Origin of the sequence: Pseudomonas sp. RL_5y_Pfl2_73 (genome assembly GCF_963970515.1) — a bacterium.
Lineage (GTDB): Bacteria > Pseudomonadota > Gammaproteobacteria > Pseudomonadales > Pseudomonadaceae > Aquipseudomonas.
Genome location: NZ_CAXAPD010000001.1, coordinates 57,672 through 170,062, shown reverse-complemented (window position 1 = coordinate 170,062; position 112,391 = coordinate 57,672). Strand labels below are relative to the sequence as shown.

Annotated in this window: 104 protein-coding genes, 4 tRNA genes, 1 pseudogene and 2 riboswitches (2 of these 111 cut by a window edge); of the genes and pseudogenes, 68 read left to right on the top strand and 41 right to left on the bottom strand. The window is 60.4% G+C overall.

The annotated features are described in order from the left end of the window. The 3 genes in view from AACY42_RS00755 to AACY42_RS00745 are tightly spaced (at most 40 nt apart) and all read right to left on the bottom strand, a layout consistent with a single transcriptional unit that may run on beyond the window. Positions 1-141 carry the 5' end (the start) of a methylaspartate mutase gene (locus AACY42_RS00755; RefSeq protein WP_339475310.1) on the bottom strand. It extends 1,065 nt beyond the left edge of the window, so only the first 141 of its 1,206 coding nucleotides appear in the window; it begins with the start codon at positions 139-141; its stop codon lies beyond the left edge, outside the window. A gap of 40 nt (positions 142-181) precedes the next feature. Next, positions 182-637, bottom strand: coding sequence for a cobalamin B12-binding domain-containing protein (locus AACY42_RS00750; RefSeq protein WP_339475308.1), 456 nt, complete (start codon positions 635-637; stop codon positions 182-184). Between the two features lie 13 nt (positions 638-650). Further along, the gene (locus tag AACY42_RS00745; protein WP_339475307.1) at positions 651-1,775 is read right to left on the bottom strand and encodes a fatty acid desaturase; all 1,125 of its coding nucleotides are present in this window, start codon (positions 1,773-1,775) and stop codon (positions 651-653) included. A 110-nt stretch (positions 1,776-1,885) separates the two neighbouring features. Between AACY42_RS00745 and AACY42_RS00740 the strand changes: the two genes are divergently transcribed. Next, complete coding sequence (locus tag AACY42_RS00740; RefSeq protein ID WP_057448656.1) at positions 1,886-2,806, top strand: LysR family transcriptional regulator; 921 nt, start codon at positions 1,886-1,888, stop codon at positions 2,804-2,806. Here the strand turns inward: AACY42_RS00740 and AACY42_RS00735 are convergent. From AACY42_RS00735 to AACY42_RS00715, 5 genes are all read right to left on the bottom strand, one after another. Beyond that, positions 2,786-3,772 carry a quinone oxidoreductase family protein gene (locus AACY42_RS00735; RefSeq protein WP_339475306.1) on the bottom strand — a complete coding sequence of 329 codons (987 nt, stop codon included), beginning with the start codon at positions 3,770-3,772 and terminating at the stop codon, positions 2,786-2,788. The two genes, AACY42_RS00740 and AACY42_RS00735, sit on opposite strands and share 21 nt — an antisense overlap. Positions 3,773-3,782: 10 nt before the next feature. Further along, a complete protein-coding gene (locus AACY42_RS00730) occupies positions 3,783-4,403 on the bottom strand; it encodes a LysE family translocator (RefSeq protein WP_339475304.1) in 621 nt (206 codons plus the stop codon). A 704-nt stretch (positions 4,404-5,107) separates the two neighbouring features. Beyond that, a complete protein-coding gene (locus AACY42_RS00725) occupies positions 5,108-6,355 on the bottom strand; it encodes a ribonucleotide-diphosphate reductase subunit beta (RefSeq protein ID WP_339475302.1) in 1,248 nt (415 codons plus the stop codon). Positions 6,356-6,845: 490 nt separating this feature from the next. Continuing rightward, entirely contained in the window at positions 6,846-7,061 is a 216-nt protein-coding gene (locus tag AACY42_RS00720) for a hypothetical protein (RefSeq protein WP_339475300.1), read from the bottom strand. 32 nt (positions 7,062-7,093) lie between these two features. Next, positions 7,094-7,357 (bottom strand): DUF2790 domain-containing protein, encoded by a 264-nt coding sequence (locus tag AACY42_RS00715; RefSeq protein ID WP_339475297.1) that lies wholly within the window; start codon positions 7,355-7,357, stop codon positions 7,094-7,096. Between the two features lie 452 nt (positions 7,358-7,809). Between AACY42_RS00715 and acs the strand changes: the two genes are divergently transcribed. The 13 genes from acs to astE all read left to right on the top strand — a co-directional run bounded on the left by acs (position 7,810) and on the right by astE (position 22,930). Continuing rightward, positions 7,810-9,765 (top strand): acetate--CoA ligase, encoded by a 1,956-nt coding sequence (gene acs, locus AACY42_RS00710; RefSeq protein ID WP_339475294.1) that lies wholly within the window; start codon positions 7,810-7,812, stop codon positions 9,763-9,765. A gap of 772 nt (positions 9,766-10,537) precedes the next feature. Further along, entirely contained in the window at positions 10,538-11,311 is a 774-nt protein-coding gene (locus tag AACY42_RS00705; protein WP_014339812.1) for an ABC transporter substrate-binding protein, read from the top strand. Positions 11,312-11,401: 90 nt separating this feature from the next. After that, entirely contained in the window at positions 11,402-12,091 is a 690-nt protein-coding gene (locus AACY42_RS00700; protein ID WP_339475289.1) for an ABC transporter permease, read from the top strand. Further along, entirely contained in the window at positions 12,088-12,786 is a 699-nt protein-coding gene (locus AACY42_RS00695; protein ID WP_339475286.1) for an ABC transporter permease, read from the top strand. Before AACY42_RS00700 ends, AACY42_RS00695 begins: the two co-directional genes overlap by 4 nt. A 56-nt stretch (positions 12,787-12,842) precedes the next feature. Next, the gene (locus AACY42_RS00690) at positions 12,843-13,607 is read left to right on the top strand and encodes an ABC transporter ATP-binding protein (RefSeq protein ID WP_018612663.1); all 765 of its coding nucleotides are present in this window, start codon (positions 12,843-12,845) and stop codon (positions 13,605-13,607) included. Between the two features lie 113 nt (positions 13,608-13,720). Beyond that, positions 13,721-14,701 (top strand): GlxA family transcriptional regulator, encoded by a 981-nt coding sequence (locus tag AACY42_RS00685; protein WP_339475282.1) that lies wholly within the window; start codon positions 13,721-13,723, stop codon positions 14,699-14,701. A 363-nt stretch (positions 14,702-15,064) separates the two neighbouring features. Beyond that, complete coding sequence (locus tag AACY42_RS00680) at positions 15,065-16,285, top strand: aspartate aminotransferase family protein (protein ID WP_339475280.1); 1,221 nt, start codon at positions 15,065-15,067, stop codon at positions 16,283-16,285. A 171-nt stretch (positions 16,286-16,456) separates the two neighbouring features. Continuing rightward, positions 16,457-17,476 (top strand): arginine/ornithine succinyltransferase subunit alpha, encoded by a 1,020-nt coding sequence (aruF, locus tag AACY42_RS00675; RefSeq protein ID WP_339475279.1) that lies wholly within the window; start codon positions 16,457-16,459, stop codon positions 17,474-17,476. 54 nt (positions 17,477-17,530) lie between these two features. Continuing rightward, positions 17,531-18,556 carry an arginine N-succinyltransferase gene (astA, locus tag AACY42_RS00670; protein WP_339475278.1) on the top strand — a complete coding sequence of 342 codons (1,026 nt, stop codon included), beginning with the start codon at positions 17,531-17,533 and terminating at the stop codon, positions 18,554-18,556. Beyond that, positions 18,553-20,022 (top strand): succinylglutamate-semialdehyde dehydrogenase, encoded by a 1,470-nt coding sequence (gene astD / locus AACY42_RS00665; protein WP_339475276.1) that lies wholly within the window; start codon positions 18,553-18,555, stop codon positions 20,020-20,022. Before astA ends, astD begins: the two co-directional genes overlap by 4 nt. Positions 20,023-20,207: 185 nt before the next feature. Then, on the top strand, positions 20,208-21,554 hold the full coding sequence (astB, locus tag AACY42_RS00660) for an N-succinylarginine dihydrolase (RefSeq protein WP_339475275.1): 1,347 nt from the start codon (positions 20,208-20,210) through the stop codon (positions 21,552-21,554). 69 nt (positions 21,555-21,623) lie between these two features. Beyond that, entirely contained in the window at positions 21,624-21,911 is a 288-nt protein-coding gene (locus AACY42_RS00655) for a hypothetical protein (protein ID WP_003178862.1), read from the top strand. Positions 21,912-21,922: 11 nt separating this feature from the next. Further along, the gene (astE, locus tag AACY42_RS00650) at positions 21,923-22,930 is read left to right on the top strand and encodes a succinylglutamate desuccinylase (RefSeq protein WP_339475273.1); all 1,008 of its coding nucleotides are present in this window, start codon (positions 21,923-21,925) and stop codon (positions 22,928-22,930) included. A gap of 75 nt (positions 22,931-23,005) precedes the next feature. Here the strand turns inward: astE and AACY42_RS00645 are convergent, their stop codons facing one another. Then, positions 23,006-23,515, bottom strand: a complete 510-nt coding sequence (locus AACY42_RS00645; protein WP_339475272.1) for a 6,7-dimethyl-8-ribityllumazine synthase — start codon at positions 23,513-23,515, stop codon at positions 23,006-23,008. A 102-nt stretch (positions 23,516-23,617) separates the two neighbouring features. Then, a riboswitch (FMN riboswitch) is annotated at positions 23,618-23,786 on the bottom strand. A 262-nt stretch (positions 23,787-24,048) separates the two neighbouring features. On the opposite strand from AACY42_RS00645, the gene ltaE reads away from it, so the two are divergent. From ltaE to AACY42_RS00610, 7 genes are all read left to right on the top strand, one after another. After that, positions 24,049-25,053, top strand: a complete 1,005-nt coding sequence (ltaE, locus tag AACY42_RS00640; protein ID WP_339475270.1) for a low-specificity L-threonine aldolase — start codon at positions 24,049-24,051, stop codon at positions 25,051-25,053. A gap of 146 nt (positions 25,054-25,199) precedes the next feature. Further along, positions 25,200-27,821: an alanine--tRNA ligase gene (gene alaS / locus AACY42_RS00635; protein ID WP_339475268.1), complete on the top strand. Its 2,622-nt coding sequence runs from the start codon at positions 25,200-25,202 to the stop codon at positions 27,819-27,821. Between the two features lie 89 nt (positions 27,822-27,910). Further along, positions 27,911-29,152 carry an aspartate kinase gene (locus AACY42_RS00630; protein WP_339475265.1) on the top strand — a complete coding sequence of 414 codons (1,242 nt, stop codon included), beginning with the start codon at positions 27,911-27,913 and terminating at the stop codon, positions 29,150-29,152. A 184-nt stretch (positions 29,153-29,336) separates the two neighbouring features. Further along, on the top strand, positions 29,337-29,525 hold the full coding sequence (csrA, locus tag AACY42_RS00625) for a carbon storage regulator CsrA (protein WP_003178872.1): 189 nt from the start codon (positions 29,337-29,339) through the stop codon (positions 29,523-29,525). Between the two features lie 62 nt (positions 29,526-29,587). Then, positions 29,588-29,678: transfer RNA gene (locus AACY42_RS00620), tRNA-Ser, on the top strand. 107 nt (positions 29,679-29,785) lie between these two features. Beyond that, positions 29,786-29,862: transfer RNA gene (locus tag AACY42_RS00615), tRNA-Arg, on the top strand. Positions 29,863-29,934: 72 nt separating this feature from the next. Next, positions 29,935-30,011, top strand: a tRNA-Arg gene (locus tag AACY42_RS00610). A 40-nt stretch (positions 30,012-30,051) separates the two neighbouring features. Here AACY42_RS00610 and AACY42_RS00605 read toward each other — a convergent pair. Then, complete coding sequence (locus AACY42_RS00605) at positions 30,052-30,555, bottom strand: cell envelope protein SmpA (RefSeq protein WP_339475261.1); 504 nt, start codon at positions 30,553-30,555, stop codon at positions 30,052-30,054. Between the two features lie 322 nt (positions 30,556-30,877). Between AACY42_RS00605 and mgtE the strand changes: the two genes are divergently transcribed. Continuing rightward, complete coding sequence (mgtE, locus tag AACY42_RS00600; protein ID WP_339475259.1) at positions 30,878-32,320, top strand: magnesium transporter; 1,443 nt, start codon at positions 30,878-30,880, stop codon at positions 32,318-32,320. Positions 32,321-32,758: 438 nt separating this feature from the next. Here mgtE and AACY42_RS00595 read toward each other — a convergent pair whose 3' ends face one another. The 3 genes from AACY42_RS00595 to AACY42_RS00585 all read right to left on the bottom strand — a co-directional run bounded on the left by AACY42_RS00595 (position 32,759) and on the right by AACY42_RS00585 (position 34,750). After that, the gene (locus AACY42_RS00595) at positions 32,759-33,367 is read right to left on the bottom strand and encodes a LysE family translocator (RefSeq protein WP_339475257.1); all 609 of its coding nucleotides are present in this window, start codon (positions 33,365-33,367) and stop codon (positions 32,759-32,761) included. A 79-nt stretch (positions 33,368-33,446) separates the two neighbouring features. After that, positions 33,447-34,271 carry an AraC family transcriptional regulator gene (locus AACY42_RS00590; protein ID WP_339475255.1) on the bottom strand — a complete coding sequence of 275 codons (825 nt, stop codon included), beginning with the start codon at positions 34,269-34,271 and terminating at the stop codon, positions 33,447-33,449. A gap of 152 nt (positions 34,272-34,423) precedes the next feature. Continuing rightward, a complete protein-coding gene (locus tag AACY42_RS00585) occupies positions 34,424-34,750 on the bottom strand; it encodes an Arc family DNA-binding protein (protein WP_003204761.1) in 327 nt (108 codons plus the stop codon). A 525-nt stretch (positions 34,751-35,275) separates the two neighbouring features. Between AACY42_RS00585 and AACY42_RS00580 the strand changes: the two genes are divergently transcribed. The 3 genes from AACY42_RS00580 to AACY42_RS00570 all read left to right on the top strand — a co-directional run bounded on the left by AACY42_RS00580 (position 35,276) and on the right by AACY42_RS00570 (position 36,158). After that, positions 35,276-35,352 (top strand) — tRNA-Arg (locus AACY42_RS00580). A 226-nt stretch (positions 35,353-35,578) separates the two neighbouring features. Next, complete coding sequence (locus AACY42_RS00575; protein WP_095137130.1) at positions 35,579-35,857, top strand: type II toxin-antitoxin system RelE/ParE family toxin; 279 nt, start codon at positions 35,579-35,581, stop codon at positions 35,855-35,857. A 16-nt stretch (positions 35,858-35,873) separates the two neighbouring features. Further along, positions 35,874-36,158, top strand: coding sequence for a HigA family addiction module antitoxin (locus AACY42_RS00570; protein ID WP_281460140.1), 285 nt, complete (start codon positions 35,874-35,876; stop codon positions 36,156-36,158). A 51-nt stretch (positions 36,159-36,209) separates the two neighbouring features. Here the strand turns inward: AACY42_RS00570 and AACY42_RS00565 are convergent. The 4 genes and pseudogenes from AACY42_RS00565 to AACY42_RS00550 all read right to left on the bottom strand — a co-directional run. Continuing rightward, positions 36,210-36,399: pseudogene (locus tag AACY42_RS00565) on the bottom strand (recombinase family protein); the annotation flags it as partial. Between the two features lie 41 nt (positions 36,400-36,440). Next, entirely contained in the window at positions 36,441-36,992 is a 552-nt protein-coding gene (locus AACY42_RS00560) for a hypothetical protein (RefSeq protein WP_339475251.1), read from the bottom strand. Further along, the gene (locus AACY42_RS00555) at positions 36,989-37,630 is read right to left on the bottom strand and encodes a recombinase family protein (protein WP_339475249.1); all 642 of its coding nucleotides are present in this window, start codon (positions 37,628-37,630) and stop codon (positions 36,989-36,991) included. Before AACY42_RS00555 ends, AACY42_RS00560 begins: the two co-directional genes overlap by 4 nt. A gap of 61 nt (positions 37,631-37,691) precedes the next feature. Beyond that, on the bottom strand, positions 37,692-37,982 hold the full coding sequence (locus AACY42_RS00550; protein ID WP_339475247.1) for a hypothetical protein: 291 nt from the start codon (positions 37,980-37,982) through the stop codon (positions 37,692-37,694). Positions 37,983-38,389: 407 nt separating this feature from the next. On the opposite strand from AACY42_RS00550, the gene AACY42_RS00545 reads away from it, so the two are divergent. The 4 genes from AACY42_RS00545 to AACY42_RS00530 all read left to right on the top strand — a co-directional run bounded on the left by AACY42_RS00545 (position 38,390) and on the right by AACY42_RS00530 (position 43,727). After that, positions 38,390-39,997: a response regulator gene (locus AACY42_RS00545; protein ID WP_339475244.1), complete on the top strand. Its 1,608-nt coding sequence runs from the start codon at positions 38,390-38,392 to the stop codon at positions 39,995-39,997. Continuing rightward, the gene (locus AACY42_RS00540; protein WP_339475242.1) at positions 39,990-40,682 is read left to right on the top strand and encodes a sensor histidine kinase; all 693 of its coding nucleotides are present in this window, start codon (positions 39,990-39,992) and stop codon (positions 40,680-40,682) included. The genes AACY42_RS00545 and AACY42_RS00540 overlap by 8 nt, the downstream gene beginning before the upstream one ends. 341 nt (positions 40,683-41,023) lie before the next feature. Continuing rightward, complete coding sequence (locus tag AACY42_RS00535; RefSeq protein ID WP_339475707.1) at positions 41,024-42,265, top strand: glutamine synthetase family protein; 1,242 nt, start codon at positions 41,024-41,026, stop codon at positions 42,263-42,265. A gap of 70 nt (positions 42,266-42,335) precedes the next feature. Continuing rightward, entirely contained in the window at positions 42,336-43,727 is a 1,392-nt protein-coding gene (locus AACY42_RS00530; protein WP_339475240.1) for an MFS transporter, read from the top strand. A gap of 61 nt (positions 43,728-43,788) precedes the next feature. Here the strand turns inward: AACY42_RS00530 and AACY42_RS00525 are convergent, their stop codons facing one another. The 4 genes from AACY42_RS00525 to flgA form a co-directional block, all read right to left on the bottom strand. Further along, on the bottom strand, positions 43,789-44,535 hold the full coding sequence (locus AACY42_RS00525; RefSeq protein ID WP_339475238.1) for a flagellar brake protein: 747 nt from the start codon (positions 44,533-44,535) through the stop codon (positions 43,789-43,791). A gap of 92 nt (positions 44,536-44,627) precedes the next feature. Continuing rightward, a complete protein-coding gene (locus AACY42_RS00520; protein WP_339475235.1) occupies positions 44,628-45,095 on the bottom strand; it encodes a flagella synthesis protein FlgN in 468 nt (155 codons plus the stop codon). Positions 45,096-45,143: 48 nt separating this feature from the next. Continuing rightward, positions 45,144-45,461, bottom strand: a complete 318-nt coding sequence (gene flgM, locus AACY42_RS00515) for a flagellar biosynthesis anti-sigma factor FlgM (protein WP_339475233.1) — start codon at positions 45,459-45,461, stop codon at positions 45,144-45,146. A gap of 172 nt (positions 45,462-45,633) precedes the next feature. After that, positions 45,634-46,398 carry a flagellar basal body P-ring formation chaperone FlgA gene (flgA, locus tag AACY42_RS00510; protein WP_339475230.1) on the bottom strand — a complete coding sequence of 255 codons (765 nt, stop codon included), beginning with the start codon at positions 46,396-46,398 and terminating at the stop codon, positions 45,634-45,636. Positions 46,399-46,476: 78 nt separating this feature from the next. Between flgA and AACY42_RS00505 the strand changes: the two genes are divergently transcribed. The 6 genes from AACY42_RS00505 (at position 46,477) to flgE (ending at position 51,576) form a co-directional block, all read left to right on the top strand. Then, positions 46,477-47,403, top strand: coding sequence for a chemotaxis protein CheV (locus AACY42_RS00505; RefSeq protein WP_339475228.1), 927 nt, complete (start codon positions 46,477-46,479; stop codon positions 47,401-47,403). Between the two features lie 62 nt (positions 47,404-47,465). Continuing rightward, entirely contained in the window at positions 47,466-48,293 is an 828-nt protein-coding gene (gene cheR / locus AACY42_RS00500; protein ID WP_339475226.1) for a protein-glutamate O-methyltransferase CheR, read from the top strand. 357 nt (positions 48,294-48,650) lie between these two features. Continuing rightward, positions 48,651-49,058: a flagellar basal body rod protein FlgB gene (gene flgB, locus AACY42_RS00495; protein WP_003204732.1), complete on the top strand. Its 408-nt coding sequence runs from the start codon at positions 48,651-48,653 to the stop codon at positions 49,056-49,058. A gap of 3 nt (positions 49,059-49,061) precedes the next feature. Further along, on the top strand, positions 49,062-49,505 hold the full coding sequence (flgC, locus tag AACY42_RS00490) for a flagellar basal body rod protein FlgC (RefSeq protein ID WP_053147275.1): 444 nt from the start codon (positions 49,062-49,064) through the stop codon (positions 49,503-49,505). A 15-nt stretch (positions 49,506-49,520) separates the two neighbouring features. Beyond that, a complete protein-coding gene (flgD, locus tag AACY42_RS00485; RefSeq protein WP_339475221.1) occupies positions 49,521-50,243 on the top strand; it encodes a flagellar hook assembly protein FlgD in 723 nt (240 codons plus the stop codon). A gap of 28 nt (positions 50,244-50,271) precedes the next feature. Beyond that, positions 50,272-51,576, top strand: coding sequence for a flagellar hook protein FlgE (gene flgE / locus AACY42_RS00480; protein WP_339475220.1), 1,305 nt, complete (start codon positions 50,272-50,274; stop codon positions 51,574-51,576). Positions 51,577-51,823: 247 nt separating this feature from the next. On the opposite strand, the gene AACY42_RS00475 is transcribed toward flgE, so the two are convergent. Next, positions 51,824-54,715: a ribonucleoside-diphosphate reductase subunit alpha gene (locus AACY42_RS00475; protein WP_339475218.1), complete on the bottom strand. Its 2,892-nt coding sequence runs from the start codon at positions 54,713-54,715 to the stop codon at positions 51,824-51,826. A gap of 951 nt (positions 54,716-55,666) precedes the next feature. Here AACY42_RS00475 and AACY42_RS00470 point away from each other — a divergent pair. Further along, positions 55,667-56,389: a response regulator gene (locus tag AACY42_RS00470; protein ID WP_339475217.1), complete on the top strand. Its 723-nt coding sequence runs from the start codon at positions 55,667-55,669 to the stop codon at positions 56,387-56,389. After that, the gene (locus AACY42_RS00465) at positions 56,386-57,996 is read left to right on the top strand and encodes an ATP-binding protein (protein WP_339475216.1); all 1,611 of its coding nucleotides are present in this window, start codon (positions 56,386-56,388) and stop codon (positions 57,994-57,996) included. Before AACY42_RS00470 ends, AACY42_RS00465 begins: the two co-directional genes overlap by 4 nt. A 133-nt stretch (positions 57,997-58,129) precedes the next feature. Here AACY42_RS00465 and AACY42_RS00460 read toward each other — a convergent pair whose 3' ends face one another. Both AACY42_RS00460 and AACY42_RS00455 read right to left on the bottom strand, forming a co-directional pair. Beyond that, on the bottom strand, positions 58,130-58,855 hold the full coding sequence (locus AACY42_RS00460; RefSeq protein WP_339475214.1) for a 4'-phosphopantetheinyl transferase family protein: 726 nt from the start codon (positions 58,853-58,855) through the stop codon (positions 58,130-58,132). 251 nt (positions 58,856-59,106) lie between these two features. After that, positions 59,107-59,898: a dienelactone hydrolase family protein gene (locus AACY42_RS00455; RefSeq protein ID WP_339475212.1), complete on the bottom strand. Its 792-nt coding sequence runs from the start codon at positions 59,896-59,898 to the stop codon at positions 59,107-59,109. 144 nt (positions 59,899-60,042) lie between these two features. Between AACY42_RS00455 and AACY42_RS00450 the strand changes: the two genes are divergently transcribed. From AACY42_RS00450 to AACY42_RS00440, 3 genes are all read left to right on the top strand, one after another. After that, complete coding sequence (locus tag AACY42_RS00450) at positions 60,043-60,642, top strand: hypothetical protein (RefSeq protein ID WP_339475209.1); 600 nt, start codon at positions 60,043-60,045, stop codon at positions 60,640-60,642. 105 nt (positions 60,643-60,747) lie between these two features. Beyond that, the gene (locus tag AACY42_RS00445) at positions 60,748-61,425 is read left to right on the top strand and encodes a response regulator (protein ID WP_339475206.1); all 678 of its coding nucleotides are present in this window, start codon (positions 60,748-60,750) and stop codon (positions 61,423-61,425) included. Next, complete coding sequence (locus AACY42_RS00440) at positions 61,422-62,768, top strand: ATP-binding protein (RefSeq protein WP_339475204.1); 1,347 nt, start codon at positions 61,422-61,424, stop codon at positions 62,766-62,768. The genes AACY42_RS00445 and AACY42_RS00440 overlap by 4 nt, the downstream gene beginning before the upstream one ends. 241 nt (positions 62,769-63,009) lie before the next feature. Here AACY42_RS00440 and AACY42_RS00435 read toward each other — a convergent pair whose 3' ends face one another. Beyond that, positions 63,010-64,008, bottom strand: a complete 999-nt coding sequence (locus AACY42_RS00435; protein ID WP_339475202.1) for an AraC family transcriptional regulator — start codon at positions 64,006-64,008, stop codon at positions 63,010-63,012. Positions 64,009-64,343: 335 nt separating this feature from the next. Here AACY42_RS00435 and AACY42_RS00430 point away from each other — a divergent pair, with 335 nt between their 5' ends. Continuing rightward, on the top strand, positions 64,344-65,681 hold the full coding sequence (locus AACY42_RS00430) for a dicarboxylate/amino acid:cation symporter (protein ID WP_339475199.1): 1,338 nt from the start codon (positions 64,344-64,346) through the stop codon (positions 65,679-65,681). A 318-nt stretch (positions 65,682-65,999) separates the two neighbouring features. Further along, entirely contained in the window at positions 66,000-67,178 is a 1,179-nt protein-coding gene (locus AACY42_RS00425) for a CaiB/BaiF CoA transferase family protein (protein ID WP_339475197.1), read from the top strand. 87 nt (positions 67,179-67,265) lie between these two features. Here AACY42_RS00425 and AACY42_RS00420 read toward each other — a convergent pair whose 3' ends face one another. Then, positions 67,266-67,760, bottom strand: coding sequence for a SprT family zinc-dependent metalloprotease (locus AACY42_RS00420; RefSeq protein ID WP_003204703.1), 495 nt, complete (start codon positions 67,758-67,760; stop codon positions 67,266-67,268). 174 nt (positions 67,761-67,934) lie between these two features. Further along, on the bottom strand, positions 67,935-68,537 hold the full coding sequence (locus tag AACY42_RS00415) for a Yip1 family protein (RefSeq protein WP_214509565.1): 603 nt from the start codon (positions 68,535-68,537) through the stop codon (positions 67,935-67,937). 412 nt (positions 68,538-68,949) lie between these two features. Between AACY42_RS00415 and ttcA the strand changes: the two genes are divergently transcribed. Then, positions 68,950-69,774: a tRNA 2-thiocytidine(32) synthetase TtcA gene (gene ttcA / locus AACY42_RS00410; protein ID WP_339475190.1), complete on the top strand. Its 825-nt coding sequence runs from the start codon at positions 68,950-68,952 to the stop codon at positions 69,772-69,774. Positions 69,775-69,813: 39 nt separating this feature from the next. Continuing rightward, a complete protein-coding gene (locus AACY42_RS00405) occupies positions 69,814-70,488 on the top strand; it encodes a DNA-3-methyladenine glycosylase I (protein WP_339475187.1) in 675 nt (224 codons plus the stop codon). A 99-nt stretch (positions 70,489-70,587) separates the two neighbouring features. On the opposite strand, the gene AACY42_RS00400 is transcribed toward AACY42_RS00405, so the two are convergent. The 3 genes from AACY42_RS00400 to arsC are packed head-to-tail and all read right to left on the bottom strand — an operon-like array spanning position 70,588 to position 71,961. Then, positions 70,588-71,013 carry a DUF2069 domain-containing protein gene (locus tag AACY42_RS00400; protein ID WP_339475184.1) on the bottom strand — a complete coding sequence of 142 codons (426 nt, stop codon included), beginning with the start codon at positions 71,011-71,013 and terminating at the stop codon, positions 70,588-70,590. Then, entirely contained in the window at positions 71,006-71,611 is a 606-nt protein-coding gene (gene wrbA / locus AACY42_RS00395; protein WP_339475181.1) for an NAD(P)H:quinone oxidoreductase, read from the bottom strand. Before wrbA ends, AACY42_RS00400 begins: the two co-directional genes overlap by 8 nt. After that, entirely contained in the window at positions 71,608-71,961 is a 354-nt protein-coding gene (gene arsC / locus AACY42_RS00390; protein WP_339475178.1) for an arsenate reductase (glutaredoxin), read from the bottom strand. Before arsC ends, wrbA begins: the two co-directional genes overlap by 4 nt. A 114-nt stretch (positions 71,962-72,075) precedes the next feature. Between arsC and AACY42_RS00385 the strand changes: the two genes are divergently transcribed. After that, a complete protein-coding gene (locus AACY42_RS00385) occupies positions 72,076-72,540 on the top strand; it encodes a TlpA family protein disulfide reductase (RefSeq protein ID WP_339475175.1) in 465 nt (154 codons plus the stop codon). Between the two features lie 128 nt (positions 72,541-72,668). Here the strand turns inward: AACY42_RS00385 and AACY42_RS00380 are convergent, their stop codons facing one another. The 4 genes from AACY42_RS00380 to AACY42_RS00365 form a co-directional block, all read right to left on the bottom strand. After that, on the bottom strand, positions 72,669-73,073 hold the full coding sequence (locus AACY42_RS00380; protein WP_339475173.1) for an META domain-containing protein: 405 nt from the start codon (positions 73,071-73,073) through the stop codon (positions 72,669-72,671). After that, the gene (locus tag AACY42_RS00375) at positions 73,073-73,507 is read right to left on the bottom strand and encodes a hypothetical protein (RefSeq protein WP_339475171.1); all 435 of its coding nucleotides are present in this window, start codon (positions 73,505-73,507) and stop codon (positions 73,073-73,075) included. The genes AACY42_RS00380 and AACY42_RS00375 overlap by 1 nt, the downstream gene beginning before the upstream one ends. A 105-nt stretch (positions 73,508-73,612) precedes the next feature. Beyond that, complete coding sequence (locus tag AACY42_RS00370) at positions 73,613-74,602, bottom strand: 2-hydroxyacid dehydrogenase (protein ID WP_339475169.1); 990 nt, start codon at positions 74,600-74,602, stop codon at positions 73,613-73,615. A gap of 189 nt (positions 74,603-74,791) precedes the next feature. Continuing rightward, positions 74,792-77,542 carry a response regulator gene (locus AACY42_RS00365; RefSeq protein ID WP_339475167.1) on the bottom strand — a complete coding sequence of 917 codons (2,751 nt, stop codon included), beginning with the start codon at positions 77,540-77,542 and terminating at the stop codon, positions 74,792-74,794. Between the two features lie 1,461 nt (positions 77,543-79,003). On the opposite strand from AACY42_RS00365, the gene cysM reads away from it, so the two are divergent. The 5 genes from cysM to AACY42_RS00340 all read left to right on the top strand — a co-directional run bounded on the left by cysM (position 79,004) and on the right by AACY42_RS00340 (position 85,153). After that, complete coding sequence (gene cysM, locus AACY42_RS00360) at positions 79,004-79,906, top strand: cysteine synthase CysM (RefSeq protein ID WP_339475165.1); 903 nt, start codon at positions 79,004-79,006, stop codon at positions 79,904-79,906. Next, positions 79,906-81,276, top strand: coding sequence for a 23S rRNA (uracil(1939)-C(5))-methyltransferase RlmD (rlmD, locus tag AACY42_RS00355; RefSeq protein ID WP_339475164.1), 1,371 nt, complete (start codon positions 79,906-79,908; stop codon positions 81,274-81,276). Before cysM ends, rlmD begins: the two co-directional genes overlap by 1 nt. A gap of 100 nt (positions 81,277-81,376) precedes the next feature. Further along, positions 81,377-83,623 (top strand): GTP diphosphokinase, encoded by a 2,247-nt coding sequence (relA, locus tag AACY42_RS00350; RefSeq protein WP_339475163.1) that lies wholly within the window; start codon positions 81,377-81,379, stop codon positions 83,621-83,623. Positions 83,624-83,753: 130 nt separating this feature from the next. Next, positions 83,754-84,587, top strand: coding sequence for a nucleoside triphosphate pyrophosphohydrolase (gene mazG / locus AACY42_RS00345; protein WP_339475161.1), 834 nt, complete (start codon positions 83,754-83,756; stop codon positions 84,585-84,587). 26 nt (positions 84,588-84,613) lie between these two features. Next, on the top strand, positions 84,614-85,153 hold the full coding sequence (locus AACY42_RS00340; RefSeq protein ID WP_053124301.1) for a DUF2058 domain-containing protein: 540 nt from the start codon (positions 84,614-84,616) through the stop codon (positions 85,151-85,153). A 137-nt stretch (positions 85,154-85,290) separates the two neighbouring features. On the opposite strand, the gene AACY42_RS00335 is transcribed toward AACY42_RS00340, so the two are convergent. The 4 genes from AACY42_RS00335 to purM form a co-directional block, all read right to left on the bottom strand. Further along, positions 85,291-85,485, bottom strand: coding sequence for a hypothetical protein (locus AACY42_RS00335; RefSeq protein ID WP_053186517.1), 195 nt, complete (start codon positions 85,483-85,485; stop codon positions 85,291-85,293). Positions 85,486-86,222: 737 nt separating this feature from the next. Continuing rightward, on the bottom strand, positions 86,223-86,936 hold the full coding sequence (locus tag AACY42_RS00330; RefSeq protein WP_134925419.1) for a DUF3108 domain-containing protein: 714 nt from the start codon (positions 86,934-86,936) through the stop codon (positions 86,223-86,225). An 8-nt stretch (positions 86,937-86,944) separates the two neighbouring features. Continuing rightward, entirely contained in the window at positions 86,945-87,595 is a 651-nt protein-coding gene (gene purN / locus AACY42_RS00325) for a phosphoribosylglycinamide formyltransferase (protein ID WP_339475154.1), read from the bottom strand. Beyond that, complete coding sequence (gene purM, locus AACY42_RS00320; RefSeq protein WP_339475153.1) at positions 87,595-88,653, bottom strand: phosphoribosylformylglycinamidine cyclo-ligase; 1,059 nt, start codon at positions 88,651-88,653, stop codon at positions 87,595-87,597. The genes purN and purM overlap by 1 nt, the downstream gene beginning before the upstream one ends. A 366-nt stretch (positions 88,654-89,019) precedes the next feature. On the opposite strand from purM, the gene AACY42_RS00315 reads away from it, so the two are divergent. From AACY42_RS00315 to AACY42_RS00295, 5 genes are all read left to right on the top strand, one after another. Beyond that, entirely contained in the window at positions 89,020-90,078 is a 1,059-nt protein-coding gene (locus tag AACY42_RS00315) for a DUF2066 domain-containing protein (RefSeq protein WP_339475151.1), read from the top strand. A gap of 33 nt (positions 90,079-90,111) precedes the next feature. Beyond that, positions 90,112-91,185, top strand: a complete 1,074-nt coding sequence (locus AACY42_RS00310) for an AI-2E family transporter (protein ID WP_339475149.1) — start codon at positions 90,112-90,114, stop codon at positions 91,183-91,185. 169 nt (positions 91,186-91,354) lie between these two features. Continuing rightward, positions 91,355-92,059, top strand: coding sequence for a DnaA regulatory inactivator Hda (gene hda, locus AACY42_RS00305; RefSeq protein WP_003178999.1), 705 nt, complete (start codon positions 91,355-91,357; stop codon positions 92,057-92,059). A 212-nt stretch (positions 92,060-92,271) separates the two neighbouring features. Next, a complete protein-coding gene (locus tag AACY42_RS00300) occupies positions 92,272-92,907 on the top strand; it encodes a C40 family peptidase (RefSeq protein ID WP_339475146.1) in 636 nt (211 codons plus the stop codon). Between the two features lie 165 nt (positions 92,908-93,072). Next, positions 93,073-93,606: a C40 family peptidase gene (locus AACY42_RS00295; protein ID WP_339475143.1), complete on the top strand. Its 534-nt coding sequence runs from the start codon at positions 93,073-93,075 to the stop codon at positions 93,604-93,606. Between the two features lie 139 nt (positions 93,607-93,745). Here AACY42_RS00295 and AACY42_RS00290 read toward each other — a convergent pair whose 3' ends face one another. Together AACY42_RS00290 and AACY42_RS00285 are read right to left on the bottom strand one after the other, a co-directional pair. After that, positions 93,746-95,056: a PQQ-dependent sugar dehydrogenase gene (locus tag AACY42_RS00290; RefSeq protein ID WP_339475140.1), complete on the bottom strand. Its 1,311-nt coding sequence runs from the start codon at positions 95,054-95,056 to the stop codon at positions 93,746-93,748. A 282-nt stretch (positions 95,057-95,338) separates the two neighbouring features. After that, positions 95,339-95,923, bottom strand: coding sequence for a hypothetical protein (locus AACY42_RS00285; RefSeq protein ID WP_339475138.1), 585 nt, complete (start codon positions 95,921-95,923; stop codon positions 95,339-95,341). Between the two features lie 154 nt (positions 95,924-96,077). Further along, positions 96,078-96,287, top strand: a riboswitch (cobalamin riboswitch). An 80-nt stretch (positions 96,288-96,367) separates the two neighbouring features. Here AACY42_RS00285 and cobO point away from each other — a divergent pair. The 13 genes from cobO (at position 96,368) to AACY42_RS00220 (ending at position 111,706) form a co-directional block, all read left to right on the top strand. Next, positions 96,368-96,994: a cob(I)yrinic acid a,c-diamide adenosyltransferase gene (gene cobO / locus AACY42_RS00280; RefSeq protein ID WP_445261531.1), complete on the top strand. Its 627-nt coding sequence runs from the start codon at positions 96,368-96,370 to the stop codon at positions 96,992-96,994. 11 nt (positions 96,995-97,005) lie between these two features. After that, positions 97,006-98,403, top strand: coding sequence for a cobyrinate a,c-diamide synthase (locus AACY42_RS00275; RefSeq protein WP_339475703.1), 1,398 nt, complete (start codon positions 97,006-97,008; stop codon positions 98,401-98,403). Then, the gene (gene bluB / locus AACY42_RS00270; protein ID WP_339475136.1) at positions 98,400-99,050 is read left to right on the top strand and encodes a 5,6-dimethylbenzimidazole synthase; all 651 of its coding nucleotides are present in this window, start codon (positions 98,400-98,402) and stop codon (positions 99,048-99,050) included. Before AACY42_RS00275 ends, bluB begins: the two co-directional genes overlap by 4 nt. Continuing rightward, on the top strand, positions 99,047-99,955 hold the full coding sequence (gene cbiB / locus AACY42_RS00265) for an adenosylcobinamide-phosphate synthase CbiB (RefSeq protein WP_339475134.1): 909 nt from the start codon (positions 99,047-99,049) through the stop codon (positions 99,953-99,955). The genes bluB and cbiB overlap by 4 nt, the downstream gene beginning before the upstream one ends. Further along, positions 99,948-100,940, top strand: coding sequence for a threonine-phosphate decarboxylase CobD (gene cobD / locus AACY42_RS00260; RefSeq protein WP_339475132.1), 993 nt, complete (start codon positions 99,948-99,950; stop codon positions 100,938-100,940). Before cbiB ends, cobD begins: the two co-directional genes overlap by 8 nt. Further along, positions 100,937-102,388, top strand: a complete 1,452-nt coding sequence (locus AACY42_RS00255) for a cobyric acid synthase (protein ID WP_339475131.1) — start codon at positions 100,937-100,939, stop codon at positions 102,386-102,388. The genes cobD and AACY42_RS00255 overlap by 4 nt, the downstream gene beginning before the upstream one ends. 320 nt (positions 102,389-102,708) lie before the next feature. After that, complete coding sequence (cobU, locus tag AACY42_RS00250) at positions 102,709-103,230, top strand: bifunctional adenosylcobinamide kinase/adenosylcobinamide-phosphate guanylyltransferase (RefSeq protein WP_339475129.1); 522 nt, start codon at positions 102,709-102,711, stop codon at positions 103,228-103,230. Continuing rightward, complete coding sequence (gene cobT / locus AACY42_RS00245; RefSeq protein WP_339475127.1) at positions 103,227-104,282, top strand: nicotinate-nucleotide--dimethylbenzimidazole phosphoribosyltransferase; 1,056 nt, start codon at positions 103,227-103,229, stop codon at positions 104,280-104,282. Before cobU ends, cobT begins: the two co-directional genes overlap by 4 nt. After that, positions 104,279-104,854 (top strand): alpha-ribazole phosphatase family protein, encoded by a 576-nt coding sequence (cobC, locus tag AACY42_RS00240; protein ID WP_339475124.1) that lies wholly within the window; start codon positions 104,279-104,281, stop codon positions 104,852-104,854. The genes cobT and cobC overlap by 4 nt, the downstream gene beginning before the upstream one ends. Before the next feature lie 2 nt (positions 104,855-104,856). Further along, positions 104,857-105,591, top strand: a complete 735-nt coding sequence (locus AACY42_RS00235) for an adenosylcobinamide-GDP ribazoletransferase (RefSeq protein WP_339475701.1) — start codon at positions 104,857-104,859, stop codon at positions 105,589-105,591. Positions 105,592-105,780: 189 nt separating this feature from the next. Continuing rightward, positions 105,781-107,757 (top strand): hypothetical protein, encoded by a 1,977-nt coding sequence (locus AACY42_RS00230; RefSeq protein WP_339475122.1) that lies wholly within the window; start codon positions 105,781-105,783, stop codon positions 107,755-107,757. 154 nt (positions 107,758-107,911) lie between these two features. Continuing rightward, positions 107,912-110,113 (top strand): autotransporter outer membrane beta-barrel domain-containing protein, encoded by a 2,202-nt coding sequence (locus AACY42_RS00225; RefSeq protein WP_339475120.1) that lies wholly within the window; start codon positions 107,912-107,914, stop codon positions 110,111-110,113. A 120-nt stretch (positions 110,114-110,233) separates the two neighbouring features. Next, the gene (locus AACY42_RS00220; RefSeq protein WP_339475118.1) at positions 110,234-111,706 is read left to right on the top strand and encodes a hypothetical protein; all 1,473 of its coding nucleotides are present in this window, start codon (positions 110,234-110,236) and stop codon (positions 111,704-111,706) included. 299 nt (positions 111,707-112,005) lie between these two features. Here AACY42_RS00220 and AACY42_RS00215 read toward each other — a convergent pair whose 3' ends face one another. Further along, positions 112,006-112,391: the final stretch of a fimbrial protein gene (locus AACY42_RS00215; protein ID WP_339475115.1), read on the bottom strand. It continues 703 nt past the right edge of the window; the window shows 386 of its 1,089 coding nt (coding positions 704-1,089); its start codon lies beyond the right edge, outside the window — the gene reads right to left on this strand; its stop codon occupies positions 112,006-112,008.

The following is a 112,391-nucleotide window of genomic DNA, read 5'->3' as shown; positions in this document are numbered from 1 at the left end:
GCACACTGTATTCGCCCGGCTCGCTGCGGTGGCTTCCAGACCGGCTTGCATCCTGGCTGGGTCACTGAAGCCCATTCGCGGCTGGAGCACCGGGCCATGCGCGTTGAAGCGTTCAAGAACATGGGTGTTGAAATCGATCATCCTGATCTGCCTTTGTCTGCGAATCGGTAGGGGCTACGGGTCAGCGAGCGACCCGTTTCTCCACGTAATGCTCTGGATACAACTGGGCAGACACCAGTTCCTGAAAGGCATCGAAGCTGTTGGCCACGCTGTCGTCGAACACCTCATCGAAACCTGCGGCGCGCAGTGTGTCGCTATGTCGGGCAATGGTCTGGGGATCGTTTTCGGTGCAGATCTTGCCGCCGATATACACCCCGTCGGTGTGTTTGGTTTCGCTACGAATACGCCGCGCGAGTTCAGCGCCTTCGATGTAGCCATGGCCATTGACCGTGCTGACGACAACCATGGCGCTGGCGTGGCGGTTGAGCCGCGCGATCACCTCATCCATGGGGGTGTTCGGTCCCTGGTTCTCGACGTTGTAGCCAATGTCAGTGAGCAGGAACTCCATGAACACCAGATTCCAGCTATGGGAGTCCGAAGGTACGGTGGTGAGCAGAGCGGTTTTGCTGAAAGTCATCGTTAAATCCCTTTTAAGTGGCTGTCCTGGTTGCGTAGTACGGGAGCGCCCGCTGAAAGTTGCGAAAGTTGGTGGTCACCGAGTTGATGTAGCCCCAGTTGTCGGCGTAGTTCGTGGGAAAGGGTTTGGAACCTTCGATCCTGTCGCGTTCGCGGGCAGTAATGTAGTTCGGCCAGTCTTTGGATCGTGGGCGCCGATGATGAAAGTCGTGGCACGGTGTATCGCCGACCATCACAAACATCCGGACAAACAAGTGGAACGCCAGCATCTTGATCAGCCACACGCTGATATGGGCGAAACGTCGAACAGTTCCCGCACCTTCGGGTATGCGCAGTTCTTCGCCGATAAATACGCCGGTGGTGCTCTCGCAAATGAACTCGATGCCGCGTCGTTCCAGCACGTCCACGCTGGGCCAGGTGTGCTCGGCCGCCAGGCGAAATGTGGTGCTGATGTGGTAGCCGGCGTAGATCGGAATCACCCACGCCACGATGAACAGATCGAAATGCCCCAAGGCTGCCGACAGCAGCGCAAGGCCCGCCCAGAAGACCAGCGTCAATCCTGCAACTCGGCGGTTTGCAGCCGTGGCGGTGCCTTTCAATCGGCCCCAGCACGAGCGCAGCACGGCCAGTGGCGACAGCGCGGTCGAGACCAGTTTGGTCCACAGGGTGGCGATGCTGTCGGACGGTTTTAACCCCACCACACTTTGCAGGTAGGAGAGGGTGTCATCGTCATCGGTCAGCAGCGTTTTCGAACTGTGATGCAGAGCGTGTTCGCTCTTGTAGATATCGAAGGGTTTGAGCATCAGGACGCCGGAAATGATCCGGCCGACGGTCATATTGGTCTCGCGCGATTCGAAGACCATGTCATGGGCGCAGTTGTGGCAGATCATCACTTGCATCTGCTTGATGCCACCGGTGGCCAGGACAAAGCCCAGCAGCCACAGCGCAATGCTGGCCTGCGAATAACCGATACCGGCCAAGAGCGCGCCGCCGGCTATTAATCCCGCCGACACAACGATATGGTGGAACGGCTTCAGAGGACGGACTTTATCGAGATCTTCGGGCAGAGGCTTGGCTGTCAGCCAACTCAGAAACGGCTGCATGAACCCTGGAAGGGCGCGCATTGAGTTACGTATCATCCATGTTTCCTCTAGGGTTTTGCTCCATGCAAAAACTGTAACGTGGCCTCTGGATATTTCGAATAGAAATAGGTGGGGATCGACTTTCCATTTTTGGGTATGTCATCGACATGGATTGGGATGATCTGAAGGTTTTTATCTTCGTCGCTAAATCGAACAACGTGACCGAGGCCGGAATCTCGCTCAAGGTTTCGGCCTCGACGGTGTCGCGCAAGATCGCGGCGCTTGAGGAATCGCTCGGTACGGTATTGTTTTCGAAGAAGACTAACGGCTACTTCCTGACTGAAGCGGGAAGGGCATTGTTGCCATTGGCACTGGAAACGGAGGAGCGTTTCAAACTGATCGAGCGGCAGATGTCGCAACCGGGTGATCGGATGGCGGGACAGGTGCGCATTGATTGTCCGGAACTCATGGGCACGCACTTGATCATTCCGCAACTCGCGGCATTTCATGATCAGCACCCCGAGATCAGCTTCGACTTCATTAATTCGGCGGTGTCGTCGAAACTCACACAGAGCCACAGCGATATCATTATCCGCTTGCGCAGACCGGAGAACGGTAACTTCACCATGCGTCGGGTCGGGACACTGATGCAGGGGCTTTTCTGCTCCCAGGCTTATGCCGATGCCAACGGTCTGCCGGCCGAACCCGCCGACCTCAAGCACCACAGCCTGATCGGCTGGACCGAAGAAATGTCGTATATGCCGCTCGCCCAATGGTTGAACGAAATGGCCGGAGACCAGAGGCTGTGGATGCGCGTTTCAAACCTGAATGCGCAGCTCAAGGCCGTCGAGGCCAATCTGGGGATTGCCGCGTTACCCGTCTATGTCGGACATCAGTCCGGTCTGTGCCAGGTATTGGCCAATCGCCCTGCGCGTAGCTCGGAAATCTGGTTGCTGCGCAATCAGGCGACCCAGGGTGTGAGCCGCGTTGATCGAGTGGTGGAGTATCTGACGGAGCTGTTTCACGGCAAAGCGGTCGCCTGCACTGACGGCCGTCTTACCGCCAGGTCATGGCACCAGAATCAATGAACCCTGGGTTTGGCGGTATTGCATGACGCAGTGGGTCTGGGCAGCCAGCACGAGGGGAAAGTGCGTTATTCGCGGCAAACGAATCGCGCCGCTGGACACCGCTTGCAGCACCCGCGCGGCCGCGCGGGTCAATTCAGCGTTGTCGCCGATGTAATGCTTCAACGACGGCCGCGTCACATGCAGCGAGCCCATTTGCCCGAGGCGGGACAGGTTGAAATCCGTCACGTCGCCCGAAGCATTGCCAAACAACACGAGGTGGCCGCGCGGGCGCAAACTCGCCAATGACAGCTCTACGGTATCTTTGCCGATGGAGTCGAACACGACATGGGCGCCTTTGCCACCAGTCAATTCACGGATCAATCCAAGTGTATCTGGCGCTTCGGCGTCGAGGGCCGCGATGCACCCCGCATCCAGAACCTGGCGGCGTTTGGCTTCGGTCGAAGCGAGACCTATCACGCGCACCCCGCGAGCGACCAGCCAGCTTGTGGCAATGCTGCCCACGCCGCCCGCCGCCGCGTGCCATACCACAAAGTCACCAGGCGCCAGCGGCACGCAGCGATGCGTCAGATATTCGGCCGTCAGCCCTTTGAATACGACGCCTGCCGCGACTTCGCTCGGCACGTCATCGGGCAGGCGTATCGCCCGCGAAGCGCGAACGACCGCGTGACCGGCGTAGCTGCCGGTCGAGCTGTCGACGAAGGCCACTCGATCACCAATGGCCAAGCTTTCCACCTGCGATCCACATTCGACGACACGCCCCGCACCTTCCATGCCCAAGCCCCTGGGGAAGGCTGAGCCATCGTCCAGCGCGCCGGAGCGCCGGTGCAGGTCGATGAAATTCACGCCGGCGGCCTCGATGGCCACAGTGATTTCTTCAGGGCCGGCAGTACGCAGCGGGTATTTGCGCAATTCCATGACGTCGGGTGTGCCGGGGGCGGCGAAGACAATTCCGTGGGTCTGGGTCATGGGAGCCTCCTTAAAGCGGGCCGATGCGCAGGAAAATCCATACAGCAACCGCTATCAGCATCAGGCCGAACGCAGCGTTCTGAAACATCAGCCATTTGGGGCGCGATTGGATCAGTTTCTGTACGGTCGACCCCATCGACACCCAGATGACGTGCGAGAAGAAGTTCAGCGAAATCAGCGCCGCACTGAGGATCAACACGACAGTGCTGCTGGTCTCGCCGGAAGGCATGAACGTGGAAAACATCACCAGCAACATCACGATTCCTTGCACGTTGCCCAGTTGTACAACAATGCCGTCCCGAAATTGCAGGTGCATGGCCTTGTCGGTGGGCGCCTTCAGTGGACGACGCAGCATGCGCACACCCAGCCACAAGATGTAGAAACTGCCCACCACTTGTAGCGCCCATACCAGCATCGGATTGTTCGTCAGCGTGTGATAGAGGCCCAAGCCGACCAGCACGGCGATCAGGAAGTAGGTCATGTCGAGCCCGACGATAAACCGCACCGAACGACGCACACCGCTTTGCGCACCCGACGTCGCCACCATCAAGTTGCCAGGGCCTGCACTCAGGGTCAGCGGCACCATGGTCGATAGCCAAAGCAACCAGTTGATGCTGAAAATTTCTTGCATGTTGTCTTCCTTGAATCAAAACGCGGATTTAACTCCAGCAAGTCTAATTCGCAGTTGCTCCTAAGGTTATAGCGAAGAGCGCAAGGCGGTTTCTCATAAATGGGGGAAGGGTGGTAGGGAGGGGGGTGAGCTGCTCGCGATTCCCAAAAACAACCCAGTCATCAAGCCTGCCACTCACCCGTGACGAGGGGATTTATCCCCGCTGGCTGTGGCCCCTTTTACGGTTCCAGCCTGAAGTAATCGGTATCATAATGCCGGTTATAGCCTGGCCTTCCAGCTAACCGGCAATATATTGCCGAAACAACCAATAGAGTTTCGATGAAAGAGAACACGGGTGAACGACGCAGGGTGATCATCGACGACATCGTCATGCAACATGTGACATAGCGGCGCGAGCCCGACGTAGAGGATGTAAGAAAAATCCCAACTAGCTATTTCTCCACACAGAGTTGCAAATGTCCTTAGACAGTACGCGGTTCTATGTTCGGCGGTTAGCTACTACGTTGGGCGTTTCTTAGGCACCTGCGACTAAGATAAGTAACGAGGCGATACGGCGTCAATGCGGAAAGATTCTGAGTTTTTCGTAGGGCAGAGGTGGCGTGCCTGTCCTGAAGTTAAACGCGGCTTTGGTTCCGTTGAATACAAAAAACCCCGTTTTCACGGGGTTTTTAGTTACGCGTGGAGCCTAGGATTTTTCTTTCGAATCAATCCCAGCTCAAAGCCCCACCCGTCTGATACTCAATCACGCGCGTCTCAAAGAAGTTCTTCTCTTTCTTCAAGTCCATGATCTCGCTCATCCAAGGGAACGGGTTAGTCGTCCCTGGGTACTCTTCCTTCAACCCAATCTGCGACAAGCGACGGTTAGCGATGAACTTGAGGTAGTCCTCCATCATCGCCGCGTTCATGCCCAACACGCCGCGAGGCATGGTGTCGCGGGCGTATTCGATTTCCAGTTGGGTCCCTTGCAGGATCATCTGGGTCGCTTCTTCCTTCATCTCGGCATCCCACAGGTGTGGGTTTTCGATTTTGATCTGGTTGATCACGTCGATGCCGAAGTTCAGGTGCATGGATTCGTCGCGCAGGATGTACTGGAACTGCTCGGCGACGCCGGTCATTTTGTTGCGGCGGCCCATGGAAAGGATCTGGGTGAAGCCGCAGTAGAAGAAGATGCCTTCCAGGACGCAGTAGTAAGCGATCAGGTTGCGCAGCAGCTCTTTGTCGGTCTCCGGGGTGCCGGTTTCGAACTTCGGATCGGAGATCGAACGGGTGTATTTCAGGCCCCAAGCGGCTTTTTTCGCGACCGATGGGATCTCGTGGTACATGTTGAAGATCTCGCCTTCATCCATGGCCAGCGATTCGATGCAGTACTGGTAGGCGTGGGTGTGGATCGCCTCTTCGAACGCCTGGCGCAGGATGTACTGGCGGCATTCCGGGTTGGTGATCAGGCGGTACACGGCCAGGACCAGGTTGTTGGCAACCAGGGAGTCGGCGGTGGAGAAGAAACCCAGGTTGCGCATCACGATGCGGCGCTCGTCGTCGGTCAGGCCTTCCGGGGTTTTCCAGAGGGCGATGTCGGCGGTCATGTTGACTTCTTGCGGCATCCAGTGGTTTGCGCAGCCGTCCAGGTACTTCTGCCAGGCCCAGTCGTATTTGAACGGCACGAGCTGGTTGAGGTCGGCGCGGCAGTTGATCATGCGCTTTTCATCGACGGCGACACGGGCAGAGGCGCCTTCGAGTTCGGCGAGGCCTTCGGCGACGTCGAGTTTGTCGAGGGCGGCCTTGGCGCGAATGATCGCGGCCGAGTCGCTGGCCGTCACGGCCCGGGCTTCGAGGGCGGCGGCACCGCCGGCGCTGTCGAGGCGGTCCATGTTGGCTTCAGAAGCGTGGCCGGCGTTGGCGCCTTTTACAGCAACTTCGCCGTCTTCTTTGTCGAATTCGTCCCAGCTCAGCATGACGTGTCGTCTCCTGCGTGAGGGCCAGATGCCCGATAAAGGCCTACTGGCCGCGGTGGATCTTGGAAAAATCGTTTGTTGCAGCAGCTGACGCAGGCAATAAACAGAAAAATGTACGGGTCATTCCAGAGCGGCTGTGAACGCGAGGAGGCGATTGGCCTCTGCGTGGGCTCCAGGTTGGCGTGACCCCCTGTAAGGGGATATTGCAGGCCCGTTTAAGGCGGCATTATAAGGACTTTTTTGCCTACGTGCTGCGGCGAAATGGCTCACAGAAGGGCGAGTGGGCGGCATATCCGCGTGGGAGCGAGGGTTTACAAGGCTTTGGCCGCTGAAGATTTTTTTTGTATGGGTCGGATCTCGATTTTTTTTGATCAAAAAACGAGCATTTTCTGCATGTTTACACTACATGTTGTGTTTGCGGAGGGTTTTCGGCAGTTATAGACACAACCAGGCCCGGTCGAAACCGGGTGCTGGAAAATGTCAGTAATGATCAAACGATGCGGGCTGAGCGGGTGCGATCGTAGCCATCGGCGGCAAAGGTAGCAGAACCGGTGCGGTCGTAGCCGTCTTGCGTGACGGTGGCGGAGTCGGTGTGGTCGTAACCGTCTTCAGCGACTGCGCTAGCGGTGCGATCAAATCCGTCGGCGGCGAAGGTGTTGGTGGCCAGCACGGACAGGGTCAGGGCCAGGATCAGTTGGGTTTTCATGGTGGTTGCTCCAAATTCCGTTATCAAGTCAATCAGCCGTTGGAGCAGCCGTTGCCCATGACGCTGTAGCGCAGGATGTGGCGCTGGCCCTTGGAATCGTCGTATTCCATCTTCGCCGGGACCACTTCGCAGACGTTCGGGATCTCGCTCATGGAGATGACTTTGGCGATGTCCAAGTGGGTGGAGTAGGTGTACTCCTCAATGGTCGGTTTTTGCTGTGCGACATCGGCCGGGGCCTCGTCTGCCATCGCGGTGGCGCAAAGGCTGCCGAGGACCAGGACCCATAAAACTTTCATCTAATTCACCTTTCTTGAAGTCGAGAGGGGGCACGCAACCTTTTTGGGGTTGCGTGTAGAGCTGATTTTGGAAGTTTGATTAACGGCCTTCGTGGGGGCTGTGTTGCGCTAATCGTGTTTGCCGGTTGGCGAGGTGGATTTTAGGAGGTGAGGGTGAGGGTAAACAGGCTCGGTTTTGATAAACACTGTTGGTTGATCTGGTAATAATCGTCGTAGGAAGCGGTGGCTGGCTGTTACATCAAGCATTGATACTGACTGACATACCGCCATCGCGAGCAAGCTCGGCTCCCACAGGTTTGGCTCTGACGCAGGAACATGCTGGCAGGCAGGGACTGCACGTTAGTACCGACATTTTGTAGGGCCTTGTTACTACCATCGTCGAATGGTTCTATAGGCCCGCCCCGGGCTACAACGGGACCATACAAAAACAACTATTCACCGAGGTAAGAAAGATGAGTGCGGCTTCTGTGTATCCCGTTCGTCCCGAGGTTGCGGTCAATACGCTGACTGACGAGGCGACCTACAAGGCCATGTACCAGCAGTCGGTCGTCAACCCGGACGGCTTCTGGCGCGAGCAGGCCAAGCGCCTCGATTGGATCAAGCCTTTCACCACGGTGAAGCAGACTTCCTTCGACGATCACCATGTCGATATCAAGTGGTTCGCCGACGGCACCTTGAACGTTTCCTACAACTGCCTCGACCGTCATCTGGCCGAGCGCGGCGATCAAATTGCGATTATCTGGGAGGGCGATGACCCTGCCGAGAGCCGCAACATCACCTATCGCGAGCTGCATGAAGAAGTCTGCAAGTTCGCCAACGCCCTGCGCGGCCAGGACGTGCACCGCGGCGACGTGGTGACCATTTACATGCCGATGATCCCTGAGGCCGTGGTCGCGATGCTGGCCTGTGCCCGGATCGGTGCGGTTCACTCGGTGGTGTTCGGCGGTTTCTCGCCTGAGGCACTGGCCGGGCGGATCATCGACTGCAAGTCCAAAGTGGTGATCACTGCCGACGAAGGCGTTCGCGCCGGTAAAAAGATCCCGCTCAAGGCCAACGTCGATGACGCGCTGACCAACCCGGAAACCAGCAGCATCCAGAAGGTTATCGTGTGCAAGCGCACCGGTGGCGGCATCAAGTGGAACCAGCACCGCGACATCTGGTACGAAGACCTGATGAAGGTGGCTGGCACCGTTTGCGCGCCGAAGGAAATGGGCGCCGAGGAAGCGCTGTTCATCCTCTATACCTCCGGTTCCACTGGCAAGCCCAAGGGCGTGCAGCACACCACGGCTGGCTACTTGCTGTACGCGGCGCTGACCCATGAGCGGGTGTTCGACTACAAGCCGGGCGAGGTCTACTGGTGCACCGCTGACGTGGGTTGGGTCACCGGCCACAGCTATATCGTCTACGGCCCGCTGGCCAATGGTGCGACCACGCTGCTGTTCGAAGGCGTGCCGAACTACCCGGATATCACCCGGGTGGCCAAGGTCATCGACAAGCACAAGGTCAGCATTCTCTACACCGCGCCGACCGCCATCCGCGCGATGATGGCCTCGGGCACCGCCGCTGTCGAAGGCGCTGATGGCAGCAGCCTGCGCCTGTTGGGTTCGGTGGGCGAGCCGATCAACCCGGAAGCCTGGGACTGGTACTACAAGAACGTCGGCAAGGAGCGTTGCCCGATCGTCGACACCTGGTGGCAGACCGAAACCGGTGGCGTGCTGATCAGCCCATTGCCAGGCGCTACGGCATTGAAGCCAGGTTCGGCCACGCGTCCGTTCTTCGGTGTGGTGCCGGCGTTGGTGGACAACCTCGGCAACCTGATCGAAGGCGCTGCCGAGGGCAACCTGGTGATCCTCGATTCATGGCCAGGCCAGGCGCGTACGCTGTACGGCGACCATGACCGTTTTGTCGACACCTACTTCAAGACGTTCAGTGGTATGTACTTCACCGGTGACGGTGCGCGTCGCGACGAGGATGGCTATTACTGGATCACCGGTCGGGTGGATGACGTGCTCAACGTGTCCGGCCACCGCATGGGCACGGCCGAGATCGAGAGCGCCATGGTCGCCCACCCGAAAGTCGCCGAAGCGGCGGTGGTCGGTGTGCCGCATGACATCAAGGGGCAGGGCATCTATGTCTATGTCACCCTCAATGCCGGCGAAGAAACCAGCGAGGCCCTGCGCCTGGAACTGAAGAACTGGGTGCGCAAGGAAATCGGTCCGATTGCTTCGCCGGATGTGATCCAGTGGGCGCCGGGGCTGCCGAAAACCCGCTCCGGCAAGATCATGCGCCGCATCCTGCGCAAGATCGCCACGGCGGAGTACGATGGGTTGGGTGATATCTCCACCCTGGCCGACCCGGGCGTGGTGGCGCATCTGATCGAGACGCACAAGACCATGAACGTTGCCTGACAGTAGCGTGTAGCACTGAAAAGCCCCGCCCGGCATTTGCCGAGTGGGGTTTTTTTATGTGCTGAGTGGCATGCACCTTTGTGACTAGGAAGCTTGCTCCCGCTCGACTGTACCTTGTAGGCGCAATGTAGGCGCTATGTAGGAGCTATGTAGGAGCTGTCGAGTGCAACGAGGCTGCGATCTTCCCCCAGGCACTTGAGTCGCAAGCGAAAGATCAAGATCAAGGTCAAAAGATCGCAGCCTTCGGCTGCTCCTACCCCCCCAGCGGGAGCAAGCGTTCTCACCACAGATTCGGCGGATGAATAAATATCGGCGTTTAAAGTAGGAGGTGTCTGAACGTTACCGGTGTTTCGAAATGTGTAACCAAAGGCGCCGCAACGGGGCGATGTGAAACGCCAAGCCCCGTTACAGGGCCGCTCCAGGTCTCTCTCAAAATAAGCCGACACGCTGTGCTTGCCGGATTAGAAGGGTTTGCGAATAATGGGCCCGCTATTTGCAGCATGGATCGGTTTCCCTTCTTTTGCTCTTGCATGATTTTGCGGGGCTGTCAATGCGTTCGGGCAGCTTTCTCGGTGCTTCTGTAATTTGTTGTCGCATTGAAGAAATATCGGCTTCGGGCCTGTCGTTAGAATGCCGATCACTCGCTCGTCGTGGCTTGCGTTGAATTAACCGTGAGCTTCCTAGGACGCAGTACCAACGTTCGTTTCACTCATTCGCATATTGGGCTGTTGCTCACTCTGCCGTTTTTGCCCTTTACCGATGGAGTCCCAAGATGAAGAAACTTGTGCTGCTTGGCGCCCTGGCACTGTCCGTGCTGTCGCTGCCGACATTCGCCGATGAGAAGCCCCTGAAGATTGGTATCGAGGCGGCTTACCCTCCGTTCGCCTCGAAAGCTCCGGATGGCAGCATCGTCGGTTTCGACTACGACATCGGCAATGCGCTGTGCGAAGAGATGAAGGTCAAGTGCGTGTGGGTCGAGCAAGAGTTCGACGGCCTGATCCCGGCGCTCAAGGTCCGCAAGATCGACGCGATCCTGTCGTCCATGTCGATCACCGAAGATCGCAAGAAGTCGGTTGATTTCACCAACAAGTACTACAACACCCCGGCCCGTCTGGTGATGAAGGCCGGTACCCAGGTCAGCGACGGCCTGGCCGAGCTCAAGGGCAAGAACATCGGCGTGCAGCGTGGTTCGATCCACGAGCGTTTCGCCCGTGAAGTCCTGGCCCCGCTGGGTGCCGAGATCAAACCATACGGTTCGCAGAACGAGATCTACCTGGATGTGTCTGCCGGCCGCCTCGACGGCACCGTGGCAGACGCTACGCTGTTAGATGACGGCTTCCTCAAGACCGATGCTGGCAAGGGCTTCGCATTTGTAGGTCCGGCCTTTACCGACGAGAAATATTTCGGCGACGGTATCGGTATCGCGGTTCGCAAGGGCGATGCCCTGAAAGACAAGATCAATGGCGCGATCACCGCCATCCGCGAGAACGGCAAGTACAAGCAAATCCAGGACAAATACTTCGCTTTCGACATCTACGGCAAGTAACGACGTCCCGCCACTCGTGCGAAATGGCGCAAGCAACAGGATCTCTGCGGTTTGCGCCATTTTTTCATCCCACTTTCGAGGACCTGAATCATGTTGAAAGGCTACGGGGCTGTCATCCTCGATGGCGCATGGTTGACGCTTGAGCTCGCCTTGTCGTCCATGGCCCTGGCCATCGTTCTGGGGTTGATCGGCGTTGCGTTGCGCCTCTCTCCGGTGCGTTGGCTGGCGTGGCTGGGTGACCTGTATGCCACGGTCATTCGCGGTATTCCCGACCTGGTGCTGATCCTGCTGATTTTCTACGGTGGCCAGGACCTGCTCAACCGCGTAGCGCCGATGCTCGGCTATGACGACTACGTCGACTTGAACCCGCTGGCGGCCGGTATCGGCACCCTGGGCTTCATCTTCGGCGCGTACCTGTCGGAAACCTTTCGCGGTGCCTTCATGGCGATTCCCAAGGGGCAGGCTGAAGCAGGCATGGCATACGGCATGAACGGGTTCCAGGTGTTTTTCCGGGTGTTGGTGCCGCAGATGATTCGCCTGGCGATTCCGGGCTTCACCAACAACTGGCTGGTGTTGACCAAGGCTACCGCGCTGATTTCGGTGGTGGGCCTGCAAGACATGATGTTCAAGGCCAAGCAGGCGGCGGATGCCACGCGCGAGCCTTTCACCTTCTTCCTCGCGGTGGCGGCGATGTACCTGGTGATCACCAGTGTCTCGTTGCTGGCATTGCGTCACCTTGAGAAGCGCTACTCGGTAGGCGTAAGGGCGGCTGATCTATGATCTTCGACTACAACGTCATCTATGAAGCCTTACCGCTGTATTTCGGTGGCTTGCTGGTCACGCTGAAGCTGTTGGCCCTGTCGCTGTTCTTTGGCCTGCTGGCGGCATTGCCCCTGGGGCTGATGCGGGTGTCCAAGCAGCCGGTCGTCAACATGACCGCCTGGCTCTACACCTACGTGATCCGCGGCACGCCGATGCTGGTCCAGCTGTTCCTGATCTATTACGGGCTGGCGCAGTTCGCGATCGTGCGCGAAAGCTTCCTCTGGCCGTGGCTGTCCAGTGCAACCTTCTGCGCGTGCCTGGCGTTCGCCATCAATACCAGCGCCTACACCGCCGAAATCATCGCTGGCAGCCTGCGGGCCACGCCCAACGGCGAGATTGAAGCGGCCAAGGCCATGGGCATGTCGCGCTACAAGCTGTATCGCCGGATCCTGTTGCCATCGGCCTTGCGCCGGGCGCTGCCGCAATACAGCAACGAAGTGATCATGATGTTGCAGACCACCAGCCTGGCATCCATCGTGACGCTGATCGACATCACGGGTGCCGCGCGCACGGTGAACGCGCAGTACTACTTGCCGTTCGAGGCCTACATCACAGCCGGCGTTTTCTACCTGTGCCTGACCTTTATTCTGGTGCGCCTGTTCAAACTGGCCGAGCGCCGCTGGCTGGGTTACCTGGCCCCGCGCAAGCACTGATAACGCATCGATCCGATCGACTGCTCAACGACTGACGTTTTGTGAGAACCGACCGCATGTACAAGCTTGAAGTCCAAGACCTGCATAAACGCTATGGCAGTCACGAAGTGCTCAAGGGTGTGTCCCTGAAAGCCGCCGCTGGCGATGTGATCAGCATCATCGGCTCCAGTGGCTCCGGCAAGAGTACCTTCCTGCGTTGCATCAACCTGCTTGAGCAACCCCATGCTGGCAAGATCCTGCTCAACAATGAAGAGTTGAAGCTGGTCGCCGGCAAGGACGGCGCGTTGAAGGCCGCGGACCCCAAGCAACTGCAGCGCATGCGTTCGCGGCTGTCGATGGTGTTCCAGCATTTCAACCTGTGGTCCCACATGACGGCGCTGGAAAACATCATGGAAGCGCCGGTGCATGTACTGGGTGTGGCCAAGGCTGAAGCGCGGGAGAAGGCCGAGCACTACCTGAACAAGGTCGGCGTGGCCCATCGCAAGGACGCCTACCCGGGCCACATGTCCGGCGGCGAGCAGCAACGCGTGGCGATTGCCCGTGCGCTGGCGATGGAGCCTGAGGTGATGCTGTTCGACGAGCCGACCTCGGCCCTCGACCCGGAACTGGTAGGCGACGTGCTCAAGGTGATGCAGGCCCTGGCCCTGGAAGGCCGGACCATGGTGGTGGTCACCCACGAAATGGGCTTTGCCCGTGAAGTGTCGAACCAACTGGTGTTCTTGCACAAGGGCATCGTCGAAGAAAGTGGCAACCCGCGCGAAGTGCTGGTCAATCCGCAATCCGAGCGCTTGCAACAATTTCTGTCGGGCAGCCTCAAGTAATCGCTCCCGTTACGCACCTGATTTGGGTCATGCTGCGCACCGCGCGCCAGATGGTCTAATTTGGTTGCAGCCGCTTTTGGCTTTAACACTGTTTTCGCTTCGGATTGCCCGCCATGACTGCCCATCGAATAGGTTTCCTGATTTGGCCCAGCACTAAAGCCTTGACGCTGGCGCTGGCCGAGGAGGCCTTGCGTGTTGCTCAGCGGGTGCATCCGGATGTGGTCTACGAGCTGTCGTTCTTGCAAGCCGAACCGTCGGCCGGCGGTGCTTGGCAACTGCCGGGCGAGCCCTGGGCCGGTAAGCTCGAAGGCTTCCAGAAGCTGTTCCTGCTGGCCGATGAGCCGCCGACTGCGCTGGCCTCGCCCCTGAGCAGTGCCCTCAAGCAACTGGTGCGTGCCGGTTGTGTGATCGGCGGTTTGTCTGCTGGTGTCTATCCCTTGGCCCAACTGGGTTTGCTCGACGGTTACCGTGCCGCCGTGCATTGGCGCTGGCAGGACGATTTCTCCGAGCGCTTCCCCAAGGTCATCGCCACCAGTCATTTGTTTGACTGGGACCGCGATCGCCTGAGCGCTTGCGGTGGGATGTCGGTGCTCGACCTGTTGCTGGCGGTGCTGGCTCGCGATCACGGCGCGGAACTGGCCGGTGCGGTGTCGGAAGAGTTGGTGGTCGAGCGCATTCGCGAGGGCGGCGAGCGTCAGCGCATCCCGTTGCAGAACCGCCTCGGCTCCAGCCATCCAAAGCTCACCCAGGCGGTGCTGCTGATGGAAGCCAACATCGAAGAACCGCTGACCACCGACGAGATCGCCCAGCATGTGTGCGTATCCCGTCGACAACTGGAGCGAATCTTCAAGCAATACCTCAATCGCGTGCCCAGCCAGTATTACCTGGAGCTGCGCCTGAACAAGGCTCGGCAGATGCTGATGCAGACCAGCAAGTCCATCATCCAGATCGGCCTATCCTGCGGCTTCTCCTCGGGGCCACACTTCTCCAGCGCCTACCGCAACTTCTTCGGCGCCACGCCGCGGGAAGACCGCAACCAGCGACGCAGCAGCAGCCCGTTCGAATTGTCCTCGGTGCCGTCCGAGCGCGGGTAGGGCAGGCACAACCCCATCCTGTGGCGAGGGGATTTATTGTGGGAGCAGGACTTGTGGGAGCAAGGCTTGCCCTCGATACAGGCGACGCGGCCCTTGGTGAACCGAGGCGCCTGCATCGCGGGCAAGCTTTGCTCCCACAGATATATTCCTCGCCGCACGTAGATGCCGGCACCTCAAACCCCTTGGCAACGTTTAAACTGCGCCTTTGCGACGCTATTTGTCGCATTGCCGTAAACCCGTGAAAAACGTGGGTTGGCGCTATAAGAAGTTGTCGCTTGGCGGCAAGGCCGGGCTGAAAACTGTCCTTACAATCCTTACCAAGCCCGCCAGTTCCAGGCGGGTGTTCCTCATCAGGAGACTCCGATGTCCGTTGAGCAAGCCGCGGTACAACGCGCCGATTTCGACCAGGTTATGGTTCCCAACTATGCACCTGCAGCCTTCATACCTGTGCGTGGCGCCGGTTCCCGCGTATGGGACCAATCCGGTCGTGAGTTGATCGACTTTGCTGGCGGTATTGCAGTCAACGTACTGGGCCATGCCCACCCGGCGCTGGTCGGTGCACTGACCGAACAGGCTAACAAGCTGTGGCACGTGTCCAACGTCTTCACCAATGAGCCGGCCTTGCGCCTGGCTCACAAACTGGTCAACGCGACCTTCGCCGAGCGCGCGTTCTTCTGCAACTCCGGCGCCGAAGCCAACGAGGCCGCCTTCAAGCTGGCCCGTCGCGTCGCGTTCGATCGTTTCGGCAGCGAGAAGTACGAAATCATCGCCGCGCTCAATAGCTTCCACGGTCGCACCCTGTTCACCGTCAACGTCGGCGGGCAGTCGAAGTACTCCGACGGTTTCGGGCCTAAAATTACCGGCATCACCCACGTTCCTTACAACGACCTGGCCGCTTTGAAAGCGGTCATTTCGGACAAGACCTGCGCCGTGGTGCTGGAACCGATCCAGGGCGAGGGCGGTGTGCTGCCGGCCGAGCAAGCCTACCTGCAAGGCGCCCGCGACCTGTGCGATGCCCACGACGCATTGCTGGTGTTCGACGAAGTGCAGACCGGCATGGGCCGCAGCGGTCACCTGTTTGCCTACATGCATTACGGCGTGGTCCCGGACATCCTCACCAGCGCCAAAAGCCTGGGCGGTGGTTTCCCGATTGCGGCGATGCTCACCACCGAAGCGCTGGCCAAGCACCTGGTCGTCGGTACCCACGGCACCACCTATGGCGGTAACCCGCTGGCCTGTGCGGTGGCCGAAGCGGTGATCGATGTGGTCAATACCCCTGAGGTGCTCGCGGGTGTCAAAGCCAAGCATCACAAGTTCAAGGCTCGCCTGGAGCAGATCGGCGAGAAGTACGGCCTGTTCACCCAAGTGCGCGGCCTGGGTCTGCTGATCGGCTGCGTGCTGAACGATGCCTGGAAAGGCAAGGCCAAGGACATCTTCAACGCCGCCGAACAGGAAGGGCTGATGATCCTGCAGGCCGGCCCGGACGTGATTCGCTTTGCCCCGAGCCTGGTGGTGGAAGACGCCGACATCGACGAAGGCCTGGATCGTTTCGAGCGGGCCGCGGCGAAGTTGACCCAAGCCTGATTTCAGCCTTGACCGGCTCCAGTGTGGGAGCCGGGCTTGTGTGGGAGCAACGCTTTGCTCCCACACACCAGCTCCCGCATTTGAGTCTGTAGGGACGTTGGCCCCGGTATTTTTTTCTCTGTGTATCGACCCAAGGGTCGACCCATTTATTTCAAGTTAAGGAGTGACACCATGCTGGTGATGCGCCCCGCGCAAATGGCTGATCTGGGCGAGGTACAGCGTCTGGCTGCGGACAGTCCGATCGGTGTCACTTCCTTGCCGGATGACGTGGAACGCCTCAGCGACAAAATCGCCGCAAGCGAAGCCTCGTTCGCCGCCGAAGTCAGCTTCAACGGTGAAGAGAGCTATTTCTTCGTCCTTGAAGACATCACGACTGGCAAGCTGGTGGGCTGTTCGGCCATCGTTGCTTCGGCCGGTTATTCCGAACCGTTCTACAGCTTTCGCAACGAGACCTTCGTTCACGCCTCCCGTGAGCTGAAGATCCACAACAAGATCCACGTGCTTTCCCAATGCCACGACCTGACTGGTAACAGCCTGTTGACCAGTTTCTACGTGGTGCCGGAGCTGGTGGGCTCGCCGTGGTCGGAGCTCAATTCCCGCGGTCGCCTGCTGTTCGTCGCCAGTCACCCGGAACGGTTTGCCGATTCGGTGGTGACCGAGATCGTTGGCTACAGCGATGAGAATGGCGACTCGCCGTTCTGGGATGCCATCGGTCGCAACTTCTTCGACCTCAACTACGCCGCCGCCGAGCGCTTGTGCGGGCTGAAAAGCCGGACTTTCCTCGCCGAGCTGATGCCCCATTACCCGATCTACGTGCCGCTGTTGCCGGACGCCGCCCAGGAAGCCATGGGCCAGGTCCATCCGCGGGCGCAGATCACCTTCGACATCCTGATGCGCGAGGGTTTCGAGACTGATCACTACATCGACATCTTCGACGGTGGCCCGACCCTGCATGCCCGTGTCTCGGGCATCCGCTCGATTGCCCAGAGCCGCGTGGTGCCGGTCAAGATCGGCGAACCGGTCAAGGGTGCTGGCCGCCAATACCTGGTGGCCAATGCCCAATTGCAGGATTACCGCGCCGTGTTGCTCGAGCTCGATTACGCGCCGGGCAAACCTGTGACGCTGGACATGGAAGCGGCCGAAGCCTTGGGTGTTGGCGAGGGTGCCAGCGTGCGCCTGGTAGCCGTATAACGCTTTACAGCTGAGTTTGGCGGGTGGCGTGAGCGACCCGTTTGAGGAGATAGCATGATCGTTCGTCCCGTACGCAGCAGCGATTTACCCGCTCTGATCGCCCTGGCCCGCAGCACGGGCACCGGCCTGACCACCCTGCCGGCCAACGAAGAGCGCCTGGCCCATCGGGTCGGCTGGGCCGAGAAAACCTTTCGTGGCGAAGCCGGGCGCGGTGACGCGGACTACCTGTTCGTGCTCGAAGACGACGACGGTCGTGTGGTGGGCATTTCCGCCATCGCCGGTGCCGTGGGACTGCGTGAGCCCTGGTACAACTTCCGGGTTGGCCTGACGGTCAGCGCTTCCCAGGAATTGAACATCTATCGGGAAATTCCGACCCTGTTCCTGGCCAACGACCTGACTGGCAATTCCGAGCTGTGCTCGCTGTTTCTGCATGCCGATTTCCGTAGTGGCCTCAACGGCCGCATGCTCGCCAAGGCGCGGCTGTTGTTCATTGCCGAATTCCCACAGTTGTTCGGCAACAAGATCATCGCTGAGATGCGCGGCATGTCCGACGACAATGGGCGTTCGCCGTTCTGGGAAAGCCTGGGCCGGCACTTCTTCAAGATGGAATTCAGCCAGGCCGATTACCTCACCGGGGTGGGCAACAAGGCGTTCATCGCCGAGCTGATGCCCAAGTTCCCGCTGTATACCTGTTTCTTGTCCGAAGATGCCCGGGCCGTGATCGGCCAGGTTCATCCGGACACGGAACCTGCATTGTCGATGCTCAAGAGCGAAGGTTTCAGCTACCAGGGTTATGTCGACATCTTCGACGCCGGCCCAGCGGTGGAATGCGAAACCGGCAAGATCCGCGCGATTCGTGACAGCCAGGCGCTGGTGCTGGCCATCGGCACGCCGGGCGATGATGCCACGCCGTTCCTCATCCATAACCGCAAGCGCGAAGACTGCCGCATCACCGCTGCACCGGCGCGCTTTGCCGCCGGCACACTGGTGGTCGATCCGCTGACCGCCAAACGTCTTCAACTCAACGTCGGTGATCAGGTACGTGCCGTCGCGTTGTCTGCTGCCCGGGAGTCGAAATGATGAACTCGCTGTACATCGCAGGAAGCTGGCAGGAAGGCCAGGGTGACCTCTTTGAGTCGTTGAACCCGGTGACCCAACAGGGAGTGTGGGCGGGCAACGGTGCCACGGCCGCGCAAGTCGAGTTGGCGGTGCAGGCCGCGCGCCAGGCGTTCCCGGATTGGGCTCGGCGCTCCCTGGATGAACGCATCCAGGTGCTGGAAGCCTTTGCCGCGGCCCTGAAAAACCACGGAGACGAACTGGCCCATTGCATTGGTGAAGAAACCGGCAAGCCGTTGTGGGAAGCGACGACCGAAGTGACCAGCATGGTCAACAAAATCGCCATTTCGGTGCAGAGCTACCGCGAGCGGACCGGCGAGAAGAGTGGCCCGCTGGGCGACGCCACTGCTGTACTGCGCCATAAGCCCCACGGTGTGGTGGCGGTGTTCGGCCCCTACAACTTCCCGGGCCATTTGCCCAACGGCCACATCGTGCCAGCGCTGCTGGCCGGCAACAGTGTGCTGTTCAAGCCGAGCGAGCTGACGCCGAAAGTCGCCGAACTGACGGTCAAGTGCTGGGTCGAGGCGGGTCTGCCGGCGGGCGTACTGAACTTACTGCAAGGCGCGCGGGAAACCGGTATCGCCCTGGCGGCGAACCCAGGCATCGACGGGTTGTTTTTCACCGGCTCCAGCGGCACCGGAAATTTGTTGCACCAACAATTTTCCGGGCGTCCGGACAAGATCCTCGCGCTGGAAATGGGCGGTAACAACCCGCTGGTGGTGGATGAGGTGGCTGACGTCGATGCGGCGGTCTACACCATTATCCAGTCCGCTTTCATTTCTGCCGGGCAGCGCTGCACCTGTGCGCGCCGTTTGCTGGTGCCGGAAGGCGCCTGGGGCGATGCCTTGCTGGCGCGCCTGGTGGCGGTCAGCGCAACCCTTGAGGTCGGTGCTTTTGACCAGCAACCGCCACCGTTCATGGGCTCGGTGATTTCCCTGGGCGCGGCGAAGGCGCTGATGGATGCGCAAAACCATTTGCTGGGCAAAGGCGCCGTGCCGCTGCTGAGCATGACCCAGCCGCAGGCCCAGGCCGCATTGTTGACGCCGGGTATCCTGGACGTGACGGCCGTGGCCGAGCGGCCTGATGAAGAGCTGTTCGGGCCGTTGCTGCAAGTGATCCGCTACCAAGATTTCGCAGCGGCAATTACCGAGGCCAACAATACGCAATATGGCCTGGCCGCCGGGTTGCTGTCCGATTCCCAGGAGCGCTATCAACAGTTCTGGCTGCAAAGCCGCGCCGGTATCGTCAACTGGAACAAACAGCTGACCGGTGCCGCCAGCAGCGCGCCGTTCGGCGGTGTCGGCGCCTCGGGCAACCATCGCGCCAGCGCTTATTACGCGGCCGATTATTGCGCGTATCCGGTGGCTTCCCTGGAGGCTCCAAGCCTTGTCATGCCGGCTGGCCTGACCCCCGGCGTGCGCATGTCTTGAGACCGCCATCGTGGGCAAGCCTTGCTCCCACAGGGGCTATGCAAAACCTGTGCGAGTAAGCCTTGCTCCCATAGGGGCTATGCAAACACTGTGGGAGCAAGGCTTGCCCGCGATGGCCGCGCCGCGGTGTTTGATGAACCGTTACTTGATGCCTATAAAAAACAGATTCTCGTGGAGCCTCGCTGATGAAATCCTATGAAGTCAACTTTGACGGTCTAGTGGGGCCGACCCATAACTACGGCGGGCTCTCGTACGGCAACGTCGCGTCTCAGAGCAACAGCCAGCAGTCCTCCAACCCCAGGGAGGCGGCGTTGCAGGGCCTGGCGAAAATGAAAGCGCTGATGGACATGGGGTTCCAGCAAGGTGTACTGGCGCCACAGGAACGTCCGGACGTGGCCGCCCTGCGCCGGCTGGGTTTTGCCGGCAGCGATGCCCAGGTCATCCAGCAGGCCGCAAAAGAAGCAATGCCGCTGCTGGTGGCCAGTTGCTCGGCCTCCAGCATGTGGGTGGCCAACGCCGCCACGGTCAGTCCGAGCGCCGACACAGCCGATGGTCGCGTGCATTTCACCGCCGCCAACCTGAATTGCAAATACCACCGCAGCATCGAACATCCGACCACCAGCCGTGTGCTGGGGGCGATGTTCGCCAACCAGCAACACTTCGCCCACCACGCCGCCTTGCCGGCGGTGGCGCAGTTCGGCGACGAAGGCGCGGCCAACCACACCCGTTTTTGCCGCGCCTACGGCGAGGCCGGTGTCGAATTCTTTGTGTTCGGTCGCAGTGCCTTTGACACCCGCTATCCCGCGCCGCAGAAATACCCGGCGCGTCAGACCCTGGAAGCTTCCCAGGCGGTTGCCCGTCTGCATGGGCTGAGAGAGGAGGGCGTGGTGTACGCCCAACAGAACCCATCGGTGATCGACCAGGGAGTGTTCCACAACGACGTGATCGCAGTGGGCAATGGCGAAGTGCTGTTCTATCACGAGGATGCGTTTCTCGAGACCGACAAGATGCTGGCCGAATTGAGCCGAAAACTCGCTAAGGTTGGTGGGAAATTTCAATCGGTGTGCGTGCCGCGTTCGGCGGTCACCGTCGATGATGCGGTACGTTCCTACCTGTTCAATAGCCAGTTGCTGTCGCGTCCCGACGGTTCGATGCTGTTGATCGTGCCGGAAGAATGCCGTAGCAACGAGCGTGTCTGGCAATACCTGCAAGGCCTGGCGGGCGCTGGCGGGGTGATTCGCGAAGTGAAGGTCTTCGACCTCAAGCAAAGCATGCAGAACGGTGGCGGCCCGGCTTGTCTGAGGTTGCGCGTGGCGCTCAATGAAACCGAACTGGCGGCCGTCAACCCAGGGGTTATCATGACCGCGCCGCTGTACGATTCGCTGACCCAATGGGTCGAGCGGCACTACCGCGATCGCATGACTGAAAATGATCTGGCAGACCCGCAGTTGCTGCTCGAATGCCGTGCGGCACTGGATGAACTGACACAAATCCTTAAACTTGGCGCGGTTTATCCGTTCCAGATCAATTGAAAGCGCGCGCGACCTGACTACAGTCAAAGCAGGGCGCGTTGCCTTATCCCCAGACGAGAATGTAAAGACATGAGCGATACCCTGCAGCTGATCCTTGAAGACACCGACGGCACCCAACTGGAAACCTCCTGCACCCGCGTCGCGGTGATGTGGCAAGGCAAGGAGTTGTGGATCCAGCAGGATGGCCGCGGCCAGTTGCTGATCGGCGTCGATGTCGAGGAAGGGGACGAGGAATACGCCAACTTGTTGTTGCGTCCATTGGCGACCAACCTGGTCAGCCTGCAACTGGAAATGGAACCGGCGGACGTCGGCGACGATGACCATGTCCATGGCCCGGATTGCGGCCACGACCATTAAGGAACCGCGCTATGTTAGCCCTCGGCAAACTGCTTGAACTGACCCTCGCCGGTCGTGAACCGGCGGAGAAGACTCAACTGACTGTCGAAGGCGTACGGATGCGCTGGTTGAGCGAGGGCGCGCTGGAGGTCAAGCCGCCCGAAGCCCGGGATAACGGCCTGGACCTGATGCTGTCGGCGGGTATCCATGGTAACGAAACCGCGCCGATCGAGCTGCTCGACCGTTTGCTGCATGACATTGCCCGTGGCCATTTGAAGCCGCGGGCACGCATTCTGTTCCTGTTCGGCAATCCCGAGGCCATCCGGCGCGGGGAGCGTTTCGTCGAGCAGGACGTCAACCGACTGTTCAATGGCCGCCATGAGCTGAGCGGCGGTCCTGAGGCGCTACGGGCTTGCGAACTGGAGCGCTTGGCCGCCAGTTTCTTCTGTCAGCCAGAACGCAACCGCTTGCATTACGACCTGCACACCGCCATCCGCGGCTCGAAGATCGAGCAGTTTGCCCTCTACCCATGGAAAGAAGGTCGCCAGCATTCACGCCGTGAACTGGCACGCCTGCGTGCCGGGGGCATGGAGGCGGTGTTGCTGCAGAACAAGCCGTCTATCGTGTTCAGTGCCTACACCTATGAGCAGCTCGGTGCCGAGTCCTTCACCCTGGAACTGGGCAAGGCCCGGCCATTCGGACAGAACGACGGGGTCAACGTCAGCCTGTTGGAAACCCGCCTGCAACAGATCATCGAGGGCAACGAGCCGGAGCTGGATGAAGGGCTTGATGGCCTGCAGCTGTTCAGCGTGGCCCGGGAAATCATCAAACACAGCGACAGCTTCCGCCTGAACCTGCCAGCGGACATCGAGAACTTCTCGCAATTGGGGAAAGGCTACGTGCTCGCCGAAGACATCGCCCAGACCCGCTGGGTGATCGAGGAAGAGGGCGCCCGGATCATCTTTCCGAACCCCAAGGTCAAGAATGGCTTGCGGGCTGGCATCCTGATTGTGCCGGCGACTGACGAAAACCTAGCCTGACCCGAATTTAGACTCAATACATGCCCCCTGTGGGAGCGAGCAGGCTCGCTCCCACAGGGGGCACGGTGTCCAGGCTTAGACCGCTACCGCCCGCTGTTCGCTGCGGCGCAATGCCCGGGTCTTGTGCAGGGTATCGGCGCAGGTCTTCGCCGCTTCTTGGCCCTTGTGCACGAAATGCTCGAAGAAGAACTTCTGATGTTCTTCCCCTGCATGGAAATGATGCGGCGTGAGCACGACCGAGAACACCGGCACTTCGCTTTCCAGCTGGACCTGCATCAGGCCGCTGATCACCGATTGGGCGACGAACTCGTGACGGTAGATGCCACCGTCCACCACCAGGCCGGCGGCGACGATGCCGGCGTAGCGGCCTGACTTGGCCAGCAGCTTGGCGTGCAGCGGAATCTCGAAGGCGCCACCGACTTCGAAGAAGTCGATATCACTTTCCTGATAACCCTGGACGATCATTTCGGCGACGAAACCTTTACGGCTCTGGTCGACGATTTCCTTGTGCCAGCAGGCCTGGATGAACGCGACGCGCTCGCCCGGATGACTTTTGCTTTTGCTGTCGATTGCAGTGGGTTGCATGTTCTGGTTCCTGTTTGTGTGAAAAACAGGGCGTCATGAATCGAAGGGGATTCGAGGGTACGCCGCGTACAAGACAGTCGCAGTCGGCCCTTGGGGTAGCAATCCCGTTCTCTCTTCATCCGGACTATGACCGTCGGCCCCGGAATCACACCGGGTCTGCTGACCTTGTCGCTACACCCCAAAAAGCGGTGTACCACCAAGCGCTCGCGGGCTATGCACGTTGCGTGCAATTACCGCCGGTGGGGAATTACACCCCGCCCTGAGAACGTTTTGCCGCCACGCTGTGTGACGGCGGACAATTTTTAACACATAACCCCTTGTGGGAGCGAGCTTGCTCGCAATGGCGGTGAAACAACTTGCATCGCTGCTGAATGTGCCGCCGTCATTGCGAGCAAACTCGGCCCACAGGGAGGGAAGAATCCGTTGGTCCGTGTCGTCTTTTCCTTCGACTGGTCTTGATTATTCCTCGCCATGACCGCAGTAATTACCCTTCGAAAGGGAATTCCCCTCCACCTGAACCCGAGGCCAGATTCATGAGTGTTATCGATCTTCGCAGCGACACGGTCACCCAACCTACCGCCGGCATGCTGGATGCCATGACCTGTGCGCCTACCGGCGATGACGTGTATGGGGAAGACCCGACCGTCAATCGCCTCGAAGCCGAACTGGCCGCGCGCCTGGGCTTCGCCGCTGCGCTGTTCGTGCCCACGGGAACCATGAGTAACCTGTTGGGGTTGATGGCTCATTGCGAGCGTGGCGACGAATACATCGTCGGCCAGCAGGCCCACACCTACAAATACGAAGGCGGCGGTGCGGCGGTGCTCGGTTCGATCCAGCCCCAGCCCCTTGAAGTGCAGGCAGACGGTTCCCTGGACCTGGCGCACGTCGCCGCGGCGATCAAGCCCGATGACTTCCACTTTGCCCGCACCCGCCTGCTGGCCCTGGAAAACACCATGCAGGGCAAGGTGCTGCCACTGGAATACCTGGCTCGGGCTCGGCGTTTCACCCAGGAACATGGCCTGGCCCTGCACTTGGACGGGGCGCGGTTGTACAACGCTGCGGTTAAGCTGAATGTCGATGCTCGGGAGATCACGCAGTACTTCGATTCGGTGTCGGTGTGCCTGTCCAAGGGCCTCGGCGCGCCAGTGGGCTCAGTCCTGTGTGGCAGCGCCGAACTGATCGGCAAGGCTCGCCGGCTGCGTAAGATGGTCGGCGGCGGCATGCGTCAGGCCGGGATTCTCGCGGCGGCGGGGCTGTACGCCTTGGAGCATCAGGTCCAGCGCCTGGCCGATGACCATGCCAATGCCCAGCGGCTTGCCGAGGGTTTGCGTGCGGCCGGTTACGAGGTCGAGCCGGTGCAGACCAGCATGGTCTACGTGCAAATGGGCGAGCGGGCCGAGGCGATCAAGGCCTTTGCCGATGAGCGGGGCATCAAGCTCAGCGCGGCGCCACGCCTGCGAATGGTGACGCACATGGACGTGAGCGCGGCGCAAATCGACCAGGTGATCGCCGCTTTCGTCGAATTTCCCCGCCACTGAGCCGCCAACCGGGCCAATTGACAGTTTCTATCGCATAAACACGCTGTACCCCACGCGAAGGGCCGATATAATGCGGCCCTTTGCCGTTGCTTCGTCTGTTGACGTTTTGCACAGGCCTTTGGCCGCAGCCTCCGTGGAAGAACCTAATGAAAAGCGCAGAAATCCGTGAAGCCTTCCTTCGCTTCTTCGAAGAACAAGGCCACACCCGAGTAGCCTCCAGCTCTTTGATTCCGGGCAACGACCCGACCCTGCTGTTCACCAACGCGGGGATGAACCAGTTCAAGGACTGCTTCCTGGGCCAGGAAAAACGTGCCTACACCCGTGCGGTGAGTAGCCAGAAGTGCGTGCGTGCCGGCGGCAAGCACAACGACCTGGAGAACGTCGGTTATACCGCTCGTCACCACACGTTCTTCGAAATGCTGGGTAACTTCAGCTTCGGTGACTATTTCAAGCGCGACGCCATCACCTTCGCCTGGACCTTCCTGACCTCCGACAAGTGGCTGAACCTGCCCAAGGAGAAACTCTGGGTAACGGTCTACGCCACCGACGACGAAGCCTATGACATCTGGACCAAAGAAGTCGGTGTCCCGGCTGAGCGCATGGTGCGCATTGGCGACAACAAAGGCGCGCCTTACGCCTCCGATAACTTCTGGACCATGGGCGACACCGGCCCGTGCGGCCCGTGCACCGAGATTTTCTACGATCACGGCGCCGACATCTGGGGTGGCCCACCCGGCTCGCCGGAAGAAGACGGCGACCGCTACATCGAGATCTGGAACAACGTATTCATGCAGTTCAACCGCACCGCCGATGGCGTGTTGCATCCGCTGCCAGCGCCGTCGGTCGACACCGGCATGGGCCTGGAGCGGATCAGTGCGGTGCTGCAGCACGTTCACTCCAACTACGAAATCGACCTGTTCCAGAGCCTGCTGAGTGCGTCCGCCCAGGCCATCGGTTGCACCAACGACAACCAGGCGTCGCTCAAAGTGGTGGCCGACCACATCCGTTCCTGCGGTTTCCTGATTGCCGACGGTGTGCTGCCTTCCAACGAAGGTCGCGGTTATGTGCTGCGCCGGATCATCCGTCGCGCCTGCCGTCACGGCAACAAGCTGGGCGCCAAGGGCAGCTTCTTCTATCAGATCGTCGCTGCGTTGGCGGCCGAGATGGGCGAGGCCTTCCCGGAGCTCAAGTCCCAGCAGGCGCACATCGAGCGCGTGCTCAAGGCTGAAGAAGAGCAATTCGCCAAGACCCTGGAGCAAGGCCTGAAGATCCTCGAGCAGGACCTGGCCGAGCTCAAGGGCAACGTGGTACCGGGCGACGTGGTGTTCAAGCTGTACGACACCTACGGTTTCCCGATGGACCTGACCGGCGACATCGCCCGCGAACGCAACCTCACCCTCGACGAGGAAGGTTTCGAGCGCGAGATGGACGCCCAGCGGGTGCGTGCGCGTTCCGCCAGCGCCTTCGGCATGGACTACAACAACCTGGTCAAGGTTGAGGTAGCCACCGAGTTCACCGGCTATGCCGGCACCAGCGGTTCGGCCAAGATCGTTGCCATCTATAAGGACGGGCAATCGGTCGACGTCCTGAGCGAAGGCCAGGAAGGCGTGATCGTGCTGGACAAAACCCCGTTCTACGCTGAGTCCGGCGGCCAGATCGGCGACAGCGGTTACCTGCAGGCTGGCAGCTCGCGTTTCGATGTGCGTGACACCACCAAGACCGGCGGCGCCTTCCTGCACCACGGCGTGCTGGCGTCGGGCAACCTGATGATCGCCGCCCCGGTGACCGCCCATGTCGAAGCCGACGTTCGGCATGCCACGTCGCTCAACCACTCGGCCACACACTTGCTGCACGCAGCGTTACGCCAGGTGCTGGGTGAGCATGTCCAGCAGAAGGGTTCGTTGGTGGACAGTCAGCGCCTGCGCTTCGACTTCAGCCATTTCGAAGCCATCAAGCCTGAGCAACTCAAGGCGCTGGAAGAGATCGTCAACGCCGAGATTCGCAAGAACTCCCCGGTGGAAACCGAAGAAACTGACATCGAAACCGCCAAGCGCAAGGGTGCGATGGCGTTGTTCGGCGAGAAATACGGCGACAACGTACGCGTACTGAGCATGGGCGACTTCTCCGTTGAACTGTGCGGTGGTATCCACGCCAACCGGACCGGCGACATCGGCCTGATGAAAATCATCAGCGAAGGTGGCGTGGCATCCGGCGTGCGCCGGATCGAGGCGGTCACCGGCGCGGCGGCCCTGGCGTACCTCAGTGCGGCTGAAGAACAACTCAAGGAAGCGGCAACCCTGATCAAGGGCAACCGCGACAATCTGATCGACAAGCTGTCGGCTGTGTTGGAGCGCAACCGCCTGCTGGAAAAGCAACTCGAGCAGTTGCAGGCCAAGGCCGCCAGCGCCGCGGGCGACGATCTGTCGGCCCAGGCCGTGGACGTCAAGGGTGTGAACGTGCTGGCCGTGCGTCTGGACGGCCAGGATGGCAAGGCGCTGCTGGCGTTGGTCGATCAACTGAAAAACAAACTCGGCCGCGCAGTGATCCTGCTCGGCAGTGTCCATGAGGAAAAGGTCGTTCTCGTCGCAGGCGTGACCAAAGACCTGACTGGCCAACTCAAAGCCGGTGATTTGATGAAGCAAGCCGCTGCGGCAGTGGGCGGCAAGGGCGGTGGTCGTCCGGACATGGCGCAAGGCGGTGGTACCGACGTCGGCGCACTGGACGCGGCACTGGCCCAGACCGTTGCATTTGTAGAACAGGGTATTTAAGGCGGCGCCGCGGGCTCGTGGTCTAGTCACGGGTCCGGTCGCTGTTGAGTGATTATTGGGCGCCCTTCATGGGCAGAGGCGGCTTTGAAATGGCTTTGATCGTACAGAAATTTGGAGGCACCTCGGTCGGCACTGTCGAGAGAATCGAACAAGTCGCCGACAAGGTTAAGACATTCCGCGAGGCGGGCGATGACCTGGTGATCGTGCTGTCGGCAATGAGCGGCGAGACCAACCGTCTGATCGATCTGGCCAAGCAAATCAGCGGCGACCAGCAACCGGTTCCGCGTGAGCTGGACGTGATCGTTTCCACCGGCGAGCAGGTGACCATCGCCTTGCTGACCATGGCGCTGATCAAGCGTGGCGTGCCGGCGGTGTCCTATACCGGCAACCAGGTGCGTATCCTGACGGACAGCGCGCACAACAAAGCGCGTATCCTGCAGATTGACGACCAGAAGATTCGCGGCGACCTGAAGGCTGGCCGCGTTGTGGTCGTCGCCGGTTTCCAGGGCGTGGACGAGCAGGGCAACATCACCACCCTTGGCCGTGGCGGCTCCGATACCACGGGCGTAGCGCTGGCAGCGGCCCTCAAGGCTGACGAATGCCAGATCTACACCGATGTGGACGGTGTCTACACCACCGACCCACGGGTTGTGCCTGTGGCCCAGCGCCTGGACAAGATCACGTTCGAAGAAATGCTGGAAATGGCCAGTCTCGGCTCGAAGGTGTTGCAGATCCGGGCGGTCGAATTCGCCGGCAAGTACAACGTTCCGCTGCGCGTTCTGCACAGCTTCAAAGAGGGTCCGGGCACCCTCATTACTATTGATGAAGAGGAATCCATGGAACAGCCGATCATTTCCGGCATCGCTTTCAACCGCGATGAAGCCAAGCTGACCATCCGTGGCGTGCCAGACACCCCCGGCGTGGCGTTCAAGATTCTCGGCCCGATCAGTGCCGCGAATGTCGAAGTCGATATGATCGTGCAGAACGTCTCGCACGATAACACCACTGACTTCACCTTCACCGTGCACCGCAACGACTACCAGTCTGCCGAAGCGATACTGAAAAAAACCGCTAGCGAGATCGGTGCCCGGGAAGTGGTTGGCGATACCAAGATTGCCAAGGTCTCGATCGTCGGTGTCGGCATGCGCTCCCACGCAGGCGTGGCCAGCCGCATGTTCGAATCCCTGGCCAAGGAAAGCATCAACATCCAGATGATCTCTACCTCGGAAATCAAGGTTTCCGTGGTGATTGAAGAGAAATACCTGGAATTGGCCGTGCGCGCCCTGCACACGGCTTTCGAACTCGACGCGGCTGCTCAGCCGAGCGAATAAAGCGTTGTCTGAAGGGCGCGGCTGGACCGCGCCCTTTGTTTTTCTGAATGGCGCGTTCCAAAACTGTTCTTTTGCCCGCGCTGGTCAATACTAGGCCTGTAGGCTTCGACCGTTTCGGTTGTAGGTCCAATGCCTTTTTTTTTCAGACTGTTGTCCCTTAAGTGAATTGCGTGAGGAGAAAGGTATGCTGATTCTGACCCGTCGGTGTGCAGAAAGCCTGATTATTGGTGATGGCGAAATCACCGTGACCGTGCTCGGCGTCAAAGGAAACCAAGTGCGTATCGGCGTCAACGCCCCGAAAGAGGTTGCTGTACACCGCGAGGAAATTTACCTGCGTATCAAGAAAGAGAAGGACGACGAACCAAGCCATTAATTTTTATCGATTTTTATGTTTGCAAACGGGGATGAAGGTGGTTAATATACGCCCCGTGTTGCGGAGAGCTGGCCGAGTGGCCGAAGGCGCTCCCCTGCTAAGGGAGTACACCTCAAAAGGGTGTCGGGGGTTCGAATCCCCCGTTCTCCGCCATTATTCGTTTAGTGCGTCAAAACCTGGCTTGTTCAGTAAGTGATTGAAAATACTGAAAAAAGCGCTTTACAAAAGGAATTGACGGCCTATAATGCGCGGCAACAAATGCACTCGTAGCTCAGCTGGATAGAGTACTCGGCTACGAACCGAGCGGTCACAGGTTCGAATCCTGTCGAGTGCACCATTTAAGAGTTGTTTGCAGTGATGCAAATAACTTGGCTTCAACCAGTTGTGATCTGGTATAAAACCACAACCTGCACTCGTAGCTCAGCTGGATAGAGTACTCGGCTACGAACCGAGCGGTCACAGGTTCGAATCCTGTCGAGTGCACCAAACACCAAAAAGCCCGCGTTTAACGCGGGCTTTTTGCTGTCTACGATTTGCCTTTCACGCATCCCCTCTCATCGAACACGACCTCTGCGCTGCGACCTTTCTTCGCTTTGTAGGTATACCGTGTGCTCGAATTGCGAACTTTGATCGAGTCTGGCTTGCCCAGGGCGCTCTCTACGTCCTGTTGGCTCATGCCTGGGATGATGCGTCGCTTCAGGATGGCGTCGCGGCGTTGCCTGGCATTGATGAGGTTCCCGCAGCGGTCCTGGAACTGGCCAACCACGGTCGGTTCCTTGCGTGTGGTTTTGTTGCTGGATGTTTGCCAGCGCTCCGCTTCGGGCAGCATCGCCTCGGTCGTCGGTTCAATCGAACCTGGGCGGTACGGATGGATCTGTTGTAGCGACAGCGCTTCTCCCGGGGCGCAGCTCAGGGTCGTGAAGGTGACGTGTCCTGCGATGTTTTCGCAGCGATGCACGGTCTGCCCGGCAGCCCATAAAGGCAGGCAGGGCAAGCAGGCGAGCAGGAACAGGCAGTGGTTGAGGTGCATCCGGTCGTCCTCCTTGACGGTGCAGAAGAGAAGGGTAGTCGCCGTATTTCGGCCGTGGCGTGTGTTTTCTTTTCTGGATAAGTCGTCGTAAAGGGACAGGCTCACCCAGTGTTCAGGTTTGTCTCGCAAGCGCTTGTTCTTGCCATGATTTTTTAGCGTTTTAAAGCGTCAAGCGGTGTATGATTGCGCCCGTCAGCCCCGCCGGGGCTTTGGAATATCTCCATGGACTTACCCAGTAGTTACTCAATATTTAGTTTTGCCAATCATGAATTGACTGATTGATCCTTCCGGCGTGCTCCACTGCTGGGAGTGGAGTTCGCCTATGACCCAAGTAGATGTAAAAAAAACGCAGGAAAGCCTTCAGGATCGCCTCGCTCAAGTTATTGAGCTGCTGCAACGCCAGCGGGTCGTCGAAGACCTGACGCATCGCCAGGAAGGTCCGCATCATGACCGGGTCGAGAACCTGGTCCACCGGCAGAATCTCGTCGAGCTGCAACGCAAGCTCGATGACCTGCACTCCGCCGACGTCGCCTACATTCTTGAAGCCTTGCCCCTGGAAGAACGTCTGACGGTCTGGCAGTTGGTCAAGGCTGACCGCGACGGTGACATCCTGCTCGAAGTGTCGGACTCGGTTCGGGAAACCCTGATCGCCGACATGGATGATCACGAGTTGCTGGCGGCGGCCAAGGAAATGGACGCCGACGAACTCGCCGACCTTGCGCCCGAACTGCCACGGGACGTTGTCCACGAACTGATGGAAGCCCTCGACGGCCAGCAGCGCGAGCGTGTGCGCTCGGCGTTGTCCTACGACGAGGAGCAGGTCGGTGCGCTGATGGACTTCGAGATGGTGACGATCCGCGAGGATGTCAGTCTTGAAGTGGTATTGCGCTACCTGCGTCGCCTCAAGGAACTGCCCGGGCATACTGACAAACTGTTTGTGGTCGACTACGACGGCGTGCTCAAGGGTGTTCTGCCCATCAAGCGTTTGCTCGTCAACGACCCGGAAAAACAAGTGGCCGAGGTGATGGCCAGCGATCCGGTAAGCTTTCACCCGGACGAAGATGCCTATGATGCGGCTCAGGCGTTCGAGCGTTATGACTTGATTTCGGCGCCGGTGGTCGACAAGAACGGCAAGCTGATCGGTCGTCTGACCATCGATGAAATGGTCGACTTGATTCGTGAGGAAAGTGAAAGTGAAGTCCTCAACATGGCCGGTCTGCGCGAAGAAGAAGACATCTTCGCCTCGGTCTGGAAGTCCCTGCGTAACCGCTGGGCCTGGTTGGCGATCAATCTGATCACAGCGTTTGTTGCCTCCCGGGTTATCGGCCTGTTCGAGGGCTCCATCGAGAAGCTGGTGGCGCTCGCGGCGCTGATGCCCATCGTTGCCGGTATCGGTGGCAACTCCGGTAACCAGACCATCACCATGATCGTCCGTGCCATGGCGCTGGACCAAGTCAGTACCGGCAATACATCGCGATTGATGCGCAAGGAACTGGCTGTGTCCCTGATCAATGGCGTAATTTGGGGTGGTGTGATTGGTGTAGTGGCTTATCTGCTCTATGGCAGCTGGTCGTTGGGGGTGGTCATGACGGCCGCGATGACGCTCAATCTGTTGTTGGCGGCATTGATGGGGGTCTTGATTCCCATGACCCTGGCCCGCATGGGGCGTGACCCTGCCATGGGCGCCAGTGTGATGATCACGGCCGTGACTGACAGTGGCGGGTTCTTCATTTTCCTGGGACTGGCGACGATTTTCCTGCTCTGAGTCGCTCATCAGGAAACCCGCCTGTTTGGCGTAATACTGTCCACTTGGAAAAACGGCGCTTCTTTCAGAAATGGGAAGCGCCGTTTTTTTGGGTCTTCTTTTGTGGTTTGCGGGCGTCGAGATCGAGAGCTCAAGGCAAGAGCAACCGGCAGCTCCAGTCGTTATGCAACGGCACCGCCGCTATCGCGAGCAGGCTCGCACACAATGGAATTGGAGTACAGTCGGGTGAGCCGTGCTGGGGCATAAAGCGTTTTGCTTACTGTTGCCTGGGCCGGCATTCCGGCTTCTCAAAAGTGAGCCGCTGTAAAAGCGGAACCGCCAGTAGCCGTTACCGCAGCAACGGATATACACACCAATCTAAACCCCTATACGGCAGATCAAAATCTCCCAGCACTGGCCTGTTTGGCGGTTTTTTCATCACGCAAAACCCTCCGTGCATCACCGCATCAACGCCAGTCGTACAGCCAGTAACACAAAGGCTGCCGAGAATAGCCGGCGCAACCACTGCAACGCGGATGGGCGCTCCAGAACATGGCGGCGCATCGATGCGCAGAGCACGCCATAGATGACGAAGACGGCAAAGGTAATCGCCATGAAGATGAAGCTCAGTTGCAGCATGCGCCACATGGCATCCGTTTCTCCTGGTGCGAGAAATTGCGGTAGAAAGGCCAGGAAGAAAATCGACAGCTTTGGATTCAGCAGGTTGAGCAAGATGCCCGAAAAAATCACCGCGCTATTCGAGCGCGGAGTCTTGTGCGGATCAATATGCAAGGCCCCGTGGCGCTGGAGCGTGCTCCATGCCATCCACAGCAGATAAGCGACGCCAAGGTACGTGATGATCTTGAAGGCCAGTGGGCTGGTGTGCAGCAGTGCAGCGAGGCCTGTGATGGCTGCCAGCATGTGCGGCACGATCCCCAGGGTGCAACTCAATGCAGCTACCACGCTCGCGCGCCAGCCCCGGTCCAAGCCGGCTGCAACCGTATAGACCACGCCAGTGCCAGGCGAAGCTGCCACGATCAGGGAAGTGACAAAAAATTCGAGGTTCATGCGACGCCGACCTTGGCAGTTATGAAGTCTTCAGCTTGCCTGCGATGAGGAGGTGCGTCTTGAACGAAATTGCAGGTCGTTACGGGTGTCCTTGCCGGGCGTACATGCCTGGTGAGAATCCAAAGCTGCGTACGAAGCATCGGGTCATATGGCTTTGATCGGCGAAACCGCTGGCCAGGGACGCATTGGCCAGCGGCATGCCGGCAGCGATCAGTTGTCGGGCTCGGTGGATGCGTCGTTGCAGCAGATAGGCGTGGGGTGTCAAGCCGGTCAGGCGCGTGAAGGCGCGTACCAGTTGAAAGCGGCTTAAATCGGCCTCCCTGGCGAGCAAGGCAAGTGATATGGGTGACTGTGGATCGTCGTCGATCAAGGCTTTTGCACGGTTTGCCGCGACCTCCGGCAAAGGCGATATCGGCATGGAGCGATCCAACAAATGTTCGAGCAAAAGCGCGAGCGTTTCTTCGATCTTCAGGTGATCGCCAAGCTTCTCGGCTTGAGCGATGGCTTGGTACAAAGTGCGGAACAATGCTGCCGCACGCGGGCTTTGCAGTACCGGATAAGCAAACTCCTGGGCGCAGATGCCCCCATCGTTCGCCATATCCTTGAATGCCTGCGCAATCAACGGCGGGTCGAAATACAGCATCTGCCAGCGACGCGTCCCGTTTCCGATCGGGGCGCCGTCATGCACTTCGGCCGGATTGACTGATATAAGGTCGCCAGCAGATGCTTCTACCTGGCCTCGGCCGCTGGCTGAACGTTGCGCCCCGTGCACAAGCAAGCCAATGCCAAAATGTTCGTGCATATGCCGGGCAAACGTTCGATCTGAATCGGCCTCGACGATGTCCACGCCCAGCCCTGCGATTCTTTGAACCTTGAATGCGTGCGCGGTCATGCAGGCCTCCATGCCCAGGCTTTGTAGCGGATCAATTTAGCATCACTGCCATGGATCGGCAGTGGTGTTGGTTCGATGGCTCTGATAAGTGCTGAAAAGCAGGCTTGGGCCAAACGCCGGGCAAAAAAAAGCCAGCGCAAGGCTGGCTTGAATATTTGGGGCTATCAGGTCGCGTCTGCGGCCATTTCTGCGTCATGGGCAATCAGCGAAACGAGGGCGTTCTGCTGGCGGTGGGAGAGTTGTCGGAAGCGTTGAAGCAGTTCGCGCTCATGCAATGACAGCTCAGGGCTGTCCAGGCGCATGCTCAACTCTTCACCCAGCGCGCCTTCCTGAATAAGGCTTTGCTCAAGACGCGCGATGATTTCAGAGTTCATGCTGCGGTGATGATTGCGAGCCACTTCGGCAATGCGTTCCCGCATTCCGTCTGGCAGACGTACGACGAACTTGTCAGCCGTACGGCTGGAATAAATTGCCTGTTTCAATGGGCGCATATATTTAACCGGTTAGTTCAGGGGAGCGGTTCTCGGGATTGGCCGCAGGATGTCGATAGGACAAGCTCCATTGCCAAATGTTCAACCTGAATTGTTAAGAGGCCCGCATCATGCCTCAAAATTGCCAGATCATTGGCGCCAATTCTGTGACAAATTCTGATCCGGGTAAAGGCGTTCTGCCAGTACCCTTCATCAAAAAATGCGGACTGGTTGGTAAAAAACAACAGGTTCGCATCTGTGACCGTAGGATTGTGTCTATGTGCCATACCGTCTGGCGGATAACGGAAATGGACAAAAAAGCGTACCGTCCCTGTCTTGTACAGGATAGTGGCAAATGGCCGATTTACTAGGATTAAGCGAGCCGGAGCAGATGAATGGCGGCCACGCACGGCGTCCAGGATCTGTCAGCCTTATAGGGAGTAGTTTTTGCCTACACTTAAAAAGCCATGGGTGACATGACAAACGCTGGGCAGGTCGTTAACATGCACGCCGTCCCGCGCACCACCTCTCTCGTGGTCGACTTGTGTCTCAGTAGCTCAATTGGATAGAGCATCCCCCTCCTAAGGGGAAGGTTGGCAGTTCGAACCTGCCCTGGGACACCATATAACTCAATGCCTCCAGCCTTTTTTCCTCTTCCATGATTCTATTCGTGACAGCAGGGTGGCAGCAGAAAGACGAAAAGAGTCGGCGCCGCCGTCGAAGTTGTCATCATCGGAAGAAGTAAATCTTCACCGGTATCAAACCTTCGACATACCGTGTTGCTACCAATAGCAACAATCAATCAGGCTTCGGCTTGCTGGGTGTACGGCCCGACCCTACACTCCCATCATGATAACGACCTTCCAGCACAAAGGCCTCCGGGACTTCTTCGAAACTCAGACGACCCGAGGCATTCAGGCCGACCACGCTGCTCGCCTGACGCGCATCCTCGGTGCTCTGGACGTTGCTATCAAGCCAAGTGATATGGACATTCCAGGCTATCGCTTGCACCAACTCAAGGGGAACCTGGCGGGTTTCTGGTCGGTCACAGTTTCAGGCAACTGGCGTGTGATCTTCCGATTCAATGGCTCTGACGTTGAGCTGTTGGATTATTGCGATTACCACTGACAGGAGGGTAATGACTATGCCTATGCACAATCCGCCCCACCCTGGGGAAATATTGCGGGAAGACGTTCTTCCCGCTCTGAAAATGAGCGTTGGGGACCTGGCTGAACATCTTGGGTATTCACGCACGCACTTCTCTACTGTCCTTCATGGACATACCGGGATCAGCGCTGAAATGGCCTTCCGCTTGGAAATGGCCGGTTTGAGCAGCGGTCGCCAGTGGCTGGCTATGCAGTCTGCCTACGATCTTTGGCAGGCGAAGAACCGGGAGCACCCGAACATCACTCGACTCGAAGTCGCGTGACAGGTACAGAATAACAAGCCTCGCAGTTGCGGGGCTTTTTTCATTCTCCACTTAGGCCGTGGCCAAGTCCCTGATCCGTAGCACTGTTGCAGTCGAGCAGTTGGCGTGTCGAGCAGTTGCGCGAAAAACAAAGGCCTGCGGTGAGTAATTCTCGAATGCGTTCATGAAGGTCGACTTCAATCGGAGGCCCTTGGTAATTGCCGGCGGCTTTCGCTTTCTCAATAATTTGGGCCTGGCGCTTACTCCACTCTCGTAACCATGGGTGCAAGGTGGGTGCAATTTTCACTCTAAGTCGTCAATTCCACCGATTGCGCTCATCAAATGATATTCACCATTAAAACCGTGAAGCTCAGATAGGTAGCCGAGCAAATTCGATAAATTGCGATAGGCGTCGTTGATCCACGCTTTGTTGAGTTCTGTATACCATTTGGGCTGGAAGGAGCCTTCTTCCATGTAGGCTGCTGCGTCCTCCCTCAAGTCGAAGCACGGCCCTCTAGTCGTCTCTGGCTTCCCGTGAGCGAGATGGTCGCGGATCTTGAAAATGCGCGTGGCGAACTGCAGAGGCGGGCGGCTCCAGTCTGGTGTTGCTCCTGCAAAGGAATGCAATAGGGTGATCTTTGTTTTCCAAGGTAGTCTTTCTAGCTCTGTCCACCTTGGGATGACCTCGCAACCAAGGGTATTCAGATATCCTTCGATCGTGAAAGCCAGAAATACTGCCGGCGGGATGATGTGATCGGGCGAGTCGGGGTGAGACTTGAGGTTACGCATCATCGCATGGAGTACTCCCAAGTTAGTGCTGTGGGCAAACACAGTCTGGTAGGGCTGATATTTCATGCTTTCCTCGACCGCTCGTTCTGTTCTGTCAGTTTGTCGCGAATCTTGAGCACGGTGGTTGTTGAGCAGCTCGCGTGTCTCGCGACAGCTCTAATCCCCAGACCGGCAGCAAGCAATTCTCTTACCCTTTTGTGTAGGGTCTCATCCACTGGCCGGCCTTGATACTTGCCGGCAGCTTTCGCCTTCTCAATACCCTGAGCCTGGCGTTCGCGGCGCTGCTCGTAATCCTTGCGGGCGATGGCGGCCATCATTTCCACCAGCATCGAGTTGATCGCTCCCAGCATTCGCCCGGTGAACTCGTCGCCCTTGGTGTCCTGCATCCCCTGGTGGCTTGTTGGCAGGTCGAGCGCGACGATGCGCAACCCCTTGGAATCAATCGCAGCCTTGAGCTTCTGCCAGTCCTCTACAGGAAGGCGTGAAAGGCGATCTATCGACTCCACCAGCAACACGTCACCCTTGCGCGCATCTTTGAGCAGGCGCAGCAGTTCAGGCCTGTCTGCGGTCGCGCCGCTGGCGTTCTCCAGGTACACGCTTGCAATGGCCTTGTCGTGATCGGCGGCGAACTGCTCGAGTGATACGCGGGCGCGGTCGGCGTCCTGCTCTTCGGTCGATGCTCGGAGGTATGCGCGGATGAACATGATGGGTGCCTGTATCAGTTAGGGTGTTCTCCTAATGCTGTTTCACTTTGGGTGTTACTTATCAAGCGAAAAGGCTGAAAAAGGAAAAATCTGCCCGTATCTGGATAGGCATACCGTTGGCACCGGATATCAATACGTTTATGACGCAGATTACCCGGCTCATTTCGCCGCTATCCGGCAGCGATTGTGAAGGGCCGGTTTTGGACGAGCCTTCAGTAACCTTAATGGTTACCAACTCAACTCTGTGAACACCGAGGCGACGAAGGGCTTCCAAATCCGCTAAAAGGACCGTTCCTGGCAATATCAGTACGCCAAGCACGTTTCCAGCGAGATTTACTATGCGAAGACTCAACGGCTATTTTCCTGAGCTTGTCGCTTGACGAATGCTTCTAGGGTTTTCACTCGTACCAGCCTTCGTCTCCCCAATTTGAATGTCTGAATCTCCCCGTTGTTAATCATTTCATAGAACACCCTGACAATCTCCTCGCCACGGGGTCTGCGTTTAGCTGATCCTCCGCACTCGGTTTTCCCTACAGCTTCCCCTTAACGGAACGCCATCGCCTGCCGATAACCCGATGAGCCCGTTTCTCTCCAACGTTTCGGCTCGCAATGTGCGTCACGACACAGCCAGGCCAAGCGGGCGCTGAAATCCCTTGAACGTTGCTGGTTGGTGGCTATCATCTGCGCGCCTCGGGGTTGTGACACGGCGTTTCGTTGTTCTGCCATTGGGTTATTTTCTTACTTGCCTGGACATCCTCGATGCTGGCGTACCACCAAAAAAGTTTTCTGATCGTCGATGATTTCTCGGATTTCCGCAGTTCGATCCGCTCCATGCTGCGTGAGCTGGGCGTCAAGGACGTGGACACCGCTGACACCGGTGAAGTGGCGCTGCGCATGTGTTCGCAGAAACGCTATGACTTCATCCTGCAGGACTATCACCTGGGTGATGGGCGCAAGAATGGCCAGCAGGTGCTGGAAGACCTGATGGTCGAGAAGTTGATCAGCCATGAAAGTGTTTTCCTCATGGTGACCGCCGAGACCAGCCAGGCGATGGTGCTCAGTGCCCTGGAGCACGAGCCGGATGCGTACCTGACCAAACCGTTCAACCGCTCCGGCCTGGCCCAGCGGCTGGAGCGGCTCGAGCAGCGCAAGACCCTGCTCAAGCCGATCCTGCAAGCCCTCGATCGTGGCAAGCCGATGGAAGTGCTCAATGCCTGCATCGCCCTGTGCAAGCAGGATCCGCGCTACGGGCCGTTGTGCCTGCGTTATCGGGCCGATGCGTTGCGCGACCTGAATCAGAACGAGGCCCTTGAGCGACTGTACAACTCCATCATCGCGGATCGCCCGTTGCCGTGGGCCTATGCGGGGCTGGGCAAGCTGATGTTCAAGCGCGGCCAGGTGGGGCAGGCCAAGGCCGTTTATGAAAAGGCCCTGAAAGTCTTTCCGATGATGCCGGCGTTGTACGACGGCATGGCCGAAGTGTTGATGGCCGAAGGTGACACCAAACAGGCGCAGCACGTGCTGGAAGAGGCGGTGCGCCTGTCGCCGCTGGCGGTGCGCCGCCAATCGTTGTTGGGCAAGCTGGCGATGACCAACGAAGACTACGACACGGCCTCCCGGGCTTATCGCCAGGCGGTCGGGCAGGGCGCGCAGTCGCGCTTCAAGGACCCGGAAAGCAACCTGGGCCTGGCCCATGCGTTGATCAGCAAGGGCAGCGAAAAAGGCCTCGATACCCGGACCCGGCTGGAGATCAACACGACCCTCAGCGCCGTGGCGAAGGAGAACCTCAACGACCCCGGGCTCCAGGTCCGGGCGCGGCTGATGAAGGCCACCAGCCTGCTGCTCAACGATGCCGAAACCGCCGAGAAACTCACCGAACAGGCCTTGCAGCGTCTCGATGGCATGGAGCAGTTCATGAGCGCCGAGGCTGCGTTGCTGGTGGCCAAGCAGTTGCAAATGCTTGGCCAGACCAACGCTGGCGAGTCGATGCTCAAGAACTGCGCGGAAATCTACGGTGATGACCCGACGGTGATGAAGGGCATCGCCAAGCTCACCGACGATCCGAACATCCTCAATCAAGGCAATGCCGCCGCCGAGTTGAACCGCGAAGGCGTGCGGGTCTACAAGACCGGCGCGTTGCCGCAGGCGCGGGAGCTGTTCCGCCGCGCCCTGAAGATGCAACCGAAGAACATCAGTATTGCCCTGAACATGGCGCAATCGCTGCTGCATGGCACCGACACCAGCGTGGAGTCGCAACTGCTGCAGGAGTGCCGCGCCTGCCTGAAACTGGTGGGCATGATGCCCGACACCGATGCGCGTTTTGCGCGTTATCAAAAACTGCGAAGCAAGGCATTTGGCGATGAATGACAGCGAACAGGCCCTCGATTTTTCCACGGTGATCGCGTCGACCGTGCACGACATGAAAAACTCCCTGACCTTGCTCATGCAAGCGCATGGGCAATGGCTCGAGCGTTTGCCCGAATCCGCGCGGCAAACCTCGGAGCAGGGCGTCATCGAGTTCGAGTTCGCCCATCTCAATGGCCTCATGGTGCAGTTGTTGGGGCTGTACAAGCTCGGCGTCAACCAGTTGCCGCTGCACCCGGCCTACCATGAGCTGGATGATTTTATCGAGGCCCAACTGGCCGGCCATCAGGAAGTGTTCCGCAGCCGTGGGATCATGGCCACCTACGATGTCGATCCGCTCAGCCCCTTGGGCTTCTTCGACCGCGAGCTGGTGGCGTCGGTGCTCGACAACTGCATCAACAACGCCATTCGCCATGCGCGCCAGGCGCTGCTGATCAGCGTGAGTGACGAAGCCGGGCAACTGGTGCTGACCATCAACGACGACGGTGAAGGTTACCCGCCGCAGATGATCGAGCGTCAGGCCGAGTATGTGCAGGGCATCAACCACAGCAGCGGCAGCACCGGGCTGGGCCTGTACTTCGCCGCGCGGATCGCCGCACTGCACCAGCGCGGCGGTGTGAGTGGGCGCACCGAGATTGCCAATGGCGGTGTGTTGGGTGGTGGGGTGTTCCGGCTTTACCTGCCCTGAACATGCCCTCCATAAATACCCCTGTCACCACCAATCCCCTGTGGGAGCGAGCCTGCTCGCGATGGCGTCGGCTCAGCCAATATAGAGTTGACTGATGCACCGCTATCGCGAGCAGGCTCGCTCCCACAATGTATTCCAAGGCTTGTTGTTTATTTTTTCAGGTGCTTGATATTCCGAACAGCCGAAGCCTATTTTGGGCGGGTTGCCGTTCGCGGCTTGCACATAACAAGGATTGCGTCATGACGACCGATGGCCAGTGTTCACTCGCGCAGCGACTGACGGGCATTGATGAGATTGAATGTGTCACGCCGGATTTGAATGGCGTGCCGCGGGGCAAGGTAATGACCGCTGAGGGTTTCCTCGAAGGCCGGCGGCTGCAGTTGGCGCGGGGCGTGCTGCTGCAATGCATCATGGGCGGTTATCCGCCACCGCGTTTCTACGGCAGCGACGACGGCGACCTGGCGCTGGTGGCCGATCCGAAACAAATCCACCGCCTGCCCTGGAGCCAACAGCCCCGAGCCCTGGCGATCTGCGATGCCGACGAGTTGACCGGTGAAAGCTCCCGGCTCTCGACGCGCGGCCAGCTCAAGGCCGTTGTCTCTCGCTATGCGGCCCTAGGCCTGGCGCCGGTGGTGGCGACCGAACTGGAATTCTTCGTGTTCGCCCCCAATCCGGACCCGACCCTGCCGTTCCAGCCGCCGATGGGCCTGGATGGACGTCGCGAAGACGGCCATTCGGCGTTCAGCATCAGCTCCAACAATGGCCTGCGCCCGTTCTTCAGTGAAGTCTATGCCTGCATGGCGGCGCTGGGCTTGCCTCGCGACACCTTCATGCATGAAATGGGCGTGAGCCAGTTCGAGATCAATCTGTTGCACGGCGACCCTTTGTTGTTGGCCGACCAGACCTTCCTGTTCAAGCACCTGCTCAAGGAAGTGGCGCTCAAGCACGGTCTGGCCGTGGTCTGCATGGCCAAGCCCCTGGCCCACACGCCGGGCAGTTCGATGCACATCCATCAGAGCGTCGTCGAGGCGGACAGCGGTCGCAATGTTTTCAGCGACGAAGCGGGTGAACCGACGGCGACTTTCCGGCACTTCATTGGTGGGCAACAGGCATGCCTGGCGGATTTCACCGCGTTGTTCGCGCCGAACGTGAACTCCTACCAGCGCCTGTGCCATCCGTTCGCTTCGCCGAACAACGCCTGTTGGTCCCATGACAACCGTTCGGCCGGGTTGCGGATTCCCGCCAGTTCGCCGGTGGCCCGGCGGGTCGAGAACCGCTTGCCGGGAGCCGATGCCAACCCCTACCTGGCGATTGCCGCCAGCCTGGCCGCCGGGCTGTATGGGATTGAACATCGCCTGGAGCCGAGCGCGGCGATCCAGGGCGAATTCGAAGTGCCGAATAATCTGTCGCTGCCATGTACCTTGCATGCCGCCTTGGAGCGTCTGAAGCGTAGTCATCTGGCGAAGGAACTGTTCGGTACGGAGTTCATCGAAGGTTACATCGCCTCCAAGACCCTGGAGCTGACCAGCTTCTTCGATGAAATCACGCCCTGGGAGCGGCGTGTCCTCGCGGCCCAGGCATAACGAAACGTCGCATTCGGGCTATCTTCAACAGGTAGCCCTTACCCACCTCAAGGAGCCGCTCGGAACGCCGATGCGCCAAATCTGGAAACCTTTTCGAGCGCTTTATTTCGCCTCGCTGATGATGTTGATCGGCTCGGGCCTCTTGAGTACTTACCTGGCCTTGCGCCTGGCCGCCGACCATGTGGATAGCCTCTGGGTCGGTGCGCTGATGGCCGCCAACTATTTCGGCCTGGTGCTGGGTGGCAAGATCGGCCACCGGCTGATCGCCCGCGTCGGGCACATCCGCGCCTATTCGGCCTGCGCCGGGATCGTCGGAGCGGCAGTGCTGGGTCATGGCCTGGTGAACTGGCTGCCGGCCTGGATCGTGCTGCGGATGATTGTCGGCCTCGGGATGATGTGCCAGTACATGGTCATCGAGAGCTGGCTCAACGAGCAAGCCGATGCCAAGCAGCGCGGCGTGGTGTTCAGCGGCTACATGATTGCCTCCTACTTGGGCCTGGTGCTGGGCCAGTTGATTCTGGTCATGCACCCGGGGCTGGGGCTTGAGCTGTTGATGCTGGTGGCGCTGTGCTTCGCCTTGTGCCTGGTGCCGGTGACACTGACCCAGCGAATTCACCCGGCGGCGCTGCATCCGGCGCCTATGGAGCCGCGCTTCTTCATCAAGCGTGTGCCACAGTCATTGATTACGGTGCTGGGCTCCGGATTGATCGTGGGCTCGTTCTATGGCCTGGCGCCCCTGTATGCCTCTCAGCAGGGGCTGTCGACCGAGCAGGTTGGTCTGTTCATGGGTAGCTGCATCTTCGCCGGTTTGCTGGTGCAGTGGCCCTTGGGCTGGCTGTCCGATCGATATGACCGGGCGCTGTTGATCCGCTGTTTTGCGCTGGTTCTGACGATCTGTGCGTTGCCATTGGCGATTCTTCCGGCGGTGCCGCTGGAGGTGCTGTTCGTCGCGGGGTTCTTCTGTTCGCTGGTGCAGTTCTGCCTGTATCCGCTGGCGGTAGCGTTTTCCAACGACCACGTCGAAGCTGATCGAAGGGTGTCCCTGACCGCGATGCTGCTGGTGACCTACGGCGTGGGGGCCAGCATCGGGCCGCTGGTGGCCGGCGTGCTGATGAAGATGCTCGGCAGTCAGATGCTCTACGGCTTTTTCGCTTTCTTCGCCTTGGTGCTGGTGTGGCGGATCCGGCCGAAAGCGGTGACCAACCTGCATCAGGTCGATGATGCACCGCTGCATCACGTGGCGATGCCGGACAGCATGTCGAGCTCGCCTTTGGTGGCGTGTCTTGATCCACGGGTGGATGAGCAGGTGGTGCAGGAGCAGATGCAGGCGCCGGCCAATCCGGAGGTGGAGCCTGAGTCGGCCACTGAGACTGCGGCCGAGGCTGAAACTGAAACTGAAACTGAAACTGAAACTGAAACCGAGGCACCTGAGACGCCGAGTTTTACCCAGGCCAGGCCTTGAGGCAGGCATAAAAAAACGGGCAGTCGCCGCAAGGGACTGCCCGTTTTTCATGGCTGGAAAATCAAATGTCGTCTTTATCGAAGCGCCGGGCTTCTCGTTGCAGCTGGTAGACGAACCGCTCGACCTGCCGTTGCACCAGGCCACTGATGTTGTGGAAGCGTACACCGGCAAATGTGGTGTTGATCCTTTCTTCGAAATGCAGGTAACGCAGCTCGACTGGCGCGCTCATGTTGCCAAAAGGCAGGGCTGCGATGAAACGCTCATACACCTGGCCCAATTGCAGGCGCTCCGTGATGTCGCCGTCGAAGCGCAACTTGCAGCCGGTGGCGGAGATGTCCAGCAGCTTGCCATCCACGGGGGACTTGAGCTTTTCGCCGCCCAGTTCAACGTTCACCAGTTGTGCCAGTTTCAGGGCGGCGCGGAAGGCGTTGCGACGTTGGTGGTAGACCACTTCGTCGGGGAGGGCGCCGCGATAGCAGCGGCCGTCGCTGGATTCCTCGATGGTCAGTGGGCCCTTGCCATCCCATGCGATACGCACGCCGTCATGGAAACCCTCGACACGAAACGGCTCGCCGGCCAGCAGGAAGCGCTCGCCGTCCCGGGGAATCATTTCATCCAGGGCGATGGAATGGGTCTCGCGATCGACGTTGACCAGATAGCTCTGGAAGCGCTGGCTACGTTCGTGGAAGGTAATGATCAGTGGGTCGTGGCTCTCTTGCAGCATCCGCAGGTTGCCGGAGATTTCCAGGGGCGTGGTGAGGACCTTGGGGGGCTGCGGAGCATCATCCGCGTTTGAGGCATTGAACACGGTGAGTCAATCTCCAGGCAAAATACGACTACGAATGGCCGGTATTTTGCCAGCATGTATCGCGCGTTGATAGGGCGAAGGCATTGTTCGTTTCATGCCTGGCTGAGCGGGCGGTGCTTGACCATTTTGGCGGTCGAGCCGCGAGCGTCATACAGCGTCGGGATCTCGCCACCGTTGAGAATGCGCAACTGGTTGGCGGTGGCGGCCTGCTGCATCAGGATCGACTGGCCGTTGCGAGCGTTGGTTGCCTGGCATTGGGCGAGCAGGTCGTTGAGTGCTTTGCTCTGGGACAGCAACTGATCGCCGATCGCCGACTGGCCGGCCAATTGCTCGAGGCCGTCATGGCTGGCGGGCAGATTAAGGCTGGCGAGGATCTCGCTGCGTTTGCGGCCATGCTGGTCAAGCAAGATGATCAGTGCCTGTTTCTGCGCCAGGATATTCTCCAGCAGAGGCATGTCACGACCGTGCAATGCCACGGATTCGGCCTGCAACAACTCCAGCAACTGTTGCGCTGGAACAAAGTCGTCGGTGATCAGTTGCAATAAATGAGTGTCGTGCATGGCTGGCCTTGGGTCTTAAGCGTCCAAAAGCCTGGCGCAGGCGTTGGCCTAGCGCTGGGCTTCGAAATTGAGCAGTTTGCTGGCTACGCGGTTGCTGTCGACTTTGTAGCTGCCATCAGCGATTGCTGCTTTCAACTCAGCCACGCGGGCGTTGTCGACGACAGGTTGATCGCGCAGCTTGTCAGTGACCTTCTGCAACTGCTGAGCCTCATTGCTGAGGTGTACCGACTCCCCGTTGCTGACCTGTTCGGCTGGTGTAGGCAGCGGCGCGGATTTACCGGCTTCGACGGTTTCCTTGGCGGCGCTGGTACGCGTAGTACCTGTCAGTGGTGAAGAGCTGTTTAAACGATTGAAATCGATGACCATGGTAAAAAACCTCTGGGTATTTGGACGCTTGCCATGTTTTCGGCCATCCCCAAAAAAACTTTAGGCTCATTTATTCAATGAGCATGCGCACGTCTGCGCTTGCCTTTGCGTAAGGCACAGTCTAGGGAACACCGGGATCAAGCGCCAGCTTTCTACCTCCTCTACCAGATCGCTACATCGCCACTTCCACTTGGCCCGGGGCCATCACCTGCGCCTTGATCACGCGCTGGGAGTTGAGGTTCTTTACCCGTATCTGTTCACGCATGCCGCCGTTGGACAGGGCCTCGCCGGGCATTCGCACGGCTAGGGAGCCGCTGCGGGCGGTGATGACGACTTGGTCGCCCTTGCGGACCACCTCGGCCTGCTCCAGGTGCACCAGTGTCACGGTCTGATCGGCGACCATTGGTCGGACAAGTTTCTGCCCGATGGCCTGGTCGACGGAGGTCAGGAAGCCCTGGTTGATCTGGCTGACGTCCCGTTCGCGCAACATCACGTCCTGGGGCTCGACGATTCCGGCCCGCTTGAGCGGACGAGTGGTGGTGACAATTTCCCGAAACAGGCGCACTTGAGCGGGCACGAACACCGTCCAGGGCGCGGCGCTGTCGCAACGAACCTTCACCGTGACGCGACCCAAGGGGCGGGATGGGCTCTCCAGTGAAGCAGTCAATTCCTTGTCGCACATTGGCATGCGTAAACGTGGATCGATCTGGTTGACTTCGATTTCGTAGCGACCTTCCGTTTGACTGGTAGCCAGATAGTCTTCTACGGTGAATTCAAGAAAGCCCTGAGTGACGCCGATAAGGAGATCAGGCAAGGTAACCGGAACAGCAGCAAGGGCAGGACCGCCCGAAGTGAACAGGCAGACAGCCAGCAGTGCACCGAGCCCGTGGCGGCAGTGAGTGGTCAGGCGTCGAGAAAATGTCGTTTGTGCGTTCATGCCGGTTCAATAGCAAGCCCCGTGCCGTTTAGTGATGAATGCGCGTCGGAAACATTAGCGTTAGGTAGGAGTCAGGGCATGGCGGGAGTAATGGATTCGGTAAACCAGCGTACTCAGCTGGTCGGTCAGAATCGCCTGGAGCTGTTGTTGTTCCGTCTCGACGGCCAACAAATGTATGGAATCAACGTATTCAAGGTCCGCGAGGTGCTGCAATGCCCCAAGCTGACCCTGATGCCCAAGTCCAGCCCCGTCGTGTGCGGTGTGGCCAACATTCGGGGAGCGACCATCCCGATTCTCGACCTGGCGATGGCGACCGGTTCCGGTCGTCTGCTGGACCAGAGTAATCCGTTTGTGATCATCACCGAGTACAACACCAAGACCCAGGGTTTCCTGGTCCGCTCGGTGGAGCGCATTGTCAACATGAACTGGGAAGAAATCCATCCACCGCCCAAGGGCACCGGCCGCGATCACTACCTCACGGCAGTGACCCGGGTCGATAACCAGTTGGTGGAAATCATCGACGTGGAGAAGATCCTCGCCGAAGTGGCGCCCACACCGGAAGCGATCTCCGCGGGTGTGGTGGATGCCGAAACCCAGCACAAGGCGATTTCGCTGCGGGTGCTGACCGTCGATGACTCGTCGGTGGCCCGCAAGCAGGTGACCCGTTGCCTGCACACGGTCGGCGTCGAGGTGGTGGCGCTGAACGACGGACGACAGGCGCTGGATTACCTGCGTAAGCTGGTCGAGGAGGGCAAGAAGCCCGAGGAAGAATTCCTGATGATGATCTCCGACATCGAGATGCCGGAGATGGACGGGTACACCCTGACGTCGGAAATTCGCAGCGACCCGCGCATGCAAAAGCTGCACATCATCTTGCATACTTCGTTGTCCGGGGTTTTCAACCAGGCGATGGTCAAGAAGGTCGGCGCCGACGATTTCCTGGCGAAATTCCGTCCCGATGACCTGGCTTCCCGGGTCGTCGAACGGATCAAGGCAGCAGAATAAAGAATAATAAGGTCGGGCGCGTTGTGCGTCCGGCAAGTCAACACGATGAAAGAGGCGGTATTTTGTCTACGGGTAATTTGGATTTCGAACAGTTCCGGGTCTTCCTGGAAAAAGCCTGTGGCATTTTGCTTGGTGAAAACAAGCAATACCTGGTGTCGAGCCGTCTCAATAAATTGATGGAGCAACAGGGCCTGAAATCGTTGGGCGAACTGGTCCAGCGCATCCAGACCCAGCCGCGCAGTGGTTTGCGCGAGATGGTGGTGGATGCCATGACCACCAATGAAACCCTGTGGTTTCGCGACACCTACCCGTTCGAGGTGTTGAAGAACAGGGTGTTGCCGGCGGCCATCAAGGCCAGCCCGGGCCAGCGTCTGCGGATCTGGTCGGCGGCCTGTTCGTCGGGGCAGGAACCCTATTCGCTGTCGATGTCCATCGATGAGTTCGAGCGGTCCAACCTCGGCCAGTTGAAAGGCGGCGTGCAGATTGTCGCCACTGATCTGTCCGGGACCATGCTCAATAACTGCAAGACCGGCGAGTACGACAGCCTGGCCATCGGCCGGGGCCTGTCACCGGATCGCCTGCAACGTTACTTCGATCCGAAAGGGCCGGGCAAATGGGTGGTCAAGGCACCGATCAAGAGCCGGGTGGAGTTCCGCTCGTTCAACCTGCTGGACAGCTACGCCAGTCTGGGCAAGTTCGACATCGTGTTTTGCCGTAACGTACTGATCTACTTCTCCGCCGAAGTGAAGAAAGACATCCTGCTGCGCATTCACAGCACGCTCAAGCCGGGCGGCTACCTGTTCCTCGGCGCCTCCGAGGCGTTGAACGGTTTGCCGGATCATTACCAAATGGTCCAATGCAGTCCGGGGATCATCTACCAGGCGAAGTGATTGGCTTGGGTTGTCAAAAAACGGGAGCCCCACGGGGCTCCCGTTTTTTTTGCCTGCCGGTTTCTTCCAGTCCACCACTGCTTCCTGTGGGAGCGAGCCTGCTCGCGATGCGGTACTCCTGGCGACATCAATGTGGACTGACACACCGCTATCGCGAGCAGGCTCGCTCCCACAATGAAACGCATTTGTCCTGCAGAAGCGGCAGAAAAGCGGCAGCCTGCGGAAACCAGTTGCCGCTTTTCTGGCATTGCCGCTTTGCCGCAGCCTGCAAAGCCCCGGTTTATGGGGTTTTTGAAAATGGCACGACGCTTGCTTTAGCCGTCGTACGTACATTCTGGTCACCCAAAGGTTTCCGACATGAGCATCAGCTTCGATAAAGCGCTCGGTATCCACGAACAGGCCCTGAGCTTCCGCGCCCAGCGTGCCGAAGTCCTGGCCAACAACATCGCCAACGCCGACACCCCGAACTACAAGGCGCGGGACCTGGACTTCTCCAAAGTGCTCGCCGAGCAGAACGAGAAGACCAAGAACGGCCACTTCGCCTTGAACATGACCAACAGCCGTCATATCGAAGCCGAAGGCTTGGGCAATGGCGATGAATCGCTGATGTATCGCACGCCGATGCAACCTTCGATCGACCAGAACACCGTCGACGCTCAACTGGAACAGTCCAACTACGCGGAAAACTCCGTGAACTTCCAGGCCAGCTTCACCCTGCTCAACAGCAAGTTCAAAGGGCTGGTATCGGCCCTGCGCGGAGAGTAAGCCATGTCGATCGCTAGCGTATTCAACATTGCCGGCAGTGCCATGAGTGCCCAGACCACTCGCCTGAACACCGTTGCCAGTAACATCGCCAACGCCGAGACCGTTTCGTCGAGCATCGATCAGACCTACCGCGCCCGCCACCCGGTATTCGCCACCATGTTCCAGGGCGGCCAGTCCGGCGGCAGCGACTCGCTGTTCCAGGAGCAGGACGCGGCCGGGCAGGGCGTGCAGGTGCTTGGCGTGGTCGAAGACCAGAGCAACCTCGAAGCCCGTTATGAGCCAAACCATCCGGCCGCAGACGCCAAGGGTTATGTCTACTACCCGAACGTCAACGTCGTCGAGGAAATGGCCGACATGATTTCCGCCAGTCGTTCGTTCCAGACCAACGTCGAAATGATGAACACCGCCAAAACCATGATGCAGAAGGTCCTGACCCTCGGTCAGTGATAAGGGGCGATTCACATGAGCGTCACCAACACTACCAGCGGTTTGAGCCTCAACGAGATTTTGGCCAACTCCTCGGTCAAGACCGCTAGCACCAGCGATGGCCTGTCCTCGGCGACCGGCACGGCCGCCGGCAAGAAGGAGCTGGGCAAGGATGCATTCTTGCAATTGCTGGTCACCCAGCTGAAAAACCAGAACCCGCTGGAACCGCAGGATAACGGCGAGTTCGTTGCCCAACTGGCACAGTTCAGCAGCCTGGAAGGCATCACCACGCTCAACGAGACCGTGAGTGGCATCGCCGGCAACTACAACTCGTCCCAGGCCCTGCAAGCTTCGTCGCTGGTAGGCCGCTCGGTCATCGCCCCGGGCGACAAGGCCGTGGTCGATACCTCCAAGAGCCTCAACGGCACGGTGGTGGTACCGACATCGGTGTCCTCCGTCGCCGTCAAGATCGTGGACAAGGACGGCAAGACCGTTCGCACCATTGACCTGGGCAGCCAGAACGCTGGCAACTCCGCTTTCATCTGGGATGGCAAGAACGACGCGGGCACGACGCTTGAGTCGGGCACCTACACCTTTGCTGCCTCAACCACCATCGATGGCAAGGCTACGTCGCTGATCACCAACCTGCCGGCCACGGTCAGCAGTGTGACCATCAGCCAAACGGGCGGTGAACTGATGCTCAACCTGGCCGGGCTGGGCAGCATCGCCCTGTCCAAAGTACAAACTATTGGTATGTAGAGCCGACTAACCGGCAAAAGGAGTCAACATGTCTTTCAACATCGGCCTTAGCGGTCTCTATGCAGCCAACAAACAACTGGACGTGACCGGCAACAACATCGCCAACGTGGCGACCACCGGTTTCAAATCGTCCCGCGCGGAATTCGAAGATGTCTACTCGGCTACCAAGCTGGGCTCGGGCAGCAAGACCGTCGGCAACGGCGTGCGCCTGGCCAACGTCTCCCAGCAGTTCGGCCAAGGTGATGTCAATAACACCGGCAACGTGCTGGACATGGGTATCCAGGGCCAGGGCTTCTTTGTCCTGAGCAACGACGGGTCGCTGAGCTACACCCGTGCCGGTACCTTCAAGACCGACAAGGAAGGCTTCATCACCAACAGCGACGGCACTGCGCGTTTGCAGGGCTATGGCGTGGATGCCAATGGCAACATCCTCAACGGTATTTTGACCGACCTGCGCATCGACACCTCCAACCTGCCGCCGCAAGCGACCAGCCTGGTTTCGTCGACGATTAACCTGAATTCGACGGCGACGCCGATTGATCAGGCTGATCCTGCCTTGGCGTTCGACCCGACCGATACGGCCACGTTCACCAAGCAATTCACCACCCCTGTCTACGATACCCAGGGTAACCAGCACTCCATGGACCAGTACATGGTCAAGACTGGCGCCAACACTTGGGATGTCTACACCCTGATCGATGGCCGTAACCTGGATGGCAGCGCGCCGGTCGCCCCAAACGCTCCGGTTCCCTCCACGATGAGCTTTGATTCGAGTGGCAAGCTGGTGCAAGTCAGCACCCCGCCTGCGACCGTCAACAACGATCTGGTACTGACCGGTTGGGTGCCAGGCACTGTCACCAACGGCGTATGGACCGCTAACGGCGCCGGTTCGTCGACGATTACGGTGTCCATGGCCAACACCACCCAATTCAACGCCGACACCGCCCGGTCGATCCCGGCCCAGAACGGTTACGCCACTGGCCAGATCACTAACCTGACCATCGACGGCAGCGGTGTATTGCTGGCCAACTTCAGCAACAACCAGACCAAGCCGATCGGTCAGCTCGCCCTCGCCAGCTTCACCAACGAGCAGGGCCTGCAGCCGGTAGGCGGCACCAGCTGGAAAGAGACCTTCGCCTCGGGTATCCCGGGCTACGATGCTCCACAAACCGGCACCCTGGGTTCGATCGTCTCCAACTCCCTGGAAGAGTCCAACGTCAACCTGACCAACGAACTGGTCGAGCTGATCAAGGCGCAAAGCAACTACCAGGCGAACGCCAAGACCATCTCCACCCAGAGCACCATCATGCAGACCATCATTCAGATGGCTTGATGTCGATGGTTGTTTGAAGGCTGCACAAGGAGCCCCTCGCATGAGGGGCTTTTTATTGTGCTGCCCGTCCCAGCCTCGTCGCGAGCAAGCCCGCTCCCACAGGGTTATGTGTACGCAGGTCTACACCCTGCTCGCGATGGCGCCGGGACAGGTGCTACTTTCCTCCAGGCAAAAGAAAACCCCCGATAAACCAGCGGTCTATCGGGGGTTTCTTTAGCAAGCGCCTTGCAGCACCCACCCGCTCAGCTTATTGGCAAGCTTCGCAATCCGGCTCGTCGATCGCGCAGGCCTTTGGCACTGGCGCAGGACCGGCTGGAGCAGCCAGGACCGAATCGTCACCGTGGTTGCCGCCGCTGGAAACAGCGTTCAGCTTGCCGGTGTTGATGGTCGACTTCTCGGTGCTGGTGGCGGCCAGGGCACGGAGGTAGTAAGTGGTTTTCAGGCCACGGTACCAAGCCATGCGGTAGGTCACGTCCAGCTTCTTGCCCGAAGCGCCGGCGATGTACAGGTTCAGCGACTGAGCCTGGTCGATCCACTTCTGGCGACGACTGGCCGCGTCGACGATCCACTTGGTGTCCACTTCGAAGGCTGTTGCGTAGAGCTCTTTGAGCTCTTGCGGGATGCGTTCGATCTGCTGCACCGAACCGTCGTAGTACTTCAGGTCGTTGATCATGACCGAGTCCCACAGGCCGCGGGCCTTGAGGTCGCGAACCAGGTACGGGTTGATCACGGTGAATTCGCCCGACAGGTTCGATTTCACATACAGGTTCTGGTAGGTCGGTTCGATCGACTGCGACACGCCAGTGATGTTGGCGATGGTGGCGGTCGGTGCGATGGCCATGATGTTGGAGTTACGGATGCCTTTCTGCACACGGGCGCGAACCGGTGCCCAGTCCAGGGACTCGTTCAGGTCAACGTCGATGTACTTCTGGCCGCGCTGGGCGATCAGGATCTGTTGCGAGTCCAGCGGCAGGATGCCCTGGGACCACAGCGAACCCTGGAACGTCTCGTAGGCGCCACGCTCGTCGGCCAGGTCGCAGGAAGCCTGGATCGCGTAGTAGCTGACCGCTTCCATGGACTTGTCGGCGAACTCGACCGCGGCATCGGAACCGTACGGGATGTGCTGCAGGTACAAGGCGTCCTGGAAGCCCATGATGCCCAGGCCGACCGGACGGTGCTTGAAGTTGGAGTTCTTCGCTTGCGGCACCGAGTAGTAGTTGATGTCGATCACGTTGTCGAGCATGCGCACGGCGGTGTTCACGGTGCGTTGCAGCTTGGCGGTGTCCAGCTTGCCGTCGACGATATGGTTCGGCAGGTTGATCGAGCCCAGGTTGCAGACTGCGATCTCATCCTTGTTGGTGTTCAGGGTGATCTCGGTGCACAGGTTCGAGCTGTGGACCACGCCGACGTGCTGCTGCGGGCTGCGCAGGTTGCACGGGTCCTTGAAGGTCAGCCATGGGTGACCGGTTTCGAACAGCATCGACAGCATCTTGCGCCACAGGTCTTTGGCCTGGACGACTTTGAACAGCTTGATCTTGTTGTACTCGGTCAGGGCTTCGTAGTACTCGTAGCGCTCTTCGAAAGCCTTGCCGGTCAGGTCGTGCAGGTCCGGTACTTCGGACGGCGAGAACAGGGTCCACTTGCCATCGTCGAAGACACGCTTCATGAACAGGTCAGGGATCCAGTTGGCGGTGTTCATGTCGTGGGTACGACGACGGTCATCACCGGTGTTCTTGCGCAGCTCGATGAACTCTTCGATGTCCATGTGCCAGGTTTCCAGGTAGGCACAGACCGCGCCCTTGCGCTTGCCGCCCTGGTTGACCGCGACCGCGGTGTCGTTGACCACTTTGAGGAACGGCACGACGCCCTGGGATTTGCCGTTGGTGCCCTTGATGTACGAGCCCAATGCGCGAACCGGAGTCCAGTCGTTGCCCAGGCCACCGGCGAATTTCGACAGCATGGCGTTGTCGTGGATGGCGCCGTAGATGCCCGACAGGTCATCTGGCACGGTGGTCAGGTAGCAGCTCGACAGCTGTGGACGCAGGGTGCCGGCGTTGAACAGGGTTGGAGTCGAGGCCATGTAGTCGAAGGACGACAACAGGTTGTAGAACTCGATCGCACGGTCTTCGCGCTGCTTCTCTTCGATGGCCAGGCCCATGGCCACGCGCATGAAGAAGATCTGCGGCAGTTCGAAACGCACGCCATCCTTGTGGATGAAGTAACGGTCGTACAGGGTTTGCAGGCCCAGGTAGGTGAACTGCTGGTCGCGCTCGTGGTTGATCGCCTTGCCGAGTTTTTCCAGGTCGAATTCGGCCAGGACCGGGTTCAGCAATTCGAACTCGATACCCTTGGCAACATAAGCTGGCAACGCCTTGGCGTACAGGTCGACCATTTCGTGGTGGGTCGCGCTCTCGGCGACTTCAAGGAAGCTCAGGCCTTCGGCACGCAGGGTGTCCATCAGCAGGCGGGCGGTTACGAAGGAGTAGTTCGGCTCGCGCTCCACCAGGGTCCGCGCGGTCATCACCAAGGCCGTGTTGACGTCCTTGAGTGCAACGCCGTCATAGAGGTTCTTCAGGGTTTCGCGCTGGATCAGGTCGCCATCGACTTCTTCCAGGCCCTCGCAGGCCTCGGTGACGATGGTGTTCAAGCGGCCCATGTCCAGCGGCGCCAGGCTGCCGTCGGCGCGGGCGATGCGGATCGAAGGGTGAGCCAGCACCGGGGCGTCAGCCGGGGTGCGGATGGCGCGCTCCTTGGCGCGCGAATCACGGTAGATTACGTAGTCGCGGGCCACTTTCTGCTCGCCGGCACGCATCAGGGCCAGTTCGACCTGGTCCTGGATTTCTTCGATGTGGATGGTGCCACCCGACGGCATGCGACGCTTGAAGGTTGCGGTGACCTGTTCGGTCAGGCGGGCCACGGTGTCGTGGATTCGCGACGAAGCGGCAGCGGTGCCACCTTCAACTGCGAGGAACGCTTTGGTGATGGCGACGGTGATCTTGTCATCGGTGTAAGGAACGACAGTGCCGTTACGCTTGATCACACGCAGTTGGCCCGGCGCGGTGGCGGACAGATCCGGGCTCGAATCGGCGGCCAGCGGCGCGGTGCCCTGCGGGTTCTCGCGAGTTGTGTCGGTGTGCATGGGTGTCTCCACGTTCTCTATGTTTGTTTGGGCACCATCACGGTGCCCACCGTTCCGTCCTGAAGCACTACAACCGACTGGCGCCGGGCATAACAACTTCGGGACAGTAGGAAGCCGGCGTTTAATGCCGCTCCCATCCGAAGTTCTCAGGTTGCGAGCGAGGCTCGAAACCGGGTTGCCGGGGTGGCAGCAATTGACTGCAACACCCGTACCGTTTCGGTCGTTTTCGACCTTCAAACAGTTGCCATCCGCAGGGGCGGTCTGGGCTTGGGGAAATGCGGTGTTTCAGCTGGACAGAAGCAAGAAAAGCGCTTGAATTCTCTGCCCGACTTGTGTTTGGTTTTTGGCCTGAAACCCTACATGTAGGGTTTTTTACGCGGCGGGCTACAAGATAATGCGTTTTGGGGGGGTATGCAACGTACTACCTGTGGATAAGCCTGTGCGTAATTTGTGTGCGAAACGTGGAATGGCTCTGTAGGCCGCGACCTAGCTGGAGTGGACCTTTTTTCATCGATTTCGACGATCCGAAAACCGCCCGGTGATTTTTGCGGGCGCGGACATTACCACATTAAAGCCAGCCGATCGAAACGCATTTGTCCGCTTGTTTTCTGCGCAGGTGACGTTTATACAATCGGCCCATGCGTGGGTGTGTTTATCCTCCTTTAACATGACAAAAAGATGGGGGAAGCTGTTTCTGAATAGTTGAAACGGGCACTTTGTGGCCAGAGATTGCTCCCGCTCAAGTGCGATGTAGGAGCGATGTAGGAGCTGTCGAGTGCAACGAGGCTGCGATCTTTCCCCAGCCACTTGAATCTCAAGCGAAAGATCAAAATATCAAAAGATCAAAAGATCGCAGCCTTCGGCAGCTCCTACAAAGCCCAGCGGGAGCAATCTCTGGCCACAGGTTTGTGCTGATCCTTCCTTTTATATTCACAGCAAGACGAGGCCCCAGTGGAACAAGAAGCCTGGCAGGTATTGATCGTCGAGGATGACCAGCGTCTGGCCGAGCTGACCCAGGAATACCTCGAAAGCAACGGGCTGCGTGTCGCCATCGAAGGCGACGGCGCGGTGGCGGCGGCGCGAATTATTGCCGAGCAGCCGGACCTGGTGGTCCTCGACCTGATGCTGCCCGGCGAAGATGGCCTGAGCATCTGTCGCAAGGTGCGCGAGCATTATGACGGGCCGATCCTGATGCTCACCGCCCGCACCGACGACACCGATCAGATCCAGGGCCTGGACCTGGGCGCCGATGATTACGTGTGCAAGCCGGTTCGCCCGCGATTGCTATTGGCACGTATCCAGGCCTTGCTGCGGCGCAGCGAACCGGAGCCGAGCGCCGCGCCAAAGCAGCGACGCTTGCAATTCGGCCCGCTAGTGGTCGACGACGCCTTGCGCGAAGCCTGGTTGCAGGGCAGCGGTATCGAGCTGACCAGCGCCGAATTCGACCTGCTGTGGCTGCTGGTGTCCAATGCCGGGCGCATCCTGTCCCGGGAAGAAATCTTCACCGCCCTGCGCGGTATCGGTTATGACGGCCAGGACCGTTCCATCGATGTGCGCATTTCGCGCATCCGCCCCAAGATCGGTGACGACCCGGACCATCCAAGGCTGATCAAGACCATTCGCAGCAAAGGCTACCTGTTCGTTCCTGAAGCCTGTGTAGACCTGGCGCCGTGAATTCGATTTTCCTGCGTATTTATGGCGGCATGTGCGCGGCACTGGTGCTGGTGGCGGTCCTCGGCGTACTGGCCCTGCACCTGCTCAACCAGACCCGCAGCGAGCAATACCGCGAGCGCCTGGCCCACGGCACGTTTTCGTTGATGGCCGACAACCTGCGGCCGATGAACGACACCGAACGGCACCGGGCGTTGCTGGTATGGGAGCGGCTGCTGGGCATTCCGCTGGCGTTGCAGACCTTCGCCCAGACCGACCTCGACCTCGGCCAGCGCACCCGCGTATTGCGTGGCCAGGCGTTGGTCGAGCAGACCGGGCCGCATGCGGCAAAAGTCTATCGGCTGGTCAATGATGCCGAGCAATTGATGTTGGTCGGGGAAGTCCAGCAGATCAGCGAACAATTGGCCCGCGCGACCATTTACCTGTTGGTCGACGAGCTGGTGCGCTATCCGGTGGCCGAACAACCCAAACGGCTGGCGCAACTGGCGCAGGAAAAGGGCTTTGGTTTCGACCTGCGACTCATGACCGCCGAGCAGGCGGACATGGACGAAGACCAGCGCCGTCGTGTGTCCGAGGGCGATACGGTGATGGCGTTGGGCAAGGGCGGCGACTCCATTCGGGTCTTCGCCGGCATGGTCGGCACGCCGTGGGTGCTGGAGATCGGTCCGTTGTACCAGATGAACCCTTATCCGCCACAGTGGCTGGTGCTGATCGCGGCGCTGGGCTTGAGCCTGATCGGGTTGATCGTCTACCTGTTGGTGCGCCAATTGGAGCGACGCTTGCGTGGCTTAGAGTCGGCCGCCACCCAGATCGCCCAGGGCAGCCTGGAAACCCGAGTGCCGGCCCGAGGTGCCGACTCGGTAGGGCGACTGGCCGCGGCGTTCAACGGCATGGCCGAGCACCTGCAACAACTGTTGGCGATTCAGCGTGAGCTGGTGCGGGCGGTGTCCCACGAATTGCGCACCCCGGTGGCGCGCTTGCGCTTCGGCCTGGAAATGCTTGGCAGCGCCAGCACGCCCCAGGCCCGGGACAAATACCTGGCGGGCATGGATCACGACATCGAAGACCTGGATCGGCTGGTGGACGAAATGCTCACCTACGCGCGGCTGGAGCAGGGTTCACCGGCCCTGAATTTTCAGCGGGTGGACCTGGATGCGCTGGTCAATAAAGTGATCGATGAGTTGGGGCCGTTGCGGGCCGGGATCACGGTCGAACGCGGTCTATGCCTGTCGGCCGCCGATTGTGATGGCGCCTGGGTCGAGGCCGAGCCACGTTTTCTGCATCGTGCGCTGCAGAACCTGGTGGGCAACGCGATGCGCCACGCCAGTTCCCAGGTCACCGTCAGCTACCAGGTGGGCCAGTTGCGCTGCCGGGTGGATGTGGAAGACGACGGGCCCGGCGTGCCGGAAGCGGCATGGGAGCGGATTTTCAAGCCCTTCCTGCGCCTGGACGACAGCCGCGCCCGGGCTTCGGGCGGCCATGGGCTGGGGTTGTCGATCGTGCGACGGATCATCCACTGGCACGACGGTCGGGCGCTGATCGGCAAGAGCAAGAGCCTGGGCGGGGCGTGCTTCAGTTTGAGTTGGCCGAGGCATCAGGACAGGTCTTGATAGGTGTGGTGCCTGATCGACCGCCATCGCGGGCAAGCCTCGCTCCCACAGCAAACCACACTTAAATGAGGGCGCACTGACCTGTGGGAGCAAGGCTTGCCCGCGATGAGCCCCTAAAAAAGCAGCACAACTCTCAGGCCCTGATCCCCACCAGACTCAATAGCTGCCCATCCTTTACCCCAAACTGCGCCTGCAGCTCACTGCCATGGCGCCACTCGCTCGACAGGTCAGACAGCAGGCGCAGGCGCACCTGTCCATCGTGTGTCCAATCCAGCACCTCGGCATGCTCGAAATAAAAGCGCTGCCTGACGATGGGGTACAGCGCCTTGAACAGGCTTTCCTTCACTGAAAAGGTCAGGGTCACCAACAGGGCCCGGTCATCGCGCGCGAGTTTGGTCATGCGCTGCAACTCTGGCGAGGTGAGGATTTCACCGGCCAGGCGTTCGGCGCGCTCGGGGTCGAGCAGGTTTTCCACGTCCATGCCTAGCCCCTGCCAGTGATCTTTTTTCGCGACGATGGCTGCCGCCCGACCCGTGCTGTGGGTGATCGAACCGCTGACATGCGCCGGCCACACCGGGGCACGGTCTTCGCCGATGGCCGGCACGCAGGCCAGGCCGTCGAGCCGCTGCAAAGCCGCCCGGGCGCAGATCCGTCCGGCCAGAAATTCTGCCTGGCGCTTGGCTACCGAGCGCTGGATGCTCGCCGGGGGGGCGATGGCACTGTTGGGGAAGTCGGCGCCCACCAGCAACAACGGGTCGAAGCGGGTGCTCAGCAGCACCGTATCGGGCAGGGCATCGGGTAAGAGCCAATGTTCATCCAAAGGCGTGCAGCAAGCGGGCAGGGTAGGGAGTGTATTCATGCCAGGTATTTTGCCGGGTTGGCTGGAGGCTGGGTAGTGGCGCAGAAAACCGATCGGTTCTGTTGGCGAGGGCGCTTGCACCCGCCGGGCTCTTTAAGCGCTGCGTAGGAGCTGTCGAGTGCAACGAGGCTGCGATCCTTCCCCAGACGCTTGAGTCCCAAGCGAAAGATCAAAAGATCGCAGGCTTCGCCAGCTCCTACAGAGCGTGACGTACTCAAGCGAGAACAAAAGCCCCCTGCCACAGGGCTATTTCAGCCGAAGATTTTCTTGAAAAACTTCTGCATATCCGCCCACGACTGCTCATCGGCCTCTTTGTTGTAGCCAATGTCCGGCCCGCCATGCTCGCCGTGGCTCAAGCGATCGGCATCGGGGTTGCTGAAGCCGTGCTTGGCACCTTTGAGGTTGACGAATTCATAGTCGGCGCCGACCTTGTCCATCTCACTCTTGAACGCGGTGACGTTGTCCTGGGTGACCATGCTGTCCTGGGCGCCATGCTCGACCAACACCTTGGCCTTGACGCTGCCAGGCGTTGCCGGGGTGTTGGTCACCAGCGCACCGTGGAAGCTCACCACGCCGGCCAGCGGTACACCCTGGCGCGCGGCATCGAGGACCACCTTGCCGCCGAAGCAGTAGCCGATGGCGGCGAGTTTGTCCGGATCGGTCTGGGGTTGTTTCTTCAGCAGGTCGAGACCGGCCTGGAAGCGGGCACTGGCCGCCGCGCCGTCCTTGAGTGCCGCCTGCATGAAGGCCATGGCGTCGTTGGGGTGCTCGGTGTTCTTGCCGTCGCCGTACATGTCGATGGCCAGGGCGCTATAGCCCAGGCCCGCAAGATCCCGGGCGCGGCGCTTGGCGTAATCGTTCAACCCCCACCATTCATGCACCACCACTACACCCGGGCGCGGGCCTTTGACGGCGTCGTCATACGCGTAATAACCGATCAGCTTGGTGCCGTCGGCACTGGTGTAGGGGAGCTCCTGGGTTTGGATGGCGGCGTGGCTCATGCCGCTAATGGCCAGAAGTACAACAGCAGGCAGCCTGCGCATGACGGATCTCCTTATAAAAGTGGTCCGCACAGATTAGCCGATTCATTCAGCGCAGGTTCAGAGAACGTTCAAGGAGGGTTCAGGGATCGCTGGGTAAGGTGACGGCGACTTCACAAAACATCAACGCTGCAAAGGAACTTGACCATGCCTGCTATGAAAAAACTGCTGTTGGCTTTCACCGTGCTGGGCGCCAGCGCCCTGGCTCAGGCCGATGACAACTTCGCTAGCCTGACCCTCGGCCAGACCAGCGACAAGGTGAACAAATCCGACGCCTTGAACAGTGCCCTGAACCACCCGAACGCCGACGGCGTCATCGGCAAGGACGCCACGTATGGCCTGCGACTGGGCAAGCAAAACGACCAGGGCCGCTACTACGCCACCTATGACAACGTCTCGGGCACCCACAACGGCATCAAGCTGCGCCAGGAAAACCTGCTGGGCAGCTACGATGTGTTCTATCCGGTCACCAGCAGCACCAAGCTGTTCGGTGGCGGCACGCTGGGCCTGACCAAGCTGACCCAGAATTCCCCCGGCTTCAGCCGCGACAGCGACATCGGCTACGCCGTGGGCTTGCAGGGCGGCGTCCTGCAACAAATTACACAAAACACCTCGGTTGAACTGGGTTACCGTTACCTGCGCAGCAACGCCAGCACCGAGATGAGCACGCACGGTGGCAGCAAGGTTGGTTCGCTGGACCTGACCAGCAGCGCCCAGACGTACCTGTCCGCCAACTACACGTTCTAAACGGTCGACGGTGAGCGTATCCAGCCGGGTCAGTCGAAGACGATCCGGCGCCTTTCGTTGAGGTGCGCGGCACTGGATTGTTTGATTTGCCCGGAGAGAGGCTCCATGAAGTTACTGGTCGTCGAAGACGAAGCGCTGTTGCGTCACCACCTGCAAACCCGTCTCACCGACAGCGGCCATGTGGTGCAGGCCGTGGCCAACGCCGAAGAGGCCTTGTACCAGGTCCGGGAATTCAACCATGACCTGGCGGTGATCGACCTGGGCCTGCCGGGCATCAGCGGGCTGGAACTGATCCGCCGGCTGCGTTCACAGGACAAGACGTTTCCGATCCTGATCCTCACCGCCCGCGGCAACTGGCAGGACAAGGTCGAAGGCCTGGCCGCCGGTGCCGACGACTACGTGGTCAAGCCGTTTCAGTTCGAAGAGCTGGAGGCCCGGTTGAACGCTTTGTTGCGCCGCTCCAGTGGTTTCACCCAATCGACCATCGTTGCCGGTCCGTTGCTGCTGGACCTCAACCGCAAGCAGGCGTCTCTCGATGAGGAGCCGCTGGCGTTGACCGCCTACGAGTACCGCATCCTCGAATACCTCATGCGTCATCACCAGCAAGTAGTGGCCAAAGACCGTTTGATGGAGCAGCTTTACCCCGATGACGACGAGCGTGATCCCAATGTCATCGAAGTGCTGGTCGGGCGCCTGCGCCGTAAACTGGAAGCCCCGGCCGGCTTCAAGCCCATCGACACCGTGCGTGGCATGGGTTACCTGTTCAACGAGCGCTGCCAGTGATTCGTTCGCTTCGCCTGCGGTTGATGCTGGCCGCTATGACCCTGGCGGTGCTGTTCATGCTGGCCTTGTTGCCGGCCATGCAAGGCGCGTTCAGCCTGGCGTTGCAAGACTCCATCGAGCAACGCCTGGCCTCGGACGTGACCACGTTGATTTCCGCCGCCCGAGTGGAAAACAACCGCTTGAAGATGCCGACGCAGTTGCCCGATGAGCGCTTCAACCTCGCCGATGCCCGCCTGCTGGGCTATATCTATGATCGCGAGGGGCGGCTGGTGTGGCGCTCGAAGGCCACCCAGGAAGAGAACATCAATTACACGCCACGCTATGACGGCCAGGGCAATCAGTTCGCGCGCATTCGCGAGAACAACGGCCAGGAGTTTTTTATCTATGACGTCGAGGTCAAGCTGCTCGGCGGCCAGAGCGCGGCGTTCAGCATCGTCACCCTGCAACCGGTGCGCGACTACGAAGTGACCCTGCAGGGGCTGCGGGACAATCTCTACCTGGGCTTTGGCGCGGCCCTGGCGGTGTTGCTGGCGCTGTTGTGGATCGGCCTGACCTGGGGCCTTCGGGCCCTGCGGCGCCTGAGTCAGGAGCTGGACGAAATCGAAAGCGGGACCCGGGAAAGCCTCAGTACTGAGCATCCCCGGGAACTGCTGCGCCTGACCGGCTCGCTCAACCGCTTGCTCTACAGCGAGCGGGAGCAGCGCAGTCGTTATCGTGACTCCCTCGATGACCTGGCCCACAGCTTGAAAACCCCGCTGGCGGTGTTGCAGGGCGTCAGCGAGGACATCGCCCGGCGCCCCGAGGACCGTGGACAGGCTTGGGTGCTGCAATCCCAGATCGAGCGCATGAGCCAGCAGATCGGCTATCAGTTGCAGCGCGCCAGCCTGCGCAAAAGCGGGCTGGTGCGCCATCAGGTACGTTTGCGCCCGGTGCTGCAAAGCCTGTGTGACACCCTGGACAAGGTCTATCGCGACAAGCGGGTCAATGTCCGTTTCGATCTGCCGGAGCACTGCCATGTGCCGATCGAACAGGGCGCTTTGCTGGAGATGCTCGGCAACCTGCTGGAAAATGCCTATCGACTGTGCCTGGGCGAAGTGCGCGTCAGCGTGCATCAGACCCTCGGCGGCGCGCAGTTGAGTGTCGAGGACGACGGGCCGGGTGTGCCACCGGATCAACGTGCGCGGATTCTCCAGCGGGGCGAGCGACTGGATCGCCAGCATCCGGGCCAGGGGATCGGGCTGGCCGTGGTCAAAGACATCATCGATAGCTACGGCGCCAAGTTGACCCTGGGGGATTCAGAGCTGGGCGGGGCGGCGTTCCGGATTCATTTTCCGGTGGTTTGACTGGAATATTTTCGCTGTGTGCGGGCCCCTGTGACCAGAGATGCACCCGCTGGGCCTGTAGGAGCTGTGTAGGAGCTGTCGAGTGCAACGAGGCTGCGATCTTTCCCCAAACACTTGGAGGAGAGTTTCAAGCGAAAAGTCAAAAGATCGCAGGCTCCGCCAGCTCCTACAACGCAGCCCAACGGGGATAAATCCCCTCGCCACAGGGGGCTGCACCCCCGCAGAAACTGGATGTCACCACTCAGTTCTCCAACTCCCGATAAGCCCCCGGCGTCAGCCCCGTCCACTTCTTGAACGCCCGGTGAAACGCCGACGGTTCGGAGAAACCCAACTGCTCGGCGATCTGTTGCAACGACAAGTCCGCACGCCCCAAGTGGTAGATGGCGATATCCCGCCGCAGTTGATCCTTGAGTTCCTGGAAGCTGGTGCCTTCCTCACGCAAATGCCGGCGCAGGGTTTGCGGGCTGATGTGCAAATGGCCGGCGACGTTGTCCAGGTCGGGCCAGCGGGCGGTGTCGCGGCTGAGCAGGCGGCGCAGTTGGCTGCTCAGGCTGTGACCATCGTCCGGGCGCGACAGCAGGTCGGCGGGGGAGCGTTCGAGGAAATGCTTGAGGGTGCGTTCGTCCTGTAGCAGCGGCATGTCCAGGTAGCGGCTGTGGAACAACAGACTGCTGCTGCGCGCTTCGAACACCAGAGGACAGGGAAACAGTAAGTCGTATTCGGCACCGTGGGCGGGTTTGGTGTAGCCGAAGGTCACCTGTTCCAGGCCGATCCGCTGGCCGATCAGCCAACTGGCAAGGCGATGCCAGACTACCAGCAAGCTTTCAGTCAGGAAGTGATCCGGGTCCCACAGCGTCGAATCGTCCAGCACCAGCCGCACTCGCTCGCCTTCGGCCTCCAGCGTCAGGCTCGGCGCGTCGGGGAACAGGCTGTAGAACAGCAAGCCGCGTTGAAGGGCCTTGCCCAAAGTCCGACAGTGGATCACCGCGTGACACATCATGGCAAACGTCCCGGGTTTACTCGCAGCCCTGCCGAATCCCAGGTATTCGTCCTCCAATGCCAGCCATAGCGCCTGCAACAGGCGAGCGAACTGCTCGGGCGCAATCCGCGCGCGCGGCTCATCCAACAGCTCTGGGCTGATCCCCAGCTGTTGCAGCAGAGGAAAATAGTCGAAGCCTTGCCGACGCGCGCCGCCCAGGGCGGCGCGGGCGAAGTGGCTGGCGATCGTGCGTTGGCGCATGGCTGAAGTCCGTCCGTTATGCGGGCGATGGTAGCAGGGCGCTGGGGCTCGGCAAGGCGGATATCCGCCAAATCCCGGAGTGAGAAACTCCCTGTGGGCGGAAATCCGCCACATTCCATGCCCGTGTTTAACCCGTGAATAAACCCAGGGCCCTTCTGCAATAACGCTTGTAGGGGAGGGGCTGGAAAATGGCACGCGCCTTGCGATAGAGCACCCAGGTCTGCCGCGTGCAGCCGACAAAAAACAAATCCCTCCAGTGCAGGAGGGTTCGCAATTGAGGTGCCGTGGACGACAGGTGGAAGTCGTCATGCGGGACTCTTGAGGAAGGTTTGCCCATGACGACTCGTCAGCCACTGTACAAATCCCTGTATTTCCAGGTGATCGTAGCCATTACCATCGGTATTTTGCTCGGCCACTTCTACCCGCAGACCGGTGTTGCCCTCAAACCATTCGGTGACGGGTTCATCAAGCTGATCAAAATGGTCATTGCCCCCATCATCTTCTGTACCGTCGTCAGCGGCATCGCCGGCATGCAGAACATGAAGTCGGTCGGCAAGACCGGCGGCTTCGCGCTGCTGTATTTCGAAGTTGTTTCCACCATCGCCCTGCTGATCGGCCTGGTCGTGGTCAACGTCGTGCAACCGGGCGCCGGCATGCACATCGATGTGTCGACCCTGGACACCAGCAAGATCGCCGGTTTCATCTCGGCTGGTAAAGACCAGAGCATCATTGCCTTCATCCTCAACGTGATCCCGAACACCATCGTCGGCGCGTTCGCCAATGGCGACATCCTGCAAGTGCTGATGTTCTCGGTGATCTTCGGTTTTGCCCTGCATCGCTTGGGTGCCTACGGCAAGCCGGTGCTGGACTTCATCGATCGCTTCGCCCACGTGATGTTCATCATCATCAACATGATCATGAAGCTAGCCCCCCTCGGTGCCTTCGGTGCCATGGCCTTCACCATCGGCGCCTACGGGGTCGGTTCGCTGGTGCAACTGGGCCAGCTGATGATCTGCTTCTACATCACCTGCGTGGTGTTCGTGCTGGTGGTGCTGGGTGCCATCTGCCGCGCCCACGGCTTCAGCGTCGTCAAGCTGATCCGCTACATCCGTGAAGAACTGCTGATCGTGCTGGGCACTTCCTCGTCGGAATCGGCGCTGCCACGCATGCTGATCAAGATGGAGCGCCTGGGTGCCAAGAAGTCGGTCGTAGGCCTGGTGATCCCGACTGGCTACTCGTTCAACCTCGACGGTACTTCGATCTACCTGACCATGGCCGCGGTGTTCATCGCCCAGGCCACCGACACCCCAATGGACCTGACTCACCAGATCACCCTGCTGCTGGTGCTGCTGCTGTCGTCCAAAGGTGCTGCTGGTGTGACCGGTAGCGGTTTCATCGTACTGGCGGCCACCCTGTCGGCCGTGGGCACCTTGCCGGTGGCCGGCCTGGCACTGATCCTGGGTATCGACCGCTTCATGTCCGAAGCCCGTGCCCTGACCAACCTGGTGGGCAACGCTGTCGCCACGATCGTGGTTGCCAAGTGGGTCAAGGAGCTGGACGAAGACCAGTTGCAGACCGAACTGGTTTCAGGTGGCCGTGGTATCTCCGACGTCCGTGAAGAAGACGATCAGGTCGCAATGGGCGAAATCTCGGCGTCCGCTGCTCTGAAATAAGCCTCAGGTTGCAATGAAAACCCGCTTCGGCGGGTTTTTTCATGGGCCCGGGTTCTCAAGGCTGGCGCGACTCCTTTGTGGCGACGCGGGGCTGTGGGAGCAAAGCTTGCTCGCGAAACAGGCGTCTCGACTCCTGAAAGACCGCATCGCCTGCATCGCGGGCAAGCCTGGCTCCCACAGAGAGTGGGATAATTCCCCTCGCCACAAAGGCGTCGCGCCAGCCTTGAGCGCAATGGTCATCCCCCGTGACACCTGCGGTAATTGCCCCATCACCCGCCCCTGCCTAGTCTTTCACCATCACCCCCCCGGAGATCGCCCATGCAAGGTCCACTGGCATCGCTCAAGGTCCTGGACTTTTCGACCCTGCTGCCCGGCCCGTTCGCCTCGCTGTTGTTGGCGGACATGGGGGCCGAGGTGCTGCGCATCGAGTCGCCGACCCGTCAGGACCTGTTGCGGATATTGCCGCCTCACGATCAGGGCACCTCGGCCAGCCACGCCTACCTCAATCGCAACAAACGCAGCCTGGCCCTGGACCTCAAGCAGCCGGAAGCGTTGGCGGTGGTCACGCAATTGCTGGAGGACTACGACATCCTGCTGGAACAGTTCCGTCCCGGCGTGATGGAGCGACTGGGCCTGGGGTACGAGGCCTTGAAGTTGATCAATCCGCGGCTGATCTATGTGTCGATCACCGGCTACGGCCAGACCGGGCCCTACAAGGACCGCGCCGGTCACGACATCAATTACCTGGCCCTGGCGGGACTGGCCAGCCACACCGGCCGTGCCGACAGCGGTCCGTTGCCGCTGGGGATCCAGGCGGCGGACATTGCTGGTGGTTCGTTGCATGGGGTAATCGGGTTGTTGGCGGCCGTCATTGCCCGCCAGCAGACCGGGCAAGGCCAGCACCTGGACGTGAGCATGACTGACTGTGTGTTCAGCCTCAACGCCATGGCCGGTGCCGGTTATCTGGCCTGCGGTGTCGAGCCGGGTTGGGAAAACCAGATGCTAAACGGCGGCAGCTTCTATGACTATTACCGTACCCGCGATGGTCGCTGGATGTCGGTGGGCAGCCTGGAGCCGGCGTTCATGCAGGCGTTGTGCGAGGCCTTGGGGCGGCCGGAACTGGCGGCCCAGGGGTTGTCGCCCAAGCCTGAACAACACGCCGTTAAGCAGGCGCTGCAAGCCGAGTTTGAAAAACATGATTTTGTCGAGTTGTGCAGCCTGTTTGCAGGAATAGATGCCTGCGTCGAGCCGGTGCTGAGCCTGGAGGAAGCTGTTGGGCATCCGCAGTTACAGGCTCGGGGGCTGGTGACACAGGTGCCCCGGGGCGATGGTTCGAGCCAGGCGCAGATGGCTTGTCCGTTGAGATTTTCCGAAGGGTTGCCCGAGCCTCGGCATATTGGCGCGGGGGTGGGGGCGCATACGGACCAGGTGTTGGGGGAGTTGGGGTTTAGTGTTGAGCGGATTGCTCAATTGCGTGATGCCGGGGTGGTTGTGTAGTGCCCTTTAGGGATCCATGTACGACGCAAATCCCCTGTGGGAGCGAGCCTGCTCGCGAAGGGGCCGGCCCAGACACCACAAAGTCTGCTACTCCACCCTGGTCTCCCCACTGAACACCAAGGTATTGCGACAGCTACGGCACAAATACCGCCGCCCCTGGCGCACCAGGCTGTGGCGCTGGGCCGAGAACGGGAAGTCGCTGCCGTCGCAGGGGCATTTGTAGATGTAGCGGGTCACGCTGCGGCGTTTGATTTCGTAGGTGTGGCAGCGGTTGGGCGGCAGTTCGTACACCCCGCGCATGATCAGTTGCCATTCCTCGCCATGGGGCTGGATGCGTTCGCCAAACAGTTGATGGGCGATCAGGTGCGCGACTTCATGGGCGACGGTTTGCTTGAGGAAGTCTTCGGCGTTTTCCCGGTACAACTGTGGATTGAAGCGCAGCAGATTCTCATGCAGGTGCGCAACACCGGCCTTCTGGCCACGCAATTTGAAGCTGACCACTGGGCGTTTGAAAGGACGTTTGAAAAAGGATTCGGCTTGTTGGTAACACTCTTCGACGCGGGTATTGAGTTGCTCGAGCATGCTTTACGGGTCTCCAGAAGCCCGAGTATGCCGCAAGCGTCGGCCGTTGCGAATCGTCCAGACGCCCAGTGGTCATTTCGAGCGGCTCAAACACAGGAAGGCCGCCTTGCGGCGGCCTGTGTCGGCAGATCCTGTTTTTTTATTGGAGGGTGCTATCGGGACCGTTTCAATCCTTCAATTGGTATAGACCGGGCCGACGCCCAGCCCCCAGACGATGACCGTGAACGCCATGATGGCCACCAGCACCACCAGGCCGACGGCGAGCACCGAGCTGGAAAACAGAAAACCTTCGTCCTGGGGAATGTTCATGAATGTTGGCAAACCCACATACAGCAGGTAGACCGTGTAGCAGATCGCCGCCGTGCCGACGATCATCCCCAGCCACATGTGCGGGTAGAGCGCCGCGAGGCCGCCGATGAACAACGGTGTCGCAGTGTAGGTGGCGAACGCAACGCAACGGGCCAGGCTCGGATTGGCGTCATAGGTGCGGGCCATCCAGTGGATGAAGGCACCCATCACTGCGACACCGCCCAACATGGCCAGGTACGACATGACGGTCATCCATAGCGCACTTTCCTGCGTGAGCATAACCGGTGCACGATTGCCGATGACCCATCCCACCTGCGTGGTGCCGATGAACGCCGATATCGCGGGAATGGCCGCCAGGATCAGCGTGTGGGTGAGGTACATGTGGCTGATGCTTTCCTCCTGATCGCCACGGATTTCTTTCCATTCTTGATCAGGGTGGGTAAAGAGCCCCACGACATGATGGATCATAGTCAGTCACTCCTTTGTTATTGCCATCGCCCCCCAACGGAGCGCCTACGGGCCAAATGGCCGGGTAAGTAAAGGTCTGTAAGTGTGTGCGACCTTATGTCGCAGTATAGAAAGGAGTCACCGCAAGGGGGATGGGGAGCTTAGAGCAAATCGCGCTGTAGGCGAGGGTGTTAATCGCCGATGAGTCTGTACACAACCCTTGGAAAAAAATCACCTTGTGACGAGGCGATTGTGGGAGCAAGGCTTGCCCGCGATGGAAGCGATGCGGTCTTTCAGAAACCGAGGCGTCTGTTTCGCGAGCAAGTTTTGCTCCCGCAATCCCTGACCACAACAGGGGTGCATCAACCCTTCGCCGAAAGCCGGTTTTTGCGTAAAATGCCGACCTTTCGTCACACCTCACGGATTTCGCGTCATGGGCACTCTTACGGTCAACCAGAACAAACTGCAAAAGCGCCTGCGCCGCCAGGCCGGTGAGGCGGTCGCCGATTTCAACATGATTGAGGACGGCGACAAGGTCATGGTCTGCCTGTCCGGTGGTAAGGACAGTTACACCTTGCTCGATGTGTTGATGCATCTGCAGAAGGTTGCGCCGATCAAGTTCGACATCGTCGCGGTGAACATGGACCAGAAGCAGCCCGGGTTCCCCGAGCATGTGCTGCCGGCCTACCTCGAGTCGTTGGGCGTGGCATATCACATCGTCGAGAAAGACACCTATTCGGTGGTCAAGGAACTGATTCCCGAAGGCAAGACCACCTGTTCGCTGTGCTCGCGCCTGCGGCGCGGAACGCTCTACACCTTCGCCGACGAGATCGGTGCAACCAAAATGGCCCTGGGGCACCATCGCGACGACATCGTCGAGACCTTCTTCCTGAACATGTTCTACAACGGCTCGCTCAAGGCCATGCCACCCAAGCTGCGGGCCGACGATGGGCGCAACGTGGTGATCCGCCCGCTGGCCTATTGCAGCGAGAAAGACATCCAGACCTATTCGGATTTCAAGCAATTCCCGATCATCCCCTGCAACCTCTGCGGCTCCCAGGAAAACCTGCAGCGCCAAGTGGTCAAGGAGATGCTCCAGGACTGGGAGCGCAAGACCCCGGGCCGTACCGAGAGTATTTTCCGCGGCTTGCAGAACGTCATTCCGTCGCAACTGGCGGACCGCAACCTGTTCGACTTCACCAACCTGCGCATCGACGAAAACGCCACGCCACGGTTCGTCAACGTGGTGAACCTCTGACGTTCCCAGCCGTTTTCATTTTCGACCCCAGGAGAGGGCATGCGCGATTACAAGTGGCTGCACGAGTACTGTCTGAACCGCTTCGGTTCGGCGGCTGAACTGGAAGCCCACCTGCCGGTTCCCAAGACCCCGGCGCAACTGCGTAAGATCAGCGACGACCGCTACCTCTCGACCCTGGCGCTGCGGGTGTTCCGCGCCGGTCTCAAGCACAGCCTGGTGGACGCCAAGTGGCCGGCCTTCGAAGAGGTGTTCTTCAAGTTCGACCCGGAGAAAGTCGTGCTGATGAGCGCCGAGCACTTGGAGCGGTTGATGCAGGACGCGCGGATCATTCGCCACCTGGGCAAGCTCAAGAGCGTGCCGCGCAACGCGCAATTGATATTGGACGTGGCCCATGAAAAGGGCAGCTTCGGCGCGCTGGTCGCCGATTGGCCGGTGACCGACATCGTCGGCCTGTGGACCTACCTGAAAAAGCACGGCCATCAACTGGGCGGCCTGTCGGCGCCGCGCTTCTTGCGGATGATGGGCAAGGACACCTTCGTACCCAGTTATGACGTCGTGGCCGCGCTCAATGCCCAGGAGATCATCGACAAGGTCCCCACCAGCCTGCGGGACCTGGCGACGGTGCAGAATGCCTTCAACCAGTGGCATGAAGAGAGTGGCGCACGGCCGATGAGCCAGATATCGATGATGCTGGCGTATACCGTCAATCATTGAGACCGCGTCGCGCCCATCGCGAGCAGGCTCGCTCCCACAAGGGGCCTGTGAGCGTCGCAGATCTCCTGTGGGAGCGAGCTTGCTCGCGAAGGCGGCCTATCAGGCGACGCAAGGCTCGCCTTCTCCCGCCAACCGCCGATTCAACTGAAACCGCCACCGCACATACAACAACGCCGAGCAGAACACCGCCACGCTCGCCGCCATTTCCAGCACGCCGAACAGTTGCCGGTTCGGGTCGTAGGCCGCCAGTGCGCCCTTGATGAAGTACAGGTTCACCACAAAGCACATCCACGAGTGTCCGCGGGCGCTGCCGGTGAGCATGCCGGGCGCGAGTATCAGCAGCGGCACCAGTTCGATCAGCAGAATCACCCAAGGGCGCGCGCCGTGCAGGTCGGCGATCAGCAGGTAGTAGGTGCAGAGCAACCCCACCAGGCCGAAAAAGCACAGCAGACTGAGGACGCGGGCGATGCGTACGCGCGGTTCCAGCCATTGGATCGAAGGCAGGATCTTCGGCTTCTTAGCCACGGCCGTTCTCCAGCAACAGGGCGGTTTTCGCCAGGCGTAAACCCAAGGCGCGGCACAGGGCGACTTCATGTTCGTTCAAGCCGCTTTTACCGTCGGCCCCGGCGTGATGGCTCGGGCCGTAGGGTGTGCCACCGCCCAGGGTGTCGATCAGGGCCGATTCGCTGTAGGGCAGGCCAGTGATCAGCATGCCGTGGTGCAACAGCGGCAGCATCATCGACAGCAGGGTGGTTTCCTGGCCGCCGTGCAGGCTCGCGGTGGAGGTGAACACCCCGGCCGGTTTGCCCACCAGCGCGCCGGTCAGCCACAGGTTGCTGGTGCCGTCGAGAAAATACTTGAGTGGCGCGGCCATGTTACCGAAACGGGTCGGGCTGCCCAAGGCCAGGCCGGCACAGTTCTTCAGGTCATCGAGGCTGGCGTAGAGCGGGCCTTGCTCAGGGATGTCCGGCGAAACCGCTTCGCACTCGGCAGAAATCGCCGGCACCGTACGCAGCCTGGCTTCCAGCCCGGCCTGCTCGACACCACGTGCGATCTGCCGGGCCATTTCGTTGGTGGAGCCGCTGCGGCTGTAATACAACACCAGGATGTACGGCGTGGTCACGGCAGGATCTCCAGGATTTTCTCTGGCGGACGGCCGATCATGGCCTTTTCCCCGGCTTCCAGAATCGGCCGTTCCATGAGCTTCGGGTGGGCGGCGATGGCCGTGATCAACTGGGCCTGACTCAGGCTGTCGTCGACCAGGTTCAGCGCTTTGTACTCGTCCTCGCCGGTGCGCAGCAATTGCCGGGCGGTGATGCCGAGCTTGCCCAGCAGGCGTTCCAGTTGCGCGGCGTCGAGCGGGGTTTCCAGGTAGCGGACCACGGTGGGCGTCAGGCCACGGGCCTCCAACAGTTCCAGCGCACCGCGGGATTTCGAGCAGCGCGGGTTGTGATAAAGCGTCAGATCGGTCATGAGCGGGTCGCATCTTGCGTAAGGTGACGGCTATTCTACTGTGCCGCGAAGCCCCTAGCACCTGAGAGAGGCGACGGGTCGCAGCAGGGTTCACATTCAGACAAGGATTGGCACATGGCAAGGCGATTGACGGCGGCACTGACATTCATCGGCATTTTGTTGCTCGCTGGCTGCGGGAACGACTACGGGGTGGACCAGAACGGTCAGGCCATTGCCTCGCAGCGGCTGGACAAACAGTGGGTGGTCCTCAACTACTGGGCCGAGTGGTGCGCGCCGTGCCGTACCGAAGTCCCGGAATTCAATGCCTTGGCCGAACAGCTCAAGGGCCGCAACGTTGGTGTATTCGGGGTCAACTTCGACCAGGTGCAGGGTGAAGAACTCAAGAGTGCCAGCGACAAGATGGGGATTCGCTTCACGGTGCTGGCCCGGGATCCGGCCGAGATCTTCGACCTTCCTCGCAGTGAAGGGCTGCCGGTGACGTACATCATCGATAACCAGGGCAAGGTGCGCGAGCAGATGCTGGGGGAGCAGACGGCGGCGGGGGTGATGGCCAAGCTTGAAGCGTTGCAGGCGCCGTAGGAGCTGTCGAGTGCAACGAGGCTGCGATCTTGTCCAAAACAATTGAATCTTGAGCGAAAGATCAAAAGATCAAAAGATCGCAGCCTTCGGCAGCTCCTACAGCGCAGTCCAGCGGGAGCAGTCTCGCCTCAGCCCTCTTCCAGCCACCAACGCAGCGGCTTGCCCTGGGCCGGCCAGAAGCGTATTTGCTCGACGGGCGAGATGTCCCAGCGTTCGACCTTTTCCAAGGCCTGCAAGAAGCGCGTCTCTTGCTCCATCACCGCCGGGGCACAGAGTTTGCGCGTGCTGCCGATCTTGCCGAAGCTCAAGCGGTGGCCTTCCAGGGTGTAGGGCGCGAACCAGTGGTTGCAGCCGCCGTTGCCATAGGCGCGACCGTCATCCCCAAGGGTGATGGTCAGGTGGCTGTAGTCCATCAATGGCCGCTCGCCGATCCACTCCAGGATGTAGCTGCGGTTATGTTGCAGCTGCACAGGATCAGCGGCACACCCCATCAAGCTCATGCCGATCGACGCGAACAGAGCCAAATGTTTCATCAGGCGGCTTCCTGGCATTGCGGGCACAGGTGTTTTTCACCCACGGAGGTCCAGCCCAGTTCGGCGATCCGTGCGGTGGCGGCCGGTTTCTCGGCCTTGACGCCGAGCTTGGCATCGACGGCGAATTCGAAGTTCAGTTCCTTGGCGCAAGCGTCACAGCTGACCTTCCAGGTATGGATCGCCAGTTCGCCGAATACCGGGCCGGTGGTCATGGCTGTCCATTGACCCATGGGCTTGAGCAGGTGCCGCACGGTGTCCACGGTCAGGCGCATGGACAAGTCCTTGCTGCCCTTGAGCGTGACGAGCAACACATCGTTGGCCTGGATCGAACCGCCATTGCCGGTGACCTGGTAGCGGCCCGGCGCCAGCGCGCGGACTTCGGTCAAGGTGTGCTGCGGGTTCATCAGGGTGTAGCGGAAATCGTGTTCGGCCATGGGTCCTCCAAATAGGCGTGACATGCTAGCACGGGGCATGGCTTTGGATGCTCCATAAGGGATCTGACCGACGAAACTCCATCCCTGTGGGAGCCGGCTAAAAGTTTAGCTGTCTACCAGGTTTTGCGGCGTGCCGGCCGCCCAGGCGGCGATGTTGTCCAGGGTGGTCATGGCAATCGCTGCCAACGCTTCATGGGTCAGGAACGCCTGGTGGGCGGTGACAATCACATTGGGAAAGGTCAGCAGCCGTGCCAGCACGTCATCCTGCAGGGGCAGGTCGGAGCGGTCCTTGAAAAACAACTGGGCCTCTTCTTCGTAGACATCCAGGCCGAGGTAACCCAACTGGCCGTTTTTCAACGCCTCGATCAAGGCCGGTGTGTCCACCAGGCCGCCGCGCCCGGTATTGATCAGCATGGCGCCGCGTTGCATCGCGGCAAGTGATTGGGCGTTGATCAGGTGTCGGCTTTGATCGTTGAGCGGGCAATGCAGGCTGATGATCTGTGCCTGCGCGAGCAGCTCGGCCAAGGGCAAGTAGCGGGCGCCCAAGGCTTCGACCTGCGGGTTGGGGTAAGGGTCATAGGCCAGCAACTGGCAGCCGAAGCCGGCCATGATCCGCGCGAACGTAGCGCCGATCTGCCCGGTGCCGATCACCCCGACGGTCTTGCCCACCAGGTCGAACCCGGTCAGTCCATGAAGGCTGAAATTGCCGTCCCGGGTGCGGTTGTAGGCGCGGTGCAGGCAGCGATTGAGGGCCATGATCAACGCTACGGCATGTTCAGCCACGGCATGGGGCGAGTAGGCCGGCACCCGGACGATGCTTAAGCCCAGGCGTTGGGCGGCAAGCAGGTCGACGTGGTTGTAGCCGGCCGAGCGCAGGGCGATCAGTCGCGTGCCACCTTCGGCCAGCCGCTCCAGCACCGGGGCGCTGAGGTCATCATTGATGAAGGCGCACACCACTTCATGGCGTTCGGCCAGGGCCACGGTGTCGAGGTTCAGGCGTGCAGGCTGGAATTGCAATTGAAGGCCGGCGGGCGCCGGGGCGTTGCTGAAACTGTCGCGGTCGTAGGTCTGGCTGCTAAAAAAAATCACGCGCATGGCGGCCTCCTGGCAAAAAATAAGCCCGTAGGAGCTGTCGAGTGAAGCGAGGCTGCGATCTTTACGCTGACGATTGAGTCGCAAGCGAAAGAACAAAAGATCGCAGCCTCGCTTCGCTCGGCAACTCCTACGGTCCGGGATCGGAACGTGGATTTTCAGCGAATCCGTCGCCCAGGATCTTGCTCTGGATCAGGCGCTGATACGCGCCTCGCTGGCCAGGCGGTTGATGGCCCGCTCCAATTCTTCCAGGGCGGCGGCGGCCTTGGGATCCTGTTGCTTGAGCAGGGTTTCGCTGCGCTGGCAGGCCGCCCGCAATTGCGGTACACCGCAGTAGCGGGTGGCGCCGTGCAGGCGGTGGACGCGTTCGATCAGGGCGCTGTGATCGTTGGTCTCGGTGGCCAGGCGGATCGCTTCGCGGTCGGCTTCCAGGGAGGCCAGCAGCATCGCCAGCATGTCCGCCGCGAGGTCGGACTTGCCGGCGGCCAGGCGCAGGCCTTCTTCGTGATCGAGCACCAGCAGTTCGCTGCCGTCCTGGGCGTCGCCGCTGCGCTCCGGTGACTGGTTGCGTAGGGCCAGGCCAGTCCATTTGAGCACCACCTGGGCCAGTTGCCGCTCGCTGATGGGCTTGGTCAGGTAATCATCCATGCCGCTTTGCAGCAGGGCGCGCTTTTCGTTGGCCATGGCGTGGGCGGTGAGGGCGACGATCGGCAGCGGCGTGCAGTGCCGCTCGCTTTCCCACTGGCGGATCGCCTCAGTGCTCTGGCGACCGTCCATGCCGGGCATCTGCACGTCCATCAAGACCAGGTCGAAGGTTTCCTTCTGTACGGCCTTGACCGACGCATAGCCGCTTTCCACGGCCAGCACCTTGGCGCCCATGTCTTCGAGCAGGGTCTGCACCAGCAGTAGGTTGGCCGGGTTGTCATCCACGCACAGCACTTTCGGGGCTCGGCTGGAAACCGGCTCGTGGGGTTCGTTGCGGGTCGGGCGGGGGGTGGCCAGGTCGGAAAGCGAGCGGCGCAACTTGCGAGTGCAGGCCGGCTTGGCCTGGAGCTGGCTGTGAGGGTTGGGCACCGAGAGGTGGTACAGGGTCTGTTCGGTGGTGGGGCACAGCACAAGTACTTTGCAGCCCAGATGCTCAAGGTCCCAGATGTGTTGGTTGAGGCGCTCCGGAGGCATGTCGTTGCTGGTGACGCCCAGCACGGCCAGGTCGATCGCCTGATCGGTCTGGTGGGCGACGGTAATGCCGTTGGTCAGGCTTTCCAGGGTGTTGAACGGCGTCACTTGCAGGCCGCAGTCTTCGAGCTGGTGCTGCAAGGCTTGGCGGGCCAGTTCGTGATTCTCCAGCACCGCCACACGCCGGCCCAGCAACGGTGGGCCGGGCAGGTCCTCGGCATCATCTCGGGCCTTGGGCAGGCGCAGGCTGATCCAGAACTCCGAGCCTTCGCCCGGTGTGCTGTCGACGCCGATCTCACCGCCCATCTGTTCCACCAGGCGCTTGGAAATCACCAGACCCAATCCGGTGCCCCCCGGTTGCCGCGACAGCGAATTGTCGGCCTGGCTGAATGCCTGGAACAGCGCTCGCACATCCTGGTTGGACAGGCCAATACCCGTGTCCTGGATGCTGATGCGCAACTGCACGCTGTCTTCGTGCTCGTCTTCGAGCATGGCCCGGGCGACGATGGTGCCCTCGCGGGTGAACTTGATGGCGTTGCTCACCAGGTTGGTCAGGATCTGCTTGAGGCGCAGCGGATCGCCCACCAGCGACAGTGGCGTGTCCCGGTAGACCAGGCTCACCAGTTCCAACTGCTTGGCATGGGCGGAGGGTGCGAGGATGGTCAGGGTGTCTTGCAGCAGGTCCCGCAGGTTGAACGGAATGCTGTCGAGTACCAGCTTACCGGCCTCGATCTTCGAAAAGTCGAGGATCTCGTTGATGATCCCCAACAGGCTATCGGCGGATTTCTCGATGGTGCCCAGGTAATCGAGCTGGCGCGGAGTCAGTTCGCTTTTCTGCAACAGGTGGGTAAAGCCGAGGATACCGTTGAGCGGCGTGCGGATTTCATGGCTCATGTTCGCCAGGAATTCGGATTTGATCCGGCTCGCTTCCAGGGCTTCCTTGCGGGCCAGGTCCAGCTCGATGTTCTGGATCTCGATGGTTTCCAGGTTCTGGCGCACGTCTTCGGTGGCCTGGTCGATGCTGTGCTGCAATTCTTCCTGGGCGTTCTGCAAGGTACTGGCCATGCGGTTGATGCCCGAGGCCAGCTCGTCCAGCTCCTGGCTGCCTAGCGGCGGCAGGCGGGTCTCCAAGTGACCGTCTTTGAGTTGCGCCACGGCCTGCTTGATCTGGCTCAGTGGGCGGTTGATCGTGCGGCCCATGCGCAGGGCCAGCAGCGCAGTCAGGCACAGGCCGGCGGCGATCAGCAGCAGGCTGGCGAACATACTGCGATAGCCGCGCAGCAACATGCCGCTGTGGGACAACTCCAACTCGACCCAGCCCAACAGGCGGTCGGCTTCTTCGGGAATCAGTTCGCCCGCCAGGTTGCGGTGCTTGCCGAATACCGGCAGCAGGTAGCGCGTGGCGTCGTTGCCGGTGCGTTGCAGTAGCTGCGTGCTGTTGCCCTCCGGCGCCCGGTTGAGCATGGTCGGGCCGGCGTGGGCCAGCGGTATGCGGTCGGGGGCGAGGAAGGTTACGGCGCGCACGTCCGCCTGTTCGAGGGACTGGGTGGCGATGCGCTCCAGCAGATCGGTGTCCTGGCGGCTCATGGCCGGGGCGACCAGCGGGGCCAGTTGTTCGGCGATCATCTCGCCACGTTGCAGCAACTGGGCGTGCAGGTCCGATTGCTGCATCCAGGTGAAATAGCCGCCCAGGACCAGCGCCATCAGGCTGGTCGGCAACAGGGTCAGCAACAGCACACGGCCTTTGATTCCCAGTTTCTTGAGCACACTTGTCTCCTGCATCCAGCGTCTGATTGAGCGGTGCGCGCATCCGGCACGCATTACCTGCGCAGTGTAGCGATTTGCGGGCGGGGGATCTTTGTAAAAATGGTGTCTGCTGTGCATCGGTTCGACCGGAGGCTTGTTGCAGTGGGATCTGCAATCGCCTAGGAAAGATCCGATAAAAAATCTCATTCCTACAGATTTTTATGTGTTGCGAGGAAAGAACTTCCCTTGTGAGGTAACAAGTACTACAGAAGTGGCAGATATGACAGTTAGATGGAGCGGATATGGAGGAAGCAGCAGGTTGGCTACGTCTCTATAACTTCTCCCTGTTCGGATACGTTCCTGTCGTCCTGGGGCTGCGTTGGGTCAGGTAACGTCCCATAAGTCATCGAGCGCGGCCTCCATGGCGAGGAAGCTTGCTCTCACCGGGGCGCAACTTTTATCTCCAGCTTGAGCGGCGCAGCCAGGCTGTCAATGGATTTACGGAAGTCGACGGGGTTGGGGGGGATAGACTTTTCGACTTGGGTGTCGGGTCGATTGTGGCGGATGGGCTTCAGAAGGGGATCGGGAGCGCAGCATTTCGAGATCAGATGGAGGGGTTGAAGGCGTGGTTTTAACTTTATGTATAGATCAACGATAAAATCTTGGCGCAGGGACAGGCCTGGTCACCCAGCTAGCCGTTGACCACGGCCGGGTGCGATGGCCAATTCGCGTTTTCCAATCGAGCTAGGAGAGTCGAGGAGGAGGCTTTCGGCGGGGAGGGCGCTCCAGTCCCAACCCCTCGAACGTGTTAGATCCTCTCCTACTCCCGACGCAGATCACGTGCCCGCTCACCCTCCCCAGTCACCAGCCACACTTCACTGACACTCAGCAACCGTGCCAATTGCGCCATCCGCAACCGAGGCACACCCCGCACGCTCCAGTTCGTCAGGCATTGAGGGCTAACACGCAGCACCTCGGCAAAAGCCGACGGGGCGATGTCCTACTCTTCCAATAGGTTGCGCAAGCGTTGCCCGCAGGCCTGTCGGGCGCTGGTCTGTGGATTTTTTTGTTTCGCGTTGACCATCGTTATTGCTCTGCATCTTGCTCGTACGTTTAACGGTGCGACTGTAAAGAACACGGTGTAAAGCCAGATAGCCTTGACCGCTTGGTTACCAATACAAAAGGAACGAACCCACAAACAGACCGGAAGAGTGCTTACAGGCGGTGCTTACAACAGATATGCATGCACGATTTGAGCGTTCAGATCTGTAGGAAAAGGATTGTGTGGAATACAGAAGCGACTACGTGGGGCTTGAGCATCATGCGCAAGCGAGGATCCGGTGGCGAGTGGGCAAGCTCCCTGCAAAGCAGCACACGCCTCGCTTATTCCCATAAGCCATAAGCCCCTTACTTTGCGTGATATGGCCTCGCCAGGTTTGCCGGTATGATAGGCGCCCCCGCAGTCCGGATTGCGAATACGCCATGACTCTGCAGTACCCAACCATCGCCGATTGCGTCGGCAACACTCCGCTGGTCCGTTTGCAACGCTTGCCCGGCGTGACCACCAATACGCTTTTGCTCAAGCTCGAAGGGAATAACCCGGCGGGTTCGGTCAAGGACCGGCCGGCGTTGTCGATGATCACCCGTGGCGAATTGCGCGGGCAGATCCGGCCCGGCGATACGCTGATCGAGGCGACCTCCGGCAACACCGGTATTGCCCTGGCGATGGCGGCGGCGATCAAGGGCTACAAGATGATCCTGATCATGCCCGACAACTCCAGCGCCGAACGCAAGGCGGCGATGACGGCCTATGGCGCCGAGTTGATCCTGGTGACTCAGGAGGAGGGCATGGAAGGCGCCCGGGACCTGGCCGAGCGCATGCAGGCCGAGGGCCGTGGCAAGGTGCTGGACCAGTTCGCCAACGGCGACAACCCCGAGGCCCACTACACCACCACCGGCCCTGAGATCTGGCGCCAGACCGACGGCACCATCACCCACTTCGTCAGCTCGATGGGCACCACCGGCACCATCATGGGCACCTCGCGCTACCTCAAAGAACAGAACCCCAGCGTGCAGATCATCGGCCTGCAACCGATGGAAGGCTCGGCCATCCCCGGCATTCGTCGCTGGCCCGAAGAGTATCTGCCGAAGATCTATCAAGCCGAGCGCGTGGATCGCATCATTGATATGGCCCAGAGCGAAGCCGAGGACGTGACCCGTCGCCTGGCTCGCGAAGAAGGCATCTTCTGCGGCGTGTCTTCGGGCGGTGCCGTGGCGGGGATGCTGCGCCTGTCCAAGGAAGTTGAAAATGCGGTGATCGTCGCGATCATCTGCGACCGTGGCGACCGTTACCTGTCGACCGGCATTTTCGACGCGCCCAACTGATGGCCAAACAAGAAAGAGGCTTGCGCTTCCAGCCCAGCGGCGGAAGCCGGGCCCCGCAAGTGCCCACCGGTAAAAAGCAGCGCTTGACCATTGAGCGCCTGGCCAACGATGGCCGTGGCATCGCCTTTGTCGAGGGGCGCACCTGGTTTGTCATCGGCGCCCTGGCCGGCGAAGAGGTCGAGGCGCGGGTGCTCGGTGCCCATGGCAAAGTGGTCGAGGCACGCACCGAGCGGGTGTTCCTGCCCAGTGAGCTGCGGCGTGCGGCGCCGTGTGTTCATGCCGGTCGCTGCGGCGGTTGCAGCGTCCAACATTTGCCCCATGACGAACAACTCGCCCTGAAACAGCGCATGCTCGCCGAGCAGTTGTCGCGGGTGGCCGGGGTGGTGCCAGAGGAATGGGCCGCACCCCTGAGCGGGCCGGAGTTCGGTTATCGGCGTCGCGCCCGGGTGGCGGTGCGCTGGGACCAGAAGGCGAAAAAACTCGAAGTCGGTTTCCGTGCCGTCGGCAGCCAGGACATCGTTGCCATCGGTGATTGCCCGGTGCTGGTACAGCCCTTGCAGCCGATCATGAGCCGCCTGCCGGAGATGCTGCGTCGCTTGAGCAAACCCCAGGCGCTGGGGCATGTGGAATTGTTCGCCGGTTCGTCCCTCGCGGTATTGCTGCGCCACATGGCGCCGCTGTCGGAGGCCGACCTGACGATCCTCAAGGATTTCTGCGCGTTTCATGAAGCTCAGTTGTGGTTGCACGGTGAAGGTGAGCCGCAACCGGTCGAGCCCGGGCAGGCCCTGGGGTTTCGCCTCGATGCCTGGGACCTTGAGCTGGCGTACCGGCCGGGGGACTTCATCCAGGTGAACGCCGGGGTCAATGAAGCGATGATCGCCCAAGCCTTGCAATGGCTGGCGCCGCGCCCCGAGGAACGGGTGCTGGATCTGTTCTGCGGCCTGGGCAATTTTGCCTTGCCGCTGGCCCAAAGCGTGCATCAGGTAGTGGCCGTCGAAGGCGTGCAAACCATGGTGGATCGTGCGGCGGCCAATGCCCTCAGCAACAATTTGAATAACACGGCCTTTTTTCAGGCCGATTTATCCCAGCCTCTGGCGGATGCCGAATGGATCGGCGAAGGCTTTTCTGCGGTACTCTTGGACCCACCCCGTGACGGTGCTTTCGAGGTGGTGCGCAAGCTGTCGTCCCTGGGTGCCAAGCGGTTGGTTTATGTTTCGTGCAACCCGGCAACTTTGGCCCGGGATACGGTCGAACTGATCAAGCAGGGCTACCGGTTAAAACGTGCCGGGATTCTCGATATGTTTCCTCAAACGGCACATGTCGAGGCCATGGCGTTATTTGAAGCGAGCCAGGATGGCTCGTCCGATTGACCCGTTCGTGCCAACCCGCCACGGCCCTGGGCGCAAGCACGGGCATGAAGGTCAGCGAAATTGACGCATTGAATCTGCGTCGTAGGGAAGGTAAGTAAAGATGGTACAGGTGAGAGCACACCAGCCGATCAACACCGACGGCAGTATCAATCTCGAGGCTTGGCTCGATCATGCGGTCAGCGTCGACATGGCACTGGATCGCGAAGCCTTGAAGGCCGCCTGCGAGTTCGCTCGCGAGGCGGAGCAGCAACACAACGCGGGGAAGAACCTGTGGTCCGAAGGCACCTCGAGTTTCCAGACGGGCCTGGAGATCGCCGAAATTCTCGCTGACCTCAAGCTCGACCAGGACTCCCTGGTGGCGGCGGTGCTGTACCGCGGCGTGCGCGAAGGGCAGATCCAGCTCCCGGTGGTCAGCCAGCGCTTTGGCACCGTGGTGGCCAAGTTGATCGACGGCGTGCTGCGCATGGCCGCCATCAGCGCCAGCCTCAGCCCACGCCAGTCCATGGTGCTGGGCACCCAGGGCCAGGTGGAAAACCTGCGCAAGATGCTGGTGGCGATGGTCGACGACGTGCGCGTCGCGCTGATCAAGCTGGCCGAACGCACCTGCGCCATCCGTGCAGTGAAGTCTGCCGATGACGAAAAACGCAATCGCGTCGCCCGGGAGGTGTTCGATATCTATGCACCCCTGGCCCACCGTCTCGGCATCGGTCACATCAAGTGGGAGCTGGAGGACCTGTCCTTCCGCTACCTGGAGCCCGATCAATACAAGCAGATCGCCAAGCTGTTGCATGAGCGACGCTTGGATCGCGAGCGCTTCATCACCGACGTGATGACCCAGTTGCGTGAAGAGTTGCAGGCCACCGGCGTGGTAGCCGACATCAGTGGCCGGGCCAAGCACATCTACTCGATCTGGCGAAAAATGCAGCGCAAGGGCCTGGAGTTCAGCCAGATCTACGACGTTCGCGCCGTTCGCGTACTGGTCCCGGAAATGCGCGACTGCTACACCGCCCTGGGGATCGTCCACACCTTGTGGCGGCACATTCCGAAGGAGTTCGACGACTACATCGCCAACCCCAAGGAAAACGGCTATCGCTCGTTGCACACCGCTGTGATCGGCCCCGAGGGCAAGGTACTGGAAGTGCAGATCCGCACCCATGCCATGCACGAGGAAGCCGAGCTGGGCGTCTGCGCCCACTGGAAATACAAGGGCACCGACGTCAAGTCCGGGTCCAACCATTACGAAGAAAAAATCTCCTGGCTGCGCCAGGTGCTCGAGTGGCATGAGGAACTGGGTGACATCGGCGGCCTGGCCGAACAGCTGCGGGTCGACATCGAGCCGGACCGGGTCTATATCTTCACCCCCGACGGTCACGCCATTGACCTGCCCAAGGGCGCGACGCCGCTGGACTTCGCCTACCGGGTCCACACCGAGATCGGCCACAACTGCCGTGGCGCCAAGATCAACGGGCGGATCGTGCCGCTCAACTACAGCCTGCAGACCGGTGAACAGGTCGAGATCATCACCAGCAAGCACGGTACGCCGAGCCGCGACTGGCTGAACCCGAACCTGGGCTACATCACCACCTCGCGGGCGCGGGCGAAAATCGTCCACTGGTTCAAGTTGCAGGCTCGCGACCAGAACGTCGCCGCCGGCAAGACCTTGCTCGAGCGTGAACTCGGTCGCCTGGGCCTGCCGCAGGTGGATTTCGACAAGCTGGCCGAAAAAGCCAACATGAAAACCGCCGAGGACATGTTCGCCGCCCTCGGTGCCGGCGATTTGCGCCTGGCGCAGTTGGTCAACCTGGCCCAGCAACTGGTGGAGCCGGAGCGGGGCAATGAGCAACTGGAGCTGATTCCACGCAAGGCCACCGGCTATAAGCCAGGCAAGCGCGGCGATATCCAGATCCAGGGCGTGGGCAACCTGATGACCCAAATGGCCGGCTGCTGCCAGCCATTGCCGGGGGATGCGATCGTCGGCTACATCACCTTGGGCCGTGGCGTGAGCATTCACCGCCAGGACTGTGCCTCGGTGCTGCAACTGGCCGGTCGCGAGCCGGAGCGGATCATCCAGGTCAGTTGGGGCCCGGTGCCGGTGCTCACCTACCCGGTGGACATCGTCATCCGCGCCTACGACCGATCCGGCCTGCTGCGTGACGTCTCCCAGGTGTTGCTGAACGAGCGGATCAATGTGCTGGCGGTCAACACCCGTTCGAACAAGGAAGACAACACCGCGCTGATGTCCCTGACCATCGAGATTCCGGGGCTGGATGCGCTGGGGCGGTTGCTGGGGCGGATTTCCCAGTTGCCGAACATCATCGAGACCCGGCGTAACCGGACGCCAGGGTGATCGCTGGCCATTAATGTGGCAGCGGGCTTGCTGGCGAAGGCGGAGTGTCAGTCGACATCAACGTTGTTTGACACACCGCGTTCGCCAGCAAGCCCGCTCCCACAGGGTTTTGTGTGATGAGACAAACTTAATGTACAGCCTCGAAGACCTGCTCCACCTGATGAACCGCCTGCGGGATCCGCTGTACGGCTGCCCGTGGGACATCAAGCAAACCTACGCCACCATCGTTCCCCATACGCTTGAAGAAGCTTACGAAGTGGCCGATGCGATCGAGCGTGGCGATTTCGATCACTTGCAGGGCGAGTTGGGCGACCTGTTGTTCCAGGTGGTGTATTACAGCCAACTGGCCCGGGAGGAAAACCGCTTCGAATTCGCCGGCGTGGTCGACAGCATCACCCGCAAGCTGATCCGCCGCCATCCCCATGTATTTCCTACCGGTGACCTGTATGCGCCCGTGGACATCCCGCGCCTGAGCGAAGAACAGGTCAAGCAGCGCTGGGAAGAAATCAAGGCAGAGGAACGGGCCGAGAAGGCTTCGGTGCCCGAGCAGTTGTCATTGCTCGACGATGTGCCGGGGGCGCTGCCGGCGTTGTCCCGTTCGGCGAAGCTGCAAAAGCGTGCGGCTCAGGTTGGTTTCGACTGGCCAGGCCCGTTGCCGGTGCTCGACAAAGTCCGGGAGGAATTGGACGAAGTGCTCGAAGCCATGGCCGACAACGATCCGGTGGCCATCAGCGACGAGATCGGTGACCTGCTGTTCAGCGTGGTGAACCTGGCGCGCCACCTCAAGGTCGACCCGGAAACCGCCCTGCGTGGCGCCAATGGAAAGTTCGAGCGGCGGTTCCGATTTATCGAACAGGCATTGCGCGACACCCACCGTCCCATGGAAGATTGCACCCTCGAAGAGTTGGACGCCTTGTGGGGCGAAGCCAAACGTCAGGAAAAGAATTTGCCCAGCTGTGGCTGAGGCCGTTGCCTAAGTGAGTAAGCACCATGAGCCTTTCCCTTCGCGACCAGTTGCTCAAAGCAGGGCTGGTCAACCAAAAGCAGGCCAAGCAGGTCGGCAAAGAGAAACAGAAGCAGCAACGCCTGGCCCATAAAGGCCAGATCGAACTGGATGATTCCCAGCAGCGCGCCGCCCAGGAGGCCATGGCCGAAAAGGTCAAGCGCGACCAGGAGCTCAACCGGCAGCAGCAGGAAAAGGTCGAGCAGAAGGCCCGGGCCGCGCAGATCAAGCAATTGATCGAAGTCTCGCGTCTGCCGAAGCTGACCACCGAGGACTATTACAACTTCGTCGACGACAAGAAGGTCAAGCGCATCTCGGTCAATACGCTGATGCGCAACAAGTTGAGCAGTGGCTCCCTGGCGATCGTCCACCACGCCGGCGGCTACGAAGTGATCCCGCGCGAGGCTGCCCTGAAGATCCAGGAACGCGACCCCAAGCGCATCGTCCAGCTCAACACCCAGACCGAAGAAGTGGATGCCGATGATCCGTACGCGGCGTATCAGATTCCTGATGATTTGATGTGGTAAGCCGGGCGCAATGCCATTGAGCTGAAACACAAAACCTGTGGGAGCGAGCTTGCTCGCGATAGCGGTATATCAGTGACAGAGATGTTGGCTGATGCCCCGCTATCGCGAGCAAGCTCCCCACAGGTGTTTTGTGTGGTTCAGGATTGCGCGGTCTCCCGCGAACGCTGCCGCTCCTCGCGCTCCAGCTCAGCCTTGTAGCTATGGGCGTCCGTCTCGGAGTGGAACATCCCCACCAGCAAATCCTGTTGATGCACGTCCCAAATCCGGATGCCGGCGGCAATGCCTTCATGGGACATATGGGCGTCGTCGCGTTCAGTTACTTTCACAGTCATCTTGCAAGCTCCAATCTCTGTTATCTGCAGCAAGGCGTGTGCAGGGCTTTGTTATAGATTTGGATAGTGTGCTAAGTAAATGCCTCGGTTCGTTAAGAAGTTTTCATGCAAAGCGCAACAATCCTGCAGGCCAGACGGTGCGCGGCATTCGGTCGCAGGGGGAGCTCATGAAAAATATTTCATGTTGCAGCGGCAACTTGAGTGAACGCAAAACCCCTGTGGGAGCGAGCTTGCTCGCGAAGAGGCCAGCCCAGGCAACAACAATTCCCCGCAAAACGAAGGCTCAAGCCGTTGCACCAAGCTCGACGAATGGCATGCCTGCAAGAGATTTTTTTAAACGTACCTGTCAACTCTGACAGTTACCTCATTCCCCAAAAACCTGTCTATTTCTATCCAACGCGGTGCGACGGGATGTGTTTGGGTGATCTCTGACGGAAAATTGAGTTGCGTTGTCGTTTGGCGTTCCCCGCAGCCCTGAATTGAACCCGGGTCTATTAGCTTTAAGAAGGGCGCTTAGTACTTGTTTTTTATCTTTATCGATAGTGTTTGGCTTCTGTATGTTTCAATATTTTTAAAGTTTCTCTTCGGTGAGAGCGAGCCTTGATGGCTGCAATCAATGTCACCGCTAACTGACACACCCCTATCGCGAGCAAGCTCGCACAGTGGGTATGTGGCGGGCTTGAAAACCGGGCAACAAAAAGCCCCGCATGGGCGGGGCTTCTTGTTGTCGGCGTCGATTAGCTGCCTTTCACAGCCTTGCCGTTGACCGTGCCGTCCAGGAGCATGATGTTGTACTCCTTGCCGTCGGTCTCGACCTGTTGCAGGCGCACCAGCAGGTAGTCCCAGTCCTTGGCGAACCAGAGCACGGTGATGCGCTTGCTTTGTGTCGGGTCGCGCACGCGCTCGACCTTGATCGCGTCGATCTGGCCGGCCTTGGTGTCGACCTTCTCCGAACCCAGGACGCGGAAGTCATAGGTATCGACTTCGCCATCATCGACGACCTGATAGCTCATGCTTTTCTTGCCGGCTGCTACGTCGTGCTGCAGGGCCAACTGGTAAGTGGATTTATCGACCATGCCACGGTTGAGCGGCAGCTTGACCGCGTCACCGCGATCGGTGCCGGTGACCATCTTGGTATTCCAGTCGAAGTCCAGGTCGGCCTTCTTGGCCTTGCCCAGGCCGCCTCGTTCGAAGTGGTACGACTGTGGCAGCAGGGTGTCCTTGTCCAGGGTCAGGGTGCTTTCTTCGGTCAGGCTGGCGATCATCATCGAAGCCTTGAAGCTCAGCTTCCAGGTGCCGTTGGCTTCCTTGGTCAGGTTGCGCTCGGCGGTGCCGCTCATGGGCAACTGTTTCCAGTCGGCGGTGTAGCTGGCGGAGAACGGTTGAAGTTCTGCGGCCTGTGCCAGGGGCAAGGCAAGCAGAGCGCAAGCGAAGAGCAGGGCGCGACGCATAAAATCTCCTAGTATCGAATCAAATGGCCGCTGGCGGCGAGCAACTGGCCGTCCAGTGAGGCACCGCGATCGTCGAGGGTCAGCCTTCCTTCGGCAAACCAACGCACGGCCATCGGGTAGATCTGGTGCTCGCGGGCGTGAACCCGTTGCGCCAGGCTTTGCGGCGTGTCGTGCAACTCTACCGGTATTACTGCCTGTACGACCAGTGGTCCGCCATCGAGTTCCTCGGTGACAAAGTGCACAGAGCAGCCATGCTCCGTGTCTCCGGCCTCCAGCGCGCGCTGATGAGTGTGTAACCCTTTGTATTTGGGCAGCAGCGAGGGATGGATATTGAACAGGCGGCCCTGGTAGTGACGCACGAAGCCAGCGCTGAGGATGCGCATGAAGCCAGCGAGTACCACCAGTTGCGGATTGAAGGTGTCGATTTGCTCGATCAACGCGGCGTCGAAGGCTTCGCGGCCCTCGAACGCCTTGTGATCCAGAACGCGGGCGTCGATACCCGCCTCCTTGGCGCGTTGCAGGCCGTAGGCATCGGCGCGGTTGGAAATCACCGCGCGGATACGGACCGGGCTGTCGCCGGTCCGCGTGCTGTCGATCAAGGCCTGCAAGTTACTGCCGGTGCCGGACAGCAGCACCACCACGTCACAGGTTGAAGACATCAGTGCGCCTTAAGGTTTTTCAGCTCGACCTGTGCAGCGCCTTCGGCCGCCGTAGCGATCTGGCCGATGACCCAAGGCTGCTCGCCAGCTTCACGCAATACGTTCAGGGCCGTCTCGACGTGCTCCTGGGCCACGCAGACGACCATGCCCACGCCGCAGTTCAGCACGCGGTGCATTTCGGTTTCATCGACATTGCCTTTCTCTTGCAGCCAGTCGAACACCGCCGGGCGGGTCCAGCTCGCCACGTCGACCACGGCCTGGGCGCCTTTGGGCAGTACACGCGGGATATTGTCCAGCAGGCCACCACCAGTGATGTGGGCCATGGCCTTGACGGTGCCGGTGTCCTTGATCAGCTTGAGCAGCGGCTTGACGTAGATGCGGGTAGGGGCCATCAGCAGGTCGGCCAGTGGCTTGCCGTCGAGCTGGGTGTTTTCGATGTCTGCACCCGAGACTTCGATGATCTTGCGGATCAGTGAATAGCCGTTGGAGTGCGGGCCGGAGGACGGCAGGGCGAGCAGGGCATCGCCAGCGGCGACTTTCGAGCCGTCGATGATCTCGGCCTTTTCCACGACGCCGACGCAGAAGCCGGCCAGGTCGTAGTCTTCGCCTTCGTACATGCCAGGCATTTCCGCGGTTTCGCCGCCGACCAGGGAGCAGCCGGACAGTTCACAGCCGGCGCCGATGCCGGTCACGACCTGGGCGGCGGTGTCGACGTTGAGCTTGCCGGTGGCGTAGTAGTCGAGAAAGAACAGCGGCTCGGCGCCGCAGACCACCAGGTCGTTCACGCACATGGCCACCAGGTCGATGCCGATGCTGTCGTGCTTGTTCAGGTTCAGGGCCAGGCGCAGCTTGGTGCCGACGCCGTCGGTGCCCGAGACCAGGACCGGTTGCTTGTAGCCGGCCGGGATCTCGCAGAGGGCGCCGAACCCCCCCAGGCCGCCCATGACTTCCGGGCGCGCAGTGCGCTTGGCGACGCTCTTGATGCGTTCGACCAATGCTTCACCGGCGTCGATGTCTACACCGGCGTCCTTGTAGCTCAGGGAGGGTTGCTTGCTCATGATCCAGGCCTTTAGGGGGGGGATTTCTGGGTAACGACCGACGCCGGGGCCATTGAATAACCGTTGTACGAATTATTCCGGGAGCCCAGCCATTGCCGGTCTGCGAAGGCGCGCGATTTTATCAGGCTTGAGGGGCAGCGGCCATCCTCGCGCCGACGGGCAGGGACATATCCACGGAAAAAAACCGATATTTCTTATATTGGTACTGCGCAACGCCTCTGTATAAGGTGTAGCGGTAACCGGTTATGGTGATGACCGTGCGAAACTTTCACCAGGTGTGTGAATGTTTTGCCGGGTGCTGTGGTCACAGCCATGCTCAATCTTCTTCACACGGCCTGTTCCAGCCGTTATGTCCGGGAATCTTCCATGCGTTTGTTCAAATTCTTGTCCGTGAGCTGCTTGTCGCTGGTCAGCCTGGCGAGCCATGCCGAAACCGTCAATGCCCTCTATCAAGTGCTCGAGCCGGTCACCAGCCAGGCACCGGAGGAGCGCAACCAGGCGACGCTGCGTGCCCTGGATACGTTGGTGCAGCGCCTGACTGGCGACGCGAAGGCGGCCCAGAATCCAGGCTTGGCGGCTATCCGCCAGGACCCGCAACAGATCATTCTTCAATATGGCTACGACGCCGGTCCACCGGAAAGCCTCAAGGTGGACTTCGACCCGGCGAGCACCGACCGCGCATTGCGCTCGGCAGGGTTGTCGCTGTGGAGCGCGAACAGGCCATCGATCCTGGGCTGGTGGCTGAACGACTCGGTCGAGGGCTCCAGTCTGGTGGGTGATGGCCAGGCCAGCGCCACGCTATTGCGGCGTGCCGCCCAGCATCGGGGCCTGGCCTTGCACCTGCCGCTGGCGGACTTGAGCGAGCAAATCGTTGCCACCGCACCGAACCTGGAAGGCAGCGACCCGGCGCCTTTACGTGATGCCTCGGAGCGCTACGCGACAGACGCCTTGCTGGCGGTCCACGCCAAGGAAGAGGACGGGCAGTGGCAGGGGGCTTGGCGCCTGTGGCTGGGGGATCAACGCGAGCAGGGCACTGCCCAGGGTGCCAATCCTGCGGCCCTGGCCGACGCGGTCATGCTCGCGGTGAACCAGCGCCTGGCGCCACGTTTCGTCACCAAGCCGGGCGTGGCCACTGAGCAACTGCTGGAAGTGCAGGGCATGAACCTGGAGCGTTACGCGGCGCTTGGGCGTCTGCTCGAGCCGTTCGACGGGCAGTTGCAGTGGGTTGAAGGCGACCGGATCGTCTATCGGGTCAACGGCAGTGCCGAACAACTGAAGGCGCAGTTGGCCCTGGCGAAACTGCAGGAGATCCCGCCCGGCGAGGCCGTCGCGCCAGTGCCAGTGGCGCCGCCCGCCGCCGATGGCTCGGCCCCGGTTGCAGCGCCTGTGCCGGAGCCGGCAGCCAATCTGCGCTTCCGCTGGTAGGTTTTCTTTCTTTTATATAGCTAGGAGTGGTTCATGGGCGATACGCGGCGTTGGTTCTGGTTGGGCGGGGTTGCCCTGCTGATTGCGCTTATCTATTTGCTGCATCCGATCCTGACGCCATTCCTGGTTGCGCTGCTGCTGGCCTATCTGTTCGACCCGGTGGTGGATCGCCTGGAAAAACTCGGTCTGTCGCGAACCTGGGGCGTGGTGGCGGTGTTTGCGCTGTTCACCTTGATTGTGGGTGCACTGTTGCTGGTGCTGATCCCGATGCTCGCCAAGCAACTGCTGCGCTTGTACGAATTGGTGCCGCAGATGCTCGATTGGTTGCAGCACAGCGCGGTGCCGTGGGTGCAGTCGAAGCTGGGGTTGGCGGACGGTTTCTGGAAGTTCGACAAGGTCAAGGCGGCCATCAGCGAGCACATGGGGCAAACCACCGACATCGTTGGCGTGGTGTTGAGCCAGGCCACGGCCTCGGGCCTGGCGTTGATCGGCTGGCTGGCGAACCTGGTGCTGATTCCAGTGGTGGCCTTCTATCTACTGCGAGACTGGGACCTGATGATGGCGAAGATTCGCAGCCTACTGCCGCGTCATCGAGAAGAACGCATCATGACCCTGACCGGCGAATGCCATGAAGTGCTGGGGGCGTTCGTGCGCGGGCAACTGCTGGTGATGGTAGCCCTGGGCTTCATCTATGCGGCTGGGCTGATGCTGATAGGGCTGGAGCTGGGGCTGTTGATCGGCTTGATCGCCGGGCTGGCGGCCATCGTGCCGTACATGGGCTTTGTGATTGGCATTGGCGCGGCTTTAGTTGCCGGGTTGTTCCAGTTCGGCGGCGACCTGTACCCGATGGTGGGCATCGTCGCGGTGTTCATGGTCGGCCAGGCCCTGGAGGGCATGGTGCTGACGCCGCTGCTGGTGGGCGACCGCATTGGCCTGCACCCGGTGGCGGTGATCTTCGCGATCCTGGCGGGGGGCGAATTGTTCGGCTTCACCGGGATCCTGCTGGCGTTGCCGGTGGCGGCGGTGATCATGGTGCTGGTGCGGCATATGCACGATCTGTACAAGGATTCGGACATCTACAGCGGCGTCGAAGACCCTGGCCTATAGGGCAAATAGCAGGCGGTGTGTCAGGGAAACTGACGCTCCGCGCCCATGCCGCTGCAAACCTTTGATTTTGCTCGTGGTCCGGCGCATTGTGCGGTCCGCGTCACGGGTATAAACTTTGCGCACTTTACACAGAGGCCACTAACGGTTCCCGAGGAACTGTTCAGTCAGCATGAAACCGATTCAGCTGCCCCTAGGTGTGCGTCTGCGTGATGACGCCACCTTTATCAATTACTACCCAGGCGCCAATGCCGCTGCACTCGGCTATGTTGAGCGGCTTTGCGAAGCCGACGCCGGCTGGACCGAAAGCCTGATTTATCTGTGGGGCAAGGACGGGGTAGGGCGCACGCACCTGTTGCAGGCCGCGTGTCTGCGGTTCGAGCAATTGGGCGAACCTGCGGTCTACCTGCCGCTGGCCGAGTTGCTCGACCGCGGCGTTGAAATTCTCGACAATCTCGAACAGTACGAACTGGTTTGCCTGGATGATCTCCAGGCCGTGGCCGGCAAGGCTGATTGGGAAGAAGCGCTGTTTCACCTGTTCAATCGGTTGCGCGACAGCGGTCGGCGTTTGCTGATCGCCGCGTCGACGTCGCCTCGGGAGCTGCCGGTGAAGCTGGCGGACCTCAAGTCTCGTCTCACCCTGGCACTGATTTTCCAGATGCGCCCGCTTTCCGACGAAGACAAACTCCGCGCCTTGCAGCTGCGCGCTTCCCGGCGCGGCCTGCACCTGACCGACGAAGTCGGGCATTTCATCCTCACCCGTGGTACCCGCAGCATGAGCGCGTTGTTCGAACTGCTCGAACGCCTCGACCAGGCCTCACTCCAGGCCCAGCGCAAGCTGACTATTCCTTTTTTGAAAGAAACATTGGGCTGGTAGAACCGTTGCTGGTAGTGGCTCATGGCCTGCTCTGGACGTGGCGAAACCCGCGGTCCTGCTGGGCGGCAGGCCACGTGACGTTCAAAATGGGCATAAGCGCTTAGATGTAAACGTAAAACCGAGAAGTCACATTTGCATCGATTGAATTTGCAAATGAGGTTGATAGAAGGCATAGTCCCGCCATCTTTACTACTTCAGCCACGGTCGTGCCCATGCTAAATCGCTTCGCACCCCTCGTGCCTCTCGCACTTGTTACCCTGTTGTTTGGTTGCGCTGCCCACTCTCCAGTGACTCAGCAAGAGCAACAACCACAGGTCAAGAATACCGTTAATACCGTTACCGCCCAGTCTTCCTCCGTTGCGTTCCAGGAAGAAATGGCCTCCGACAAAGAGCTCGCAGCCTTCGCCGGTAGCAAGCCTTACCAGCTTCCAGTACTGGCCGACAGCATCCTGGAGCGCGGTATGTCGTTGATCGGTACCCGCTACCGTTTTGGTGGTACCTCTGAAGCCGGCTTCGATTGCAGCGGTTTCATCGGTTATCTGTTCCGCGAAGAGGCCGGTATGAACTTGCCGCGTTCCACTCGCGAAATGATCAACGTGAACGCCCCACTGGTGGCTCGCAACGAACTTGAACCCGGTGACCTGCTGTTCTTCAGCACCAGCGGTCGTCGCGGTCGCGTCAGCCATGCCGGTATCTACCTGGGCGACAACCAGTTCATCCATTCCAGCAGCCGCCGCAGCGGTGGGGTGCGGATCGACAACCTGGACAACAGCTACTGGAGCAAGACCTTCATCGAAGCCAAGCGCGCCCTCGCCATGGCCCCGACTGTTGTCACTGCTCGCAAGTAAGCACACAGTTTATAAGGCAAACTTAAAGTCTTACTTGAAGTTTGCCTTATAGCCGCTAGAATCCTTGATCATTGATTGATGGCAATCCGCCTGCGTACTCCGCAGGCGCATTTGTTTTCATGCACACGGCAGAAAAGCCGCATCCAGATCAGGATTGTTCTGCATATGTCGACGTCGGCCCGCCTCGCTCTCATGTTTCTTGCCGCGCTGCTCAGCGCGTGCGCCAGCCGCACTCCGCCGCCTGCTCCAGTGCGAGTTCCAGTGGTCTTTACCCCCTCGCAACCCTTTTCCCCGGTTGCCGAAGATGTGCTCTTCCGGGCGCTTGGCCTGGTGGGCACACCTTATCGTTGGGGCGGTAATACACCGGATTCGGGTTTTGACTGCAGTGGCCTGATTGGCTATGTGTACCGCGACGCTGCCGGCATTTCCCTGCCGCGTTCCACCCGCGAGATGATCGGCATGCGTGCCCTGGATGTTGGCAAGGAAGCCTTGCAGAGCGGCGATTTGATTTTCTTCGCCACCAACGGCGGCTCCCAGGTCAGCCATGCCGGGATCTATGTCGGTGAGGGACGTTTCGTTCACGCGCCGGCCACGGGGGGTACGGTCAAGCTCGATAGCCTGTCCAAGGCCTATTGGCAGAGGACTTACCTGAGCGCCAAGCGTGTGCTGCAGCCGGAGCATCTGGCGCGCAATCCCTGAGTGGTTGTTGTCCTGGTCTGTGGGAGCAAGGCTTGCCGGCGATGAAGGCGATACGGTCTTTCAGAGATCGAGGTGCCTGTTTCGCGGGCAAGCCTTGCTCCCACAGATCGGGCGGTGCACACACGCAGGTGTGCCGGCCTTATTTACCTGACACGCGCCATATCTTGTTCCCCACATCATCGGCCACCAACAACCCACCCTGCTTGTCGATCACTACGCCCACTGGCCGCCCCTGGGCTTTTTCGTCGGCGTTCAGGAAACCGGTGAGCACATCTACGGGTTGCCCCACCGGCTTGCCGCCGTTGAACGGTACGAAAATCACTTTATAACCACTGTGGGGCTTACGGTTCCAGGAGCCGTGCTGGCCGACGAAGGCCCCTTCGGTAAACGGTGCAGGCAAGGTGCTGCCCTCGGCGAAGGTCAGGCCCAATGAGGCGGTGTGAGGGCCGACGGCGTAGTCCGGGGCAATGGCCTTGGCCACCAGGGCCGGGTTTTGTGGTTCGACCCGGACGTCGACGTTCTGCCCATAATAGCTGTAGGGCCAGCCATAGAAGGCCCCGTCCTTGACCGACGTAATGTAGTCCGGCACCAGGTCGCTGCCGATCTCATCCCGTTCGTTCACCGCTGTCCAGAGCGCGCCGCTGCGGGGCTCCCAGGCCAGGCCGTTGGGGTTGCGCAGGCCCGAGGCGAAGATGCGGTGATTGCCGCTGGCACGGTCCACTTCCCAGATGGCGGCGCGACCTTCTTCGGCCTCCATGCCGTTTTCCGCGACGTTACTGTTCGAGCCGGTGGTGACGTACAGCTTGCTGCCGTCGCGGCTGGCAATCACGTTCTTGGTCCAGTGATGGTTGAGTGTGCCACCGGGCAGATCGACGACCTTGGTCGGCTGCGTCTTGATTTGCGTGTCACCGTCCTTATAGGGAAAGCGGATCAGCCGGTCGGTATCGGCCACGTACAGGTCATTGCCGACCAGGGTCATGCCGAACGGTGAATTGAGATTTTCCAGGAACACCGTGCGGGTTTCGGCGATGCCGTCGTGATTGGCGTCGCGCAGCAGTGTGATGCGATTGGGGCTGGGCACGCCGGCGCCGGCGCGGCCCATGACTTTTTTCATCACCCAGCCCCGGATGCCCTTGGCGTCGTCCGGCTTGGGCGGGGCGTTGGTTTCGGCCACTAGCACATCGCCATTGGGCAGCACGTAAAGCCAGCGCGGATGGTCCAGCCCTTCGGCGAACGCGCCCACTTGCAGGCCCTGGGCTGGGGTAGGCTTGGCGCCTTGTGGCCAGCCGATGGCTTCGGCGATGTTGACGGTGGGGATCAGGGTCTTGTTCGGTTCAGGCAGTTTCGGCGCTGGGCCGGTGCCGTCGGACACTTGCAAGGTGGACGACTCGCCACAAGCGACAAGCCCGGCGGCAAGGGCGACGATCAGGAGATGGGGTGGCTTGAGCATGCTGGCTTCCCTATGAATGCATGTAGTTATTCATAGAGGAGCGTAGACGCGCGATGGTTCAACTGTGGGGATGTCAGTCAGCCAGGCAAGGTTCCTGCAGTGGAGGCAGATTTTGTGGCCATTGAACAACCCTCCTGTGGGAGCGGCCTTGCTCGTGAAAGCGGTGTCACAGCCGACGAAAATGTTGGATGTGCAGGCCTCTTCGCGAGCAAGCCCGCTCCCACAGGAGGGCGGTGTGGCTAGGGGTTTTGTGTCTACTGAGGCGCCAATGTGGGCAATGAATCAACCATGAGCCTGCTTGAACAACAGCGCAATGCCGGGATGATACTGCCCGGCTTCGTTGCGCAACTTGCGGTAGGCGTAAGGGAAGTACCAGGCCACAGCGCAGGTGTTTTCCTTCTGCAGGTCGTCGATCATGTCCTGCAATTCTTCGGGTGTGGCGCTTTGCTGGGCTTTTTGTGGCGAGACGAACAGGCAGCCCAGCTTCAGGTCGCTGGCGTAGCTGATGCGCTTGGCATCGCTGGCGGCTTCGAGCAGCGGTTGGGTCAGGTTCAAGTTGTTGACCTTGGGCCAGCGTTGAGTGGCCTGGATGAAGGCGCGCTCCTCGGTGCTGGCGATGAACAGATCGGCGCTGACGTTGCGTTCGCCTTCTTCATTCTGCTTGCGGGTCGGCGCGTTCTGCAGCGTGACCATCTCGGCCATCCAGGCTGCGGCCGACAGCAAGCCGAGGTTGGCTTTTTCATCGAACCAATAAGGCGTGTCGTTATCGCCACGCACCGCGTTGTAGCGGTCGATACAGTCAAACCAGCGTTCCAGCGCCGGGCGCAGGAATTCCAATTTTGGATTGCTGATGATCATGCCTTGCATGCTTTTGCCCTCTTGTTCTTGTGATATTGGGTCGTAATGTCGCTTTGATATCACTTGCCGCAGAATCCCACAAGATTGGCGTCATTTTATTGATCGGCGCCAATGATCGCCCCGACAGGCGGCTTTAATTGACGCTCCACCCCCAACCCTCTAACCTTCGCCGCTTGTTTCAGGTGCTCTGTGGCTGCGGTCGACAGAGTGAAACAGGGAAGCCGGTGAGTGCACACGAACCCGGCGCTGCCCCCGCAACGGTAAATGAGTCAACGCTGTGCTCAAGCCACTGTGTCGCCAGACATGGGAAGGCGCGCAGCCAGGCACCACGCCGCTCATGAGCCCGGAGACCGGCCTGATTCATCCAACGGCATCACGGTGGGCGATGCCAGGCTTGTTGCCGTCTTTTTTTGTGCCCGCCCGCCGTTGTCCAATCCCAAACGGAGGCTTCCCATGACCGACTCCCTCATCACCGACACGTCCGATCGCGATGAGCGCCACCTGGCGCGCATGCTGCGCAAGAAAGCTGTGATCGACGAGCGCATCGCCAACTCGCCGAATGAATGCGGCCTGCTGCTGGTGCTGACGGGCAATGGCAAGGGCAAAAGCAGTTCGGCGTTCGGCATGCTTGCGCGGTCCATGGGCCACGGCATGCAATGCGGCGTGGTGCAGTTCATCAAGGGGCGCAACAGCACCGGTGAAGAGCTGTTCTTGCGCCGCTTCCCGGAGCAGGTACGCTTTCATGTCATGGGCGAAGGGTTTACTTGGGAAACCCAAGATCGCCAGCGCGACATCGCCGCTGCCGAAGCCGCTTGGGCGGTATCACGTCAGTTGCTCAACGATCCGTCCATCGGCCTGGTGGTGCTCGACGAGTTGAACATTGCCCTCAAGCACGGTTACCTCGACCTCGATCAGGTGCTGAGCGATCTGCAGGCCCGTCCGCCGATGCAGCATGTGGTGGTGACCGGTCGTGGCGCCAAGCCCGAGATGATCGAGCTGGCCGACACCGTGACCGAAATGGGCATGATCAAGCACGCATTCCAGGCGGGTATCAAGGCGCAGAAAGGCGTCGAACTGTGAGCGATCCCGCCATGACCCGCCGCCACTGTCCGGCGGTGCTGATCGCAGCGCCGGCCTCGGGCCAAGGCAAGACCACCGTCACTGCGGCGCTGGCCCGCTTGCATCGCAACCAGGGACGCAAGGTACGGGTATTCAAGTGCGGTCCGGATTTCCTCGACCCGATGATCCTGGAGCGGGCCAGCGGCGCGCCGGTCTATCAATTGGACATGTGGATGGTTGGTGAGCAGGAAAGTCGCCGGCTGTTGTGGGAGGCCGCTGCCGAAGCGGACCTGATCCTCATTGAGGGGGTGATGGGGTTGTTCGACGGTACCCCGTCGAGCGCCGACCTGGCGCGGCATTTTGGCGTGCCGGTGTTGGCGGTGATCGATGGCACGGCCATGGCCCAGACTTTCGGCGCCCTGGCCCTGGGCCTGGCGCGTTATCAACCCGATCTGCCGTTCGCCGGGGTCTTGGCCAACCGGGTCGGCACCTTGCGCCACGCGCAATTGCTCGAAGGCAGCCTGACCGAAGGCCTGCGCTGGTACGGCGCGCTGTCCCGGGAAACCGGCATCGAATTGCCCAGTCGTCATCTCGGGTTGGTCCAGGCCAGCGAGTTGAACGACTTGGACGCGCGCCTCGACGCGGCGGCCGAGGCCTTGGCCGGGAGTTGCGAAGTGGCGCTGCCGCCAGCGGTGGCATTCGCCGCGCCCGAGGTGATCGCCGTCGAGCCGTGGCTCGCCGGGGTGCGCATCGCCGTAGCCCGGGACGAAGCGTTTGCCTTCACCTATGGCGCCAGCCTTGATCTGCTGCGGGCCATGGGCGCGCAGTTGAGCTTCTTTTCTCCGATCCATGACAGCGAACTGCCCGAGGCGGACAGCCTTTATCTGCCTGGCGGTTATCCAGAGCTGCACCACGTTGCGCTGGCCCTGAATACGCCGATGCTCGCCGCGATCCGTGCCCACCATGCAGCCGATAAACCGTTGCTCGCCGAATGCGGCGGCATGTTGTATCTGCTCGATTCATTGACCGATGTCGACGGCGTGCGCGCCGAACTGCTGGGGCTGCTGGCCGGTGATGCGCAGATGCAAAAGCGCCTGGCAGCCCTGGCGCTGCAATCGGTGGATTTGCCGGAAGGCGACCTACGTGGGCACACCTATCATCATTCGCTGACCAGCACCGAGCTTGAACCGATTGCCCGTGGCCATAGCCCCAACGGCGGGCGCGGGGCGGAAGCGGTGTTCCGGCAGGGGCGGATGACGGCTTCCTATGTTCATTTTTATTTTCCGTCCAATCCCAAGGCGATTGCTGCGTTGTTTGCGCCTGATCCTGAGACCGCTATCGCGAGCAGGCTCGCTCCCACAGGGGACCCAGTGATCTCAAGTGCAACGCTAGCCAATGTGGGAGCGAGCTTGCTCGCGAAGAGGCCATGACCGACACCGCTTTCTCCCAGGCCGAACGCGACGCCATCTACCGCGCCATCGCCGAACGCCGCGACATGCGCCACTTCAGCGGTGGCTCGGTTGAACCGGCCTTGCTGCGCCGCCTGCTGGAAGCCGCGCACCAGGCCCCCAGCGTCGGCCTGATGCAACCGTGGCGATTCATCCGCATCAGCGACCGCGCCTTGCGTGGGCAGATCCGCCAACTGGTGGAGCAGGAACGCATTTGCACCGCCGAGGCCCTGGGTGAGCGCAGCGATGAATTCATGAAGCTCAAGGTCGAAGGGATCGACGACTGCGCCGAAGTGCTGGTGGCGGCGTTGATGGAGGATCGCGAGCGGCACATCTTCGGTCGCCGGACCTTGCCGGAAATGGACCTGGCCTCGCTGTCCTGCGCGATCCAGAACCTATGGCTGGCTTCCCGCGCCGAAGGGCTGGGGATGGGCTGGGTGTCGTTGTTCGAGCCCCTGGCCCTGGCCGACCTGCTGGGCTTGCCCGCCGGCGCCAAGCCGCTGGCGATCCTCTGTCTGGGCCCGGTCGAGGGGTTTTATCCGGCACCGATGCTCGCCCTGGAAGGTTGGGCGCAACCGCGTCCGCTCAATGAACTGCTGTATGAAAACCGTTGGGGAGTGAGCCCATGAGTGTGGCGTTGATCAGTGTCGCCGCGGTGGCGCTGGATGCGCTGTTGGGCGAGCCCCGGCGCTGGCATCCGCTGGTGGCGTTCGGCGGTTTTGCCAATCGCATCGAACAACGTTTCAACTCAGGCGGACGCGGCTGGCGCAGTCATGGGGTGACGGCGTGGTTCATCGCCGTGGTGCCGTTGACCTTGCTCGCCACGGCCCTTTCGTGGGCGCCGATGGTGGGCTGGTTGGTGGAGATCCTCGCCTTGTACTGTGCCCTCGGCCTGCGCAGCCTCGGTGAACATGTCGAGCCGGTGGCGCGGGCGTTGCGCAGCGGTGATCTGGAGGAGGCGCGCAAGCGTGTCGGCTATCTGGTCAGTCGCGAAACGGCTGAACTGGATGAAACCGCCGTGGCCCGCGCCGCCACCGAGTCGGTGCTGGAAAACGGCAGCGACGCGGTGTTCGCCGCGCTGTTCTGGTTCGCCGTGGCCGGCGCGCCCGGGGTGGTGTTGTACCGCCTGAGCAATACCCTCGACGCCATGTGGGGTTATCGCAACGAACGCTTCGAGCGCTTCGGTTGGGCGGCGGCAAAAATCGACGATGGGCTCAACTATATTCCGGCGCGCCTGGTGGCATTGACCTACGCGCTGCTCGGCAAAACCCGCCTGGCGCTCAAGTGCTGGCGCACCCAGGGGCCGACCTGGGACAGCCCCAACGCTGGACCGGTGATGGCCGCCGGTGCCGGAGCGCTGGGTGTCGAGCTGGGCGGGGCGGCGGTTTATCACGGCGAGCTGCATCAACGTCCAGCGCTGGGCGAAGGCGTGCCGGCGAGTGCCGACGCCATTGATCGCGGCTGGCAATTGGTCCAGCGCGGCGTATGGTTATGGCTGCTGATTCTTTGCCTGGGAGCTGAGTTTTATGCTTGAACACGGTGGCCGCTTGCGCAACGCAGTCCGGCAATACGGCATTGGCGAAGCGGATTGGCTCGACTTGTCCAGCGGCCTGGCACCTTGGCCGTTCGACGTCCCGGCGATTCCGCAGCGGGCCTGGGCGCGTCTGCCGGAAACCGATGACGGCTTGGAACAGGCCGCCTGCGATTATTACGGCGCACTGAATGTGCTGCCGGTGGCCGGTTCGCAGATGGCCATCCAGCTGTTGCCGCGCCTGCGCCGGGCCGGCAAGGTCGGTGTCTTGTCGCCCTGTTACGCCGAGCACGCCGAAGCCTGGCGCCGCAGCGGCTACATCGTGCGCGAAGTGCTGGAGACGGAAGTGGACTTCTTTCTCGACAGCCTCGACGTGCTGGTGGTGGTCAATCCGAACAACCCCACGGGCCTGAGCCTGGCGCCCGAGCGCTTGCTGGACTGGCATACGCGCCTGGCCCAGCGCGGTGGCTGGCTGGTGGTAGATGAAGCCTTCATGGACGTCACGCCGGCGCTGAGCCTGGCGGCGCACACCCAACTGGTCGGGCTGATCGTGCTGCGTTCGTTCGGCAAGTTCTTTGGCCTGGCCGGGGTGCGCCTGGGCTTTGTCTTGGCCGAGCGGCGCTTGCTCAAGTTGCTCGCTGAACAAGTCGGGCCGTGGGCCGTCAGCGGGCCGACCCGGGTGCTGGGCCAGGCGTGCCTGCTGGACACTGATGCCCACGCATACCAGCGCCAACGCTGCGAAGCCGCCCGCCAACGCCTGGCGCTGATGCTCGAACGCCACGGCTTCAAGCCACACGGCGGCTGCGGATTGTTCCAATGGCTGGTCACCGAACACGCCCTGGGGCTCCATGATTTCATGGCCCATCGCGGCATTCTCCTGCGCTTGTTTACCAACACCAGCAGCCTGCGCTTCGGGCTGCCGGCCGACGACAGCGAATTCCTGCGCCTCGAACAGGCCTTAGAGGCCTACGCCAAGGACACCCGATGACCACAGTGATGGTGCAGGGCACCACGTCCGATGCCGGCAAAAGTACCTTGGTCACGGCTTTATGCCGCTGGGTCCGACGCCAGGGTGTAAGCGTGGTGCCGTTCAAGCCGCAGAACATGGCCCTCAACAGCGCCGTGACGGCCGACGGCGGCGAAATCGGTCGCGCCCAGGCGGTGCAGGCCCAGGCGGCGGGGCTGGAACCGCACACCGACATGAACCCGGTGCTACTCAAGCCCAACAGCGACACTGGCGCCCAGGTGATCATCCATGGCCGTGCCGTGACCACCATGAATGCCGTGGCCTATCACGATTACAAAGCCATCGCGATGCAAGCCGTGCTGGCTTCCCACGCGCGCTTGAGCGCGGCGTATCCGGTGGTGATGGTGGAGGGCGCCGGCTCGCCGGCCGAGATCAACCTGCGTGCCGGCGACATTGCCAACATGGGATTTGCCGAAGCGGTGGACTGCCCGGTGCTGCTGATCGCCGATATCAATCGTGGCGGGGTGTTTGCCCATCTGGTCGGCACCCTGGAGTTGCTTTCGCCCAGCGAACAGGCGCGGGTCAAGGGCTTCATCATCAACCGTTTTCGCGGTGACCTCGCCTTGCTGCAACCGGGCCTGGACTGGCTGGAAGCGCGCACCGGCAAACCGGTGGTCGGCGTGTTGCCCTACGTGATGGACCTGCACCTGGAAGCCGAGGACGGCCTCGACCAGCGCCAAACCGGCAAGGCTGAACAGGTGCTCAAGGTGGTGGTGCCGGTACTGCCGCGTATCAGCAACCACACCGACTTCGATCCGCTGCGCCTGCACCCGCAGGTCGACTTGCAATTCATCGGCCCCGGCCAGCCCATCCCGCCGGCCGACCTGATCATCCTGCCCGGTTCGAAAAGCGTGCGCAGCGACTTGGCCTACCTGCGCGCCAACGGTTGGGCAACGGCGATCAATCGCCACCTGCGATACGGCGGCAAGCTGCTGGGTATTTGCGGCGGTTTGCAGATGCTCGGCCAGCAGGTCCACGACCCGTCGGGGCTCGAAGGCGCGGCCGGTTCCAGTGCCGGGCTGGGTCTGCTGGATGTCGAAACGACGCTGGAACACGAGAAGCAATTGCGCAATGTGCGCGGGCGACTGGTCTTGGAAGAGGCTGAGGTCAGCGGCTACGAGATCCACGCGGGCGTGACCACTGGCCCGGCCCTGGAAAACCCCGCGGTGCATCTGGAGGATGGCCGTTGCGACGGCGCCCAGAGTCTCGACGGGCAGGTGTTCGGCACTTACCTGCATGGACTCTTTGAATCGCCGGCCGCCAGTAGCGCGTTGTTGCGCTGGGCCGGGTTGCAGGATGTGCAGGCGGTGGATTACCACGGGTTGCGCGAGCGGGATATCGAGCGGCTGGCGGATCTGGTGGAACAGCATTTGGATACTCGGTTGTTGCGTGAGCTTTGTGGGATTTGAGGTGCCTTTACCGGCCTCTTCGCGAGCAAGCCCGCTCCCACGTACACAGCAGGTTTTGTGTGGGCCCTGTGGGATTTAGAGTGGCTGGGCTGGCCTCCCACACCCCCCCCACATTGGATCTCTGATGACCACAGCATTCATGTACACCCTGGACCAACTGTGGGAGCGAGCCTGCTCGCGAAGAGGCCGGCCGCAACACCGCCAATAAAAGATACCCAATGTTCCAGCATCGGATCTGCGGGTATACATAAGTCCCCTGTGGGAGCGAGCTTGCTCGCGATGGCGCCAGTCGCCACACCGCCAAATAAAAGGAATAACCCATGCTGCAACTGATCCTCGGCGGCGCCCGCTCCGGCAAGAGTCGCCTGGCGGAAAAACTCGCCAGAGACATCCAATTGCCAGTGACCTACATCGCCACCAGCCAACCCCTGGATGGCGAGATGACCGCGCGCGTCGCGCAACACCGCGCGCGGCGCCCGACCGAATGGGCGCTGGTGGAGGAACCCCTGGCCCTGGCGCGGGTGCTACGGGAAAACGCCGCCCCCGGGCAATGCCTGCTGGTGGATTGCCTGACCCTGTGGCTGACCAACCTGTTGATGCTCGACGCTCCCGAGCGACTGAACGCCGAACGCGAAGCGCTGCTGAACAGTCTGGCCGCGCTCCCCGGGCACATCATTTTTGTCAGCAACGAGACCGGCATGGGTGTCGTGCCGCTGGGCGAGCTGACGCGCCGTTACGTCGATGAAGCCGGTTGGCTGCATCAAGCCTTGGCCGAACGTTGTCAGCGCGTCGTGCTGACCGTTGCCGGCCTGCCCCTGACTCTCAAAGGTACTGCGTTATGAATCATCGCTGGTGGCTGGACCCGTGCAAGCCCGTCGATAGCCAGGCCCTGGAACAGGCCGCGGCCCGTCAGCAACAACTGACCAAACCAGCCGGCTCCCTGGGCCGGCTGGAGTCGGTGGCGGTGCAACTGGCGGGCCTGCAAGGGCAGGTCAAGCCGAGCCTCGATCAGCTATGGATCGCGATTTTTGCCGGCGATCATGGCGTGGTCGCCGAAGGCGTATCGGCCTATCCCCAAGAGGTCACCGGGCAGATGCTGCTCAACTTCGTCAGCGGCGGCGCGGCCATCAGCGTCCTGGCGCGACAACTGGGCGCGTCCCTGGAAGTGGTCGACCTGGGTACTGTCACGCCATCGCTGGACCTTCCCGGTGTACGGCACCTGAACCTCGGGCCGGGCACGGCGAATTTCGCCCAAGGCCCGGCCATGACGGTGAGCCAGGGCGAGCAAGCCTTGCACGCCGGGCGCGACAGCGTGGCGCGGGCGGTCGCGGCCGGGACGCACTTGTTCATCGGCGGCGAGATGGGCATCGGCAACACCACGGCCGCCAGCGCCCTGGCCTGCGCCTTGCTCGAATGCCCGGTGGCGCATCTGGTCGGGCCGGGTACCGGGTTGGACGCGGCGGGTGTCAGCCGCAAGGCCCAGGTGATCGAACGGGCCCTGGCGCTGCACGCGGCCCAGGGCCACGACCCGTTGCAGACCCTGTTCAACCTCGGCGGTTTTGAAATCGCCGCGTTGGTCGGTGCGTACCTGGCCTGCGCCCAGCAGGGCGTCGCGGTGTTGGTGGATGGCTTCATCTGCAGCGTTGCGGCCCTGGTGGCGGTGCGGATCAATCCCGCGTGCCGGCCATGGTTGCTGTTCGGCCATCGCGGCGCCGAGCCGGGCCATCGCCACGTGCTAGAAACCCTCGGCGCCGAACCGCTGCTGGAGCTCGGCCTGCGCCTGGGCGAGGGCAGTGGCGCTGCGTTGGCGGTGCCGCTGTTGCGCCTGGCCTGTGACCTTCACGGGCAGATGGCGACGTTTGCCGAAGCGGCCGTGGCGGATCGCCCGGCATGACCTTGCGCCTGGACCTGTTGCGTCACGGCGAAACCGAACTGGGCGGCGGCTTGCGCGGCAGCCTCGACGATGCCTTGACGGCCAGGGGCTGGGAGCAGATGCACACGGCTGTCGCCCAAGCCGGGCCCTGGGATCGCCTGGTGAGTTCGCCGTTGCAGCGCTGCGCCCGTTTCGCCGAGCAACTCGGCGCCCGGCTCAACCTGCCGGTGCACTTGGACAAAGACCTGCAAGAGCTGCATTTCGGCGCCTGGGAAGGCCGTAGCGCGGCGGCGTTGATGGACACTGACGCCGAGGCACTGGGCCAGTTCTGGGCCGATCCCTATGCCTTCACGCCCCCTGAAGGCGAGCCGGTGCTGGCGTTTTCCAGCCGCGTGCTGGCGGCGGTCGAACGCCTGCACGCGGCCTATGCCGGTCAGCGGGTCCTGCTGGTCAGCCATGGCGGCGTGATGCGCCTGCTGCTGGCCCAGGCCCGCGGTCTGCCTCGGGAGCAGTTGCTCAACGTCGAAGTCGCCCATGGCGCGCTGTTTTCCCTGACGGTGTCGGCAGGGCCCGTGCTCAAAGAGGCGGATTAATGATGTTGCCTTTCTGGATAGCCCTGCAATTTCTCAGCAGCCTGCCGGTGCGCCTGCCCGGCATGCCCGAGCCCGAACAGCTGGGCCGTTCGCTGTTGTTCTATCCCATGGTGGGGCTGGTGTTCGGCGCCGTGCTGTGGCTGCTCAATGCGCTGCTGCTGGGTGCGCCGTCGCTGCTCCACGCCGCGCTGTTGCTGAGCGCGTGGGTGCTGCTCAGCGGCGGCCTGCACCTCGATGGCCTGGCCGACAGCGCCGACGCCTGGCTGGGCGGTTTTGGCGATCGTGAACGCACGCTGCTGATCATGAAAGATCCGCGCAGCGGGCCGATTGCGGTGATCACCCTGGTGCTGGTGCTGTTGCTCAAGTTTGCCGCGCTGCTGGCGTTGATCGAGCAGGGGCACGCGTTGGCCTTGATCGTCGTGCCGGTGCTGGGGCGTGCCGCGTTGCTGGGCTTGTTCCTCACCACGCCGTACGTGCGGGCCGGTGGGTTGGGCCAGGCGCTGGCCGATCATCTGCCTCGGCGCGCGGGTTGGTGGGTGTTGTTGGGAGGGGCGTTGGGCTGTGTGCTGCTGGCGGGATGGGCGGGTGTCTGTGCGCTGGTCGTTGCCTTCGCGGTGTTTGTCGGCGTGCGGCGGATGATGCTGCGCAGGCTCGGGGGCTGCACCGGGGATACGGCTGGGGCGTTGCTGGAACTGCTTGAGGTGGTGGTGTTGGTTGGGATGGTGCTGAGCCGATAAAGCCCCGCTGTGCAGATAGCCACCTGTCAACTCTGACAGTTTCGGCCTATAAAAAAAAAGTGCTTACTTCCCTCCAGTGCAGAACGATGGGAAACGTCTGGGCAGTGCCCGCAAATCATCGGTCTGCTTTTCGAACTGAAGCGCCATGGGTAGCCATGGCTTCCAGGTATGAATACGGAGAGCGACAACATGGCTGGTCCAGATAAAAAAGAGCCGTTGACCTCAAATGAAAGCGCATCCGGCGGACCCGCGCCGTTTGAGGTTCAGGATCCGGTTGTGAAGCCTGACCCCCTATCCGGGTTGCCGGTGGGGCTTATTAAAAGGTCAGATCTTGAACTCGGCCTCAAGACAACAATCACGAATTGGAGTGGTAGTCCGGAACCGGCTGGCCAGACGGAATACATACGGTTGCAGTGGGCGCGAGCGGACAGTAACGAATGGACGGATCTTGAAGAACATTCCTTCGTAATCGGCGCTACTTGGTCTCCGCTGGTTTTCAATATTCCCAGCAGTTTTTTGCTGGATCCCGAGCATGAAGGGCCATTCGACATCCGATACGAGCATGAAAATTTTGTCTCGATCGTAGACCATTCCGATCGAGTCCTCATCCACATCGACAAGGTTGCGCCCAATAATGGAAACATACCCGATGCAATGGTATTCGCCGTTACGTTACCCATCATCGATGCAACGTTTGGCGGGAAGGACTACCTGGAAGCGACAATTCCGCGTTGGACGGGCGATCAGGGGGACGTGAAAGTCGCTTACGCCTGGATAAAAGGCGAGCTGCCCGATGATCCCGCAGATGTCAATCTCATCGGTCCTTTGCCCATTGATCCGACCGGCAACAGGGTCGTACAAATTCCCAAGAGCGAATTCGTTACCGCTGGAGATGGCCTGTGCTGCGGTGGCTACGTACTGATCGACAAGGCCGGCAATATCAGCCCCCTGTCTCGATATGAACTCATGTCGGTCGCTCTCGACTCCCTGCCTGCTGCGCCATTGGCCCCTCCCACGGCGGCGGATGCCACGGGCGGGGAGTTGCTGCGCTCGGACCTTGTCGACGGGAACGTGCTCGTCAATGTGCCCCATGTCACCAATGGCAAGTCAACCGATACCGTCGTTGTTAAATGGGGCACCAAGGAAGTCAAGCCGGGTACGCCTCTAGGCAGCAACCCAACGGGCGGGATCAACATCCCCGTGCCTTGGGCGACTCTCTGGGCCGAATACGGCAGTACCACGACAGGCGTGGTGGCTACGCCACTTTCCTACACGGTACTGCGGGGGGTGGAACCTTTTGGCTCAAGTCCAGGCTCGGTCCCATGCAACTTTTCTGGCACTGGGCCGATCAACCCGGATCCGGAACCCGGCAACGGTTCGTTGAAAGTGGTCACGATCGTGGGGGACTCGGGGAAAGACAATGAGTTGGTTGCGGCCGATGAAAATAAGGAGGTCCTGGCCAAAATCGAACTGGTTGCACCGCTGGCCGACGGCGATACCTATCAAGTCCTCTGGAACGGCACTCCCATCGGCCCCACCCGCGTGATTGACACCGCCAATGACACGGCGGGGGATGTCATCGAGATTGAGCTTGATTGGGACGTTATCCGCGGCGAAGGCCCGGATGCGGCCATGCCGGTCTGGTACGTATTGACCAACTCGGCTCATGCAAACCCGCAAGAGCCTAAACAACGCACCTCGGTCAAGATCGACTTCCTGGTCCAAGCCTTGCCGGAGGCGATGCCTCTACATCTCAATCCAGGTGGTTACCTGACCTGTAATTCATTGCGCTGGAATGAGGCAAAGACAGAATTTGGCGTCGAGTACCTGATCCCGCCCAGTCGCTATTTGCAGGTGGGTGATGACGTCGTAGTGGAATGGAGGGCCTACACGAACCATAGCAACCCGGTGGAGGACCCCGACGGCTATCTGACCGAAACGTTCACCGCTATTACGCAAGAGCAGGTAGATAACGGAATTATCTGGCTCATCGCACCCTACGACCCATACGTCCTGGCCACCTGGGTGAAAGCTACCCCAATAGGTAAAGGCGAAGTGAGCTACACGATAACCGGGAAATCCTACATACCCACTCCGACCGATACCCAGGTGGCGATGTCCCAGGGCGAAGGCAGTTGCAACGTGCCGCCAGGTCCGAATCCTTGAGCGGATCCCTGAGATTGGCACCAGGGGATCAGCCTTTTTCCTGGGGGCAGCTTCAACCTTTGCGCGGGCTATATCAGAAAAGTCCTACATACCATGTAGTCCGCGCTCTGTAGTCTGCGCGGCCTCTGTATCCCAATTGCCACAGGGTGCCTGTATGTCCTCGCCTAAATTCCTGCTGAGTCCGTTGTCTCGAGCTTTGAAACTGTTGTCCATCGCACCGTTGTTGATGGTCGCTGAAATGGGGTACGCCAGGGTCTTGAACCCCGGCGAGACCCTGTCCATCGACAGCGCCACCGCGCCCGACAATTACGTGCTGAACGGTGAGTCGACATTGAATGCCGATGGCGCCGAGACCCGCAACATCACCGTTAATAATTCAACCCTGAACCTCAACGGCACCGATGTGAAGGCAACAGGCGCCAATGGCGTTCTGCTGAATGCTGGTCGGGCCAACATCAGCGGCAACAGCACCATCACCAGTGACCGGACAGGCCTGGCGGTCAGTCGCGATTCCACGGCTACCCAGGGTTCCACCGCGACAGTGAGCGACAGCACCATCATCGGCGGGACGACGGGCGTTTCGGTCACCGGTTTGAGCGAGGTTACACTGGTGCGATCAACCATCCTGGGAACGGGTGCCAATGCTGCCGGCCTGCGACTGTTCGGAGGGACTGCCACGGCTATTGGCAGCACGATTTCCGGGGCGAGGAACGGGATCGAAATTGGCGGGGATAGCGTCGTGAACGCCCCCGCGAACTTGACCCTGGACGGCACCCATGTCGAAGGTCTCAACGGATCGGCAATCGTTGTCGATACCTTGGGCCTGGGGGCCAACACCGCCAACATCTCAGTGGTCAACGGCTCCACGCTGTCGGCCAGCAATGGCATCCTGATGGATGTTCGCCGTGGTGCCGAGGGTAATTTGAATGTTAGCGGCAGCGCACTGGTCGGCGATATTGTCGCGGACGACAGCAGTATCGCCAATGTGCTGCTGGAGAACGCCGCGACCCTGACCGGAAACCTGAAAAATGTCCAGGACCTGGGCATCAATAGCAGTGCCCGCTGGATCATGGTCGGCGACGGCGAGGTCGAGAACCTGGTCATGAATGGCGGCGCCATCCAGTTTGGCAACCCAGGTGAGTTCTTCAAGCTGAACGTAGGCACTCTGTCGGGTGATGGCGGTACGTTCTACATGCACACCGATTTCAAGACCGGCCAGGTCGATACCCTGACGGTAACCGGCACGGCGACCGGCAATCACACCATCGCGATCAATGCCAGTGGCTCAGAACCTGTAGGCGCCGGCTCCGTTGCGGTGGTGAAGATTGGCAGCGGCGATGCAACATTTGCCCTGGCCGGTGGCGAAGTGGACCTGGGGGCTTATTCGTACGATTTGATCAAACAAGGCAATGACGCCTGGTACCTCAATACCCTCACGCGCACGATCAGCCCGGGCACCCGCTCGGTGATCGCGCTGTTCAATGCAGCCCCAACCGTCTGGTATGGCGAACTCAGCACCTTGCGCAGCCGCATGGGTGAAGTGCGCATGAATCCTGCCCAGAGCGGTGGCTGGATTCGCGCCTACGGTAACAAGTTCAATGTCAGCGCAAATTCCGGTGTCGCTTACCAGCAAGTCCAGCAAGGCTTGTCGTTTGGCGCGGATGCGCCGTTGCCGGTGGGCGACGGCCAGTGGTTGGTCGGTGTGTTGGGTGGCTTCAGCAAGTCCGACCTTGACTTGAGCCGCGGTACCAGCGCAACGATCAACAGCTACTATTTGGGTGCCTATACCACCTGGCTGGATGAGCAGAGCGGCTATTACTTCGACGGCGTGCTCAAGTTCAACCGCTTCCAGAACGAATCCGATGTGCAACTGAGCGACGGCAAGAAAACCAAGGGGGACTACGACAGCCATGGCGTCGGTGGCTCCTTGGAATTCGGCCGGCATATCAAGTTGGCGGACGACTATTTCGTTGAGCCGTTCACTCAGTTGTCGGGTGTGGTTATCGAGGGCAAAGACTACAAGCTGGACAATGGTCTCTCTGCCGAAGGGAGTCGGTCCCACTCTCTGTTGGCGAAGGCCGGCGCTACCGTCGGACGCGATTTCACCTGGGGTGACAAAGTTGTGCAGCCCTACATTCGTGCTGCTTTCGTGCACGAATTTGCCAACAACAATGACGTGCAGGTCAACAACAACCGGTTCAACAACGACCTTTCGGGTTCCCGTGGTGAATTGGGTACTGGTGTTGCCATGACCGTGACCGACAAGGTTTCGATTCATGCCGACTTCGACTACAGCAATGGCAGCAAAATCGAACAACCGTGGGGTGCCAATGTGGGCGTGCGCTACCTCTGGTAGGTAGTGTCGGCATGCCGAATCTGATTTCGGCATGCTCCCCTTGCGGCATTCGAGTGTTCATCAGGATTCCTCCCCGGCCTTGGGCTGGGGGTTGATATTCAGCGATGGAGAACATGAACAATGTCGTCGACCAAGTCCACCAAGCTCCCTCCCAATATGACCGCCCCCTGGACCGAGCCCGCACCGTTGGCGGATGTTCCTGGCGGCGAGCGAAACCTGCTGCATCGTTCGGCCTGGAGCGACCCGGACAATCCTCTGAAGGTCATGCTCAAGCCCTGGTACGACGGCGACGATCCGTCGGGCGGTCCGTGGAAAGAGCGGGTCGATGTTTTTCTGGATGATGACGAGAGCGATATCATCGGGTGCCGGGAATGGGATCTGCCTATGGATCCGGATGATTACTACGTACCGATCAGTGCCGACCGGTTACCGTCCGGGAGGCATACGCTTAGCTTCATCATGACCAATTTTGTGAGCACGCCGGACCGATCGCATCCGTTTCCGGTTACTGTCGATAAAAGCCCTCCGGACCTCGCTTTTGCAAGCGAACTCCTAATCGACCCGGACATCATCCAAAACGGCCTCTCCGAACAATACCTCAACGAGCATAACGGAATCATCACCGTCAGTGTCCCCACTTACGTGGAGCCCGCCCCTGGCGACAGGATCACCGCTCGATGGCTCAATGAATATACCGGCCAGTCCGAAGAGGTCACCAAGGATCTCGACCGGGATAATTACGAAAACCCTATATGGCTGGATTTCACCGAAGCGTTGATACGCAGGATGGGCGATGGTACGCGGTCGATTTCCTATCATGTGGCTGATAGGGCGGGCAACGAATCAGTCGAGTCCACGGCGGTACCGTTTCTAGTATCGGTGATTCGCGCGCCGCATTATGTGCCTCATCCGTGGATCACCCAGGCCGAAGGCAGCCCCGCGGAATATGCCGACCTGAACCCTTCAAACGTAGTAGCCGGTGCCACGGCGAAAATCCCTGACGATGCTGTCTACTACGATGATGATATCGTCCATATGCAGTTCGGTGAGCCTGGTACGGTGGGGGCTATTGCTGTTCCCGTGCCCTGGGGCACAAAAGAAGTGCGCATTCCCCCCGGTAATATCGCGGCGATGTTCGGAAAAGGCGTACCGGTCTATTACGACGTTGTCCTGGCCGACACGTCGAACAAGCCGTCCAGAACACTGACGGTTGCGATCGGTACGTTCCCAACGACCCGATTCCATGTGCCTCAGCTCGTCTCTCCTTTTACCGATCCTGTCTCTAAAGCGAGCATTACCAATTCCGGAGTACCCGTTCATCAGCGTGCGTGGGCCTTTATCAGCGAGGCGTGCCTGGTGACCATCACGGTATCGGGCAAAAATCTCCAGGATCAAACGGTGAGCCGGATTGTACTGGATCAGCACCGGGTTCAACTGGCAGAGGTCACGGCCGGGATACCTGTCAATTTGCCTAAGGACTTCATGATGTCTCTTTTGAGTAATCGAAGGTTCACAGTCGAGACCAAAGTCAGCTTCGATGATGGAGCGAGATGGACAGCTTTCGACCATTTGACACCGATGCTGATTGATTGAATCCGGGCTCATTGTGGGGGCTGGAGTCGCCAATATGAGCACCATGGTGTTGAGGTGATAACAGCAGCCTCGTCGGCGGCCTAACCCCTGTGGAATTTGCGCGCGAAAGCGTTGGGGCAGTTTGCTCAACACTGACTGCGTCACTGCTTTTGCGAGCAAGCCCGCTCCGACGCTGCGTCCGGCACGAATTCCTCTGTGGGAGCGAGCCTGCTCGCGATGACGGCGGTAAATTCAATATCACCGGCACAAACAGACCGCAATCGCGAGCAAGCTCGGCTCCCACAGTTTTTGCCGAGGTATTACTGAAAGGTAATCGTGAAGCTCAATGCTCCCCGAGCGGTGCCGGGGCTTATCTGGCCCACGTTGCCGATCTGGTAGAAGCTGGCATTGAAGTCCAGGGTTTTGTTCCTGCCGTCTTCGATCGGTCCAAACGAGACGTCCGTACCCAAAGGGACGGGCGTGGTGCCGTCTCCGCGTAATACCTGTATCCCCACGCCACGGGCGGTCGATCCGTTACCCAGTGTGAACACCCCGCGACTGCCATCGCCCTCGGGCAACGACCCATCGGCGCCGTCCAGGCGGATGTGGGCATTGGCCTGGTTGGCGTTGGTCGGGTCGGCCTCGCAACTGGACAGGGTGATGGTGAATCGGGTCGGCGTAGTGGTGAAGCCCGGATGGGTAAAGT

Excerpts from the sequence above, each read along its gene's own strand:
- AACY42_RS00695 (WP_339475286.1), top strand. The coding sequence starts at position 12,088 with ATGATCTTCGACTACAACGTCATCTATGAAGCCTTACCGCTGTATTTC.
- AACY42_RS00370 (WP_339475169.1), bottom strand. The coding sequence starts at position 74,602 with ATGCGCGTGATTTTTTTTAGCAGCCAGACCTACGACCGCGACAGTTTC.
- astE (WP_339475273.1), top strand. The coding sequence starts at position 21,923 with ATGTTAGCCCTCGGCAAACTGCTTGAACTGACCCTCGCCGGTCGTGAA.
- AACY42_RS00450 (WP_339475209.1), top strand. The coding sequence starts at position 60,043 with ATGCCTGCTATGAAAAAACTGCTGTTGGCTTTCACCGTGCTGGGCGCC.
- ltaE (WP_339475270.1), top strand. The coding sequence starts at position 24,049 with ATGAGTGTTATCGATCTTCGCAGCGACACGGTCACCCAACCTACCGCC.
- AACY42_RS00235 (WP_339475701.1), top strand. The coding sequence starts at position 104,857 with ATGTTGCCTTTCTGGATAGCCCTGCAATTTCTCAGCAGCCTGCCGGTG.
- flgD (WP_339475221.1), top strand. The coding sequence starts at position 49,521 with ATGAGCGTCACCAACACTACCAGCGGTTTGAGCCTCAACGAGATTTTG.
- AACY42_RS00460 (WP_339475214.1), bottom strand. The coding sequence starts at position 58,855 with ATGAATACACTCCCTACCCTGCCCGCTTGCTGCACGCCTTTGGATGAA.
- purM (WP_339475153.1), bottom strand. The coding sequence starts at position 88,653 with ATGAGCAAGCAACCCTCCCTGAGCTACAAGGACGCCGGTGTAGACATC.
- AACY42_RS00560 (WP_339475251.1), bottom strand. The coding sequence starts at position 36,992 with ATGAAATATCAGCCCTACCAGACTGTGTTTGCCCACAGCACTAACTTG.
- AACY42_RS00255 (WP_339475131.1), top strand. The coding sequence starts at position 100,937 with ATGACCACAGTGATGGTGCAGGGCACCACGTCCGATGCCGGCAAAAGT.
- AACY42_RS00705 (WP_014339812.1), top strand. The coding sequence starts at position 10,538 with ATGAAGAAACTTGTGCTGCTTGGCGCCCTGGCACTGTCCGTGCTGTCG.
- AACY42_RS00405 (WP_339475187.1), top strand. The coding sequence starts at position 69,814 with ATGCGCGATTACAAGTGGCTGCACGAGTACTGTCTGAACCGCTTCGGT.
- AACY42_RS00575 (WP_095137130.1), top strand. The coding sequence starts at position 35,579 with ATGATAACGACCTTCCAGCACAAAGGCCTCCGGGACTTCTTCGAAACT.
- bluB (WP_339475136.1), top strand. The coding sequence starts at position 98,400 with ATGACCGACACCGCTTTCTCCCAGGCCGAACGCGACGCCATCTACCGC.
- AACY42_RS00225 (WP_339475120.1), top strand. The coding sequence starts at position 107,912 with ATGTCCTCGCCTAAATTCCTGCTGAGTCCGTTGTCTCGAGCTTTGAAA.
- aruF (WP_339475279.1), top strand. The coding sequence starts at position 16,457 with ATGCTGGTGATGCGCCCCGCGCAAATGGCTGATCTGGGCGAGGTACAG.
- AACY42_RS00220 (WP_339475118.1), top strand. The coding sequence starts at position 110,234 with ATGTCGTCGACCAAGTCCACCAAGCTCCCTCCCAATATGACCGCCCCC.
- AACY42_RS00385 (WP_339475175.1), top strand. The coding sequence starts at position 72,076 with ATGGCAAGGCGATTGACGGCGGCACTGACATTCATCGGCATTTTGTTG.
- astD (WP_339475276.1), top strand. The coding sequence starts at position 18,553 with ATGATGAACTCGCTGTACATCGCAGGAAGCTGGCAGGAAGGCCAGGGT.
- astB (WP_339475275.1), top strand. The coding sequence starts at position 20,208 with ATGAAATCCTATGAAGTCAACTTTGACGGTCTAGTGGGGCCGACCCAT.
- relA (WP_339475163.1), top strand. The coding sequence starts at position 81,377 with ATGGTACAGGTGAGAGCACACCAGCCGATCAACACCGACGGCAGTATC.
- cobU (WP_339475129.1), top strand. The coding sequence starts at position 102,709 with ATGCTGCAACTGATCCTCGGCGGCGCCCGCTCCGGCAAGAGTCGCCTG.
- AACY42_RS00425 (WP_339475197.1), top strand. The coding sequence starts at position 66,000 with ATGCAAGGTCCACTGGCATCGCTCAAGGTCCTGGACTTTTCGACCCTG.
- astA (WP_339475278.1), top strand. The coding sequence starts at position 17,531 with ATGATCGTTCGTCCCGTACGCAGCAGCGATTTACCCGCTCTGATCGCC.
- cobD (WP_339475132.1), top strand. The coding sequence starts at position 99,948 with ATGCTTGAACACGGTGGCCGCTTGCGCAACGCAGTCCGGCAATACGGC.
- arsC (WP_339475178.1), bottom strand. The coding sequence starts at position 71,961 with ATGACCGATCTGACGCTTTATCACAACCCGCGCTGCTCGAAATCCCGC.
- flgC (WP_053147275.1), top strand. The coding sequence starts at position 49,062 with ATGTCGATCGCTAGCGTATTCAACATTGCCGGCAGTGCCATGAGTGCC.
- AACY42_RS00230 (WP_339475122.1), top strand. The coding sequence starts at position 105,781 with ATGGCTGGTCCAGATAAAAAAGAGCCGTTGACCTCAAATGAAAGCGCA.
- AACY42_RS00475 (WP_339475218.1), bottom strand. The coding sequence starts at position 54,715 with ATGCACACCGACACAACTCGCGAGAACCCGCAGGGCACCGCGCCGCTG.
- ttcA (WP_339475190.1), top strand. The coding sequence starts at position 68,950 with ATGGGCACTCTTACGGTCAACCAGAACAAACTGCAAAAGCGCCTGCGC.
- AACY42_RS00330 (WP_134925419.1), bottom strand. The coding sequence starts at position 86,936 with ATGCGTCGCGCCCTGCTCTTCGCTTGCGCTCTGCTTGCCTTGCCCCTG.
- csrA (WP_003178872.1), top strand. The coding sequence starts at position 29,337 with ATGCTGATTCTGACCCGTCGGTGTGCAGAAAGCCTGATTATTGGTGAT.
- AACY42_RS00420 (WP_003204703.1), bottom strand. The coding sequence starts at position 67,760 with ATGCTCGAGCAACTCAATACCCGCGTCGAAGAGTGTTACCAACAAGCC.
- rlmD (WP_339475164.1), top strand. The coding sequence starts at position 79,906 with ATGGCCAAACAAGAAAGAGGCTTGCGCTTCCAGCCCAGCGGCGGAAGC.
- flgB (WP_003204732.1), top strand. The coding sequence starts at position 48,651 with ATGAGCATCAGCTTCGATAAAGCGCTCGGTATCCACGAACAGGCCCTG.
- AACY42_RS00750 (WP_339475308.1), bottom strand. The coding sequence starts at position 637 with ATGACTTTCAGCAAAACCGCTCTGCTCACCACCGTACCTTCGGACTCC.
- AACY42_RS00530 (WP_339475240.1), top strand. The coding sequence starts at position 42,336 with ATGCGCCAAATCTGGAAACCTTTTCGAGCGCTTTATTTCGCCTCGCTG.
- AACY42_RS00505 (WP_339475228.1), top strand. The coding sequence starts at position 46,477 with ATGGCGGGAGTAATGGATTCGGTAAACCAGCGTACTCAGCTGGTCGGT.
- AACY42_RS00340 (WP_053124301.1), top strand. The coding sequence starts at position 84,614 with ATGAGCCTTTCCCTTCGCGACCAGTTGCTCAAAGCAGGGCTGGTCAAC.
- AACY42_RS00735 (WP_339475306.1), bottom strand. The coding sequence starts at position 3,772 with ATGACCCAGACCCACGGAATTGTCTTCGCCGCCCCCGGCACACCCGAC.
- alaS (WP_339475268.1), top strand. The coding sequence starts at position 25,200 with ATGAAAAGCGCAGAAATCCGTGAAGCCTTCCTTCGCTTCTTCGAAGAA.
- hda (WP_003178999.1), top strand. The coding sequence starts at position 91,355 with ATGAAACCGATTCAGCTGCCCCTAGGTGTGCGTCTGCGTGATGACGCC.
- AACY42_RS00555 (WP_339475249.1), bottom strand. The coding sequence starts at position 37,630 with ATGTTCATCCGCGCATACCTCCGAGCATCGACCGAAGAGCAGGACGCC.
- AACY42_RS00590 (WP_339475255.1), bottom strand. The coding sequence starts at position 34,271 with ATGGAGGCCTGCATGACCGCGCACGCATTCAAGGTTCAAAGAATCGCA.
- flgA (WP_339475230.1), bottom strand. The coding sequence starts at position 46,398 with ATGAACGCACAAACGACATTTTCTCGACGCCTGACCACTCACTGCCGC.
- AACY42_RS00315 (WP_339475151.1), top strand. The coding sequence starts at position 89,020 with ATGCGTTTGTTCAAATTCTTGTCCGTGAGCTGCTTGTCGCTGGTCAGC.
- flgM (WP_339475233.1), bottom strand. The coding sequence starts at position 45,461 with ATGGTCATCGATTTCAATCGTTTAAACAGCTCTTCACCACTGACAGGT.
- AACY42_RS00285 (WP_339475138.1), bottom strand. The coding sequence starts at position 95,923 with ATGCAAGGCATGATCATCAGCAATCCAAAATTGGAATTCCTGCGCCCG.
- AACY42_RS00715 (WP_339475297.1), bottom strand. The coding sequence starts at position 7,357 with ATGAAAGTTTTATGGGTCCTGGTCCTCGGCAGCCTTTGCGCCACCGCG.
- AACY42_RS00745 (WP_339475307.1), bottom strand. The coding sequence starts at position 1,775 with ATGATACGTAACTCAATGCGCGCCCTTCCAGGGTTCATGCAGCCGTTT.
- AACY42_RS00690 (WP_018612663.1), top strand. The coding sequence starts at position 12,843 with ATGTACAAGCTTGAAGTCCAAGACCTGCATAAACGCTATGGCAGTCAC.
- AACY42_RS00595 (WP_339475257.1), bottom strand. The coding sequence starts at position 33,367 with ATGAACCTCGAATTTTTTGTCACTTCCCTGATCGTGGCAGCTTCGCCT.
- AACY42_RS00725 (WP_339475302.1), bottom strand. The coding sequence starts at position 6,355 with ATGCTGAGCTGGGACGAATTCGACAAAGAAGACGGCGAAGTTGCTGTA.
- AACY42_RS00645 (WP_339475272.1), bottom strand. The coding sequence starts at position 23,515 with ATGCAACCCACTGCAATCGACAGCAAAAGCAAAAGTCATCCGGGCGAG.
- AACY42_RS00730 (WP_339475304.1), bottom strand. The coding sequence starts at position 4,403 with ATGCAAGAAATTTTCAGCATCAACTGGTTGCTTTGGCTATCGACCATG.
- AACY42_RS00585 (WP_003204761.1), bottom strand. The coding sequence starts at position 34,750 with ATGCGCCCATTGAAACAGGCAATTTATTCCAGCCGTACGGCTGACAAG.
- AACY42_RS00380 (WP_339475173.1), bottom strand. The coding sequence starts at position 73,073 with ATGAAACATTTGGCTCTGTTCGCGTCGATCGGCATGAGCTTGATGGGG.
- AACY42_RS00275 (WP_339475703.1), top strand. The coding sequence starts at position 97,006 with ATGACCCGCCGCCACTGTCCGGCGGTGCTGATCGCAGCGCCGGCCTCG.
- AACY42_RS00335 (WP_053186517.1), bottom strand. The coding sequence starts at position 85,485 with ATGACTGTGAAAGTAACTGAACGCGACGACGCCCATATGTCCCATGAA.
- mgtE (WP_339475259.1), top strand. The coding sequence starts at position 30,878 with ATGACCCAAGTAGATGTAAAAAAAACGCAGGAAAGCCTTCAGGATCGC.
- cysM (WP_339475165.1), top strand. The coding sequence starts at position 79,004 with ATGACTCTGCAGTACCCAACCATCGCCGATTGCGTCGGCAACACTCCG.
- AACY42_RS00300 (WP_339475146.1), top strand. The coding sequence starts at position 92,272 with ATGCTAAATCGCTTCGCACCCCTCGTGCCTCTCGCACTTGTTACCCTG.
- cobO (WP_445261531.1), top strand. The coding sequence starts at position 96,368 with ATGACCGACTCCCTCATCACCGACACGTCCGATCGCGATGAGCGCCAC.
- AACY42_RS00685 (WP_339475282.1), top strand. The coding sequence starts at position 13,721 with ATGACTGCCCATCGAATAGGTTTCCTGATTTGGCCCAGCACTAAAGCC.
- AACY42_RS00455 (WP_339475212.1), bottom strand. The coding sequence starts at position 59,898 with ATGCGCAGGCTGCCTGCTGTTGTACTTCTGGCCATTAGCGGCATGAGC.
- AACY42_RS00570 (WP_281460140.1), top strand. The coding sequence starts at position 35,874 with ATGCCTATGCACAATCCGCCCCACCCTGGGGAAATATTGCGGGAAGAC.
- cobC (WP_339475124.1), top strand. The coding sequence starts at position 104,279 with ATGACCTTGCGCCTGGACCTGTTGCGTCACGGCGAAACCGAACTGGGC.
- AACY42_RS00535 (WP_339475707.1), top strand. The coding sequence starts at position 41,024 with ATGACCGCTGAGGGTTTCCTCGAAGGCCGGCGGCTGCAGTTGGCGCGG.
- AACY42_RS00310 (WP_339475149.1), top strand. The coding sequence starts at position 90,112 with ATGGGCGATACGCGGCGTTGGTTCTGGTTGGGCGGGGTTGCCCTGCTG.
- AACY42_RS00375 (WP_339475171.1), bottom strand. The coding sequence starts at position 73,507 with ATGGCCGAACACGATTTCCGCTACACCCTGATGAACCCGCAGCACACC.
- flgE (WP_339475220.1), top strand. The coding sequence starts at position 50,272 with ATGTCTTTCAACATCGGCCTTAGCGGTCTCTATGCAGCCAACAAACAA.
- AACY42_RS00430 (WP_339475199.1), top strand. The coding sequence starts at position 64,344 with ATGACGACTCGTCAGCCACTGTACAAATCCCTGTATTTCCAGGTGATC.
- purN (WP_339475154.1), bottom strand. The coding sequence starts at position 87,595 with ATGTCTTCAACCTGTGACGTGGTGGTGCTGCTGTCCGGCACCGGCAGT.
- AACY42_RS00655 (WP_003178862.1), top strand. The coding sequence starts at position 21,624 with ATGAGCGATACCCTGCAGCTGATCCTTGAAGACACCGACGGCACCCAA.
- cbiB (WP_339475134.1), top strand. The coding sequence starts at position 99,047 with ATGAGTGTGGCGTTGATCAGTGTCGCCGCGGTGGCGCTGGATGCGCTG.
- acs (WP_339475294.1), top strand. The coding sequence starts at position 7,810 with ATGAGTGCGGCTTCTGTGTATCCCGTTCGTCCCGAGGTTGCGGTCAAT.
- AACY42_RS00740 (WP_057448656.1), top strand. The coding sequence starts at position 1,886 with ATGGATTGGGATGATCTGAAGGTTTTTATCTTCGTCGCTAAATCGAAC.
- AACY42_RS00435 (WP_339475202.1), bottom strand. The coding sequence starts at position 64,008 with ATGCGCCAACGCACGATCGCCAGCCACTTCGCCCGCGCCGCCCTGGGC.
- cobT (WP_339475127.1), top strand. The coding sequence starts at position 103,227 with ATGAATCATCGCTGGTGGCTGGACCCGTGCAAGCCCGTCGATAGCCAG.
- AACY42_RS00540 (WP_339475242.1), top strand. The coding sequence starts at position 39,990 with ATGAATGACAGCGAACAGGCCCTCGATTTTTCCACGGTGATCGCGTCG.
- AACY42_RS00630 (WP_339475265.1), top strand. The coding sequence starts at position 27,911 with ATGGCTTTGATCGTACAGAAATTTGGAGGCACCTCGGTCGGCACTGTC.
- AACY42_RS00720 (WP_339475300.1), bottom strand. The coding sequence starts at position 7,061 with ATGAAAACCCAACTGATCCTGGCCCTGACCCTGTCCGTGCTGGCCACC.
- AACY42_RS00295 (WP_339475143.1), top strand. The coding sequence starts at position 93,073 with ATGTCGACGTCGGCCCGCCTCGCTCTCATGTTTCTTGCCGCGCTGCTC.
- AACY42_RS00290 (WP_339475140.1), bottom strand. The coding sequence starts at position 95,056 with ATGCTCAAGCCACCCCATCTCCTGATCGTCGCCCTTGCCGCCGGGCTT.
- AACY42_RS00700 (WP_339475289.1), top strand. The coding sequence starts at position 11,402 with ATGTTGAAAGGCTACGGGGCTGTCATCCTCGATGGCGCATGGTTGACG.
- AACY42_RS00415 (WP_214509565.1), bottom strand. The coding sequence starts at position 68,537 with ATGATCCATCATGTCGTGGGGCTCTTTACCCACCCTGATCAAGAATGG.
- AACY42_RS00605 (WP_339475261.1), bottom strand. The coding sequence starts at position 30,555 with ATGCACCTCAACCACTGCCTGTTCCTGCTCGCCTGCTTGCCCTGCCTG.
- mazG (WP_339475161.1), top strand. The coding sequence starts at position 83,754 with ATGTACAGCCTCGAAGACCTGCTCCACCTGATGAACCGCCTGCGGGAT.
- AACY42_RS00545 (WP_339475244.1), top strand. The coding sequence starts at position 38,390 with ATGCTGGCGTACCACCAAAAAAGTTTTCTGATCGTCGATGATTTCTCG.
- AACY42_RS00445 (WP_339475206.1), top strand. The coding sequence starts at position 60,748 with ATGAAGTTACTGGTCGTCGAAGACGAAGCGCTGTTGCGTCACCACCTG.
- AACY42_RS00520 (WP_339475235.1), bottom strand. The coding sequence starts at position 45,095 with ATGCACGACACTCATTTATTGCAACTGATCACCGACGACTTTGTTCCA.
- AACY42_RS00680 (WP_339475280.1), top strand. The coding sequence starts at position 15,065 with ATGTCCGTTGAGCAAGCCGCGGTACAACGCGCCGATTTCGACCAGGTT.